Here is a 112,683-nt window from a genome sequence, read left to right as displayed (position 1 = left end):
GCCTGAGGCCCGTACCCGCGCACGTACCCGCGCCCGCGTCCGATCCGCCGGGCTGACCCCCCGAGAGCACGGTCAGGAGCGGTCCGCGGGAGCGCTGCGGCGCAGGTAGCGCTCCGCCACCTCGCGCAGCCGGTCACGGCCGAAGCTCCGCCCGTGTCCGGGGTGGACGACGGAGACGTCCAGGTCGGCGAGGAAGGCCGCGGTGCGCCGGTAGGCCGGCACGTCGGACTCGGGCAGGTCGTCGACGAGGTAGCCGTCGTAGACGGCGTCGCCGGAGTACAGCGCCCCCGTCCGCTCCTCGAGGAGGGCGACGGACCCCGGCGTGTGCCCCGGCAGGTGGAGGACGGTGAGGGTGCGGTCGCCGAGGTCGATCCGCTCGTCCCCGCTCAGGGTGCGGGTGAGGGTCACCGGGCCGATGCCGTAGCTGCCGGGGTCGTACCCGGGGCCGGGCAGGGCGTCGAGGAGGAGCTCCGGGAAGGACGCGCCCACGTCCTCGGTGCCGAGCCGTTCGGCGAGTTCGGGCCCGTACAGGCTCGCCGGCACGCCGCGCGCCAGAGCCGCGGCGTCCGCGGTGTGGGCGACGCGCTCGGGGAACTCGTCGGCGCCGCCGACGTGGTCGAGGTGTGCGTGGGTGAGGAGCAGCAGCGGGTCCCTCGCCAAGACGTCCGGAAGCTCCCGGTGCAGGGGCACCACCCCGAGACCGGCGTCCACGACGAGGTCGCGTTCGGAGCCGCGCAGCCACCACACGTTGGCCCTCACGATCTGGTGGGCGTGCGGCTCGCTGATGCGGACGATTCCGTCCTCGATGTCGCGTCGCTCGTACCAGTGCGTCATACCGTCCCAGTGTCCTCGCCCCGGACGCCGGCCCGGAGGCGGGGTCCACAGGTGGGGCAGGGGCGGGACCGCAGACGGGGACGGGGTGGCCGGGCCTCCCCGGCAGCCATGTACGCGCTGCCGGTGACGACCCGGCCACCCCGGTCGTGGACCGTCAGTTGCGGATGATGTTCTCCGCCTGCGGTCCCTTCTGTCCCTGGGTGACGTCGAACGTCACGGCCTCACCCTCGACCAGTTCGCGGTAGCCGTTGCCGGCGATGTTCGAGTAGTGCGCGAACACATCGGGGCCACCTCCGTCCTGTGCGATGAAGCCGAAGCCCTTTTCCGAGTTGAACCACTTCACGACGCCTGTCGCCACCGCGTCCATCCTTCACGTGCCAGCCGCCGAGCCACGCCGACTGCGTGACCCGGAGTCGCCTCCTGACGGAGACGGCCACGGAGCCCTCCTTACCCGACACGGGGCGTTTTTACGCCGGGTCCTCGCATCTGTACGTCCCCTGCCGCAACGCACCGCCCCGCGGCGGGCACCCTGGGCCCCCGCCCGGCGGGCGGACCGGGCGTGGGCGCGCGGCAGCAGGCCATGGTGAGTGAGCTGGTGGGCGGCCCTGTACGGCAGGGGCTTCGCCCGCGACGTCCTCCCGGGCAGCGACGGCCTCGACGAGCTGGCTCCCGAGGTGGCGGAGCGACTTCCCCCTGCTCTCCTTGATCGTCTTCGGCCTGATCCGCGCTCACGAGAGGACCCTCGGCGCCGCACGCGTCGCCGTCTGGCCCGCGTCCACGGCCACCGAGGACTTCCCGCTGTACGGCCCGGCCGGGGCCGGTCTGCACGGCGCGACCGGGGTGCGCACCGCCTACTGGATGCTCGGGTGCGTCGGCCCGGAGCAGTGGGCGCGGACCCCGGGTACGGGCGCCGCGGCCAAGATGGGGGCCCTGCCGCCGAACCACTCCCCCGGGTTCCGTCCCGATCCCCGGCTCGCCGTCCCCGCGGGCGTGACCGCGCTGACGGCGGCCGCACTGGCGCAGCTGGCGGAGCCGGCACGGTGAGCACGCGGTGAGGACGCGGTGACGGCGCAACCAGCCGCCACCAGCGCGGAATTCGCCGCTCCAGCCCCCGGAGCCGTACCGGCGCGGCCGTGACCGATCGGGTGCTCTCCGCAACGATCTCATCAAAGGATCTTGACTTGCGGGCACGCGGGGCCCTGAATAGGACGGCGCCCGCCCGTCTCCGGGGAGGCACAGCCGTCGATCCGGGGAATGAGGAGGGTGCGGTGTCGATGAGGGGTGGAGGTACGGATTGAAGACGCAGAGGAAGGTACGCAGAACGGGAGTGCTCGACGTCGGGTGCCACAGCGCCCTGCTCACGATCGTGGAACGACGGGCCGACTCGCCGCTGGAACCGGTGCTGGCACGCAAGGTGCGGCTGCGGCTGCACGAGACGCTCGACGCGGCGGGACGGCTCGACAGGTCGGGGGTGCGCAGCGTCCAGCACGCGGTGGCGCTGACCCTGGCGGCCGACGGGGGGCATTCGCTGCCCTCGGTGTACGCCTTCGCCACTTCCGTCATCCGGGACGCGCCGAACCGCGACGAGGTCATCGCGCAGGTGGCACGGACCACGGGCATGCGCCTGCGGGTGCTGTCGGGCGAGGAGGAGGCCCGGCTGGCCTACGTGGCCGCCCGCCAGTGGGCGGGCCGGGACGGACGGCCGCTGCTGGTGCTCGACATCGGGGGCGGCACGCTGGAGATCGCGGCCGGCACCGGGGAGCAGCCGCACGCGGTCCACTCGCTCCCCCTCGGAGCCCGCGCCGTCAACCGCCGCTGGGACCTGGTGGACGCCGTCACCTCCAAGCGGCGGCTGCACGAGGTCCGTGACCGTCTACGCGCGTCGGTCGGCGAGCTGGGCGACGCCCTGCCGCGGACGCCGCGGGACGGGCGGGTGCTGGCCTCCTCCAAGACGTTCACCCAGCTGGCACGGCTCGCGGCCGCCCGCGGCACGTCCGACGAGGGCCCGGACCGGCTGACGCTGAAGCAGGTGCGGGAGATCGTGCCCGTCCTGGCCGCGAAGGGCCCGGCGGGGCGCGCCAAGCTCCCGGGCATCTCACGGCACCGCGCGGGTCAGTCGCTGGCGGGGGCGCTGGTGGCCGAGACCCTGATGGAGATGTGCGGGGTGGACAGCGTGGAGATCTGCCCCTGGTCCACGCGCGAGGGGCTGCTCCTGGAGCGCCTGGAGTCAGTGGCCCCGGCCGTTCACCGCCGCGCCGGCTGAACCGTCGGCGGACACGGCCGCGCCGTCACCCGCCGCGCCCCAGTCAAGGCGCAGCACCGCCAGGTCGTCCGTGTGGCGTTCCCCGTCCAGGTCACGGACCTGTCCGATCAGCGCGTCGAGGTGCGCGTCGGGCGCCGTCACGGAGGTCCGGGCCAGCAGGCGCAGCAGCCCCTCCGCGCCCAGCCGCTCACCGCCGGTGCCGGCGTGGCCTTCGATGAGGCCGTCGGTGTAGAGCGTCAGGGTGCCCCGCTCCGGCAGGTCCAAGGCCGTGGCGGGCCACTGGTCCAGACCCGGCGCGATGCCGAGGGCGACGCCGTGGGCCGCATCGATCGGTCGCGTGACGCCGCCGGTGGTCAGCAGGGGCTCGTGATGCCCGGCCAGGTGCACCGTGGCCCGGGACGCTGCGAAGTCCAGGGTGAGCAGGGTGCACGTGGTGAACAGGTCGGGGTGCGAACGCTCCGCGACCAGCATGCGCTCCAGCAGGCGCAGGAGTTCCGGGCCGCGGTGGCCGCCCAGGGTCAGCGCGCGCCAGGCGATGCGCAGGCAGACGCCGAGTGCCGCGGCGTCGGGGCCGTGGCCGCTGACGTCGCCGATCACGGCGTGGACGCGCCCGTCGTCGGTCTGCACCACGTCGAGGAAGTCGCCGCCCAGCAGGGCGCTCTCCCGCCCGGGGAGGTAGCGGCTGGTGGCGGTGACGGCGGGGGTGGCCAGCAGGGGCTGCGGCAGCAGGCCCCGTTCGAGGCGGGCATTCTCCTGTGCGCGCAGCCTTCCGGCCTGCAGGTCGGCGCCGGCCCGTTCGGCCTGCTTGCGCTGGACGGCGTAGCGCACGGCGCGCTGCAGGAGTTCCGGTTCGACCTTGCCCTTGACGAGGTAGTCCTGGGCGCCGGTGGCCAGGGCCTCGGAACCGGCCTGCCCCTCGGCAAGGCCCGTCAGGACGATGACGGCGATGTTCGGGTCGGCGCGCTGGATCTCGGCGACGGCACCGGGGCCCGCGGCGTCGGGCAGGTGCAGGTCGAGCAGGACGCAGTCGGCGGCCCGCGCGGACAACTCGAAGCAGGCGTCCGCCAGGGTCTTGTGCCAGACGAGCGTGTACCGCAGCGAGGTGTCGGCGAGCATCTCGGTCACCAGCAGGGCGTCGCCGGCGTCGTCCTCGACGAGCAGGATCCGGTGGTGCGTGACGGGGGTGAGCGGCGTGGGGGGTGTCGTCACGGTCGGGGCTCCCGCGTGCCTCCCGCGTCGTCCGCCGCGGCGGACGCGGGCCCGGACTCCTGCCCGTGGTCGGTCCGCTGTGCGGGGAGGGTGAAGGCCATGCGGGTACCGGGGCCGTGCTCCGGGTCGATGCCGATGGTGCCGCCGTGGAACTCGACGATCTTCTTGCACATGGCCAGCCCGATCCCGTTGCCCGGATAGGCGTCCTTGGTGTGCAGCCGCTGGAAGATCACGAAGACCTTCTCGGCGAACTCGGGGTCGATGCCGATGCCGTTGTCGGTGACGGAGAACCGCCACAGGTCGCCGTCGCACCGGGCCGCGACGTGGATCCGCGGTGCCCGGTCGGGGTGTCGGAACTTCACGGCGTTGGAGATCAGGTTCTGCCAGAGCATGCCCAGTTGCGTGGCGTCGCCCACGACGGTGGGCAGCGGGTCGCGGGTGATCTCGGCGCCGGACTCCTCCAGGGCGACGCTCAGCGCCTCCTCCGTCGCGCCGGCGATCCGCTCGAGATCCACGGTGCCCTGCTGGTTGTGGACCCGGCCCACCCGGGAGAACGCCAGCAGGTCGTTGATGAGGGTCTGCATGCGGTTCGCGCCGTCGACGGCGAACGCGATGTACTGGTCGGCCCGCTCGTCCAGCTGGTCCCCGTAGCGGCGCTGCAGGAGCTGGGTGAAGCTCGACACCTTCCGCAGCGGCTCCTGCAGGTCGTGCGAGGCGACGTAGGCGAACTGCTCCAGCTCGGCGTTGGAGCGCTTGAGGTCGGCGGACTGCTCGTCGAGGAGCTGCCGGGCCCGCTCGGCGAAGGAGAGCTCCTCCGCGAGCCGGCGCCGCATGCCCTCCACGTCCCCGCCGAGCCGGCGAAGGTCGGCCGGGCCGTGCACGGTGATGGGGTGGTCGAAACGGCCCCGCGTCACGTGCCGGACCTCGGTGCCCAGCAGCTCCAAGGGCCGGGTGATGCCGCGGCGCAGGCCCTCGAAGACGAGCACGGCCAGCAGCACGATGACGGCGGCGATGGCGGTGAACACCACGTTGCGCAGCCGCACGGCGGCGTCCAGCTGGGTGCCGGCGGTGATGCGGGCCTGCCGCAGGTGCTCCTGCTGGGAGCCGAGGGCGTCGCGGACCCGGTCGAAGGCGGCCCTGCCCTCGTCGGCCCGCTCGGTGGCGAGCGGCACGGGCTCCCCCGGCGTGGCCGAGGCGGAGGCGACGGGCCGTGCGATCAGCCCCTGCCAGGCGGTGGCCGCGTCCACGACGGCGTCGAGGTCGGCGCGGGCCCGCGCGTCGCCCTGGACGAGGGGACGCAGCCGGTCGAGGGCGGTCCGCTCGTCCGCCAGCCCCTGGGTGTACGGGTCGAGGAACTCCCGCTGCCCGCTGAGCCCGTAACCGCGGACACCGGTCTCCTGGTTCACCAGCGCCGCTTCCAGCCGGACCGAGTTGACCAGGGCCGGGGAGCGCACGTCGACCAGCTGGTCGGTCAGGGCCGAGCTGCGGTCCAGCGCCCAGATGCCGAGCGCGCCGAGCGCGGCGAGCACCGCGAGGGCGAGGCTGACCCCCACCCGGAGCCACCGCCGGGTGGTCCACGCCGACAGCCGTCCCGGGCCCGAGGCGTCTTCGGGCACGCGCGCCGCCTCCGGCCTGCCGGCCGCCTGCACGATCGTCTCGCCCGTTGCCACGCTGTGCGCCTCCGCTTCCCTCGCCGCCGCCGGATGCCCGAGGGCGGAACCACTGTATCGGCCACCCGACAACACTTGTTGTCGTGCGATTGTGCAGGTCCTAAGGTGGGGGCCATGCCTGGCACCCACTTCGCTCCGCGCCTGCCGGAGGACGAGCTCGCCGCCCTGGCGATCGGCGCGGTCGACGACCTCGCCCGGCGACTGGCCCGTCGTGCCCTCCGCCCGCTCACCGTCCCCGGGGCCACCGACGACGGTACCGAAGCCCGCGGAGACGCCCTGGCGTACCTGCACATGCTCAACCTCCTCCAGCAGGCGGTCGGGCACCTGGAGAACCAGGCGGCCGAGCAGGCGGCCGCCGCAGGTGCCGGATACCCCCAGATCGGCCGGGCCTGCAACATCAGCCGCCAGGGCGCCCGCCGCCGCTGGCCCGGCCTGGTGACCAGCGACACCCCCCACCGTCCCCCGCGGCGCACCGACCGGACCCGGAGCCAATGATGATGACCGCCCCCGCCCGCCCCCACGACGTGCTGCTGGTCGAGGACGACCCCGCGGACGCCATGCTGATCGGGGACGCCCTCGCCGAGCGCGGTGCCCGCAACCTGACCCAGGTCGAGGACGGCCTCGCGGCGCTGGAGTACCTGCGCGACCCGGCCAACCGGCTCCCCGACCTGATCGTCCTCGACCTCAACATGCCGCGGATGAACGGCCACGAGCTGCTCTCGATCCTCAAGAACGACGAGGAACTGCGCGCGGTCCCGGTGGTCGTCCTCACCACCTCCGCGGCGCCCGACGACGTGGCCGGCGCCTACCGGCAGCACGCCAACGCGTACGTCACCAAGCCGGTCAACCTGGACGACTTCGAGCGCGCCGTGCACAGCATCGACGCCTTCTACCTGGACACCGTCACCAAGCTCCCCCGCCAGTGAACGCGACCGGAAGCGGATGAGCGTCAGTCGCGGAAAACGGGGTAGACGGACGGCTGGCCGCGCCTGAGCGCGGCCGGCCGGGAAGCAGTACGAAAGGCACCACCATGGAACCGAGGCTGGACGGCCACCCCGCCCACCTGGCCGACTGGCCGTGCATCCACGCCGGATTCGCGCACGAGGGCGACTCGGAGGCGATCTCCGCGGCGCGGCGCTTCACCGGCGGGTTCCTCGCCCGCGTCCAGGGCGAGCACGGCGTCCCGGTACCGGTGGAGACGGTCGAGACCGCACAGCTCGTCGTCAGCGAGCTGATCACCAACACCTGCAAGTACGCTCCGGGCCCCGGTCTGCTCGACCTCGAGGTGGACGTCGACACGGCGACGCTGCTGGTGTCCGTGTGGGACACCAGCAGCACCCTGCCCCTGGCCCGCGCCGCCGAGCCGGGACGGATCGGCCAGCACGGCCTGGAGATCATCCTGGCCCTGTGCGAGGGCTACGACGTGCAGCGGCAGCCGGTGGGCAAGCGCATCACGGTCCGCATCTCCCTGGAGCCCCGGACCCGCTGAGCCGCGGCACGCCCGGCCGTCACGGCGATCGGGTGAACCCCCGGCCCCGCCGGGTTCACCGGCGGGCGCGCATGGAAGGTGCCTCACGCGCCGGTCCGCCGCCTCCGGCGCCCCGCCCGGCCACCGGAACAGGACCGTCCAGGAGCAACGCCATGACCAGGATCGCCGTCATCCTCGGCAGCACACGCCCCAGGCGCCTCGGCGAGGCTGTCGCCCAGTGGGTGTACGAGAACGCCGCGCTGCGCGGCGACGCCGAGTACGAACTGGTGGACGTCGCCGACTACGACCTCCCGCTGCTCGACGAACCGCTTCCCCCGTCGCTGGGCCGGTACAGCCGGCCGCACACCTTCGCGTGGGCGGAGAAGATCGGCTCCTTCGACGGCTACGTCTTCGTGACGGCCGAGTACAACCACTCGATCCCGGGGGCGCTCAAGAACGCCATCGACTACCTCTTCGCCGAGTGGAACAACAAGGCGGCCGGGTTCGTCGCGTACGGCAGCGTCGGCGGCAGCCGCGCGGTGGAGCACCTGCGGCTGGTGATGGCCGAACTGCGGGTGGCCACCGTCCGTGCCCAGGTGGCGCTCTCCCTCTTCCGCGACTTCGCCGACATGAGCCGCTTCGAGCCCGGCCCGCGCCGCGCGGGCGAGCTCGGCGTCGTCCTCGACGAGGTCCTGGCCTGGACCAAGGCCCTGGAGCCGCTGCGCCAAACGCCGTCCTGACCCAGGTCCCGCCCCGCCCCTCCCGTGCCGCACGGCCCCTCGTAGGGTCCTGTCATGGACGGACGACAGGGGGGCGGTACGCCGGCGTGCGAACGCTGCGGTGGGACGGTGGCCCCGGACGGTTACTGCTGGGACTGCGGCGTCGCCCAGGCGGCGTTCCGGTCGCGGGTGGAGGTCACCGCGGGCGGTGCGGCGGGCGCCAGCGACCGGGGGAAGCGGCGTGAGGTGAACGCCGACGCGATGGCCGTGACCACGGCCGGCGCGTGGACGATCGGCGTGGTGTGCGACGGAGTGTCCATGTCACCCCGGTCCGAGCGGGCCGCCCGGCTCGCGGCCGAGGTCGCCTCGGAAGCGCTGGCCTCGGCGTTGCGCGCGGGGACCGTGCCGGAGGTCGCGCTCGAGGACGCCACCCTGCGCGCGGGACGCGCGGTCGCGGCACTCGCGGTGGCACCGGAGGAGGCACCGGCCTGCACCTTCGTCGCGGGCGTCGCCGGTCCGGACGGCCTGTGGTGCGCGTGGGTCGGTGACAGCCGTGCGTACTGGCTGCCGGACGAGGGCCTGGCCATCGCGCTGACCGAGGACGACACCGGCGAACTCGACGCCCTGACCGGCTGGCTGGGCGCCGGGAGCGGCGAGCCCGTACCGCGGGTGCGCAGCGGCCGGCCGGCCGTGCCCGGCCGCCTCCTGCTGTGCACCGACGGGCTGTGGCGGTACCTCCCCGGCGCGGAAGCGCTGCGGGAGCGGCTGGCTTCCGCACCCGGCTCCCGGGGCGGCGGCGGGCCGCTGGACGGCGCGCGCGCACTGGTCGGGTACGCGCTCGACGCCGGCGGGCACGACAACGTGACGGCGCTGCTCCTCCCCGTTCCGGCCGACGTCCCGCCACGGGCGGGGGCGACGGGAGGGGTGTAAGCAAGAGATATGCGTTTTGCACCACGCGCAGGCACGTACTGGTCCGCCGAGCGGACCCCTGCCCTGATCGCGGTCCCGGTGCTGCTGATCGTGGCGATCGTCATCAGCGACCTGGTGATCCCCACGGAGGGGCACCTGGGTCCGCTGCTGGTGGTGGCGCCGGCACTGACCGCGTCGTTCGGCGGGCTCCGGCTCACCGCCCTCATCGGAGGTCTGGCGGTGGCGGCGCTGACCGTGGTGTCGGTGGCCGACGGCACCATCACCACGTCGTACCGGCAGAGCGAGATCATCGCGCTCGTCCTCGTCTCGGCCCTCACGGTGCTCTTCTGCCGGCTGCGCGAACGGCACCAGGCCGAGCTGCAACAGGTGCGCTCGGTGGCGGAGGCCGCCCAGCAGGTCGTCCTGCAGCCCCTGCCGGAGCGCATCGGCCCGCTGCGGATCGCCTTCGACTACCAGGCCGCCGAGGACCAGGCCCGGATCGGCGGCGACCTGTACGCGGCGGTGCGCACGCCCGGCGGCACCCGGCTGCTCATCGGGGACGTCCGCGGCAAGGGCCTGCCCGCGATCGGCGACGCCTCACTGCTGCTCGGAGCGTTCCGCAGCGTCGCCTACCGGGCCCCGCCGCTGCCCGCGATGTACGCGCACCTGGAGGCGACGGTGTCCTGGAAGGCCGCGCAGGGCTGCGCCGACGGCCTGGAGGAGGACACGGCGATCGAGTCGTTCATCACCGCGATCCTCGTCGACTTCCCCGACGACCGTCCCGAGGTCCGCATCCTCAACTGCGGCCACCCGTCCCCTTTCCGGCTGGCCGCCGACGGCCTCGCGCCCCTCGACCCGACGCAGCCCGCGCCACCCATCGGCCTGGGGCTGCTCCAGCCCTCGCACCCGGGCGTGGACACCTTCCCCTTCGCGCCCGGCGACATGCTGCTGCTCTACACCGACGGCGTCACCGAGGCCCGTGACGCGTCCGGCCGTTTCTACCCCCTCGCCGAGCGCATCGCGTCGTGGCCGGGTCAGCAGACCCCGGAGGACCTGGTGCGGCACGTACGCGAGGACCTCCTCGTGTACTGCGGGGGCCGACTCGGCGACGACGCGGCGTTGATCACCGTACGGCGGGAGCCGCTGGGCCTCGGCCTGTCGTATGAACCACGGGCGGTCGACGGGCCCTCGGCCCTGTCCGGCGGCCCGGAACCCGGTCCCCCCACGAGGGTGCCGCCCTTCGGCCCCGAGCGGGAATGACCCGCCCCCGCGCCCCGTCACCCCCGGCCGTGTCCCGCTGTCGGAGCGCTGACCTACGCTGGGGCCGCCCATGCGACCGGCGGCCCCGACGTACCCTGCCCAGGGGCCCGCCCGACCGGAAGGACGGTCCATGAACGAGCAGCGCCCGATCGACTGGGACGAGGCCACGTGGCTCAACACCCCGCAGGAGGCCGCGGCGGACGGATCGGGGATGCTCGTCACCACCCGTGACAGCAGCGACTTCTGGCGCACCACCGCTTACGGCTTCGTACGCGACGACGGACACGCCCTGCTCACCGCCTTCCCGGGGGACACCTCGATGGAGGTGACCTTCCGCGCGGACTTCGACACGCTGTACGACCAGGCCGGGCTCATGATCCGCGTCGACGCCGAGAACTGGGTCAAGGCCGGGATCGAGATGTCCGACGGCGTGCCGCACCTCGGCGCGGTGGTGACCCGCGGGGTGTCCGACTGGTCGCTCGCGCCGGTGCCCGACTGGGCCGGACACGCGGTGACCGTGCGCGCCAGCCGTTCCGGTGACGCCGTCACGATCCGTGCCCGCCGCGACGACGGTCCCTGGCGGCTGGTCCGGCTGGCGCCGCTCGCCCCGGACGCCGCCGCCACCGCGGGGCCCTTCTGCTGCTCGCCCGAACGCGCGGGGCTGCGCGTGGCCTTCACCGGTTTCACCCGGGGCGCCGCCGACTCGGCCCTGCACGTGGAGCCGCAGCAGGCGGGCGCCGGGGACCACTGAGGGCCGGTGAGGAGACGATGGGGTTCGTGGGCGGGATCTGGCGGGTGCTGAGCGAGGGGGAACCCGTCGGGGACATCACGATCGAGGAGGCCGACTTCCCGTGGTTGTCGGGGCGGTTCGAGCCCACCCCGGCGTTCGACCGGGTCCGGCCGCTGTTCGCACGCGAGCTCGCCCTGATGCAGTCGGCGATGACCGCGCCGGCCGAGGAGGACGAGCCCTGGGCCGCGTGGGAGGCGGCGTACGGCGAGGTCCGGCGTGCGGTGTCGCTGCACTCTCCCTCGGGGCCCGTGGCCGAGTTCCTGCTGCACATCGAGGACGACCAGGCCTGGTTCCGGTGGAGTGACGAGCCCTTCGACGACGACTCGCCGAGCGACTGACGTCCCCGCCCCCGGCACCCCTTCCCCCTGAGCCTGGTAGTGGCACTACCAGGCTCGCTGCTTGACGTCACGACCTGGCGGTCGCAGCGTGGGGAGCGTGGACAAATAGTGGCAAAGGCAACATTTCGAACATCACCTACTTGACTGCGGGACCTCACAACCCGCAGAGCGGTGGGGCGCCGCTCTTACTGTCCGGCGCTGTGGCCTTTGAACCCTCGTCCACGCCCAGGAACCGACCGGGCTAGGAGAGTTCTCATGCGTATTTCCAAGTGGCCCCTCGCCGCAATGGCAGGCCTCGCGCTCGCCCTTGGGGGTGCGGCCTCAGCGGCCGTCGCGGCACCGACGAGCTCACCGGCCTCAGCGGTCAGCTACGCCGAACACGGCGGTGGCGGCGGCGGTGGCGGTGGCCACGGCGGTGGTGGCGGTGGCGGCCACGGCGGCGGCGGTTACGGCGGCGGCGGTTACGACCGCGGCGGCTGGGGCGGCGGCTACGACCACGGCTACGGCGGTGGCTGGGGCGGCGGCTACGACCACGGCGGCGGCGGTGGCGGCGGCCACGGTGGTGGCGGTGGCGGCCACGGCGGCGGCGGTGGCGGTGGCGGCCACGGCGGCGGCGGTGGCGGTGGCGGCCACGGCGGCGGCGGCAACGGCGGCGGTGGCGGCCGGTAACACCCAGACCGGGGACCGGTCCCCGACCAGCCCCCGGCACCGGCCGAACATCTGGCGACCGGCCACAGCAGGCCTCTGACCAGCGACTGGACGGTCGCGCACCTCACGGAAGCGGAAGCCGCGCCCACGGGAGACCGGTGGGCGCGGCTTCCGCTCTTCGCGTCTTCCTGCGCCCGGCACATCCGTTTCGCGCGGCGAATTATCCGATAAGGAATGTTTCCCGTGAAACATCCCTTAGGTACTATATTGACACTGTGCTCATATCGCCGGATCCGGCGGGGTGGCGGCGGTCCGGCCGACCTCAGGGACGCACCATGTTCGACCTGTCCTCAGCAGTCTCCGCGGGAACCGGCCAGGGCTTCTACATCGGCGGTCGCTGGGTCGCCCCCGGCGGGACCCGCCGCACACCCATCGTCTCCCCCTCCACGGAGGAGGAGTTGCTGCGCGTGCCGCTCGCGGACGCCCGGGACGTCGAACGCGCGGTCGCCGCCGCGCGCACGGCCTTCGACGAGGGTCCCTGGCCACGGATGTCCGCACCCGAACGCGCCGCCCTCCTGAGACGACTGGCCGACCAGGTGCGCCGGCGGCTGCCGCTACTGGCGCGCCTCTGGACGGCCCAGGTCGGGGCGCCGGTCGCCTTCGCCGAAGGACTCGTCCAGGCCGGTGAGGGCCGCTTCGACTACTTCGCCAAGCTCGCCGGCTCGTACGCGTTCGAGGACCGCCGTCCCACCTCCCGGGGGCACGCCCGCGTGACCCGTGAACCCGTCGGCGTCGCAGCGCTGTTCGCCCCCTGGAACGCCACCTTCAACATCTTCGCGCACAAGATCCCCGCGGCCCTGGCGGCAGGCTGCACGGTGGTCGTGAAGTCGCCGCCGGAGAGCCCGCTGGACGCCCTGGTGATCGCCGAGTGCGCCGAGGCGGCCGGGTTGCCGCCGGGGGTCCTCAACGTGATCACGGCGGATCGCGAGGGGTCCCGGGCGCTGGCGGCCTCCCCCGGCGTGGACAAGATCAGCTTCACCGGCAGCGTGCCGACGGGCCGTGCCGTCGCCACGGCCGCACTGGAGCGCTTCGCCCGGGTCACCCTCGAACTGGGCGGCAAGTCCGCCGCGATCCTGCTCGACGACGTCGACCTGCAGGACACCCTCGACACGCTCACCCCGCTGAGCATGCCCTTCGCCGGACAAATCTGCTTCGCCCAGACCCGCATCCTGGCGCCGCGCTCCAGGATCGCGGAGGTCGTCGGGGCGTACGCCGACCGCGTGCGCCTGCTCAGGGTCGGCGACCCCTGGAGCCGTACGACGCAGGTCGGCCCCGTCCTCAACGCCCGGCAGCTGCGACGCGTCCTGGGCTACATCGACAGCGGCCGCCGCGAGGGCGCGAGGGTGGTGACCGGCGGCGGCCGCAGCCCGGGCCACGAGCACGGCCACTACGTGCTGCCCACGGTGTTCGCCGACGTCGAGCCCGGGATGACGATCGCCCGCGAGGAGATCTTCGGCCCGGTCGTGACCGTCCAGGCCTACGAGGGCGTCGACGAGGCGGTGGCGATCGCCAACGCCACCGACTTCGGCCTCAGCGGCAGCGTCCACGGCGCCGATCCCGAACGCGCCTACCAGGTCGCACGCCGGGTGACGACCGGCCAGCTGAGCGTCAACGGATTCGAACTGGCACCCTCGGTCCCGTTCGGCGGCCGGAAGTCCTCGGGCCTGGGGCGCGAGGGCGGCCCCGAGGGGCTGGAGGCCTACCTGGAGACCAAGGCCGTCTTCATGCCGGGTCCGTGACATGGCCGCCGACGCCGTGCAGCAGATTGCGCACGATGGTCTCCGCGAACCCCTCGCTGACGGGGTGGTCGGCCACCAGGAGCCGGAAGTAGCAGGCCCCCCACAGTTGGTCGATCAGCACCTGCGGATCGATGTCCGCCGCCAGCTGGCCCCGGTCCCGCGCCCGCTCCAGGACGGCGGCCATGCGCGCGCGGCGCGGCCCGGAGTAGCGCTCGCGGAACAGTTCGCCGAGAGGGGGATCGGTCTGGGCGCAGCCGATGAGCTCGGACACGACCCGTCCCGCGGGGGTGCCGCACAGGTGCCGCACGAACTTCCGCATGTGGGCCGTCAGGTCCGCCTCGATGTCGCCGGTGTCCTCGAAGACCAGACGCTCGTCGACGACGGCGACGTAGGCGTCGAGGGCCAGCGCGCCCCGCGACGGCCACCACTTGTGGATGGTCATCCGGCTCGCCCCGGAGCGCCGCGCCACCTTCTCGACCGTGAAGGCGGCCATGCCCTCGGCGAGGAGCAGTTCGCGCGCGGCCGCGAGCACCTCGCCGCGGACCAGGGCGGCCGGCCGGCGGCCCTGCCCGGGCCGCGGCGCCTCGTCGGTCCCCTTGGCCGCCCGGGCGCCCGCTCCGCGCGCTGCGCTCATTCCCGGCTCCGTCCTGCGGTCGGCCCGCCCGCCCCGCGGTGGAGCACCCCGTACGGGCCGATCACGGAAATCACTGCCAACGAGCCTATATCGGGCGTCCCGTCGATTCCCCGGAGCGACAGGACCGTCCCGGACCCGGACTCCGAGAGGAACACTCGATGATCGTGTACGACAGGCTGTACATCGGTGGTGCCTGGACCGCCCCGGCGCATCCCGGGCTGCTGGACATCCGCTCACCCCACGACCGCTCCCTGATCGGCCGCGCCGCCCAGGCCGCGCCGGGCGACGCCGACGCCGCCGTCGCCACGGCGCGCGCCGCCTTCAACAGCGGGTCGTGGCCGCACTTGGACCCCAAGGAACGGCAGGAGGTGATCCGGCGGGTGAACGGGCTGCGCGAGGGGCGTGCGCAGGAGGCGGCCGCGCGGGTGTCCGCCGCGACCGGGACGCCCCGCCGGTCCACCGACGCGGAGCAGGCCTCCCTCACGCGGCGGGTCGACGCCTGCCTCAAGGCCGCCGAGGAGCTCGGCTGGGAGGAGGTCGTCCATCCCTGTGACCCCAGCCCCGGGTTCGACACCATCGTGCGGCGCGATCCCGTCGGCGTTGTCGCGGCGGTCATTCCCTGGCGGTGCCCGTTCTCGGCCGCCACGGCGCGGCTGACCCCGGCCCTCCTGGCGGGCAACACCGTCATCCTGAAGGTCACGCCGGAGAACTCGCTGGGCATGGGACTGCTGGCCGAGCTGTACGCCGAGGCCGGGCTGCCCGAGGGCGCGCTGAGCGTACTGCCCGCAGACCGGGACACCGGCGAGTACCTGGTCACCCACCCGGACGTCGACGCGATCGCCTTCACCGGCTCGGCCCGGGCCGGCCGCCGCGTCGCCGCCCTCGCCGGCGAGCAGCTCAAGCGGGTCCGGCTGGAACTGGGCGGCAAGGCGGCCGCGATCGTCCTGGACGACGCCGACGTCCCGCGGACGGTGCGGGGGCTGTTCACGTCGCCCGGCGACGACGGCGGGACGTGCGCCGCGCGGACCCGCGTCCTCGCCCCGCGCCGCCGGTACGAGGAGGTCGTCGCGGCGGTCGAGGAAGCCGTCACGTCCCTGAAGGTCGGTGACCCGGCGGCACCGGACACCCGCATCGGGCCGATGGCCGGCCGCGAGCGGCAACAGCGGGTGATGTCGTACATCGAGCTGGGCATCGAGGAGGGCGCCCGGCTGGTGACCGGCGGTCCCCGGGTCCCCGCCGGCCTGGAGGAGGGCTACTACGTGGCACCGACGCTCTTCGCGGACGTCGACCCCCGCATGCGCATCGCCCAGGACGAGGTCTCCGGCCCGGTGGTCACGGTCATCCCCCACGACGGGGACGACGACGCGGTACGGATCGCCGACGACTGCGAGTACCGCGTGTCCGGCGGAGTGTGGTCCACCGACCCCGAACGCGCCGTCGCCGTCGCGCGCCGGCTGCGCACCGGCCCGGTGACCGTCAACGGGGCCCCGGCGGGCCTCGACGGGACGGCCGGCGTCGACGCGTACGTCGGGCACCGGACGATCACCCGGCCGCGCTGAGGGCACCCGGACCACCCGGGGGTCAGGGCGCGACGCGGCCGAGGAAGCCCCGCACGTACCCGGCGACGGCGTCCAGGTGGCTCTCCAGGGCGAAGTGCCCGGTGTCGAGGAGGTGCACCTCGGCCTCGGGCAGGTCGCCGAGGAAGGCGCGGGCGCCGGCCGGGGCGTAGACCTCGTCGTTCGCTCCCCACACGGCCACCAGCGGCACCTGACTGGCCCTGAAGTACTCGTGCAGCGCCGGGTGGAGGTCCAGGTCCCGCGTGTGGTCGCGGAACAGCCGCAGCTGGATCTCGTCGTTGCCGGGACGCTGCAGGAGCGCGACGTCGTGGGCCCAGGTGTCCGGGCTGACCAGCCCCGGGTCGGGGACGCCGTTGAGGTACCTCCAGCGGACGGCGTCCGGGGTGAGGGCGTAGCGCACGGCCTTCTCGTTCCCCGGTGACGGGTCGGCGGCGTAGGCCCGCACGTCGGCCCAGAAGGAGTCGACGAGGCCCTCCGCGTAGGCGTTGCCGTTCTGCGTGACGATCCCGGTGATCCGCGCCGGGGCTCGCAGTGCCAGGCGCCAGCCGATCGCCGCTCCGTAGCCGTGTACGTACAGCGCGTGGCGTCCGACGCCCAGCCGGTCCAGCAGGGCGGCCGTCACGCCGGCGAGGGCGTCGAAGGAGTAGGGGAAGTCCTGCAGGGACGGCATCGAGGACCGGCCGAAGCCGATGTGGTCGGGCGCGACGACCCGGTAGCGGTCCGCGAGCAGCGGGATGAGGTGCCGGAACATGTGGGAGCTGGCGGGGAAGCCGTGCAGCAGGACGACGACGGGGGCGTCGCGGGGGCCCGCCTCGCGGTAGAAGACCTCCCGGTCCGCGACGGCGGCCGTGAGGTGGTGGACCGGGACCATCTCTGACCTCCTGGGAGCACGACCTTCCTGTCGCATGCCACGTGGGGCACGGGAATCACGTTCCGGCGGACGGATTCACGCGGTTGCTGCTCCGTGCTCCGGCAGGGGCTCCGGCAGCCATGCGATTCGGTCCCCTTGCGCCCCGCGCCACAGCACCGGGGCGCAGGCGGGGTGAGTAGCCGTACTCATGCCCGCGGGCCGACCCGGCGGGAGGATGGTGGCAACGAACCCTCGGACGCAGGAGGTTGGAGACGGCCATGGGGAGATTCCTCGGCGCGGTGCTGGCGCTGGCGGTGACCGCGGGGGCGCTGGCACTGGTCTACGCGGTGGGCGCGCCGCTGCCGGTGGTCCTGGGCGTGGGCGCCGGGGTGCTGTGCCTGCTGTGGCTGCTGGTGCTGCTCACGGTGCCGTGGAACGTCTACTTCCGGGCGCACGCGGTGCTGGCCGAGATCGCCGTGAGCCGGGAGAAGGGCCTGGTGGTCCCCCAGGCGCGGGACGCGGAGGCCGCGCGGATCGCCCGGACGATGCTGCGGGTCGCCCTGGCGGGGCATCTGCTCACGACGGCCGGGGTGGTGGCGGTGACGCTTGCGACCGGTCGCGGCGCGGGGTACTGGATCGCCGGGTTCTTCCTGCTCAGCACGGTGTTCCGCCCGGCGGGCGCATGGTTCGGGCAGCTGCGGAAGCGGCTGGGCACGCTGCTGAAGGACGTCACCTACCCACGCGATGACGTACTGGAGCTGAAGAAGGGCGTCGAGCGCACGGACAGCGGCATCAAGGTCCTGGAGGAGAAGGCCGAGGAGCAGTACCGCGCCCTGGCGGAGCTGCGGCGCACGGTGGACGTGCTGGGCGTGTCGGCGTACGAGCGGGCCGAGGACACCGACCGCCGGATCACCGCGCTGGCACGCGAGTTCGAGGCCACGGTCAACCGGCTCACGGACAACGAGGAGATCATCACGGGTCTCAAGGCCTTCCTCCGGCTGCTGCGGGCGGGCGACGCGACCGCCTGACCGGAGGCGTGAACGGTCTCCACCCGCGGCCGAGGGCCCGGTCCTACGCGGACGGCGCGTCCGGGCCCGCCGCCGAGGAGCTGAAGCCGGTCAGCTTCGCCGGGTTGAGCACCCACATGAGCTGGTCGATGCCCTGCTCGGAGGCGCTGATGGCCAGCAGGGCCATCGGCGTGCCGGCCTGGGACACGAGCGCCGCGGTCTGCCCGTTCGCCTCGACCCACGCCACCTCCGTGTCGGGCCAGAAGCGCGGGGCGAAGGCGGTGATGAACTTCGCCACCTTGGCGCTGCCGACCACGGGGAACTTGGAGGCGTTGCGCACGGCGCCACCGCCGTCGCCGTAGTTCACCACGTCCGTGGCGAGCAGCTTCTCCAGGCCGGACAGGTCACCCGCCCTGGCCGCCGCCACGAACGCCTCGAGGAGCCGGCGGTGCTCCGCGGTCCCCACCTGCTCGCGCCGCCCGGCAGCGATGTGCTTGCGGGCGCGGCTGACGAGCTGGCGGGAGTTGGCCTCGCTCAGGTCCAGCACGGTGGCGATCTCCCGGTACGGGTAGTCGAACGCCTCGCGCAGCACGTACGCCGCCCGCTCGGTGGGCGTCAGCCGCTCCAGCAGGAGCAGGACCGCGAACTCGACCGCCTCGCCGCGCTCGGCGCCGAGGACGGGGTCGGCGCGCGTGTCGACCGGCTCCGGGAGCCAGGGCCCGACATAGCCCTCGCGCCGCACGCGGGCGGACTGGGTGACGTTGATCGCCAGGCGGGTCGTCGCGGTGGTCAGGAACGCGGTCGGATTCTCCACGGCGTCGCGGTCGGCGGCCTGCCACCGCAGCCAGACGTCCTGGACGACGTCCTCGGCCTCCGCGGCACTGCCGAGCATCCGGTAGGCGATGCCGAACAATCGGGGGCGCAGAGCCGTGAACACCTCCGCGGCCTCGTCGAGCGAGCAGTCGCGTTCCGCGTCGCCTGGCTGCATCGTCGCGTTTTCCTCCACCGTCAGATCCGCCCGACTGCCCGTTCCAGCCTACACAGACGGCGATTTCCTCCGGGCCCGGGGGCACTTCGCCCGGGCCCTTTCCGCGCAGTTCAGGAGCGCCGTCACCGTACGGCAGGCATTTCCCGCGCCGCGTGCGAATTGCCCTGGCGGGCCCGCGGGGGGCCTTCCCTCCGGGTCGGGGAATTCCGGGGCCATTGCGGACCCATTCCGGTCGCGGCCGCCGGGCGCACGATCCCCAAACTCTGACCGGGCAGCGGCTCCGTTTGTGACAGCCGGATTCCGCCGGTGATCCCGGCCGGTTCCCCGCGGCGTGCTCACAGATCTTCACGGAATTTCGCACACGCGTTCCAAAAAGGCCGCGGAGCAGGGTAACGTTACGTATCGCAGCAAGATCCGCACAGGGAGGGACGGGGCATGGAGCCCACCACTACGACAGTGCGCCGTGGGCGCCCGCAGGGCTCGGACAACCCCGGCCCCGACGGGCTGACCAATCGACAGACCCGTATCGTCGAGGCGATCCTGGGCTCGGTGGAGAGCCGCGGTTTCCCGCCGTCGATGCGCGAGATCGGTGAGGCCGTGGGGCTGGCGAGCACGTCCTCGGTCGCCCACCAGCTGGCGGTGCTGCAGCGCAAGGGCGTGCTCGAGCAGGATCCGCACCGGCCCCGCGCCTACCGCGTGCGGTGCTCCTGGCCGTCCCAGCACGGCTCGGAACCGGGTGCGGAGCCCGTCAGCGCCTCCCCGTCCGCGCGCGTGCCGGTGATCGGCCGGATCGCGGCCGGCACGCCGATCCTCGCCGAGGAGCAGGTCGACGAGGTCTTCGTACTCCCCCGGCAGATCGTCGGCGCGGGCGAGCTGTTCGCCCTCAAGGTCGTCGGCGACTCCATGACGGGCGTCGCGATCTGCGACGGCGACTGGGTCACGGTGCGCAGCCAGGACGCCGCCGACCACGGCGACATCGTGGCCGCGATGATCGACGGCGAGGCCACCGTCAAGCGGCTCAAGCACGAGGGCGACCGGGTCTGGCTCATGCCGCACAACCCCGCCTACGACCCGATCCCCGGCGAGGAGGCGGTCATCCTGGGCAAGGTGGTCGCCGTGCTGCGACGCCTCTGAGGCCGGGCGTCAACGCCCGCTCAGTCCGTCGCCCCGGGCAGCACCGACCGGAGCCCGCCCAGCAGATGGGCCCGGAAGCCCGCGTCGTGGTAGGCCTGCGCGGAGTGCCCCAGCGCGGTGTAGAAGACGGGCCCTCCGCCGTACTCGTGGCACCACACCAGCGGATGGTCCGCGCCCATCGAGCCGCCCGTGTACGAGGACTCGTCCGCGCAGGCCAGGACCCGCACCCCGGGGCGGGGGCTGCGGTCGAAGTCGTACCACTCGTCGGTGACCTTCCATGCCGCGCCCAGGTGCGCGGTGGCCGGATGGGCGGCGTCCTCGACGAGGACCGTGCCCGCCTGCAGGGGCGGGTGCCCCGTGAAGCGCGCGCCCAGCAGCTCCCCGTAGTAGGGCCAGTCGTACTCCGTGCAGGCGGCGGCGTGCACGCCCATGAACCCCGCGCCGTCGGCGTGGTGCGCCGCGAGGGCGGCCCGGCCCGCGTCGCTGAGCACCTCCCCGCTGGTGGAGAGGAACACCACGGCGTCGTACGCACGCAGACCGGCCCCCTCGAAGTCCTCGGGCCGTTCGGTGGCGTCCACCCGGAAGCCGTGCCCGGCTCCCAGCTCGGTGAGGGCCCTGACGCCGTCGGGGATCGACTCGTGCCGGTAGTCGGTGGTGCGGGTGTAGACGAGCACACGGGGGTCGCGGCGGGACAATCGGCTCTCCCAGGACGGTGACGGACGACGGGCAGCGCCCACCAGTCTCCCCGGCGCGGTCCGGGCGTCGACGGCGGCCCGGGTCCCGTCAGTGGCCGATGCTGTCGATCAGCTCGCGGGCACCCTGCCGCAGCAGCGCCACCGCGACCGACGTCCCGAGGGTGGCCGGGTCCAGCGGTCCTGCCCATTCGTGGGCGTCGAGGACGGTCTTGCCGTCCGGGGAGAAGACCCGGGCCCGGAGCGAGAGCCGGCCGTCGCGTTCGGCGTGGGCGTAGCCGGCGATGGGGCTGTTGCAGTGGCCCTGCAGGACGTGGAGGAACATCCGCTCCGCCGTGGTCTCCCGGTGCGCGGCCGGGTCGCCGAGGTCGCTCACGACGTCGATCGTCTCGGCGTCACCCTCCCGGCACTGCAGGGCGAGGACGCCGGCGCCGATCGGCGGGATCATCGTCTCGACCGGGAGCACCTCGCTGATCACGTCGGTCCTGCCGATCCGCTCGAGCCCGGACACGGCCAGCAGCAGCGCGTCCGCGTCGCCCGCCGCGAGCTTCTCCAGGCGGCGGTTGGCGTTGCCCCGCATGGGGACGCAGGTGAGGTGGGGGTGCGAGGCCATGATCTGCGCGATGCGGCGTACGGAGGAGGTGCCGATGCGCGTGCCGGGCGGGAGCCGGTCGAGGGTGAGACCGCCGGGGTGCACCAGAGCGTCGCGGATGTCGTCCCGCTTGAGGAAGGCGGCGAAGACCGTCCCGGCGGGCAGCGGCCGGTCGGCGGGGACGTCCTTCACGCAGTGGACGGCGAGGTCGGCCCGGCCCTCCAGCAGCGTGGCGTCGACCTCCTTGGTGAACGCGCCCTTGCCGCCGAGCTGGGCCAGGTCGCCCATCCAGCGGTCACCGGACGTGGTGACGGGCACGACCTCCGTCCGGATGCCGGGGTGGAGCGCCGCCAGTTCCGCGCGGACGCGCTCGACCTGGGCCAGCGCCATCGGGGAGGAACGGGAGACGATGCGGATCAGCTCGGGGACTGCCATGCGCCCACGGTACGGCGTCCGGCACGCGTCCCGCGCAACACCCCGAACCCCACGCGCCGTGACGAGGGCGGGGCTAGTGTGTCCCGCGGCGCCCACCGGGAGGGCGCCGGCGCGGAGCGGTGGCGCCACAGGGACAGGCGACGGGGTAAGCGCACGATGACGCAGGAACGACCCGTGCCCGGCGCGCTGTCCCCCGAACCGGCGACGCCCACCACCACCATCGCCACCGTGCCCGTGCGCCGGTTCCCGGCCGGTCTGCGCCACCGGCGTCCGCTGTACGTCCTGGCCGTGCTCGTGCTCCTGGCGCAGATGGCGTTCGCGATGGTCACCACGGCCGTCCAGCAGACGCCCACCATCGACGAGCCGGTGTACGTGGGCACCGCGACGGTCTATCTGCGCGAGCACAGCCTGCGCTTCAACCCCGAACACCCGCCGCTCGGCAAACTCGTCATCGCCGGTGGTCTGGCGTTCGCCCACCCCCACCTCGACCCGGCCTTCGAAGGCGACCAGACGGAGCTCGGCCGCAGCGTGCTCTACGAGTCGGGCAACGACCCCTGGTGCCTGATGCTGGCGGCCCGGCTGCCGATGATCGTGCTGACCCTGCTGTTCGGGCTGGTGGTGCTCGCGTTCGCGCGCGATCTCACCGGGCCCGCCGGGGGGCTGCTCGCGCTCGCCCTGTACGCGTTCTCACCGGACGTCATCGCGCACGGCTCGCTCGCCACCCTCGACGTCCCCGCGGCCGGTTTCCTGCTGACGTCGGTGTGGGCGCTGTGGCGGGCCCGGGACCGTCCCCGGCGGTACCTGCCGCTCGCCGGTGCGGCGTTGGGCGCGGCGGTCGCCACACGGATGAGCACGCTCCCCGCGGTGCCGGTCCTGTTGCTCCTGGCAGCGCTGTCGGTGTGGCCCGTGGGTGCGCGGAGCGCGGAGCGGCCCGGCACCGCCCGGTCGCTGCGGCGTGCCGCGATCGCGGCGGGCGGGGTCGGGCTCGTCGCCGTCGCGGTGGTGTGGGCGGCCTACCTCGTCGTCGACCCGCGTCTGCGCTGGACCGCGCCGGACACCCTGCCGGCGCTGCACGGACTGCGGGGCTGGGCCGTGGACGCGCTCCCGTTCCCCCGGGCGTACCGGGACGGGATGGCCGTCCAGTTCGGCTTCGAGGACTCGACGTTCGACGGCTTCCTCTTCGGCCGCCACTACCGCGGGGCACTCTGGTACTACCTGCCCGCCGCGGTGCTGGTGAAGACTCCGCTCGGGACGCTGGCCCTGTGGCTCGCCGGCACCGCCGCGCTGCTCGCCCTCCCACGGCTGCGCCCCGCCGCCCCGTACCTGCTCGTCCCGGCGGCCGTGCTGACGGCCGCCGCCATGACCGGCTCACGGGACTTCGGCGTCCGCTACGTGGTCTTCCTGCCGATGTCGGGTGCGGTCGCCGCGGCCTGCGTCACCGCGCTGCGACGGCGGTGGGCTGACGTGGCGGCGGCAGCCCTCGTCGCCTTCGTCGCCGCCAGTTCGCTGCGGACCTTCCCGTACTACCTGCAGTACTCCAACGAGGCCTTCGGCGGCACGTCCCGGACCCATCTGCGCCTGCACGACTCCAACGTCGACTGGGGCCAGGACCTGGGCCGCCTCGCGGACCGGCTCCGCGACCGCTACCCCGGCGAGCGGGTCTGGCTGGTCTACAAGGGCAGCGGGGTCCCCGCCCACTACGGCATCCACGCCGCCGATCCGCGCCGGGTCCCCGAGGACCAGGTCCACGGGCTGCTCGTGGTGTCGGACTCCTCGGTCGCGAAGGCGGAGGGGCGGCTGGCCGCGCTCATCGCCGGCAGCGAGCCGATCGACGAGGTGGGGCACTCGATCACGATCTACCGCCGCGGCTGACGACCGCGCCGCCCCCGTCCGCGAGGGGCGGCGCCGGGCACGGCGAGGTCAGGGCTTGCGGGCCACCACGGCGTAGACGTTGATGTCCGCGTCGGTGACGTCGGTGATGCTCCGGTAGCGGATCGCGTCGATGTCCTCGAGGCCCTCGATGAACTCCGGCGAGGCGTCGGCGTGGGTGGCGAGGGTGTCGTCGACGTCGTCCGGGCGCCAGTGGTGGACGGGGACGAGCCCGGGCTCGACGATCTCCAGGCCGTTGTCCGTGACGAAGCGCAGGACCTCTGCGTGCTCGCGGAGCACGAAGGAGAAGCCGCGGTCCTGGTAGGTCTTGGCGACCTTGGCGATCTGCTCCGCGTTGAGGTCGGAGGTGAGGTGGCTCAGCACGACGTGGCTGCCCGAGGGCAGCGCGTCGACGAGGTGCTTGACGATGCCGTACGCCTCGTCGTCCTCGACGAAGTGCAGGACGGCGACGAGCACGAGCGCGACGGGCTCGGTGAAGTCCAGCGTGCCGGCCGCCTGGCGCAGGATCGCGGCGGGGTCGCGCAGGTCCGCGTCGATGTAGTCGGTCCGCCCCTCCGGGCCGCTGGTCAGCAGGGCGCGCGCGTGGGCCAGGACGACGGGGTCGTTGTCGACGTACACGACCCGCGCCTCGGGGGCGATCCGCTGCGCGATCTGGTGCACGTTCTCCTGCGTGGGCAGTCCGGTGCCGATGTCGAGGAACTGGCGTGTGCCGGTCTCCCCCGCGATGTGGTTCACCGCGCGGCGCAGGAAGTCCCGGTTGTGCCGCACGTCCAGGTAGCCCCGGGGATTGGCGGCCAGCGCGGCCGCGGCCGCCTCGCGGTCGACGGGGTAGTTGTCCTTGCCGCCGAGGAAGACGTCGTAGACGCGCGCCGGGTGCGCCTTGGTGGTGTCGATCCGCCGGCGGAGCTGCTCGGCGGAGTCGTAGTCGTCGGGAGCGTCGCTGCCGCTGCTCATGGCCATCCCCTGGGGACTCGAATACGCGATCTGATCTGCACACAACTTAGCTGGTGAAACGGCGAGTTGGCGCAACCCCCGCCCACTCGTGCGGGCGGTCCGGGCAGGAGCGCGCAGAAAGGCCGGAACCTGCCCTCCCGTTGGCCGTCCCCGCTCGTTGACCTTGGTGACCGCACGACCCCGGAGCTCCCCTGGAGGCTCGCTTGACGTCGATCCACGACGGTGCACCGGCCGCCGGTGAACCGCGCAACGCCTCGGTGCTCATCCACAACGACCGGGGCGAGTACCTCCTGCACCTGCGCGACCACCGCCCGGACATCCGGAACCCCGGCGCCTGGTCACTGCTCGGCGGCGGCCGTGAGCCGGGCGACGTGTCCCTGGAGGCGACCGCCCGGCGTGAACTGCGCGAGGAGGCGGGGCTCGACCTGCCCGCGCTGCGCGCCTTCGCGGTGGAGCACGTCCGCGAGCCGGACGGATCGCTCCTGCCGGTCCAGGTGTTCACCGGCCGCTGGAACGGCGATCCCGACGCCCTGAAGCTGACCGAGGGCGTCCTACTGCGCTGGTTCCGGCCCGAGGTCATGCCGCGGCTGCGGTTGGGCCACGCGACCCTGGAGCTCGTCCGCCGGCACGCCGGGCTGTCCGTGCCGCCCGGCACCGCGGCCCCGACGGCCGGGCGGGGCGTCCTCCACGTCGTCGGCGCGCACCTGTACCTGGAGAACGCCGCCGGCGAGGTCCTGCTCGGACTGCGTCACCCCGACTCCGCCTTCGCCGGTGGCGAGTGGCACTTCCCCGCCGGGCACTGCGAGCAGGAGAGCGCCGTCGCGTGCCTGGTCCGCGAGGCGGACGAGGAGACGGGCCTGCGGATCAGGCCGGAGGACGCCGAGTTCGCGCACGCCGTGCACCTCATCGACGCGACGGGCGGCCGCCCCCGGCTGCAACTCGTCTTCCGCGTACGCCACTGGCAGGGCGAACCGGTGGTCCGCGAGCCCGACAAGTGCCTGTCCTGGCGCTGGTGGCACCCGGACGCCCTCCCCGAACGCCTCGTGCCGTACACCCGCGCCGCGATCGAGGGCATCCGGGCCGGCCGCCGCTACACCGAGTCGGGCTGGACGTGACCCGCGGGCCGGGCCTGCCGGAACCCGAGGTGCGGCGGTTCGCGCAACACGCGCTCGGCCCGATCGAGCGGTGGACGGACACGTCCTGGCCCCGCGAGAGCAGTCGGGTGTGGCGGGTCCGCGGCGCGGACGGCCTCGTCGGCTACGTCAAGATCCACCAGAACGACCGCTTCCACAGCCGGGAGGTGACCGCCTACCGGACCTGGGTGCCGACCCTGGGAGCCGCCACGCCGCGCCTGGTGGCGGCCGACGAACGGCTGCGCGCGGTCGTCGTGACCGCCGTCCCCGGACGCCCGCTCCACGTCGGCGTCCGGCCCCCGGAGGAGGAACGGGCGCTCTTCGTCCGCATCGGCGCGCTCGCCGCCGCCGTCCACGGCAGCGCACCGCCACGGCCGTCCTCCGGAGACAAGGGGCCCGCCACGGGGAAGCTCGACCTGCACCTGGACGGCGCCCGTGCCCACCTGGCCCCGGGTGACGAGGAGTTCGTCCGCGCGCTGACGGCCGGGGCAGCCGCGCTTCCCGCTCTCGACCTGGTGCCCACGCACGGCGACTTCCAGCCGCTTCACTAGGCAAGCCACATGTCGAGTTTCAACTTGTCGAGTTTCGCTTCGCGAGCGTACTTCGTCCCCACTTCTGACAGCGGGATGTCGACGTTCCCCGATGGATACCTCTGACAGTGTACTCATGCTGGGCGACGTCCTGCTCGGGAGAAGTTCCTGCGTACGCCGACACCGACCCGAACTCCTCATGATCCGGACGGAGTTGCGGGAACTGGATGCGATGCACGTCTCCTTGCCCGTTTTGCTCCGCTGTGTGAACATGGCACCGGCGGGTCAAGTGCCGGGGGGTGGGATGACTCAACGTCGAGGGATGAAACTCGTCGCCGCTGCCCGCCTGTGAGTCTCTTCCGGCCACTCGCCGACTGGCCCCTCCTCATCTGTGGGCCGGTTCTTCGGCGTGTGACGCCCACCAGGGTCAGCGTTTTCGTGGCCACCTCGGCCGCGTGTACGGTCGAGATTCTTCTCGGCACCGGCGGCCAGCAGGTCGCCGCCAGCCCGGCGACCCCCACCCGCGTTATCGGCGCGTTCCTTCACGTGAGCGTAGTGACCGTTGTGATCCCCAAGTCGGATGCGCTCACGCCGGACGTGGTCTATACCTATGACGTCCGCATGACGCCCACCGCTCCGGCCGGACCGCCCGTGACGCTGGCCGACCAACCGGGGCTGCTCACCGGGGCTCGGCCGCTAGGCTACAAGCCTGGCCTGCTGCCCACCTTTTCACTGCCGAACGTCCAGCGGCACCTACATATCGTGCACTCCTCGTGCCGCAAGCCGCACGGCGGCGGGCCGGACGCCCTCGTCATGGTCGACAGCCTGATCGCGGACGCGCACGACAATCAGTGGATCACCAACACGGCGGAGGATGCTCGGAGGCGTCCGCACCAGCTGCTTTTGACCGGCGATCAGATCTACGCCGACGATGTGGCGGTCAGCCTGCTGCCCGTGCTGATCGACGTCGGCGGGCTGCTGCTCGGCGAAGCGGTCAAGGAGCGCTTCCCCGGAAACATCACGATGACCGACGAAGCGGTTAAGCCCGGCCCCGCACGCCGCGACTACCTGAAGGAGAACACCAGGCTCTCCAGCGAGGCCATGGAGAACCACCTGATGTACTTCGCCGAATTCTGCGCGATGTACGTTCTGGCCTGGTCCGACGAACTCTGGGCCCGGAATGCCGACGGTGTCCCGCAGCTCGATCCGCTGGATCTCGACGTGATCTACCCGACGCCATGGACCAAGGACGACGAGAAGGCGCGTGAGCGGGCTCTGAGCGATCGGGCGGAGGTGCTGTCGTTCGCGGGCACGGCCCGCCGGGTGCGTCGTGCCCTGGCCAATGTGCCGACCATGATGATGTTCGACGACCACGAGATCAGCGACGACTGGAACCTCGACGGGCGGTGGGCGAACCACTCCCGGACCAACCCGGGCATGCATCGGATTGTGCGCAACGGCCTTCTGGCCCACGCGCTGTTCCAGGCATGGGGCAACGTGCCTGACCAGTTCGAGACCGGGCCCAGCCGGTCATTGCTCGACCTGATCACTGTCCCGGCCGGTCAGCTGAGCTCACCCCTGTCGGTCACGCCCGCAGCGGCCGACACGCTCCTCGACATCGCCCCGACGGGCCCGTCCGAGGCCAGTCAGCGGGTCATGTGGGACTGGACCCTGGACGGCCCGCAGCACCGGGTGATCGCGCTCGACACCCGCACCCACCGGGACTACATATCGGCCGGGCCGGACAAGGCCGGGCTGCTGACCGAGGCTGAGATGGCCCGCCAGCTCTCGGCCAACCAGCCCACCGACCCCGCGATGCTGGCGTTCGTGATCGCACCCGCGCCGGTGACCGGTCACCCCCTGGTGGAGGAGGCACTGCAGCCTCTGATGGCGGCCGCGAAGGGCAGCCGGACGGCTGACAACGAGGCCTGGTGCGTGAACCGCAATGCTTACGAGGCGTTCATGCGCCGTCTCGGCGCATTCGGCCAGGTGGTGCTGCTCTCCGGGGATGTGCACTACGGCTACACCAACCACACTGCCTACTTCGGCGCCGCCCCGCAGGCCCCGGCCCGGATCGTGCAACTGTGTTCGAGCGCGGCCAAGAACGCGGACACCCTCACCAGAATGATCCAGGCCATCGGGTTCCTGAAGATTGCAGGCCGCGGCTGGTTCGGATTCAGCACACCGATCACGAGCGACGGCGGCGCGAATCTGCGGGCAAGTCTCAAGTCCGGATCCGAGGGCAGGCCGGCCGACCGGTCGCTGCGGGACCTCTACTTCCGGCTTGTCGTCGAGGACCGGCTCTCGACGCCGCCGGTCATCCCCTCCGGCCCGTGGTTCAGTGACTCCGCGACGGCCGAGGTCGGTCAGATCGTCGCGCTTGCCCGGCCGGACGACTGGGCCTACGGCATCACCTACGTCAGAGACCTGCGCACCGGCGCAGAGCGCCTCACCGACCTGGGGATCACCGCCACCACGGACCTCCCGCGGGGCACGCTGGACTACATCCGCTGGCTCGGTGTCACCGTGGTGGGGGAGCCCAACATCGGTCAGATCCGGCTCCGCATGGTGCAAGGCGACCTGGAGGTCGTGCACCGGCTTCACTGGCTGGCCCCAGAACCGGACATGGATCCGGACACGGCGATCCTCGCCTACACCGAACACGTCGCGCCGTTGACCACGCCCGCGGCAGCCGAACGCCCGCGGGTCTTCAAGCTACCGGTGGTGACGCCATGAGCGAGAGCAACGCCCTGGAGGGGATCGTCGACGCACTCGTCGATCTCGTCTCACCCCTGGTCGACGCGGCGCAGGACGACGCGACCTTCGGTCGCTTCCTGGCCCAGATCGGCTGGACGGCGCGGACGCTCGACCTCGACGACGTCGCCTCCGCGGTGAGCATCCTGGTCAACACCCTGGAGGGCCTGGCCGACGACCTCTCCTTCGACTCCTTGCCCAAGCTTGTCGAGACCCTCGAATCGCTGAGCGGAACCGCCACCGCGATGGCCGATTTCGCCACCGCCTTGGGCCGGGCGGCCGGCGACCCCGCCGCATCGGCCGCCGTGGTGAGGGAACTGGCCGCAGACGTGCTGCAGCACCTGGTCCTGATCTGGATCGCCGGGCGGTCCCGGCCGGTCTACAGTGCGTTGAGCCTAATCGGGATCATCGACCTCCGGGTCGCGACAGCCGTCGCGACCGCCGGGCCCGACCCGTTGTTGCTGCGGGCGGCGGTGGAGCGCCCGGTTCTGGTGCCGGAGGCCTTCGCCGCCCTGTGCAGTGACCCGGCCGGGTACTTACGCGGCAGGCTCGGCGTCCAGCAGCTGACCTCGGCCGACGTGGCCGAGAAAGTACTGGAGAGCGTGTTCACCCCGATCCGCGAACTGGTCGCGACGGCCGGGGGGACCGGCAGCCTCGGCTCTGACCCGGCGCCCCTGGCAGCGGCCGACCCGGCCCGGCGACGGGCAGTCCTGATGCTGCCGCTCGGCACGGGCGGCGACAAGGTGAGGGCGTGGATCTCCCTGGCTGTGGCCCTGGTCCCGGCCGACTCCTCGAGTACAGCAGGGGACGTCGGGCCCGGACTGTTTGTTGAGCCTGGCGGGAGCCTTGATATCACCGTCCCGTTGCCCGGTTCGCGGCTGGAGCTGCATGTGACGGCCGGCATCGGAACGGTTTTCTTCGCCCAGGGCGGCGCGCCGGTCGTGCACGCGCAGAGCGCCGAAGGCGTTCACGTTCAGGTGGAGTTCGCCACTGTGCCGCCGGCTGCGGGAGCGGCGGCGATCACGCTGGGGGCCGACACCCTCGGGCTGACTGTCGGCGGTGTGAAGGCGACCGTCGACGCGCGTTTCGGTCGTCCGGACGACCCGAGCCTCGACCTCGACCTGGGCGCCGCCGTGCAGAAGGCGAGTTTCCACCTGGCCCCCGGCGAAGGCGACGGGTTTCTGGGCAAGGTGCTGCCGGCCGACGGCATCCACTTCGACTTCGACCTGGGCATCGGTTGGTCTTCCCGGCGGGGCCTCTACTTCAGCGGCGCGGCCGGACTTGAGGCCGAATTCCCGCTGCACACAAGCCTTCTCGGCGTGCTCACGATCGACCTCGTCCACCTGCGGCTGAGTGCCGACGGCACCGGCCTCGACATCGCGGTGGCAGCCACTGCGGCACTCAAACTCGGCTCGATCGCGGCCACGGTCGAGCGGATGGGGCTGGGTGCGCAGGCCGAGCTCGCGGCCGGCGGTGGCAACGTAGGTCCGTTCGACGTCAGCCCGCAATTCGTAGCACCGCGCGGCGTGGGCATGGTGATCAACGCCTCGGTGATCACCGGCGGCGGTTATGTGCTCAACGACCACGAGCACGGCCGGTACGCCGGCATCCTGCGGCTGAGGATCGGCGACATCGTCACCGTGACCGCCATCGGCCTGGTCACCACGAGACTTCCGGACGGGTCGCGCGGATTCAGCCTGCTCGTCATCATTACCGCGACCTTTCCGCCGATCCAGCTGGGGTTCGGCTTCACCCTGGCCGGGCTGGGCGGCCTGCTCGGTCTCAACCGCACGATGAACGTGCAGGCGCTGCGGGACGGCGCGCGCACCGGCGTACTCGACTCCATCCTCTTCCCGGTCGATCCGGTCGCCCGCGCGACCAAGGTGATAAGCGACGTCGAGGCGGTGTTCCCGATCGCCCCGGGCCGGTTCGTGATCGGGCTGATGGCCCGGATCGGCTGGGGCAGCCCCCGGCTGGTCACGGTCGATCTGGGTGTGATCGTGGAGCTCCCGCTGCCGCTGCGGATCGCCCTGATCGGGCGGATCGGCGTGGTGCTGCCGGCCGACGACGCGGCTGTCGTGGAGTTCCACCTCGACATAGTCGGGATCCTCGACCTCGGTCGGGGCGAACTGTCGGTCGACGCCAGCCTGCACGACTCCCGGTTGGCCGTGTTCGACATCTCGGGCGACATGGCCGTCCGGGTGGGCTGGGGGGCGACTCCGGCGTTCGTCATCTCCGTGGGCGGCCTGAACCCGAGATTCGAGCGGCCGAGCGGGTTCCCGGACCTCAAGCGCCTGACCATCGCCCTGGCTTCCGGCGAGAATCCGAGCATTCGCCTGGAAACCTATCTGGCCTTGACGTCCAACACCATCCAGGTGGGGGCCCGGCTCAGCGCCCATGCCCAGCTCGACGCAGGCTGGATCGGCCTCTTCACCGCCGACGTCTACCTCGGGTTCGACACGCTGATCACCATCGTGCCGTTCGAGTTCATCGTCGACATCGCCGGCGGCATCGTCATCCGCCGCAACGGCTCGCCGTTCATCGGCGCCGACGTACTGCTCACCCTCTACGGGCCACAACCCATGCGGGCGGTCGGTTACGCCGAGGTGCACTTCCTCGGCACACACCGAATTCCGTTCGACGTCACCGTGGGTCCGGCCGCCGCGGCGGCGGTCCTCGCGGCGGTCGACCCGCTCGGCGCGCTCCTTGCCGAACTCGCTCGGACCGAGTCCTGGAGCGCCCACCCGGCCCGGGACGAGGTCGGCATCTCACTGCGGGACACGAGTTCCGACGCCTTGCTCGCCCACCCGATGGGAGAGCTGACCGTGCGCCAGCGCATCGTTCCGCTCGGAGTCCGGATCGAGCGGTTCGCAGGCGCCCCGATCGACGGGGGGCCGCGCAGCTACACCCTGGGCTACCGGATCGGCGGCGCCCCGGTCCTCAGCGGAGACACGGTGCGCGACGCCTGGGCCCCCGGCGACTTCTTCGCCCTGAACGACGACCAGAAGCTGTCCCGGCCCTCGTTCGAGCACCTGGCCAGCGGCAACGCAGGCATCGCGGCCGTCGGCGTCACCCACGGCGCGGCCCGCGCCGGTGCCGAGGCCGACTACGAGACGCGGGTGATCGACGCCGACGAGCTTCCCCGGCCGGCCGCCGGCTACCAGGTTCCGGCCTCCGTCCGGCCGATGCTCGCCGCGTTCGACGCCGCCCGGCGCGCGGTCGGCTATACCGGTCCGGACCAGACGGTGAGCGTGTCCTCGCCCGGCTACCGGGTGGCTGACACCACCCGTCTGACACCGGACGGCGGCGGTCACCAGTCGTGGGTCGAGGCGAACGAGGCCCGCGTCGGCCGCCCTGGTCTCCAGGTGGTCGGAGCGCACGAGGTGACGCCATGAGCCGACCGACGTATCTGCCCTGGGTCCGGGCCGGGCTGGCCGCCGTGGTCACCAACGCCGACCCGCTGACCGGGCCACTGCCGACCCGGACCACGTTCAGCGCGACAGCTTTTGTGGATCCTGGTCAGGCCCGCTCGGTCGACGTCCGGGTGATGGGGCCCGGCGATGTCACCGGCACCGACACCGGCCTCGTCACCCGCGAGCAGCCGCAGGACAAGGCGATCGAGGTGGAGCCGAACTACTTCTGCGTGGCCGAGCTGCGCACCAGCGATCTGCCCTGGATGTTCACCCCAGCCGCGGCCAACCAGGACCGTCTGCGCCCTTTCCTGGTCCTGGTCGTCGTACCGGCCGATACCTGTTCGCTGGATCCCGGGTCGTCGGACCGCTTGGCGGTCCTGCATGTGGACGACGTCAGCACCCAGCTGCCGGACCTCAACCAGTCCCATGCCTGGGCCCACGCGGAGGTGCCGAGCGTGGCCGCGCTTGCCGAGTCGGCGCGGCCGCCCGGGATCTCCCGGCTGATGTGCCCGCGCCTGCTGCACTCCCATACGGCGTACATCGCCGCCGTGGTACCTGCGTTCGAGCCGGGTCGGCTCGCCGGTCTCGGGCTGACGGTGCCGGACACCCCGACGATGCAGCCTGCCTGGGACACGGCCACGGCCGGGGCGCTCGATCTGCCCGTCTATCACTCGTGGACGTTCGCCACGGGCGACGACGGAGATTTCGAAGCTCTGGTCTCACGCCTGCGGCGTGTGCACCTCGGCGGCGACACCGCAGCCGGCCGGCTCGCGGCCGTCGACGCGCAGGCCGGGTTGCCGGCGCTGGCCGAATGGCGGTTCCCGGGTGCGCTCGGGGTATGCCCCGACCCATCGCCGGAACCGGACTTCATCTCCGCCCTCCGTTCCCTCGTCGACGGCACGACCGTGGCGCACGGGCATCCCGTTCCGCCACCGCTCTACGGCGGCCGGCACGCCGCCGAAGCGACGATCGGTGGGTCGGTGAAGGCCTGGCTGAGGCGCCTGAACCTGGATCCGCGCTACCGCAGCGCCGCAGCCCTGGGGACCCTCCTGGTGCAGGAGCATCAAGAGGAGCTGATGGCCGCCGCCTGGGCCCAGATCGGCGAGGTGGAGGCCGCGAACGCGCTGCTGCGGCAGGCCCAGATGGCCCGCGCGGCGGCCACTGCCCTCCACGGCCGGCTGGCCGCCCTCGACGCGGCCGTTCTCGTCCAACTGGCCGGCCCGATGCTGACCCGTCTTATCGAGCCCGCGTCCGGTACGACGGTGAGCCACCGGATCGCGGGCAGCCGGGTGCCGCACCGGATGATGTCCGGTGCCTTTCGGCGGGTGCTGCGCCCGCGTGGGCCTCTCGCGCGGCGCTCCGGGCGGGGAGCGGCCGACCTGCTCGCGACCGTCGACTCCGGAACGCCCGTCGTTCCGCCCCGTCGCAAGCCGGACGGGATCGTGACGATCGACGACGAGTCCCCGGACGGCGTCCCGGCCTGGTGCACGATCACCCCGCAGAGCGTGTCCGAGCGCACCAGCACACGGGTGCGGCCGACGACCGAGAAGCAGTGGCGCGACCTGGTGGCGGCGCTCGCCGACGCCCAGCGGAACAAACCGCCGTGCAGGCCGGCGCCACCGCACGGTGGGCCGATCCCGCTGGTGGAGGCGAAGACCGCGGTCCTGGTCGCGACCGACCCGGCGACCACCGTTCCGGCCCGGATCACGGCCCGGATCGCCGGCCCGCCCGGTTGGTCGCCGGTCGACCCGCTTGCCCCCATCTTGGCCACGCCGCGTATCGACACGCCGCTCAGCCGTGATCTGATCGCGCTGTCGTCGAACCTGCTCCTGCCCGGGGTGTCGGCCCTGCCCCCCGAGGCGGTGACAGCCGTCCCCGCCAATCCCCGGTTCATCGAGGCCCTGATGGTCGGGGCCAATCACGAGATGATGCGCGAGCTGATCTGGCGCGGGTATCCCACCGACCAGCGCGGCACCTGCCTGCACCGGTTCTGGGACCGGAACGGGTCGGTGAGCGGGGCGGCCGACGACATCCCGGCCATCGACGAGAACTGGGCCGGGGAGCTCGGCTCTCACCTGCTGGGCGCCCTCGACCAGGTGGTGCTTGTCGTGCGCGGCGAGGTGCTGCGCCGGTATCCGCACACGGCCGTCTACGCGGTCCGGGCGGAATGGGTGCAAGGGCGCCGTCGGCCGGTTGCCGTGCCGCCCGGTCTGCTGGTGAGCGACCCCGCCCACCCCGAGTGGTACCCGCGGTTCGGGGGCACCATCCCGCCCGACGTCTCCTTCTTCGGATTTGACCTGCCGGACGACGTCCGTGGCGATGCCGACCCGGCGGCGGGTCGGCCAGGCTGGTTCTTTGTCCTCCAGCAGCCCTCGGCGCAGACCCGCTTCGGGCTCGACGCGACCCGCTCGGAGAACGTACCCGGTCAGGGGCCGGCCGATCTCTCCTGGCCCGCCGTCGCGACCAGCGCATCCGGTCACGTCGACCTGTCCGGCCCACTGTCCCAGCTCACGTTGCCCGGCTGGGGGCTGCAGGCGACCTCGGCCGACCTGGCCCAGTGGTGCGAGCAGAAGCCTTACCGGGTGTGCATCCATGCCTCGGACCTGCTGCCCGAGGAAGCGGCGTGACAACCTACGTCCGACTCGCGGCCCTGTGGCGCCGCCGGCAGGAGGCCGCGGCCGCGGTCGCCGCCGCCGTCCAGGAACTGAACGAGGCCCTGGCTGACGCCACGCCCGATCCACGCAAGGTGGTGGTCGCCCGGCGGCGGCTGGCCCGCGCCCAGCTGACCGAGGCAACGCTCGTGCGACAGCTTGGCGCTGCGCTGGAGGCCACGATCGGTGACCTGGACCAGGGCGTGCCACTCGTCCTGTTCCCCGTCCGGCTGGAGACCCGCTACGACGCTGACCCGGGCAGCCTGCGGCTGCGGATCCGGGTCTATCCCGACGACATCCACCTCGACGCCCACGAGCCGGAACTCACCGAGACGGAGGCCGAGGCCGGCAGGCAGTACTGGCGCACTTGCTGGACCGCGTCGGCGCCGGACCGGCTGCGGGCCTGGACGATGCTGGTCACCACGGCCGGGCCGGAACGCGCCGCGTGGATCGCCAGGGTGCTCACCCCGACCAACCTGCACAGCGATCCCGGACCTGAGTTCCCGGCCCCCGAGATCCGCGCCGGCCTCTGGACCCGCGCCACCCAGGCCCGGTTGCTGCCCGACTGCTGGCGGGCCGAGGCCTGGCGCGGGGGTGTACGCATCGCCACGGCCACGGGCGGACTGATCCGCCGCCCACTCGCGGCCGGCCCGGACCCGATCGGATCCGGGGACGGTCCCATCGATGCGGGCCTGCGCTGGATGACCCACTTCACCGCTGCCGTGGACGCCGGGATGGGCCTGGTGATGGACCTCCCGGATCGCGACCCGATCGATCTGCTCACCGTCGTCGGCGTGCGCGCCACGCAATCGGCGGCGGACGGGTCGGCAGAGCTCGCGGGCCTGCTCGAGGCCCACCGGTACGGGATCGGCAGCGGCCTCGACCTGGTCGCCGACGGGGCACCGACCAACAACACGGACGACGCACCCTCGGTCCACGGCACCGCCGACCCGACCGGGACGGGACGTTTCGTCGACCCGTTCGACCCGCCGTCCCGACCGGTCGCGGGCGACGGCGGTGACGCCGACCGCCTGGCTTCCGCCCTCGGTATCCCGTTCGAGGGGGTTGGCGGGCTGACGGGGGCCGGGCACCGCCGGGTATCCCTCGAAACCGACCTGGCGACGCTGCTCTGGCCGGCGACTTGGGGCTACTACCTGACCCAGTTGCTGCGGCTGGACGAATACGACCGGGCCGGCGCCGAATGGCGGCGCTGGATCACCGACTCCGTCCGGGCCGGCGGCCCGCTGCCCGTGTTGCGAGTTGGCCGACAGCCCTACGGCGTGCTGCCGGTGACCTCGATGGAGCGCTGGCGTCCCCCGGCGTCCGGTGCGGCCGGTCTGGTGTCGGTGGAGCTGGTGCGGCCGCTGCCGAGGGCGGACGGTCCGCGCCCCGCGGTCACTCAGGTCCGGGTGTTCGGCGGCTTGGACGGACAGGCGAGCTGGAACTTCCTCGAAGCGCGCGTCTTCCCGCTGGCGACGCCGCCCGGGGCGAGCTCGGTGGCAGTAGCCGCAGCCGCCATCACCAACGACGAGCGACTACAGATCGTCGTCGCGCACGCCGTGGCCGCCGATCCGGTGACCGGCGGAATCCACTGCATCACCACCGGGCTCGGTGACGACGGGTGCACGCCGCCGGTCGGTGTGACCATCGGCCCGCTGCCCGACGGCTTCCCCGAAGGCCGACTCCTCGGCCTGGCGACGGCGCTGGGGCGGGTCGCCCCGGGCGGGGGCGACACGCCACCGGATCTGGTCCTCGTTCTGCAATACGAACCAGCCGGGCCCGGTGGCTCGGACCGGACGTTCGTGCTGGTGGGCAACGGCTTCACTGGCACTGCGGCCACCGGTTGGTCCGCGCTCGTCGACGTCTCGGCGCAATTCGCCGCGAGCGAACGAGTCACGTCGGCCGCATTGCTACCACGGACCGACGGCGGCACCGACCTGATAGTCGTGACCGAGGACGCGTCCGCCCAGCAGGACACACCACCAGGACGGTGGCACGTGGGCCACCGTCTCGGCACCGACGGGCAGGTTTCCGTCTGGACCGGCCCCTCCGCCGTCGGCTCGTGGGCGTCCGCCGGGACCGGCTCCGCCGGAACGGCTCTCACCCTCGCCGACGTGGACGGCGACGGCGTCCCGGAGGCCCTGCTCGCGAACTACTGGGCCCACCCCGACGGAACGGCCTCGGCGAGCTACGACGTCGGATTCTCGCCGGTCGACGGCGTCTTCACCTGGCCCAGCGGATGGTTTCGCCACCTCGGCCGGCCGCTCGACCACGGCGCGTTACTCAGCGCGTCGTTCTGCTGGGTGCCGTGGACGCCGTTCCGCGACCCGGCGGTCGGGCTCGGCACGTCGAGTCGGCAGGTGAATGTGCTCCGCCGTCTGACCGGGCGCTGGAAGGCGGCCGTCGGGGAAGTCGCACACGTGCACGCCGCCGACGACGACCCTGACCGGACCCTGCTCGACCTGCTCGCCACCGACGCCGTCTCGGAAACGTTCGAGGCGCGGCCGTTCGTCGGCGGGACGACGCTCAACAACACATGGCGGGTGCTCGGCCGGAACCAGGCCGGCGGCTCGGCCACAGCCGTCATCGACGCCCTCCTGGCGGAGCTCGGTATCTCTCCGTCGCGCCCGGTGCGGCTCGGGCTCGGCGGCTACACCGACCTGGCCACCACCATCACCCCGACCAACCCGGGAGAGGACCTGACCGGCACCGCTCCGGGACCCGGCCGGGATCGGCCGCTGCCCTGGCTGCGGCGGATGCTCGACGCGACCCCGGCCGAGTTGCACGACACGTGGATCGGCCCCGACGTGTCGCTGCTGGCCCGGCTGGTCCGGCACAGCCTGCTGCAGGCCTACGCCGACGCCGCGTTCGCACTGGTGCCGGTGCCGTTTGCCGATCCGCCCCCGCTGACCGAGCCGGAACTCGTCGACCTGATCGACGCGACTTCGGCCGACCCGGTCGTGACGCGCACGCTGACTTCCTGGCGGCACCTCACGACGGCCACGTACCAGGGCGAGCCGGTCGCGGACCTGCTCCACCGCCTGGCGCGTGCCGGTGACGCGCCGCCCCGGATCCAGCTCCAGATCCAGCCCCTGACCGAGGCCATTGCCGCGCTGCGCCGTCTCGCGGCGCGGCCGGCCGGCGAGCTTGCCCGCCTCGCGGGCGGCGTCCTCGATCTGGCCAACCACCGGCTCGACGCCTGGATCACCGCAGTCGCCACCCGGCGGATGGAGGAACTGCGCGCATCAGTGCCGTCGGGAGTACACACCGGCGGGTACGGCTTCGTTTGTGACCTGCAGCCGGCGACGTCCGGGCCGTCCACCGGATACGTGCACGCGCCGTCCATGTCACATGCCGCCACCGCCGCTGTGCTGCGCTCGGGCCATCTGACCCACAAGGGCGAGCAGCTGGCCGTAAACCTGTCCTCCGGTCGGGTACGGGCGGCACTAGATGTGCTCGGTGCGCTCCGGGAGGGCCAGTCGCTCGGCGCGGCCCTCGGGTACCGATTCGAACGAGCGCTCTATGACCTGGATGTGGCCCAGTACCTGACTGCCGTGCGGCAGCTCGTCCCGCTGGACGTCGGCCTGCTCACGCCCGCCCCCGCGGGTGTGGACGTGTCCACCGTGGCCGCGATGGTGACCACCGACGGGCTGGCCCTACTCACCCTGCACGAGGGGGCGGGCCTGCCCTGGGGCACGACGCCGCCCGGCCAGCAGCAGTCGCTGCCGGCGGCCGGGAGCGACGACCAGAAGGCGATCGAGGCGGCGATCGAGACGCTTCGTAACGTGGCCGACGCCATCGCCGACATCGGCACTGCGGAGAGTGTTCATCAGATGCTGCAGCGCAATCCGATCCGGGCCGCGGGAACCCTCGACGCCCTCACCCGTGGCGAGGTCCCGGCCTCGGACGACCCCGACGTGCTGCGGACCCCGCGGCAGGGCACCGGCGTCACCCATCGGCTGCTGATGGTCGCACCCGATCCGCAGACCGCGCCCGCGAACGCGGCCCTGGCGATGTGGCCGGCCTCGCCCGTTCAGCGGGCTCGGCACGCGCGCGCGGTCGCCGAGCCACGCCTGAACGCCTGGGCGGCGCTGGCGCTCGGTGACCCAGCACGCGTCCGGTACCGGGTCGCTCGGCTCGACCCGGTCACCGGCAACCCCGTAGAGGACCCGCTCGGTGACCCGCTCGATCCGGCCGAGTTCACGCTCGCCGAGGTGGGCTTGTGCCCGTGGGACGTGATGGCGGCCTCCGCCCCCGGCGTCGCCGGCCTGGCCGAGACCAACCTCGGCCGACGACTGCTGCGGCACGCCCAGACCATGATCGGATCCGTTTCCGGCGCCGAGGTCCTCGTCCTGGTCACCGACCGGGCCGACGACTGGGACGCGGAGCTGCTCAGCGTGCCGGAGCTGCTGACGTTGGCCCAGAGTGGCCGCAACCTCGTGATGGCCGCCCGGCCCGTCGACGCGAGCGACCTGCGGGCCGGGAACGCTCAGGACTCCGAGGTGGACGGCGCGGAGCTCGCCGCGCGTGCGAGCTCGGCCCGGGATGACCTGTCCGACACGGTGGACGACCTGCGGTCCTACTTCACCCTCGGCGCCCAGCAGCGGTCCGCCCTGGCCGAGGTCTTCCCCGGGCTCGACGTCACCGCCCTGCACAACCTCCTCGACCTGCCCATGTACTGCGACGTCGCCCCGGCAGCGACCGCAGTGCTCCTGCCTGCGATGCCCGGGCCCGGCCTGATCGACGTGCTCGACCGGCTCAGCGGCTTCGGGATAGCCGACGCCGCGGCACGGCCAGCCTCCGCCGATGCCGAGGCCGACCGGTCGGCCCTGGCCGTGCAGTCGCGGGCCGCCCACACCCAGGCCACCGGCCGGCTGACCGCATCCGAGCAGGCCACCGCCGAAGGGGACGGACGCGCCGCGGTGGACACCCTGTTCGGTGAGGGCTTCCGGGTCCTGCCGCTCTTCAACCCTGGCTTGGCGATGGACGTGACGCCGTCCGGCGCGACGGTGAACGAGGTCGCCCGGTGGCTCGACGACGTGGCCGGAGTCCGGGCCGGCGCTGCCCGGTTGCAGGAGTTCCTTCTCGGCAGCGAGGTAACGGGTGGTGCCCCCGCGGGCTGGGATGTCGTGCAGCTCCCGGCCGGTGCCACGCAACGCTGGGTCGCGCTGGCCCCGGATCCCGGGGCGACGCGTATCCCGGCCGGCCGCGTCTCGGTCGTCGCCTGCACCCCGGACCGGCAGTGGCGCTCCGGGGCCCCGGCCGCGGCACTGCTGATCGACGCATGGGTGGAGGTCGTGGCCTCGACCGAGGAGAACACCGCCGTGACCTTCCACTTGGACGCTCCGGACGCTTGCGCGCCCCAGTCGATCCTGGTGGCAGTGGCGCCGGACCCGGCCCGGCGGTGGACGTGGGCCGCCCTGAGCGACGTCGTGGCCGAGACCGCCGGGCTGGCCGAGGTCCGCGCCGTCGACCCTGATCTGGTCCCGGCCTATGGGCATCTCCTCCCGGCGCTGCTGCTCCCTCACAATGTCGGCGGCGATCCGGGCGGCGACACCGTATCCACGCGATTCGAGGCCTGACATGCCGTCCGTGACGACCTGGCGGCGACTTGAGCCGCGCACCCGCACCGCCGACCTGCCGTCGGTCGCCGCGCGGGTGGCCGACCCGCTGTGGATGATCGCCCGTCAGTGGCAGTGCGGGGAACTGACCGGATCGGACACCGGGTCACCGACCCTCGTCCGGCTGACCGCCGAGCACTCGCCGATCACCCGCTGGGCCGCAGGAACGCAGACACCGGCGGGCGACGGCAATCCCCTGCCGGCCGGGCAGCCGATCGAGAGCCGGGTCGATGCCGTGCCCGTCGCGCCCGGGCTCGCGGATCGGGCGCGAGCCGGGCAGTACTTCGTACGGTTGCTCGGCGCCGAACTCGCCGGCCGGTACGCGGCCGGTTTCCGTGAGCATCTCGCCCTCCCCCCGCTCAGCCCGGCCGAAGAGGAGGGCAGCGATGAACTCGACCTGCGATGGTCACGGCTGCTCGCCGGGCGGGCGATCGACGGCGCGGCCTTGAGGACGGTGCTGGGCCCGGCCGATAACCCCGCGCTGCCGACGGCGCTGCCGATCGACATCACCGACCGGCCCGCAGTGCTGACCGCGGCGCGCCAGTTCGCGCACTGGTGGGACGAGCGGTTCCCGGCCGGCGCTGGGGCCTGGGTGGCGAACCGGCTGGCGGCGCCGTTCCGGTTGGCGGCCGCCGCATCGTCCGGGCCGATCACCCTCGTCGCCCCCGACCACCGGGGCGGCCGAATCGACTGGCACACGTTCGACGACGCGGGCGCCACGTCCATGGCCGCGGGCGAGCCGCCCTCGGCCGCCGCCACGGCCACGGCCCTGCCGACCCGGATCAGCTTTCCCGGCATGCCGCGCCCTCGCTGGTGGGAGTTCGAGGACGCGGCGGTCGATCTGGGTCGGATCGACGCCGCCCCGGACGACCTGGGCCGACTGCTGCTGGCCGAGTTCGCACTGGTCTACGGCAACGATTTCTTCGCGATACCGGTGTCGATGGATCCCGGTTCGGTGTGCCGCGTACTGAGCCTCGAAGTCGACACGTGCTTCGACGAGACCGTGCCCATCCCTTCGACCTTGACCTACGACGGCCCGGCCGCCGGACACCGGGCCTGGAGGATGTTCCACTGCGACAGCACCTCCCCCACCGCCCGCGAGGCCCCGGGGGCCACCGGACTGGTGCTCGCGCCGTCCGCGGTGGACGTCATACAGGGCGGGTCCCTCGAAGAGGTTCTGATAGCGCGCGACGAGATGGCCAATATCGCCTACGCCGTCGAGCTCCGTGTGGCCGGGCCGATGGGAGCGGTCGTCGAACGCCGGGAGGTCGAATACGCCCGCCGGGCCCGCTCGGGAGATGAGGCGACAGTGGAGAATCCCTTGCACTACCGGCTCTCGACGCCCCTCTCCGAATCATGGTTGCCACTGATCCCGGTCGACAGCGACTCGCTCGCCCTCCCGCCCACATCCACGCCTGCCGGCCGGTTGCTCGGCGGTGCGCCGGGATTCCGGCTGGACGCGATCGAGCTTCCGCGCGTGGGCCGTCGGCTCACCCTGGCCCCACGGCGTGCCCGGGCGGTGGACGGCACTGTCCTGACCTGGTTGGCCTGGGGCGTTGGGCCCGGCCGGGGAGAAAGCTCAAGTGGCCTGCGGCACGACGAACTGACCCACGAGCAACCCCTTCCCGAGTAGTGCCCTACGCCGGGAATTCGATCAGGACATGCCGCAGCGACAGGTGGCCGAATGGCAGCGGAGGTCTTCAGGCGGCTGCCGCGCGGGTGGTCGGGGACTGGCGCGGTGGCCGATGCTCCGTTTCCAGTCCCCGATCCTGCTCAGGGGACTGTGACGCCGTGAGTCGCGCAGGCAGTTCTGATCTGCTGTGTCGCCGCGCCGAATGGGGCGGCGTGGTGAGCTCGCGGGCCGCTCCGTCCAGATCGGTAGCGGCCCGGGCAACCAGCGAGGCCGGCAGGACGGGAACACTGCGCCGCTCGCGGGCCATGGCCACCTGGGCGCGCAGTGCGTCGGCGACAACGGTGCGGGACTGGGCGACGACCACCTCACTGCCGGCCAGGTAGCGGTCGTTCATGGTGGACCGGGTGTGCGCGACCGGGCGGCGCTTGCGTTCGATTCCGGTCTGCCGAAGCCGTCTGGCCTCCACCGGCTCGATCCCCTCCGCCGTCGGCTCCCTGGTGGGAAAGCCGTGCTGAGCGGACCATCGGGCGATGTTCTTGGCATCGGCCCCGCGCGTCCAGCGTCCGTCTCTGGTGGCGCCCGTCGCGCGGAACCCGGCCATAGCCAGGTCATGACCCCCGTGACGGCGCGCGACCTGGGTCAGCTCCAGCAGCTGGTAGACCCGCAGCGGGGAACGGAAGAGCCGAGGCTCTGGATCACTGTCCACTAGGAGCGCGGCCAGGTCTTCCGGCACGTCTTCCACGGGGGTCACCATGTGCTCGCGCTCCGGGCCGCGCCGGGGCTTGGACGATTCGACCAGGGCAACCCGCGGGATGCCCTCGATCCCGGCGTCCGGCCTGTAGTGCGCCGCGGGCCACTCGGCCACCGTGTCGAAGTTCTCCGCCGTCAACGCCGTCAGCAGCAAGCAGAACGCGGTCAGCTCCTGGGAGTTCAGGCACAGCCACGGGGCAATCTCGCGCACCCCGCCCGCCTGCCTCACCGCCAGCACCGGCGAGCCACCGGCCGTGCGCGGGATGTCCCCCGTACGGTCAAAGACGTCCAGCAGGCTCGCGAGTCGATGATCTGGATCCTCGGGCGGCACCCGGCCGGCGCGAAAGCGCACCAGGAGACCCTGCCCAGCCCGTACCCGGTCCCGCGCCACCCGGATGTCGTGCCGCAACGCGGTCATGATCCGCTGCATGCCCGCGTCGTCGTACGCGGGCACATCTACGATGTCCGTCACCTCGGGCAGCGGCTGCTCGTACAGTGCTGCCCGCGTCTCCTCCGACAACTGGTCATCATCGCGCCACAGCAGACGCAACCGGTAGAGGTGATCCCGCTGAGTGGCGCTATTGCGCCCCTCCATATGCGTCCACAGCGCCCGCACATGATCTGCTGTGACGTCGCCCGGCCCCGAACGGGAGGGCTCTGAGCCGCGAAGAACCGGGCTAGCCAGGACAGCACCGCATAGATGCCCTCAGCGGCGCCGAGCCGCGTCACCCCCGAACGGTTCGAGGTCCGAGCGGCGAAGGCCGACGCCAACCAGCGTTGCAGGCCCTCGGCGATCACCACCCGCCGGCCTTTACGGTCATGGATGTCGGCGAAGTCGAACACCCGCGAACGCGCCCCCGACTGCTCGATGACACGCACCGCCGTCCCACCCGATGCCTCAAGCATCCGCTCCGGTGGCTGCCACCCCGTCGGCGGCATGGCCGCCTGGCGTCCGCCCCGTCCCCCGGCGCTCATGCGCGGCCCGCAGCCGACGGCTGGACGCCAGGACGGGCGACACCCGTCAGCGTCCGCCCGCCCCGCTCGGCGACCGTACGGATCAACGCCTCGATGCCCTTGGCCTCGTCGCCGTCCAGCAACTCCATCAGGTAGTCGACCTGGAGCGCGGCGAACGGTTCCAGATACGTGTCCCGCGTCGTGGACGGGTCCGCGTGCCCCATCAAAAGCGACAGCGCTTACCACACACCGCCGAACATCTCCCGTATGTCCAGCAGTTCCTGCTCGGTGAACCCGTCGAGGTGCGGCTGCCACACCGCCGACAGCAACGAGTACCACTTGAGCGCGAACGAGTGCCGGCACATATGCGGACGGCACCACAGCGGCACCAGCCCCTCCCCGCCCGCCTCCGTCCAGACCCGCTGCACCCGCTCCTTGGCCGCGGTGAACGTGTCCTCCCAGCCCTCCACCTTCTTCGGCATGCCGTTCGGCGAGAGCCACACCGCCAGCGGTTCGAGTCCGGATGCGGTCCGACGGAACAGCAGACGCCTCTCATCGGGGCCCAGCAAGTCAACCGACAGCGAGCCCCCGCCCTCCAGATACAGCACCCGGCTTCGGGCGTTGTAGCCGCGGCCCACCCGCAGGTACGCGAGCCGCTCGTAGCTGCCCCGACGCTGGGCCCTGCGTATCGCCTCCGTCCGCGAGCCTTCCAACGGGTCGGCGTAACCCCCGACTTCACGCAGCACCGTACGCGGGATCCGGTACCACCGGCCCTCCTTCGCCCCCTTCAGGCACGCCGCCGCCAGCCAGGCCCCCGAAAGACGCGCGGTCGAAGAGCGCGGCAGCTCCACGTCAAGGACACTGCCCCACTCCTGACGACGCAGCCCGGTGCCGTACAGGCCGTCGACGAACGCCGCGTCGCGATCCTCGTTCGGCCCGCGCCATCCGGCCCGCCGCGCACTGTCGAAGCCGTAGCCACACAAACCGACGTCACGCCACTACTCGAAGGGCACCCGAAGCATCCACTCCACCTGACGCCGGCGGGAGCCCGACGGCCGGATGCCCTCCCGCCGACGGCCCCCGGGCCCGAGCTCCTGCCCGGACCGGCCGCCAGTACCCGACGCCGGAGAGATCCCTGTCACCGGGTTCAGCAGCCCGTACTTGCCGGAAGCCCACGTGTAGAAGGTGTTCAGAGCCGCTCGGTCGGCGTCGAAACTCCCTGCCATGATCCGCTCATCGTTGCGCACACGTCGGTGAGCCGCCAGTCCTTGAACGCCTCCACATCCCGAGCCGTGGCGTCACGCCAGCTTCTGCCGAACACCTGCAGGAAGTTCAGCCACACAACCAAGGTGTATGCGTACCGCCGCCAGGTTCGGATTCCGCGCCCCACCATCGGCGAGACACGAAAGAACAGATTCACGCCCGGATCAGTAAAGCCCGAGACCGTCACCAGGACCGGCGTGCCATGCTGAGCTCCGTTTCGCGCCGCCCGCTTATAGAGGTCACCGAACCCCTCCAGCACACTCCCGCCCAGGCCCGGCGGAGGCTTCAGGAAGTCGTAGAACACAACGCCCCAACGGTTCGACACTTCTCCTCCAGAAGATCCATGAGCAAGGTGGACGACGACTCTGGAGAGCCTAGAGAAAGCCGCGCAACCTGCTGTGGTCGGACCGGCTCGCCGTGATCGACTTCGAGCGCAGCGAGCCGCGACCGGCGCTCCGTGACTTCGTACGGCTCTCCGACGCCTGGTCCGGCCGACCGGACCTCCACCAGGCCTTCCTGACCGGCTACGGGCGGGAGCTCACCCCGCTCGAGCACGAACGCCTGGCCGTCGACGCCGCCCTCGACGCCGTCTCGGGCATCCGGTACGGCGCCGCACACGACGATCCCGAGGTCCTCGAACGCGGCCTGCGCACCCTCGCCCGGCTCCGCGCGGCCGGCCACTGACCCGCCGGCGCCGGGCGGCTCAGGCGTCGGCCGTGCTCTCCCGCTCGTCGAAGCTGAGCTCGGGCGGCGGGGTGCGGAAGCCGCGGGTCAGGTAGGCGAGGTAGGCGACGCCGAGGGCGAGCCAGATGACGCCGAGGGTGAGGGCCTTGCCGTCGAGGTGGAACAGGAGCCAGAGGTCGATCAGGGCGCCGACTGCGGGGACGACGGCGTAGCCGAACAGGCCCACGTGCTCGCCCGCGCGGCGCTTGCGCAAGTAGGTCGCGATCACGCTGAGGTTGACGAAGGTGAAGGCGGTGAAGGCGCCGAAGTTGATGAAGGAGGTGGAGGTGGCGACGTCCAGGCGGAGGGCGATCAGCCCGACCACGCCGGTCAGGAGGATGTTGAAGGCCGGCGTCAGGTGGCGGGGGTGGAGGTAGCCGAACACCTTGCGCGGCAGGACGTCGTCGCGGCCCATGGCGTACAGGAGGCGGGAGGTGCTGGCCTGGGCGGCGACGCCGGAGGCGAACTGGGCGACGACGAGTCCGGCGAGGAAGACGGACGAGAAGAGGTCGCCGCCGATGGTCCTGGCGATCTCGAAGGCGGCCGAACTGGGGTCGTCGAACCGGCTGCCGGGGTGGGCGAGCTGGGTGGTGTAGGCGAGCGCGATGAAGATGCCGCCGCCGATGAGGGCGGTGAGCATGATCGCGCGGGGCATGGTCCTGCGGGGCTCGACGGTCTCCTCGGTGAGCGTGGTGACGGCGTCGAAGCCGAGGAAGGAGTACGCCGCGATGGCCGCGCCGCCGGAGATCCCGGCCAGCGTGGTGGCGTCGTTGTGGAACGGCCCGGTGCTGAACAGGCCCCCGGCGCCCTCGATGTGGAAGACGTGCCGCAGCGAGAGCAGCGCGAAGATGACGATGACGAGGATCTGGAACGCCATCAGCAGGGAGTTGGCCCGGTCCGCGGCCTGGATGCCGAGCAGGTTGAGCGCGGTGGTGGTGAGGATGAAGGCGAGGATCCACACCCACATCGGCACGCCGGGCCACTCCGCCTGCAGGTAGGCGCCGCCGATCAGCCAGATGACCATGGGCAGGAAGAAGTAGTCCAGGAGCGTGGCCCAGCCGACGAGGAAGCCGGCCCGTCCGTCGATGGAGCGCCGTACGTAGGTGTAGGCGGAGCCGGCGACGGGGTGCTCGGCGGCCATCTTCCCGTAGCTGTAGGCCGTGAAGAGCATGGCGACGAGTGCCAGGGCGTACGCGGTGGGGACCGCGCCGCCGGTCTTCTCGGCGACGACGCCGAAGGTGCCGAGCACGATCAGCGGGGTCATGTAGGCCAGGCCGAAGGAGACGACGGCTCTGAGTCCGAGGGTGCGGGACAGCGCGGGGGCCGTGGTCGCGGCGCGCGCGGCGTGGTCGGTCATCGTGGGGCTCCGGGGATGGTTCAGCCGCGGCGGGCGGGGCGCCAGCTGCGGGGGTCTATGCGCCCGTCGTACAGGGGGAGTTCGAGGGGGCGGTCGGTGTCGGTGAACTGGGACCACATGCGGTTGAGGCCGGCCGTGCCGTAGGTGCGGACGCGGGTCACGTCGTCCAGGTCCAGGACGTCGGTGAGGGCGGTGGCGGCGCTGTCGGGCGCCTCGGTGCGGACGCGCCCCTCGGGGTCGACGACGAGGCTGCGGCCGGTGCCGAGGGGGCCGGCGGTGTTGACGCTGACGACGTAGACCTGGTTGGTGATGGCGTTGGCGCGGGCCAGCACGAGTTCCTGGGCGCGGTCGCCGGTCGTGGTCATGACCGGGTTGACGATGACCTCGGCGCCCATCCAGGCCAGGTGCCGGGCGACCTCGGGGAACCACGCGTCGTAGCAGATGGAGAATCCGACGCGGCCGGCCTCGGGGATGTCGAAGACCACGAACCGGTCGCCCGGGGTGTAGGGCTCGCGGGGCCGCCAGGGGAAGACCTTGCGGTAGTGCGCGACGAGCCGCCCTTCGGGCGAGAAGGCGAGCGCGGTGTTGAACAGCTCGCCGTCCGGGCCGCGTTCGCAGATGCTGCCGGGCAGCAGCCACACGCCCAGGTCCCCGGCGATCTCGCCGAGCTCCCGTACGAGGCGTCCGTCCAGCGGCTGCGCGCAGTCGCGCAGGTGCCGCTCCGTGTCCTGCGGCCCGCCGTCCACGCCGAACAGGTGCAGCTCGGGGAAGGCCAGCAGCCGGGTCTGCGGGAAGCGCGCCAGCAGGGTCCCCGCCTCTGCTGCGAAGCCGGACACGGGTTCCCCGGCGGGGCGGGGCCCGGCCTGGGCGAGGGTCACGGGAAGGGGTCGGGACATGGTGCACCTGCTTCGTTCGAGTGCTGTGGAAATTAGAGCATTCTGATCAGATAAACAAGAGTGCTCAAGGTGAGATGTTTTCCGGTACTACAGTCGGTCCCATGCCCGACACGGAGAACCGGACCGGCCAGGTCACGGCAGCCGCCGTTCCGCCGCTGAGCACCCCGGCCCTCGGCGGCATCCGCCGTCTGTCCGCGCTGGACACCGTCCGCGCCCGGATAGCCATGGCCATCGACCTGGGCCTGCTCGCCCCCGGGGAGCGGTTGCCCGCCGCCGGCGAGATCGCCGCGGCGCTGGACGTCGGGGAGATCACGGTGCGCCGGGCCCTGGTGGCCCTGTGCGACGACGGGCTGCTGGAGCGCCGCCGCGGCCGCAACGGCGGCACGCTGGTCGCCCGGCAACCGGCGAAGGGCTCGGTCAGCGCCGTCGGCAGCTACCGCTCCGACACCGACGCGGTGCGCCGGCTGATCGACCACCGGCTGGTCCTGGAGTGCGGCATCGCCCACCTCGCCGCCGGCCACGCCGACGACTCCGCGCTGCGCGAACTGGAGCACCTGGTCGACCTCATGGACGCGGTGACCAGCTGGGCCGAGTTCCACCGCCATGACGAGGAGTTCCACCTCGCCGTCGCCTCCGCCACCGGGACACCGTCGGTCGTCGTCCCCTACGCGGCCGTCGTCCGCGAGCTCTACCGGTACTACCTGCCCTACCCGCTCGACGCGCTGCGCGCCTCCAACGCCGAGCACCGGGCCCTGGTCCGCGCCCTGCGGCAGGGTGACCGCGCGGCGGCCGCCGCGGTCGCCCAGGAGCACGTCGAGGCGCTGCACCGGACGATGTTCATCGGTCTCCCCGAGGCCGTCCCGGGAGCCGCCACCACCGAGGACTGAGACCCGGCCGCGTCACCAGTACACACCAGTACAGTCGAGCCACACGTGCGGCGCGTGCCGCCACAGGGGTGGAGGAGACGTCCGTGGAGGGGCTGGCGCTCGTCGCGCTCATGGTCGGTGCGGTGCTGGTCACCGCCGTCGCCCGGCGTCTGGGGGTGTCTCCCCCGCTGCTGCTGGTCGCCGTCGGCCTGTGCGCGTCCTTCGTGCCGGGCATCCCCGCGTACGCCATCGAGCCCGAGCTGGTGATGGTGCTGGTCCTGCCCCCGCTGCTGTACTCCTCGGCGCGGGAGAGCTCCTACCTGCGCTTCCGGGAGAACCTGCGCCCCATCGGGCTGCTGGCCGTGGGGCTGGTGCTGTTCACCACCGTCGTGATCGGCTACGCGGCGTTCTGGCTGGTGCCGGGGCTGCCACTGGGCTCGGCGCTGGTGCTCGGGGCGGTGCTGTCGCCGCCCGACGCGGTCGCGGCGACCTCCATCGGGCGCCGGCTGGGGCTGCCGCGCCGGCTGCTGACCGTACTCGGCGGCGAGAGCCTGGTGAACGACGCCACCGGGCTGACGGCCTATCGCGTGGCCATCGCGTCCGTGGCCGGCGCCGGCTACACCCTGCTGCAGGGTGTGGGGGTCTTCCTGATGGCGGCCGTCGGGGGCTCGCTGATCGGCCTGGCGATCGGCTGGCTGGCCCGCATCGGCCACCGCTTCCTGCCCGGGGACCTGGCCAGCGCGCTCGGGCTGCTTGTGCCGTTCCTCGCCTACCTCGTCGGCGAGGAGGCGCACACCTCGGGAGTGCTGGCCGTGGTCGTGGCCGGCCTGTACCTGGGGCACCGGTCCCCCGACACGGAGGCGACCTCCCGGCTGCAGGTGTACGCGGTGTGGAGCGCCCTCGACACGGTGCTGGAAGCCCTCGTCTTCGCCCTGATCGGCCTGCAGGTGCGGGGCATCGTCGACACCGTCGACACGGGCGTGGGGCGACTGGTCGCGGCCGGTGCCGCGCTGACGGCGGTGACCGTCCTCGCGCGCGTCGTGTGGGTCTACCCCGGGACGTACCTGCCACGGCTGATGTTCCCGCGGATCCGGGCACGCGACCCGTATCCCCCATGGCAGTACCCGGTGGTGATCTCCTGGGCGGGCATGCGCGGCGTGGTCTCGCTGGCCGCCGCCTTCGCGGTGCCGGAGACCACCGACAGCGGCGCGCCGTTCCCCGGCCGCGACGAGATCCTGTTCCTGACCTTCTTCGTCACGGTCGGCACGCTGCTGCTGCACGGAATGACCCTGCCCCCGCTCATCCGGCGGCTCGGCATCTGCAACAAGGAGGCGTACGAGGACGCCCTGGCCGAGGCGAACGCCCAGCACAGTGCCGCCCGGGCGGCACTGGCACGCCTGGAGGAACTGGCCGGGGACAAGCGCTCCCACCAGGCCGTGCTGGAGACCCTGCGGCAGACCGCGGAGGCCCGCCGCAACGCCGCCTGGGAGCGGCTGGGCGGCCCCACCGGCGGCGGCGCAGAGCCGCCGAGCGTGGCCTACCGGCGGCTGCGCCGCGCGATGCTGGACGCCGAACGGCAGGAGTTCGTGCGCTACCGCGACGAACGGCTCATCGACGACGAGGTGCTGCGCCGCGTCATGCGCGAACTGGATCTGGAGGAGGCGGCGCTGCAGCGCGAGTAGCGGTGGGCCCGGGCCTCAGTCCATCGACTCGTGGACGAAGCACCAGCGCCAGTTCTCGCCCGGCTGGTAGGAGCGGATCACGGGGTGGCCGACGGCCTCGTAGTGTCCGGTGGCGTGCCGGCCCGGCGAGCTGTCGCAGCATCCGATGTGGCCGCAGGTGAGGCACAGCCGCAGATGGACCCAGTCGTGGTGTCCGGCGGCCAGGCAGTCGGCGCAGCCGTCGACCGGCGGTGCGGCCGCGACGTCGGCCGGGGCCTGCTCGAGATCGGGACATGCTGCTGTCGTCACGCCGGCCCCCTGTGCCGTCTGCGGATCACTGCCGATGGACGCCCAGGCTACGTCAAGCGCACGTCGCGCGCGATCGGCGTCCCGGGGCGTCCCACCGTGGCGGACCCGCGGCTCAGTCGCGGAGTTCGCCCTCCAGGAGGCCCATGGTGAACATGTCGTACCACCGGCCGTCGCGCCGGAAGACCTGCCGCAGCCGGCCCTCCTCGACGAAGCCGACCTTCCGGTAGACGTGGTGCGCCGCCTCGTTCTCGGTCACGACGGTGAGCGAGATCTTGTGCAGGCGCATCTTCTCGAAGCCGTAGCGGCACATCGTGCGCATGGCGTCGGTGGCGTAGCCGCGGCCCCAGTACTCCTTCTCGCCGAGATAGATGTCGAGTTCGGCGCATCCGGTCTCGGGCTCGGCGTCGCGCAGCCGCACCAGGCCGATGAGCCGGCCGTCCTCCTGCACCTCGATCCCGTGGAGCACGTCGCCGTAGGCGTTGCGGGGCCGCTCCTCCATGCGCTTCCTCACCTGTGCGAGGGGCTGGGCGTAGCCGTCGTCCATCCAGCGCATGACCTCGGGGTCGTGGTTCCAGCGCCACAGCGCATCGGCGTCCGCGGGCTCCATCGGGCGCAACTTCACCAGTCGTCCGGGCACCATGGGGGCGGCCCTCCTTAGGGTCGGCATGATCGACGTCGTGGAACCCGAAAGGGTTAGCACGGCCGCCGTCGGCCGCTCAACCGATTTGCCCGCCGGGAGCGGGCGTTCAGCTCGCCTCGGCCCGGCCCTGACCGTCCGCCGCGAGCACGCGCTCGACGTCGGCCCACGACGCCCCGTGCTCGGCGAGGACGTCCGCGACCACGCCGGGGCCGATGGTGAGGGCGAGCAGGACGTGCTCGTCGCCGATGTGACGGTCGCCCCGGGCCACGGCGGACCGAAGGGAGCGCTCCAGGACGCCCTTGGCCCCGCGGGTGAAGGGCCGTCGTCCGGCGGGCCGCCACCGCCGGGGCCCGCGGCGGGCGGCGAGGGCCCCGGCGCCGTGGGCGTCCTCCACGCGGGCGACGATCGCGGCGACGTCGATGCCGAGCCCGGCGAGCGCCTCGGCGTCGGCCCGTGAGACCCCGCCGCGCCGCCGGGTCTCCCCCAGCGCCTCCTCCAGGGCCTCGCGGCGCCGGTCGACGCCGAGCGCGGCCAGGGCCGAGGAGGCCCGGGTGCCCTCCAGGTCGAGCAGCGACAGCAGCAGGTGCTCCTCGCCGATCGTCGGGTCGCCCGCCCGTTCGGCGTGCCCGACCGCGCCCTCGACGACCTCGCGCGCGCTCTTGGTGAACCTCTCGAACATCCTCAATGCCTCCCGTACTTCTTGTGCACGGCCTGCCTGCTGACGCCGAGTTCGTGGGCGATCTCCTGCCACGACCACCCCTGCGCCCGCGCGCTCCTGACTTGTACGGTCTCCAGCTGCTCCAGCAGCCGCCGCAGCGCGGCGACGGCCCGCAGCCCGACCCTCGGGTCGCGGTCGCCCGCCCGCTCGGCGAGATCGGTTGCCTCGGTCATGTCTGTCAATTTACGTTGACAGACATGGCGATGTCAACTCTGGTTGACAGCGGCCCGTGGGCGCGGGGCGGGGACGGGGTCGGGACGTCAGGCGTGCCCTTGTGCGGCGGCGCGGCGCTGCCGCTTGCCCAGGGGCGCCTGGGAGAGGTCCTCGGCCTGGGACCTGAGGTTCTTGTAGCCGTAGCCGCGCTCGTCCAGCCACGCCCTGGCCGCCTCCTCCGCGCGTTCGGTCGCGTCGAGGATGTCCTCCTCCGCCTCGCCGGAGTCCACGAAGCGGAAGGTGAAGGCCGGGCGTGCCGCGATGTCGTAGCTGAGGTGGCCCTCGGGGGTGAAGGCGGCGTGCAGGACGTCGTGTTCCGGTGCGCGGGCGAGGAGTTCGGCGCGCTGCTCGGCGGTGAGTCCGTCGAAGGCGCCGCGGACGGTGACGCGGAAGGTGCGTGTGCTCATCCGCCGACCTTAAGCAGCGGGCTCCGTCCGGCTCCACCGCATTTCACGGGGCCGGGGCGCGGCGCCGCGGGACCGCGCGGGGGAGGCGTCCCGCGGCGGCGCGCCCGCGCGGTCAGCCGGTGGCAGACGGTGGCTGGGCGGTGGTCTTCCGGGAGCTGGGACGCGGGCCGCGCAGGCCGGTGAGGCCGATCATGGCGGTGGCGAAGCGTCCTGCCCGGCGGTCGGCCGAGAGCGGCGGCGCGGTTCTCCGTCGTGGAGCCGCCGGCCACGACGAAGGTGACCGCTGCATGTGGACGCCCAGCAGGCAGATGCCGACGGCGGTCAGGGCGAACCGCACGGCCGCCACGCGAGCGGGGCCGAGGCGGTCGGCGACTCGCCCGGCGGGCAAGGGGCCGCGCGAGAGCAGGGCGGGCGCCGCGTCAGCTGTCGCGCGTCACCGCGAGGAGCGCCATGTCGTCGTCGGTCGGACCGCCCGCGTGCCGGTGCACGTCGTCGAGCAGCGCCTCCAGCAACTCGGCCGGACCGCCGCGCTCCACCCCGGCCAGTCGCGCCAGCGGGTCGTAGAAGCGCCCCTTGGCGTCGCGGGCCTCGGTGACGCCGTCCGTGCACAGCAGCAAAGTCGAACCCGGCGGGAACGGCACCGTGTCCACCACGGCCTCTCCTTCCCCCAGGCCCTCCACCAGCAGCAGCCCGTACTGCGAGGGCTCGGCGGCGCGCACCTTTCCGCGCCGCAGCAGCAGCGGTGCCGGGTGACCGAGGTTCACCAACCGGACGTGGTCGCCGCCGTGCGGGAACTCGGCCAGGACCGCGGTGGCGAACCACTCCAGTTGCTCGCCCTCCTCGCGCCGGCCCACCTCCCGCCACAGGGCCCGCATCATCTGCCCCGCCACGTCCGCCAGGGTCGTCTGCTCGTCGGCCGCCATCCGGAAGCTGCCGAGGACCAGCGTCGCCTCCTCCACGGCGTCCAGACCCTTGCCCCGTACGTCCCCGAGGATGCAGCGCAGCCCGTACGGCGTGTCCTGGACGGCGTACAGGTCCCCGCCGATCTCGGCCTCCGTCTCCGCCGCCTCGTAGCGGGCCGCGATCCGCAGGTCCCGGACGCGTGCGGGCGGTTTGGGGAGCACCGCCCGCTGGACGGCCGCGGTGATCGAGCGGGCGGAGCGCAACCGGTCCTCACGCGCCTCCAGCAGCCGGTTGATGAACACCGCGACCACGGCGACCAGCGAGACGGTCAGCAACTCGCTCATCCCGCTCAGCCCCCGCAGCCGGCCGAAGTGGGCGAGGATCGCCGCGTCCGCGACGATCGCCGCCAGACCGACCACCATGGTGCCCTGCATCGACAGCAGCGGAGCCGCGAGCACCGGGGCGACGGAGTAGAACGACGCGCTCGTGTACTGCGTCGGGGTGAGGAAGTCCACGACGAGGCCGCCGACGAGCACCACGACCGGGAGCAGCCGTACGTACCAGCCCACCTCGGCCGGGCCACCGAAGATCTCGTCGTCGGCCCTCCCCACGCACCCTCCCGGTATCTCCCGCTGGCGATCCCTACACGCTCCCCGGCAATCGCCCCCGCAGCCACCGCAGGCCCTCCCGTGGAGTGAACCGCCCGGTCAGGTACCCGTCTGGCCCCACGCGGCTACAGGCGGGGGCCGAAATTGTCGATCATTGCAGCAGGACGCACGGACCTGGTTCCCGACACCGCCGAGGAGTCGCGCCGATGACGACGTGGACGAAGGACGAACTGGACCGCATCGAGCACGCCGACGAGCTGGCCATCGCGCCGCGGCGCGACCCCGGCACGCTGGACCCGCCGACCACCATCTGGGTGGTCCGCGACGGAGCCGACCTGTACGTACGGGCCTACCGCGGGCGCGGCGGCACCTGGTTCCGCGCCGCGCAGGCGCGGCACGAGGGCCGGATCACCGCCGGCGGCGTCGAGCGGGACGTCACCTTCGTCGAGGTCGACGACCCGGACGTCAACGAACGCCTCGACGCCGCCTACCGCGGCAAGTACGGCCACTACAGCGCGGAGTACGTGGAGCCCATGGTGGCCGGGACCGCGCGCGCCGCGACGCTCAAGCTCGTGCCGCGCTGACATGACGACCATGGTCATCGTCGGGGCGGGGCCGGGTCTGGGCGCCGCCGCGGCGCGCCAGTTCGGCCGCGACGGCTTCGACGTCGCGCTCGTCGCCCGCGACCAGGACCGCGTGGACTGCCTGGCGGCCGACCTGGACAAGGACGGCGTGACCGCGCGGGGGTTCGCCGCCGACGTCCGCGACCCGGTCGCCCTCGGGGCCGCGCTGGACGCCGCCGCGGCCGCGCTCGGGCCGATCGAGGTCCTGCAGTACAGTCCCGCGCCGCACAGGGACTTCATGAAGCCCCTCCTGGACAGCACGCCCGCCGACTTCGCGGGGCCGCTGGAGTTCTCCCTGTACGGCGTGGTCACCGCCGTCCACGCGGTGCTGCCCGACATGCGCTTCCTGGGCCGCGGCACGATCCTCCTCGTCAACGGAGGCAGTGCGGTACGGCCGCTGCCGGCCCGCGCGGGGACCTCCGTGGCGTACGCGGCCGAGACCGCCTACGCGCGGATGCTGCACGACACGCTGGCCGCCGAGGCCATCCACGTCGCGCAGATGATCATCCCCGGGGTCATCGCCCCCGGGCACCCGAGGAACGATCCGGCCGCGCTGGCGCGCGCCCTGTGGGCGATCCACCGGGAACGGACCGGGTTCCGGCACTTCGCGGGCGTCCTGGAGGACGAGGGCTGAACGACGGCGCGGTGACCACCGGGCCGGAGGGCCGGCCGTCCCGAACGGGTGTCCCGAACGGCCGTCCCGGCGGCGAGCCGACTTCGGGGGTGACGGTACGTGAGGTAGACAACCAGCGCGGACACGGAGCGTGTGTGCCCGCCGCTCACGTCGCCGCCCCGAGGAGCCAGCCGTGACCCAGGAGTTCTCCGGATCCACCGCCCTCGTCACGGGCGCCACCGCAGGGATCGGGCGGGGGGTCGCGCTGCGGCTGGCGGCGCTGGGCGCCGAGGTCGTCGTCCACGGGCGGGACGCGGAGCGCGGTGCGGAGGTCGTCGCGGAGGTGGCGGACGCGGGCGGGCGCGCCCGGTTCGTCGCCGCCGACCTGTCCGACCCCGGCGACGTGCTGCGCCTCGCCGAGGCCGCGGGCGCGGTGGACGTGCTGGTCAACAACGCGGGCATCTACCGGTTCGCGGGCGCCGCCGACACCACGGCCGGGATGTTCGACCTCCACATGGCCGTCAACGCCCGCGCGCCCCTGCTGCTGGTCGGGGCCCTCGCGCCCGGCATGGCCTCACGCGGCCGGGGCGCCGTCGTCAACCTGAGCACCCTGGCCGCGAGCGTCCCCGCCCGTGGGGCCGCCGCCTACGGTGCCTCGAAGGCGGCGCTGGAACTCATGACCCGCGTGTGGGCCGACGAGTTCGGCGCCCGCGGGGTACGGGTGAACGCCGTGGCCTCCGGTCCGGTCCGCACCCCCGGAACCGTCGGGATGGGCGAGGACGCGCTCGCGGCCGTCGCGCGGAACACCGTCATGGGCCGGGTCGCCGAGGTCGACGAGATCGTCGAGGCGATCGTCTTCCTGGCCTCGGACCGCGCGGGGTACGTCACCGGCGCCGTCCTGGACGCGTACGGCGGTCAGCCGGCGATCGGCTGACGGCACCCCCTCCGGAAGGACCGTCGCCCATGAAGGTGCCGCCGCATCCCGGCCTCGGCGGGGACCGCGTCTACCTGGACCACAACGCCACCACGCCCGTCGACCCGAGGGTGGTGGAGGCGATGGGTCCCTGCCTCACCACCGGGTTCGGCAACCCCTCCAGCGGGCACGCCTGGGCCGCGGAGCCGGCCGCGGCACTCGCGCGGGCGCGGCGGCAGGTCGCGGCGCTCATCGGGGCGACCGCGGAGGGGATCGTGTTCACCGGGTCGGGGTCCGAGGCGGACAACCTCGCCCTGCGCGGCGCGGTGCTCGCCGCGGGTACCGACCGTCCGCACGTGATCACCCAGGTCACCGAGCACCCGGCGGTGCTGGAGACCTGCCGCGCGCTGCGCCGGCTGCATGGGGTGCGGGTGACGTACCTGCCGGTGGACCGGGAGGGCCGGGTCGCCCCGGCCGCGCTGGCCGCGGCCCTCACCGGGCGCACCGTGCTGGTCTCCGTCATGGCCGCCAACAACGAGACCGGCACCCTGCAGCCCGTCGCGGAACTCGCCCGGCTCGCCCGCGCCCGGGGCGCTCTGTTCCACTGCGACGCCGCCCAGGCCGCCGGGAAGGTCCCGCTGGACGTGCGCGGGCTGGGGGTGGACCTGCTGACGGTGGTGGGGCACAAGATGTACGCGCCGAAGGGGGTCGCAGCCCTGTACGTGCGCCCCGGGCTCCGCCTGGAGCCCCTGGTGTACGGGGGCGGGCAGGAGGGCGGGCTGCGGGCCGGCACCGAGAACGTCGCCCTCGCGGTGGCGCTGGGGGCCGCCGCCGACCTGGCGGCCGCCGAACTCGCCGACGGCGGGGCCGCGCGTGCCGAGGCGTTGCGGGACCGCCTGCACCAGGGCCTGACGCGGGCGCTGCCCGGCCGGGTCCACCTCAACGGGTCCGTCCGCCACCGCCTGCCCACCACGCTGAACGTCAGCATCGACGGTGTCCCGGCGCACGAGCTGCTCGCCTCGGTGCCCCGGCTGGCGGCGTCCACCGGCTCGGCCTGCCACAGCGGCAGCCGTACCGCGTCCCCGGTGCTGCGCGCGATGGGCCTGGACGACGCCCGCGCCCAGGCCGCCGTACGCCTGTCGGTGGGTCGCTGGACCACCGCGGACGACGTCGACCGTGCCACCGGGCTGCTCGCCGCGGCCGTCGGCGCCCTCGCCTGAGACGGGAGCCGCCACGGACTTGCGGGCGGCCCCCCGAGCGGTAGCGTCGAAAAGGCGGACGAAGGGCACGGCCCCCGCACGAAGGAGCACGCGGATGGGCGTGAAACGGTGGATCGAAGCATGGCCGGTGTACCGGCAGCTCACCGGGACGGACCCGCTGGGCCGGGGAAAGGCCGCGCAGTCGGCCCGCTCGGCCACGCTCGGGGCCCGCACGGAGAGCGCCGACCGGGTGGTGGGCTCGGTGTGCCCCTACTGCGCCGTGGGCTGCGCGCAGCGCGTGTACGTCAAGGACGAGAAGGTCGTCCAGATCGAGGGCGACCCCGACAGCCCGATCTCCCGCGGCCGGCTGTGCCCGAAGGGCTCGGCCAGCAAGCAGCTGGTCACCGGGCCCCAGCGGGAGCAGCGGGTGCTCTACCGCCCGCCGTACGGCACCGCCTGGCAGGAGCTGGACCTGGACACGGCCATGGACATGGTGGCCGACCGGGTGCTCGACGCACGGCGCAAGGGCTGGCAGGACACGGACGCGGACGGCAGGACGCTGCGCCGCACCATGGGCCTGGCCAGTCTCGGCGGGGCGACGCTGGACAACGAGGAGAACTACCTCATCAAGAAGTTGTTCACAGCCCTGGGCGCCCTGCAGATCGAGAACCAGGCCCGCATTTGACACTCCGCCACGGTTCCCGGTCTGGGAGCCTCGTTCGGACGTGGCGGCGCCACCGACTACCAGCAGGACCTGGTCAACTCCGACTGCATCGTCATCATGGGATCCAACATGGCCGAGGCCCATCCGGTCGGGTTCCAGTGGGTCATGGAGGCCAAGGCGCGCGGCGCCAGGGTCATCCACGTCGACCCGCGGTTCACGCGGACGAGCGCGCACGCGGACCAGCACGTCACCATCCGGGCCGGCACCGACATCGCGTTCCTCGGCGGCGTGATCAACCACATCCTCACGAACGACCTCGACTTCCGGGAGTACGTGGAGGCGTACAGCAACGCGCCCTTCCTGCTGGGCGAGCGCTACCAGGACACCGAGGACCTGGACGGGCTGTTCAGCGGGTACGACCCGCACACCGCCGCGTACGACGCGTCGAGCTGGACGTACGCGAGCGTTCCCATGGACGAGCGGCCGGGCCACCACCTCAAGGAGGTGTCCGCCCCCTTCCAGCACGGCGCGGGCGGGCCGTTCATCGAGGGGGCCGAGGGCGGGATCGAGTCCGATCCCACGCTGGAGCACCCGCGCTGCGTGTTCCAGGTGCTCAAGCGGCACTTCTCCCGCTACACCCCCGAGATGGTGGAGCGGATCTGCGGCGTGCCCCAGGAGCTGTTCCTCCAGGTGTGCCGCGCCTGGACGGAGAACTCCGGCCGGGAGCGCACCACCGCGCTGGTGTACAGCGTCGGCTGGACCCAGCACTCGGTGGGCGTCCAGTACATCCGGGCCGCGTCGATCATCCAGCTGCTGCTGGGCAACATCGGCCGCCCAGGCGGCGGGATCTTCGCGCTGCGCGGCCACGCCAGCATCCAGGGCTCCACGGACGTGCCGACCCTCTTCAACCTGCTGCCGGGCTACCTGCCGATGCCGGACACCACCCACGAGGACCTGGCCACCTACCTGGAAGGGGTCCGCGGCCGGGGGCAGAAGGGTTTCTGGGGCGCCGCCGACGCCTACACGGTCTCGCTGCTCAAGGAGTACTGGGGCGACGCCGCGACCGCGGAGAACGACTACTGCTTCGACTACCTGCCCAGGATCAACGGTGACCACGGCACGTACCGCACCGTGATGGACATGGTCGACGGCGGCAAGGTCTTCGGCTACTTCCTGCTCGGGCAGAACCCCGCGGTCGGCTCGGCCCACGGCCGGCTGCAGCGCCTGGGCATGGCGAACCTCGACTGGCTGGTCGTCCGCGACCTCACCATGATCGAGAGCGCCACGTTCTGGAAGGACGCGCCCGAGATCGAGACCGGGGAGATCGCCACCGAGCGGTGCCGCACCGAGGTGTTCTTCTTCCCCGCCGCCTCGCACGTGGAGAAGGCCGGCACCTTCACACAGACGCAGCGGATGCTCCAGTGGCGCGACCAGGCCGTCGAACCGTCCGGGGACCAGCGGTCGGAGCTGTGGTTCTTCCACCGACTGGGCGTGCTGCTGAAGGAGAAGCTGGCCGGCTCGGCCGACGAGCGCGACCGCCCCCTGCTGGACCTGGCCTGGGACTACGAGACGGAGGGCGACGAGCCGTCCCCGGCGGACGTGCTGCGCCACATCAACGGCATCGACCTGCGCACCGGCCGGACGGTCGACGGCTACCTCGACCTGAAGGCCGACGGCACCACCGCCTGCGGCTGCTGGATCTACAGCGGCGTCTACGCGAACGAGACCAACCAGTCCCGGCGCCGGACCTCCCGCTTCGAGACGGGCCCGTACGACGCCGAATGGGGCTGGACTTGGCCCCTCAACCGCAGGGTGCTCTACAACCGCGCCTCCGCCGACCCGCAGGGGCGGCCCTGGAGCGAGCGGAAGAAGCTGGTCTGGTGGGACGCGGAGGCCGGTGAGTGGACCGGCCACGACACCCCGGACTTCGAGCGGAACAAGCCGCCGGACTACCGGGCGCCGGAGGGCGCGTCGGGCGTCGAGGCGCTCGACGGCGACGACCCGTTCATCATGATGCGCGACGGGAAGGGCTGGCTGTTCGCCCCGGCCGGGCTCGCGGACGGCCCGCTGCCCACGCACTACGAGCCGCACGAGTCGCCGATGCGCAACCTGCTCTACGGCCAGCAGGGCAACCCGGTGCGCAAGGTCTACGGTCGCCCCGACAACCCGTCCAACCCGGCCCCGCCCGAGGCGCACTCCGAGGTGTTCCCGTACGTGTTCACCGCGGCACGGCTGACCGAGCACCACACGGCGGGCGCGATGAGCCGGCAGCTGCCCTATCTGGCGGAACTCCAGCCCGAGTTGTTCGTGGAGGTCTCGCCGGAGCTGGCGGCCGAGCGCGGGCTGCGCCACCTGGACTGGGCCCATGTGGTCACCAGCAGGACCGCGGTCGACGCGCGCGTGATGGTGACCGACCGGATGGCGCCGCTGCGCGTCGACGGACGGGTCGTCCACCAGGTCTGGATGCCCTACCACTGGGGCCAGACCGGGCTCACCAAGGGCGACGTGGTCAACGACCTGATCGGCGTGGTGGCCGACCCGAACGTGTTCATCCAGGAGAGCAAGGTGCTGACCTGCGACGTCCGGCCCGGGCGGCGCCCGCGGGGGCCCGAACTGCTCGCGTACGTCGAGGACTACCGCCGCCGCGCCGGGATCACGCCGGAGACCGGCACCCGCATAGCGACGGCCGGCGGCCGCGCCGAGCGGGCGCACCTCGAACCGGACCCGCCGGAGGAGCCGTCATGACGCAGGACAACAGCTTCTACGGGCCGCTCGCGGACCCCGCCGAGGACGCCGGCCACCGCGACCACCCGCCGCGCATGGGCTTCTTCACCGACACCTCCGTGTGCATCGGCTGCAAGGCGTGCGAGGTGGCCTGCAAGGAGTGGAACGCCATCCCCGAGGACGGCATCGACCTGTTGGGCATGTCGTTCGACAACACCGGGATGCTCGGCGCGAGTTCGTGGCGGCACGTCGCCTTCATCGAGCAGCAGCGCCCGCTCGGCCGCCAGGACGCGGGGCTGGCGGGGCTGCCCGTGGGCCCGTCCGCAACGGAGGCGACGGAGGAGGTGGTGGCCGACGCCCTGGAAGTCGCGAAGCGCGGTGGCGGCGACCTGGGCACGGCCCCGGTGGACCTGGGCTTCCCCTCCTTCGACCTGCCCGGCGCCGGGACGGGCGCGGAGGCCCGTTCCGAGTTCCGCTGGCTGATGTCCTCGGACGTGTGCAAGCACTGCACGCACGCCGGCTGCCTGGACGTGTGCCCCACCGGCGCGCTGTTCCGCACCGAGTTCGGCACGGTCGTCGTCCAGCCCGACATCTGCAACGGCTGCGGCTACTGCGTGTCCGGCTGCCCGTACGGCGTCATCGACCGGCGGCCCGACGACGGCCGGGCCTGGAAGTGCACCATGTGCTACGACCGGCTGCGCGACGGCATGGAACCGGCGTGCGCCAAGGCCTGCCCCACCGACTCCATCCAGTACGGCCCCCTTGACGAGCTGCGCGAACGCGCCGACCAACGCCTTGAGACGCTGCACGAAGCGGGGGTCGCCGAGGCCCAGCTGTACGGACGCGACCCCGACGACGGGGTCGGCGGGGACGGCGCGTTCTTCCTGCTGCTCGACGACCCGGAGGTGTACGGGTTCCCGCCGGATCCGGTCGTGCCGACCCGCGACCTGGCGTCGATGTGGAAGCACGCGGGCGTGGCGGCGTCGGCGCTGCTCGCGGCCTCGGCCGCGGTGTTCCTCGGCGGGCGGCGGCGGTGAGCGGCGACCGGGCCGTGCGGCACGGCAGGGGCGGCCGCGACGACGACGGGAGCCGCGAGCGCCCCATGGTGCCGCGGGCCACGTTCCGCTCGTACTACGGGCGTCCGGTGCTCAAGCCGCCGGTGTGGGAGTGGAAGATCCCCGCGTACCTGTTCACCGGCGGGCTGTCGGCCGGCGCCGCGCTGCTCGCGGCGGGCGCGGACCTGACGCGGCGTCCCGAGCTGGCCCGGGCGGGCCGGGTCGGCGGCTTCGGCGCCCTGCTCGCGAGCATGTACCTGCTCGTCGCGGACCTCGGGCGGCCGGAGCGCTTCCACCACATGCTGCGGGTCGCCAAGCCGAGTTCGCCGATGTCGGTGGGCACCTGGATCCTCGTCGCGTACGGGCCGGGGAGCGCCCTGGCGGCCGCGGCCGAGGTGCTGCCGGCGGGCGTGCGCGCCACGCTGCCCGGGAAGCTGCTCCGCGCGGCCGCGCGCCCGGCCGGACTGTCGGCGGCCCTCCTCGCGCCGGGCGTCGCCTCGTACACGGCCGTGCTCCTGTCGCAGACAGCCGTACCGGCGTGGCACGACGCCCGTCGCGAGCTGCCGTTCGTCTTCACCGGCTCGGCGGCCGCGAGCGGCGCGGGCCTGGGCATGCTCCTGGCCCCCGTGGCCGAGGCGGGCCCCGCGCGGCGGCTCGGCGTGGTCGGCGCGGCGGCCGAGGTCGTCGCCTCCCGGCTGATCGACCGGCGCCCGGGCCTGGTGACGGAGGCGTACACCACCGGCCGGCCGCACCGCCTGCGCAAGGCGTCCGAGTACCTCACCCTGGGCGGTGCGCTCACCGCGCTGACCCTCGCCCGGCGAAGCCGCGTCTGCGCCGCCGTGGGCGGACTGGCCCTGATGGCGGGCAGCGTGCTGCAGCGCTTCGGCACCTTCGAGGCGGGCGTCACCTCCACGAAGGACCCCGCCTACGTGGTGAAGCCCCAGCGCGAACGCCTCCAGGCACGCGCCGAGGGCGAGAACGCCTCCGGCGGGGGGTGAGCCCGAGGGTGCCCCGGTTGTTGTGTGCGGGTTGTTTGCGCCTGCGGCGGGCGTCCACCCGCCCTATTGCCCGGCACGGTCAGTGACCGCCTCGCGGCGTGCGTGGTGGGCCGGGGGCGGGGCCTCCGGGGCTGCACGTCCTGGACTGGGTTGTTTACGTGCATGACGGGCGGTACTTGTTGTGCGGCATCCGGGGCCCGACCTGGACCGCCCGCCAATAAATATGCGGTACAGAATGCCCAGCCCCGCAGGCCCCGCCCCGGCCCACCACGAACCGCGCGCAGGCCCGCACCAACCATCCGGGGCAATCGGGTGGGAGGGTGGGCAACCCCCACGCCCACCACAACGCACCCGCACACGACAACCGGGCCCCGGGAACCGCGCCGGTGTGGCGGGAACGCCCCGCGGCGGCCGCCGCCGTACCCTTGGCCGCAGCCAGGCCAGAGCGAAGGTGCTGCTGATGGACCGCGACCAGACCTCCACCGCTCCCTCCCCGCCCGCCGACGCGCGCCGCCGGGTGCCACGCACGGACACGCTGCTCGCCGACCCCCGGCTCGCCGCGGCCGCGGAGCGGCTCGGGCGGACCGTGGTCAAGGAGGTGGTGGCCGGGGTCCAGGAGCGGGCGCGGTCCGGGGAGGTCCCCGTCGACGAACTCGCCGAGCGGGCCGTCGCGGCGCTCCCGGCGACCGCCGCCGGGCTGCGTCCGGTGCTCAACGCCACCGGCGTGCTGCTGCACACGAACCTCGGTCGTGCCCCGCTGTCGGGGGCGGCCCGCGACGCGGTGCTGGCCGCCTCCGGGACGACGGACGTGGAGCTGGACCTCGCCACCGGCGCGCGCTCCCGCAGGGGGCGTTCGGCGCTGGAGGCGCTGCTGCGGCAGGTGCCCGCCGCCGAGGCGGCCCATGTGGTCAACAACGGCGCCGCGGCGCTGGTGCTGGCGGCCACGGCGCTCGCGCAGGGCCGGGAGATCGTCGTCAGCCGCGGTGAGCTGGTGGAGATCGGGGACGGCTTCCGGCTGCCCGACCTGCTGGTCTCCACCGGCGCCCGGCTGCGCGAGGTGGGGACGACCAATCGGTCCGCGCCGGAGGACTACGCCGCGGCCGTGGGGCCGGACACCGGGTTCATCCTGAAGGTGCACCCCTCCAACTTCCGCATCACCGGCTTCACCCGGGACGTGCCCGTCGCGGACCTGGCGCGGCTCGGCGTGCCCGTGGTGGCAGACATCGGTTCCGGCCTGCTGGTCCCCGACCCGGTGCTGCCGGACGAACCCGACGCGACGAGCCGGCTGCGCGCGGGGGCGTCCCTGGTCACCGCCAGCGGCGACAAGCTGCTGGGCGGACCGCAGTGCGGCCTCGTGCTGGGCCGCGCCGACCTGGTGCGGAGGCTGGCCCGCCACCCGCTGGCCCGTGCGCTGCGCGTGGACAAGCTGACCCTGGCGGCCCTGGAGGCGACCGTCCGCGGCCCCGCCACCCCGACCCGGATGGCGCTGCACGCCGACCCCGCGCGGCTGCGGGCCCGCGCCGGACGTCTCGCCGCCGGGCTGCGCGCCGACGGGTTCGACAGCCACGCGTGCGACACGCTGGCGGTCGTCGGCGGTGGCGGTGCCCCCGGCGTCACTCTGCCCAGCGCCGCCGTGTCGCTGCCCGCCGCGTACGCGGTCCTGCTGCGACGGGCCGATCCCGCCGTGGTGGCCCGTGTGGAGGAGGGCCGGTGCCTGCTCGACCTGCGGGCGGTGCCGGAGGAGGCTGACGAGGAGCTTGCGGTGGCCGTGCGCCGGGCCGGCATCCTGCCGGGGACGGGGGGCTGACGTGCACGTCGTCGCCACCGCGGGCCACGTCGACCACGGCAAGTCCGCGCTGCTGCGGGCCCTGACCGGGATGGAGCCCGACCGCTGGGCGGAGGAGCGGCGGCGCGGCATGACGCTGGACCTCGGGTTCGTGTGGACGCGGCTCCCCGGCGCGGGGGACGTGGCCTTCGTGGACGTGCCCGGCCACGAGCGCCTGGTGGGCAACATGCTGGCCGGTGTCGGCCCGGTTCCCGCGGTGCTCTTCGTGGTCGCCGCCGACCAGGGCTGGCAGCCGCAGTCCGAGGAGCACCTCGCCGTCCTGGACGCCCTCGGCGTGCGGCACGGCGTCCTGGCCGTCTCCCGCTGCGACCTCGCCGACCCCGACGCGGCACGCAAGGAGGCCGGGGCCCGCATCGCGGAGTCCTCGCTCGGCGATGTGGAGTGCGTGGCCGTCAGCCCCGTCACCGGCGCCGGGCTCGACGAACTGCGGGCGGCCCTGGTCCGGCTGGCGGGCGGGCTGCCCGCCCCCGATCCGGCGGCGGACGTACGGCTGTGGGTCGACCGCGCCTTCACCGTGCGGGGCCGGGGCACGGTCGTCACCGGCACGCTGGCGGCGGGCACCGTCCGGGTCGGCGACCACCTCCATCTCGCCCGTGACGGACGGCCGTTGCGCGTGCGGGGCCTGGAGTCCCTGAAGGAGCCGAGGCAGGAGGTGGGCGCGGTCGCCCGGGTGGCGGTCAACGTCACCGGGCCCGCAGCGGGAGACCTGCGGCGCGGGGACGCGCTCCTCACCCCGGACCGCTGGCTGATCACCGACCTCGTCGACGTGCGGCTGCGCGGCGACCCTGCCGGCGACCTGCCCCGCGAACTCATGCTGCACGCCGGCTCGGCCGCCGTGCCGGTGACGGTCCGTCCGCTCGGCGACGGCAGCGCGCGCCTGCGGCTGGCGACGGGACTGCCCCTGCGGGTCGCCGACACGGCCCTGTTGCGCGACCCGGGGCGGCACCGCATCCCCGCGGGGCTCACCGTCCTCGACGTCCGTCCGCCCCGGCTGACCCGCCGTGGCGCGGCGGCGGCGCGGGCCGCCGAACTCCGCTCCGCCGCCGGGGTCGCGGACGGGGCGGCGGAACTGCGCCGCCGTGGCCTGGTCCGGCGCGCGGAACTGCTCGCCATGGGGGTCCCGGCACCGGGCGACCCGGTGGCGGGCGACTGGCTGGCGGACCCGGAGCACTGGGCGGCGCTGCTCGAGCGGCTGCGGGAGGCGGTCGAGGAGCACGCCGTACGGCATCCCTTGGAGCCGGGCATGCCCTTGGAGGCGGCCCGCAAGGCGCTCGGCCTGCCGGACCGCTCCCTGGTGGAGGCACTCGCCTCGGCCCTACCGGGCCTGCGGCACGGCGACGGCAGGCTGTACGGGAGCCACGCGCGCCCGACGCTGCCGCCCGCGGCCCAGGCCGCCGTCGAGGCGGTGCGCGCCGATCTGGCACGTACGCCGTTCCGCGCGCCGGAGGCCGAACGGCTGGAGCGGCTCGGGCTGACCCCGAAGCTCCTCGCGGCGGCCGAATCGGCGGGCGCGCTGCTGAGGATCGGCGAGGGCATCGTGCTGCTGCCGGGCGCGGACGCGCGGGCGGCGGCCGTACTGGCCGGGCTGGAGCAGCCGTTCACCGCGAGCGAGGCGCGCAGGGCCCTGGACACCACCCGGCGCGTCGTCATCCCCCTGCTGGAGCACCTGGACCGGCAGGGCCGCACCGTCCGGCTGGACGGTGCCGTCCGCCGCTGCCGCGGGGCGGACGCCGCGAAAGCGCCGGGCGAGCCCGATGAGGGGTGAGGCACCGGTGCGGGCCGGCCCGCGGAGACGGACGGGAATCGAACCCGCCTGCCCGAGTTGCTCGGACACCTCGGTTTTGAAGACCGGGAGGGCCACCAGGCACCCTTACGTCTCCCCGCCGGACCGGAGGCCCATGGAACAGCCGGCCACCACCCAAGTCAACCCGCCACACGGCGATGTCACCCGGGCCCGCGCGACCACGCCCGACCCCACAGCGGAAGGACCCCAGCAGCCATGACGGGAACCGGCGTCCGGCAGGACAGCGTGCGGCTGACGCAGTACGCCCACGGCGGCGGCTGCGCCTGCAAGATCCCCCCGGGGGAACTGGAGCAGATGGTGGCGGGGCTGACCCCCGGGGGCATGGCGGGCGCCCTCGGGGCCGATCTGCTCGTCGGCCTGGACACCGGCGACGACGCCGCCGTGGTCCGGCTGCCCGGCGGGCCCGGCGCGCGGGCGGTGGTGACCACCGCAGACTTCTTCACCCCGGTGGTCGACGATCCGTACGACTGGGGCCGGATCGCCGCCGCCAACGCCCTTTCCGACGTCTACGCCATGGGCGGCACCCCGCTGGTGGCGGTCAACCTCCTGTGCTGGCCGCGGGACGTCCTGCCGCTGGAACTGGCCCGGGAGGTGCTGCGCGGGGGGCTGGACGTCGCGGCCGAGGCGGGCTGCGCCGTGGGCGGCGGCCACAGCGTCGACGACCCGGAACCGAAGTACGGCATGGCCGTCACCGGCACCGCCGACCCGGACCGCCTGCTGCGCAACGACACCGGCCGGCCCGGTGTGCCGCTGTCGCTGACCAAGCCCCTGGGACTGGGCGTCCTCAACAACCGCCACAAGACGACCGGCGAGGTCTTCCCGCAGGCCGTGCAGACCATGACCACGCTCAACCGGGACGCCGCCGAGCGGGCACTGGCGGCGGGCGCGGTGTGCGCGACCGACGTGACCGGCTTCGGGCTCCTGGGCCACCTGTACAAGCTCGCCCGCGCCTCCGGGGTGTGCGCCGTCGTCCACGCCTCGGCGGTCCCGCACCTCGACGGCGCCCGGGAGGCCGCGACGGACGGCTACGTCAGCGGCGGCACGCGCCGCAACCTGGACTGGGTCGCCCCGCACACCGACTTCGGCGGCGCCGACGAGGTGACCCGGTTGCTGCTGGCGGACGCCCAGACCTCCGGCGGCCTGCTGGTGGCCGGGGAGGTGCCCGGTGCCCCCGTCATCGGGGAGCTGGTACCGGCCGGTGAGTACCGGCTCGTCGTCCGCTGATCGTCCCGCCCGCGGCCCGATCTGCCGGAACAGTGGTTGTTACACTGTTTCTCCGGACGCCGACTCCATCACCCGCCCGGAGAGAACCGTGACCATCACCCACGCCGACGTACGGGCCGCGGCCGCCCGCATCTCCGGGCACATCCGCCCCGTCACGCTCGCCCCGGTGGACCAGGGGGCGTTCGGCGCCGCCGTACAGGGCGTGCTGGCCCTGGAGTTCATGCAGCACACGGGGTCGTACAAGGCGCGCGGAGCGTTCAACTTCGTCCGGAGCCACGTCGAGCGGGACGCCATGCCCGAGGCCGGCGTGGTCATCGCCTCCGGCGGCAACGCGGGACTGGCCTGCGCCTGGGCAGCGGCCCGGCACGGCGTGCCCGCCACGGTGTTCGTCCCCGAGACGGCGCCGGCGGTCAAGATCGGGAAGCTGCGCGAACTCGGCGCGGACGTCCGCCGGGCGGGCAGCGAGTACGCCGAGGCCCTGGAGGCCTCGCAGAAGTACGCCGCCGAGAGCGGCGCCCTGGAGTCCCACGCCTACGACCATCCGCTGATCGCGGCCGGGGCGGGGACCCTGATGGAGGAGGTCGTCGCGGCGCTCCCCGGCCTGGACACCGTGGTCGTGGCGGTCGGCGGCGGCGGGCTCCTCACCGGGGTCGCCGCGTCCGCGCTGGAGCACGGGGTACGCGTGGTGGCGGCCGAGCCCGAGGGTTCGTGCGCGCTGCACGCGGCCGTCGCCGCCGGCGAGGTGGTCGACGTACCCGTACGGTCCGTCGCGGCGGACTCCCTGGGCGCGCGCCGGGCCTCCCGCATGGCCCTGGAGTGGGCGCTGAAGGACGACGTGCGCTCCGTCCTCGTCCCCGACGAGGCGATCGTCGCGGCCCGCCGCACGCTGTGGGACCACCGCCGCCTCGCCGTCGAGCACGGTGCCGCGACCGCCCTCGCCGCCCTCGCCTGCGGCGCCCACCGCCCCGCCCCCGGCGAGCGCGTCGCCGTCATCCTCTGCGGGGCCAACACGGATCCGTCCGACCTGACGCGCGCCTCCTGAGGACCCGGGGGCGCAGCCTGCCGTAGTGACGGACGACGGCCGGCCGACGGCGCCGATCCGCACCTCGCGGATCCTACCGGGCACACGCCCATGGACGCGGCGCTGATTGCCACCGCGAACCGGCGGCGTACCTGCTGCCGCGGCACGTGCGCGGGTGGCGGCGTGCGGTGGCGCGGCGCGGCGGCGTGGTGGGCCGGCCGTACCGACTGCGCGCGAGGTGACCGCGTACGCCCGCGCCGCGCCCGCGGGCCGTCAGCGGTGCCCGGCCGGGAGGTGCTCGGTGCGGGCGGCGTGGATGAGGGCGCGCAGCGCTTCGTAGTAGACCTCGTGGTCGACCAGGGCGGGGAGGACGACGTTCATCGCACCGGTCAGCGTGGGGAAGTCCTCGGGGTCGAGCGCGGCCAGGGCCGTGCGGGCGGATGCGACGACCTTCTTCTCGTCGCGGTGGTCGCCGAAGGCGACGGCGCCGAGGGTGAGCAGGTAGAGCCTGCGGTAGACACGGATGGCCGTCGCGGCGTCCATGCCGGCGGCGACGCTGTGGGCCATCTGCGGCTCGACGAGCCGGCCCAGCATCTGCGGGCCCAGCCAGGAACGGCCGGCGCGCAGCGCCACCAGTCCCGGGTGCCGGGCGAGCAGGCGGTACAGGCCGGTGAAGCGGGTCTCCGTCGCGGCGGCCCAGTCGCCCTCCAGCGGCACCAGGGCGAGCGACGCGGCGACGTGGTCGGCGCAGGCGCTCAGCAGCCCGTCGAAGTCGCCGCAGCGCCGGAAGACCGTGGCGTGCGAGACGCCGAGGCGCGTGGCCACGGCGCGGAAACTGAGCCCGGCGGGACCGTCCTCGTCGATGACGGCGAGCGCCGTCTCCGCGACGGCGTCCAGGGTCGGCTGCTCGGCGGCCGCCTGCTTCCTCTTCACGCGCGACAGCGTATCGAGCGGTGTGTCAGACGGTGACGACGTCGAAGGGCACCTTGCCGCGCGGCTCGCCGTTGACCTGCAGTTCGAGGGAGTGCTCCCCGGGGTGGAAGACCCGGGTGCTGATCTGCTTGAAGGAGCGGGTGCCGGTGTGCTCGCTCCGCTCCCCTGGCTGGAGGGTGCGGGTCGTCAGCTTGTAGACCTTGGGCGCCGTGCTGCCGTTGGCCTTGCGGTAGTGCACGACGTAGTCGACGACGAGGCGGAGCGGCGTGTCGCCCTGGTTCTCCAGGGTGAAGGCGAAGCGCAGTTCCCCGCCCACGGCGACGACGGGCCGGGCCACGGAAGGCCCTTCGACGGTCAGGCCCGTGGCGGGCTCGAACCCCAGCAGTGCCAGGGCTCCCTGGTCGCCGCGCTTGACGGCGGTGCGCAGCGCGTGGCGGACGAGCCGGGGCGTGTGCGGGTCGGGGGCCACCGACCACCGCCGGGCCGTCTCCACGGCCAGGTCCACCCGGGCGTGGCTGATGTCGTTGACGTGGTTGGCGACGGACCTGCGGACGTACTCCGAGGGGTCCTTGTAGAGGGCCCCCAGGATCGGCAGGGTCGCCTCGGGCCGGGCGAGGATCGCCGGAACCCGCACCGCCCACGGCAGACGGGGGCGGGTTCCCTCGCTTGCCAGGCGGCGTACGTGCTCGTCTGGGTGTTCGGTCCACCGGGTGACGACGGCGAGCGCCCGGTCGAGGTCGGCGTTGAGCAGGCGGCGGATGGCGAACTCGGCGGTCAGGCGCGGGGTCAGGTCCGCCAGCAGGTGGAGTCCGTCCTCGAAGGCCGTGCCCTCAAGGGTGCCGGAGGCGAGGGCGGCGACCGCCTCGGTGACCGGCCAGATCATCCAGCCGGTGAAGCGCGGGTCGGGCAGCGCGGCCCGTACGACGGCCTCCAGGGCCGCGGGATCCGTCGGGCCGGAGGCGAGCATCGCGTCCCGGACGAGGTCGCTGCGTTCACGCAGTGCCAGGCCGTCGAGCGCCGGAAGGGTGTCGCGCACCGCGGCGGCCATCGGTGCCGGGCCGGCCGCCGCCAGGCAGTCGGCGAGTCCGGCGACGGCGGCGGGGCCGAGCAGTTCGTCCGCGGTGGGCACGGGACCTCTTCCTCCGGTGGGTCAGGTACGGTCGCGGCCCGCGTAGCGGGCGCGCATGATCTCGCTCGCGGCGGGCCCCGCGGCGTAGACGAAGGCCTCGCTGTCGTCGAGCCGCCGGCCCGTGGCGGCGTCGACCACGACCGGCTCGACCTCCTCGCCGGTCTCCGCGTCGACCAGGATCATGCTGCGCTGCTGCGGCGCCAGGCGGGAGTTGCCCCATGCGGCGAGGGCCACGACGACCGGGCGCAGCGAGCGGCCGAGGTCGGTGAGGAGGTACTCGTAGCGGGTCGGGTGGCTCTGGTACGGCCGCCGTTCCAGCAGCCCGTCCTCGACGAGGGTCTTCAGGCGGGTGGTGAGCATGCTCGACGAGATGCCGAGGTTCTCCTGGAACTGGTCGAAGCGGGTGTACCCGTCGAAGGCGTCGTGCAGGATGAGCAGCGTCCACCACTCGCCGACGTGCCCGACGGTCGTCGACAGCGGGCACTCACGGTCCTCCAGCCGGATGCGGCTCACCATGTCGACCACCTCCGCGCGCTTGGTGCCAGGGTCGGTGTACGCCGTGGGTTTCATGTTAGCAGCAACCCTGGCACCACCCGTCGGGCACGGCTCCGGAGGTCAGGCCCCGATCACCAGGCGTTGGATGAGGCCGTCGCGCAGGGCGAACCGGTAGCGCAGGTCGACGGTGCCGCCGGGGAAGTCCCCCTCGAGGTGCTGGAGGGCGACGTAGTGGTGGGCGTCGGCGCGCTCGGCGCCGGTCAGTTCCGTGGTGTAGGCGTACTCGCTCGCCGCGGTCTCCAGCCATTCCCGGATCGCCGCCGTGCCGTGCCGTGTCGCGCCCTCGTCCGTCACGACCGCGTCGCCGGTGAAGGCCGAGAGGGCGGTGGCGGTGTCGCGGACGCGGTGGGCGGCCAGGTAACGGGTGATCACCTCGGGGAGGCCGGTGGTGGGGATGGACTGCGGGCCGGTGGTGTTCATCGTGGTCCTTCCAGGGGAGGGGGTCGGTCAGAGGGTGGGGACGGTGCCGCCGTCGATGACGTGTTCGGCGCCGACGATGGCCAAAGCGCGGTCGGAGACGAGGAAGGCCACCAGCTCGGCGACCTCCGCGGGTTCGTTGGGCCGGCCGAGGGGGATGCCGCCGAGGGAGTCCATCAGGCGACCGAGGGCGGCCTCGGCCGAGATGCCCGCCTCGCGGGCGATGCGGTCGACGAGGGCGTCCGCGGCCGCCGTCCGGACGAAGCCCGGCGAGACGGTGTTGACGCGGACGCCGTGCGGCGCGACCTCGTTCGCCAGGCCCTTGCTGTAGGTCGCCAGGGCGGCCTTGGCCGCGGCGTAGGCGAGGGTGCCGTTCCACAACGGCATGCGGCGCTGGATCGAGGTGACGTGGACGACGGCGCCCCCACCGGACTCGATCATGCCGGGGAGCAGTCCGCGGTCGAGGCGGACGGCGGCGAGGAGGTTGGTGTTCAGCTCCTTCGCCCAGTCGTCCTCGCCCAGCGCCGCGAAGCCCCCGGCCGGTGCCTCGGAGTGGCCGAGGTTGTTGACGAGGACGTCCACCCCGCCCACCCGGTCGATGACTTCGCGAACGACGGCGGCGGCCCCTTCGGGGGTGGTCAGGTCCGCCGCGACGAAGGTCTTCGGGTCGGCGTCCGCCGGCTCGTGGCGGGCCGTCACCAGGACGGTCGCACCGGCCTGGGCCAGCCGGCGGGCGATGGCCGCGCCGACACCTTTGGTGCCTCCGGTGACCAGGGCACGACGGCCGGCGAGGGATTCGTTCGGGGCGAGGCTCACACTGCACTCCGGGTGACTGCTAGAACAGAAGTTATGACTTCGACTTTAGCAGCTACTCGCCACGCCGCCACCCCTCCGCCTTCGAACAACCCCACGGCGGACCGTCCATTGGTATAATGGTCTGACATTAATGCGGTACCGGGAACCGGGAGGGGCCACAGTGGGCAGCGGAACGCTGATCGTGGGCGCGAGTCAGGCCGGTCTCCAATTGGCCGTCTCGCTGCGGCAGTTGGGCGACACCTCAGCCATCACCCTGGTGGGCGAGGAGGAGCACGCCCCCTACCAGCGGCCCCCGCTGTCGAAGGAGTTCCTCGCCGGGGAGGTGGGGCCGGAGTCGCTCGCTTTCCGTGCGCCCTCCTTCTACGCCGACGCCGGCATCGACCTCGTGAGCGGCGAGCGCGTCACTGAGGTGTCGCTGGCCGCCGGGGACCGTCCGGGATCGGGCACCGCGGTCACCGCGAACGGGCGCACGCTGCGCTTCGGCCGGCTCGCCCTCACCGTGGGGTCGAGCCCGCGCCGGCTGACGGTGCCGGGCTCCGGGCTCGGCGGGATCTGCTACCTCCGCGACCGTGACGACGCGACGGCCCTGCGGTCACGGCTTGGCGCGGCGTCGCGGGTCGTCATCGTCGGCGGGGGCTTCATCGGCCTGGAGGCCGCGGCGGTGGCCCGGGCGCTCGGCAGGGACGTGACCGTCGTCGAGGCGGCCCCACGGCTCATCCCCCGCGCCGTGGCGCCGGTCGTCTCGGAGTTCTACCGGCAGGCCCATCTGCGCCGCGGCACGGACGTCCTGCTCTCCCGCGCGGTGTCCGCGTTCGAGGGGGCCGACGGCGAGGTCGGCGCGGTGCTCCTGGCCGACGGCACCCGCGTGCCGGCCGACCTCGTCCTCGTCGGCGTCGGCGTCGTCCCCCGTACCGAACTCGCCGAGCAGCTGGGCCTGGAGTGCGACAACGGCATCCTGGTCGACGCCCACGCCCGCACCAGCGAACCGCTGGTGGCCGCCGCCGGTGACTGCACCGTCCAGCCCCACCCGACGACCGGCGAGGGCAGGGTCCGCCTGGAGTCCGTGCAGAACGCGGTCGCGCAGGCGACCGTGGCCGCCGCCACGCTGCTCGGCAGGCCGCGGGAGACCAGGAACGTGCCGTGGTTCTGGTCCCACCAAGGCGACCTCAAACTGCAGATCGCCGGGCTCTCCACCGGCTACGACACGTACGTGGTGCGGGGCGAGCCCGGTAGCGAACGCTTCTCGGTCCTCTACTACCGGCGCGGCCGGCTGCTGGCGGCCGACGCGGTCAACAGCCCGGCCGACTACATGGCGGTGCGCAAGGCGCTCTCGCAGGACGCGACCATCCCCCCGTCCCGGGCCGAGGACACCGGGACACCGCTCAAGTCGCTGATCACCGCGCCTCCCGAGGTGCTGAAGTCCGCCTGACGCGCCGTCCGCGTCCACGTACGGCCGTACGTCCGAACGGCCCGGCACGTGGTCACCGTCCCGCTCAAGGCCGTACCCCAGGTGCCGCACGCCCGGCTCCGGGAGGACCCGGGCAGCCCGGCGGCCGGCCTCGCCGAGCTGCGCCGTGCCCTCGACGCCGCGTAGCGCGGCGCGGGCTACCCCGTGGTGCCGAAGGTCACCCGGTAGTCGCACCGGCCCTTGCACGCCATGGTCGCCGCGTCGTCGAAGGCGTACGAGTACGCGTACGGCGCGGCGTCCTTGAAGACCCGGGTGTAGTCGACGGGCCACTTCGACGGCACGCAGTGCTCGCGGCCCGCCCAGGCACCGCGGCAGCAGTAGACGTCGCCGCCGAAGGCCGTGCAGGGCGGCTTGCAGCCGATCACCTGCCCGCCGGCCTTCGCCTGCATGACGGCCGGGCAGTCGACCGGCTCGGTGCACGCCCCGCGGTAGCAGCCGTCGGGGCTGACCGGGTCGCGGGTGGTGGTGCGGGAGATGTTGATGTACATGGGCAGGTTGGCGCCGTCGACCATGCTGACGTCGTAGAAGTCCATCCCCGCGTAGGCGTCGAAGCTGAACTCCCCCAGCGTGGTGGGCGGGTTGGGCCCGGTGCACACGGATGTGCAGTCCCCGGTACGGCAGGGCCCCGCTGCCGTGGAGTCGCATCCCGTCCGGCCCCAGACGCGGCCGCCCCAGCCGTCCGGCACCGTGAGCGAGGTCCCCTGCCCGGGGGCGAGCCGGCGTCCCCGTGGGTAGGCCGGCGAGTCGGTGACGACCGCCCAGACCGTTTCCTGCGTGCGGTTGACCAGGGTGATCTGCCGTGTGCCGGGCGGGACGGTGGCGGCGGACGTCCGTCGCGTCCCGGGGGCCTTCGTGGCGGTACCGGCCGTAGGGCCGGGCGTTCCCGTAGGACGGGCGCTCGGTGAGGGGAGCGTGGCCGAGGGCGAGGGCGACACGGACGGACGCGTCCCGCGTGACGGGGCGGCGGACGTGCCGTGGGCCGTGGTGGCGCCGCGCCCGCCTTCGGCCGTCGCCCCGCCTGGCCGGAACGGCGACAGCGTGCCCCCGGCGATCAGCGCCGTGACGACGATCCCGGCCGCCGCGAGCACCGCGACGGCCGCCCACCGTCCGCGCCCGGTCCTGGATCCGGTTCCGTGCCGGCTGTGTCGTGCCATTCTTGTGCCTTCCTCGTCCTCGCCCGGTGCGTACGCACGTATCGGGGACGCCGGGGCCACCGGCGGACAACACAAATCCACTGACGGACCCTGCGGGATTTGTGTTGTCCGGGCGCGCGCGGCCCGTCTCCTGTAGGTGGAGGCATCGCGGTCGCCGGGCGGCCGCGCGGTCGTGGACAGCGAGACCAAGTAGGGAAGAGTGGGGCCACATGCGCAAGACGCACCGGAGCGGACCCGGCGCCGGGGTGGTGGTGGCAGCACGCTCGGGCGACCGGCAGGCCCTCGACCGGCTGGTGGCGGAGTGCCTGCCGCTGGTCTACAACATCGTCGGACGGGCGCTGGACGGCCATGCCGACGTCGACGACGTCGTACAGGAGACGCTGTTGCGCATGGTGCGGGGGCTGTCGGAGCTGCGGGACCCGGCGGCGTTCCGGTCCTGGCTGGTGGCGATCACGATCCGGCAGGTCCGTGACCGTGAGCGGGACCGTGCCGTGGCCCGGCACCGCAGCGCCGGGCTGGAGGACGCCGAGCGCATACCGGACCCGGCCCTGGACTTCGCGGGGCTGACGATCCTGCGCCTCGGGCTCACCGAGCAGCGCCGTGAGGTCGCCGAGGCCACCCGGTGGCTCGACGAGGACGACCGGGAGCTGCTGTCGCTGTGGTGGCTGGAGGAGACCGGGGAACTGGACCGGGCCGACCTCGCCTCCGCGCTGGGCCTGTCGGACCGGCACGCGGCGGTGCGGGTGCAGCGCATGAAGAAGCAGATGGAGGCCTCCCGCGTGGTCGTCCGGGCGCTGGCCGCGGCGCCCGGCTGCGGCGAGTTGCGGGCGACGGCCGCCACCTGGGACGGCGTGCCGAGCCCGCTGTGGCGCAAGCGGTTCGCCCGGCACATCCGCGGGTGCGGTGTCTGCGGCGGGATGGAGGAGGGGCTGCTCCCCATGGACCGGCTGCTCAGTGGGCTGCCGCTGCTCGCGGTGCCGCCGGCGCTGGACCCGGGGCGGGTGGTCGCCGCGGTGACCGGGCAGGCCGGGACCGGGCCGGCGCCGGTGCCCCGTCCGGCCGCGCGCGGCGCCCACCGGGCCACCGGCCGGGCCGCGTCGCGCGGGCTGCGGACCCCCGTCCTCGGCGGGGCGGCCGTCGCGGCGGTGGTGGCCGCGGCGCTGGTCGCCACCCGGCTCCTGACCGGTCCGTCGCCGGCGCCGCAGGCGGACGCGCTCCCGGCGGCCTCCGCCCCGGTCGCCACGGCGACGGCCTCGGCCTCACCCCGCTCCCCCAGCCCGTCGCCCTCGCCGAGCCCCTCCAAGAAGCCCACGAAGAAGGCCCCGTCACCGAAGCCGACCCGGCAGGCACCCGCGGTGCGGGTCGCCTCGTCCGGCAAGAAGGGCGTCGGCGTGTGGACCTTCCCGGGCGTGGGCAAGGCCCTCGCCTCGTCCGGTGCGAGCTGGTACTACACCTGGTCCACGGGCCACCAGGACGTCGCCTCGCCCCCGTCGGGCCGCTTCGTTCCCATGATCTGGGGGCCCGCCTCCGTCACCGCGGACTCCCTGGCCCAGGCGAAGGCGCAGGGCCCGTACCTACTGGGCTTCAACGAGCCCGACATGGCGCAGCAGTCGAACATGTCGGTGGAGCAGGCCCTGACCCTGTGGCCGCGGCTGATGGACGCAGGCCGGATCCTGGGCAGCCCGGCCGTCGCCACGAACGGTGCCACCCCCGGCGGCTGGCTCGACCGCTTCATGTCGGGCGCCGCGGCCAAGGGCTACCGCGTCGACTTCGTCACCCTGCACTGGTACGGCGGCGACTTCCGCTCCGCGGAGGCCGTGTCGCAGCTGACGTCCTATCTGGAGGCGGTCCACCAGCGCTACCACAAGCCGATCTGGCTGACCGAGTACGCCCTGATCGACTTCTCCCACGGCACCCGTTTCCCCACCCCGGACCAGCAGGCCGCCTTCGTCACCGCCTCCACCAAGGCCCTGGAGGCGCTCCCCTACCTACAGCGCTACGCCTGGTTCGGCCTCGGCGCCGACCCGGCCAAACCCAGCAGCGGCCTGTTCACCGACGGCACCCACACGACCCCCGCGGGCCGCGCCTTCCAGGCGGCGGGCTGATCCGCCACGCGTGAAGGCCGCGCCGGCGACCAGGGGGGGTGTGGTCGCGGCGCGGCCGTACTGCCCGGGTTCCCGGGTGAGGCGGGTTCATGCAGCCGGTTCCGGAAAAGGGAACCTCCGCCAGGACGAGGGAGGTCGGGGGAACCGGACGGACAACGGGATCTTCGTGGAGTACCTCACCGCGGGACTGGACGTGGCGCGCCCGCTCACGGACCTGGACCCCGCCCTCAGATGACCGCCGCCTCCAGCGACTCCGGGGCGAAGAGCTCCTCCGGGGTCCAGCGGCGGCGGGAGAGGCCCTGCTCGTGGTGGTAGCGCAGGAAGGTGGCGAGGGTGTCGCGGTTGGCGCCGAGCCCGTACGACCAGTAGTCGCGGCCCAACAGGGCTCTGGCCTCCTCCAGTTGCGGGGTGAGCCAGGGCAGCATGAAGCGCAGCGCCGAGGTGTCGTAGAGGGTGGCGTACGCGGCGTCCTTGGCGGCGAGCAGCGCCTTGTGGAGGGACTGGGCGACCCAGGGGTGGCGGTCGTACACGTCGCGGCGGACGACGACCACGTGCATGATCGGGAAGATCCCCGTGGCCGCGTGGTACTCCTTCTCGGCGGCGACGACGTCGGAGAAGACCCGGCGCACCCGGGGGTCTCCGGCGGTGAAGGGACCGGGGACGCGGGGGGTGCACAGGGCGTCGATCTCCCCGGCGGCGAGGAGTTCGGAGAGGGTACGGCCCTGCGCGACGCGCTCGACCCGCACCGTGCCGGGGAGGTCGACCGCGGCCTTCTCGACGCGGCCGGGGGTCTCCTGGCCGCCCGTGACGTAGGTGACGGAGTCGAAGGGCACGCCGTGCCGGTCGGCGAGGATGCCGCGCATCCACACGCAGGCGGTGAGCTGGAACTCGGGGGTGCCGACGCGCTTGCCGCGCAGGTCCTCGGGGCCGGTGATGCCGGAGTCGGCGTGGCAGTACAGCGCGCCGTGCCGGAACATGCGGGAGGTGAAGACCGGCAGGGCCACGAAGGGCGAGGGCTCGGTGCCGTCGCCGAGGGACAGGACGTACGAGGAGAGCGACATCTCGGCGACCTCGAACTCGCGGTGCCGCATCATCCGGAAGAAGGTCTCCTCCACGGGCAGCCGCAGGTAGGTCAGGTCGATGCCGTCGGGGCGGATCGTGCCCTCCTCCAGTGCGCGGGTGCGGTCGTAGTCGCCGCAGGCGAAGGTGAGGTGCAGTCGGGTCATGGTGCGGGCTACCTGCCTTCCGCTGTGAGCCGGGCGTCCAGGCGCGGGTAGACGCGCCGGGCGTTGCCCTCGTAGACCTTGCGCAGTTGTCCGTCGTTGAGGCCGGTCCGGTCGACGTACTGCTTGGTGTCGTCCCAGGCGATGCCGGTGGCGGGGTCGACGCCGCGGACGGCGCCGAGCATCTCCGAGGCGAACAGGATGTTGCCGGTGTCCACGACCCGGTGGAGCAGGTCGATACCGGGCTGGTGGTAGACGCAGGTGTCGAACCAGACGTTCTTCATGACGTGTTCGGCGGGGTCGGGGCGGCCGAGGCGGACGGCCAGGCCCCGGTAGCGGCCCCAGTGGTAGGGGACGGCGCCGCCGCCGTGCGGCAGGACGAAGCGCAGCGCGGGGAAGCGGGCGAAGAGGTCGCCCTCCACGAACTGCATGAAGGCGGAGGTGTCGGCGTTGAGGTAGTGCGCGCCGAGGGCGTGGAAGGCGGGGTTGCAGGAGGCCGACACGTGGATCATCGCGGGGACGTCCAATTCGGTCATGGCCTCGTAGAGGGGGTACCAGTACGGGTCGGTGAGCGGCGGTGAGGTCCAGTGGCCGCCCGAGGGGTCGGGGTTGAGGTTGCAGCCGACGAACCCGAGGCCGGTGACGCAGCGACGCAGCTCGGCGACGGCGTCGTCGAGCGGGCCGCCGGGGGTCTGGGGCAGCTGGCACACCCCGGCGAAGTGCCGGGGGAAGAGGGTGGTGACGCGGTGGACGAGGTCGTTGTTCGCGCGGGCCCAGTCGCGGGCGGTGGCGGGGTCGGGGACGTGGTGCTCCATCGCCGAGGCCTTCGGGGACAGGAGCATGAGGTCGGCGCCGCGTTCGCGGAGCAGCTTGAGCTGGTGGTTCTCGATGCTCTCTCGGACGGCGTCGTCGCTGATGGCGGTGGGCGCCGGGACGGGGAGTGCGGGATCGCGGAGCCGGGCGAGCTGGGCGTCGCGGTAGGCCTGGTGCTGCGGCGGGGCGGTGGTGTAGTGGCCGTGGACGTCAATGATCACCGGTGGCCTCCTGGTCGGCGTCGGCGTAGATCAGGCCCTTGCGGGCGAGGCGGTCGCGCATGGCGTTGACGTCGAGCCCGAGTTCGCCGTTCGCGTAGCGTTCGCGGGTGCCCGCCTCCTTCTCCTCGCGGGCGCGGGAGGCCGCCAGCACGTCGGCGGCGCACAGCCGGGGGACGACGACCACGCCGTCGTCGTCGGCGACGATCACGTCGCCCGGGGCGACGTGCTGCCCGGCGCACACCACGGGGAGGTTGACGTCGCCGAGGGTCTCCTTGACGGTGCCGAAGGCGCTGATGTGCCGTGCCCAGACGGGGAAGCCCATCCGCTGCAGGTCGGCGACGTCGCGGCAGCCGGCGTCGATGACGACGCCGCGCACCCCGCGGGCGGCGACGGAGGTGGCGAGCAGGTCCCCGAAGTACCCCGCTTCCGAGGGGGAGGTGGGGGCGACGACGAGGACGTCGCCGTCGTGGCACTGCTCGACCGCGACGTGGATCATCCAGTTGTCGCCCGGCGGCACGGCGACGGTGACGGCGGTGCCGGCGATGTGCGCTCCCGGCCAGACGGGGCGCAGCGCCGGGGAGAGCAGCCCGGTGCGCCCCTGGGCCTCGTGGACGGTGGCGACACCGTACGCGGCGAGGGCGTCGACGGTGGCGCGGTCGGCGCGGCGGGGGTTGCGGACGACGACGCTCATGCCGCCGCCCACGGCAGCAGGGAGACGTGCACGGCGTCCTCGCCCGTCTCCCCGCCGACGGTCCTGATGGCGCGGTCGGCCTCGGCGAGCGGGAAGCTGTGGGTGCTCAGCTTCTCCAGGGAGAAGCGTCCGGACGCGAGCTGTTCGAGGGCGAGTTCGCAGGAGCGGTAGCTGTGGCCGCGGGCGCTCTTGAGGCTGATGGACTTCTCGGTGAGCTTCTTCATGGGGAAGTCGGGGAAGGCGGCGAGTTCACCCTGGACGACCATGACGCCCTCGCGGCGCTTGAGCGCGTCGATGCCGAGGAGGACGGGTGCGGTGCCGGCGCCCGCGGTGCAGTCCAGGACGACGTCGACGCCGCGGCCGCCGGTGATCTCCAGCACGCGGGTGAGGGCGTCCTCCCGCTGGACGTCGACGACGTGGTCGGCGCCGAGTTCACGGGCGAGGGAGAGCCGCGCGGCGTCGCGGGTGGTGCCGGTGACGACGACGGTGGCCGCGCCGGCCTGCTTGCAGGCGACGACCTGGGACAGGCCCTGTTGCCCGGGCCCCTGGATGAGGACGGTGGAGGCGTAGCCGACGCCCGCGGTGACCAGGGCCCATTCGATGCCGTTGGACAACGGCGTGACCAGTCCCGCGAGTTCGGCGGAGACCCCGTCGGGGACGCGGTGCGTCACGGCGTTCCAGGGCAGGTAGAGGTACTGGGCGAAGCCGCCCCACAGGTGGTAGGGGTGGTCGGCCGAGGTGTAGCCGTAGCGGCGGGCGTCGGGGTTGGTGCGCCAGTCCGTGGCCTCGCAGTGCCGGTACTCGCCGCGGTGGCACCATTCGCAGCGGAAGCAGCCGACGTAGTGCTCGGCGAAGACGCGGTCGCCCTCGCGCAGGCCCTTGCGCTCGGTGAAGGTGCGGCCGGCCCTCGCGATGACGCCGACGTTCTCGTGGCCCATGATCACGGGATCGGCGAAGGGCGGCTTGCGGTACATCTTCACGTCGGTGCCGCAGATGCCCGCGACCTCGACCTTCAACAGGGCTCCGTCGTCAGGGACGTCGGGCATCGCGAACTCGCGCAGCTCGGTCGTGCCCGGGCCCGTCCTGACCGCCGCCAGCACCTTCTCGGCCATGGCCTCTCCTCGTGTAGGGGGCTGTTCGCGAGGCACCTTAGTCTATGGCCTTATGGTCTGACCATGGTACCTTTCTCTGCGTCAGTAAGCATGAGAAGGGCGGACGGCATGGACGGGACACCGCGGCTCAGGACGGTCACGCGCACGCAGGGCAACAACGAGGCGCTCAAGACCGGCGCCGTCACCCCGCACGGCTTCCGCTTCGACTTCGAGGAGGTGCCCGTCCTCGTCGACGCCTTCCGGCGCATGGTCCGCGGGCTGGAGTTCGACGTCAGCGAGATGGCGCTCACCACCTACCTCGTGGCGAAGGCGCACGGTTCACGGCCGTCCCCGCCTTCCTCGTCCGCGGTTTCCACCACGGCGCGATCCACCACGACCCCGCCTCGGACGTCCGCGGGCCCAAGGACCTGGAGGGCCGCCGGGTCGGCGTGAGCCGCGGCTACACGGTCACCACGGGCGTGTGGGCGCGGGCCGTCCTGCGGAACGAGCACGGGGTCGACCTCAACCGGGTGACCTGGGTGCTCTCCGGTGACGAGCACGTCGCCGACTACCGGCCGCCGGCCAACGTCGTCCCGATGGAACCGGGACGCTCCCTGGAGGAGATGCTGCTCGCCGGCGAACTCGCCGCCGTCATCGGGCCGCCCCCGAAGTCGCCCGCCCTGGCGCCGCTGATCCCCGACCCGCAGGAGGCGGGCTTCACGGCCCTGCGCGAACGCGGCCTCTACCCGGTCAACCACCTCGTCGTCGTCAAGGACGAACTCCTCGCCGCACGGCCCGAACTGGGTGCCGAGGTCTTCGACGCCTTCGCGCGCGCCAAGTCGCGCTACGTCGAGGGGCTGCGGGACGGCACCCCCGGCTCCGGCACGGCGACGGACCGCATGTACCGCCGGGTCATGGAGACCACCGGCGCCGACCCGCTGCCGTACGGCATCGAGCCCAACAGGGCGGTGCTGGAGGAACTGCTGCGGCACGCGGTGGACCAGCGCATCCTGGACCGCGCGGTGCCGCTCGACGGCCTGTTCGCCGAGACCACCCGCGACCTGACCGCCTGACGTCCCCCGAAGGAGGAGACACGGTGCGCATCGCCATCGCCGGGGACCACAACGGGGTCGCCCTCAAGGCCCGGCTGACCGCCTGGCTCACCGCCCGCGGCCACACCGTCGACGACCGCGGCAGCCACAGCGCCGAGACCGTCGACTACCCGCCGCTGTGCGCGGACGTCTGCGACCGGGTCGTCGCCGGCTCCGCCGACCGCGGCATCGTCCTGGGCGGCAGCGGCCTGGGCGAGACCGTCGCCTGCAACAAGGTCCCCGGCATCCGGGCGGGCCTGTGCCACGACGTGTGGAGCACCCGCATCTCGCGGGGGAACAACGACTCCAACGTGCTCGTGCTGGCGGCGATGGTGCTCACCGCCGACCTGGCCGAGGAGATCGTGGCAGCCTGGCTGGAGACCCCGTTCAAGGGCGGGGTGCACCAGCGCCGCGTCGAGCAGATCGCCGCCCTGGAGCGGCGCCCCTCCCCCACGGTGCCGGGATCCCCGGGGGCCTGAGCCGCGCGGCGTGCGTGCCCCCGCTCCGGTGGCGCGGTGCGGGGTCCGGCGCGTTACTGGGAGGTATGCACGCGACGACCGGCACTCCCTCCCCTCGGCGCGACGGCGCGCCTCGCCGTGGCGCGGTGACCCCGTGACAGGCCGCAACGGTTTCGGGCCCGTGCACGGGGTGCTGTGCGGGGCGGCCGCGGGCGCGGCGGGCACGACGGCCCTCAACACCGTGGGCTACCTGGACATGCTGCTGCGTGGCCGTGCCGCCAGCTCCGCCCCGGCGACCACGGTCGAGCGGCTCTCCGAGGCCACGCACGTACCGATCCCCGGCGACGACGGCGCCCGCCGCAACCGCATCTCCTCGCTGGGCGCCCTCACGGGCATCGCGGCCGGGGCGGGCATGGGCGCGACGCTCGGCCTGGCCGTGGGCTGCGGCTGGCGCCCGGCCACGGCCGTGCTGACGGCGACGGCGACCGTGGGAGCGCTGATCGGCACCAACGGCCCCATGACCGTGCTGCGTGTGACCGATCCGCGCACCTGGTCGCGGTCGGACTGGATCTCCGACCTCGTGCCGCACGTGGCGTACGCCCTGGTCACCACGGCCGTCCTCACGGGGCTCCGGGCGGGACGCGTACGAACCGGCCGATGAGCGCCAGCTGCGCAGTGAGCGCGGCGCCGGGCCGGCGCACCGAGGAGTAGGCGACCCCCAGCGACCACTCGAGGGGCCCGCCCGCGACGGGGCGCACGCACACGCCCGGGTCGTCCGCGGCAACCGCGAAGGACGGCATGATGGCCACGCCGAGGCCCTGCCGGACGTAGTCGGCGGTCACACCGCCGTGCGGCCGCACGCGGGACGGGGCCGCTCCGACCTGATCTCCAGCACCGCCAACATGGGCGGCTTCGCGGTGGGCCCGCTGGTGTCCGGGCTGCTCGCCCAGTACGCGGGCGCGCCGCTGCGCACCCCGTACCTGGTCTTCCTCGGGCTGCTGCTGCTCGCCGCCGCGGGTGTGGCGCTCGTGCCGGAGACCGTGGAACGGGCCGCGGAGCGACCCGCCTACCGGCCGCAGCGCGTCACGGTCCCCCCGGCCGCGCGCCCGGCGTTCTTCGCCGCCTGCGGGGCGACCCTGGCGGCCTTCGCGGTGCTGGGCCTGTTCACGTCGGTGGGGCCGTCGTTCGTCGCCGGTACGCTGCACCACCCGTCGCGCGCGCTGGCCGGTCTGGTGCCGTTCCTGGACTTCGGTTGCGCGGCCGGCGCGCAGGCTCTGCTGCTGCGGGTCGGCGCCCGGCGTCAGCTGGCGACCGGCCTCGCCTCGATGGTGGCCGGACTGGCCGCGGTGACCGCGGCCGTGTGGCTGCCGAGCTTCGGCCTGTTCCTGGCCGGCGGCATGGCCGCCGGTGCCGGTGCCGGCGTGCTCTTCAAGGGCACCGTGTCCACGGTCGTCTCCCTGGCGGAGGCGCGCCGCCGCGGCGAGGCCCTCGCGGGCCTGTTCCTGGCCGCGTACATCGGCCTGGCGGTGCCCGTCCTCGGGCTCGGCGTGGGCACGCTGTACGTCTCGCAGCGGCTGGCGCTCCTCGGTTTCGCCGCCGTGCTGATCGCGATCTGCGCGATCGTCAGCCGCCGCCTCCTGCGCCGCTGAGCACGGCCGAGCGGCCGGGCGGGCACCGGGGTTGTGGGGGGCGCCCGCCCGGCCGTTGCCCGGCACCACGCCGATGACGCGGCGACGTCCGTCAGCCGCCGTCCGCGCCGCCCAGGAACCCCAGCACCCGGTCCGCCGCGGTCACCGACGTCTGCTCCGCGACCGGGACGTCCCAGAACTCCGAGCGCGTCAGGCACTCCTGGAGGTAGCGGGCCGCCGAGGGCGCGTGGGAGTCGTCCTGGCCGGGGACGACCAGGGCCGGGACGTCGAGCAGGAGCAGGTCCTCGGGCTCGGGGCCGGGGGCCGTGTCGCGGTCGAAGAGCAGCCGGGCCGACCCGGCGACGGTCACCCGGTACCGCTCGGGGTCGGTGCGGGCATAGGCGTCGGCGAACTCCGCGTCGCCGCGGATGACATGGGCCCACGGTCCGACGCGTGGGTCGGCGGTGAAACCGGCAGCGGTGGTCCTGGCGAGGTCGACGACCCCGCCGAGCCCGTGCTCGGCGGCGTACGCGAGGTGCCGCTCGAAGCGGGCGTGCTGCTTCATCCGGTAGCTCACCCCGCCCGCCGGGGAGTACAGCACCATGCCCAGCACCCGTTCCGGGTGGGCCACCGCCAGCGCGGCCGCGGTCGAGCAGCCGACGCAGCCGCCCATCAGGTGGGCCCGCGCGATGCCGAGGTGGTCGAGGAGGCCGCGGCCCTGGGCGGCGTAGGCCGCCCAGGACAGGCGCTCGACCCGGCCGCCGGAGCGCCCCGACTCGCGCCGGTCGAAGGTGATGCAGGTGTACCGCTCGGTGAGCCGGTCGAGCAGCCGCAGCCTCCGGTACACCCCGACCGTCCGCCAGCCCTCCAGGCTGGAGTCGAAGCCGCCGGGCGAGAACATCAGCAGCGGCGGCCCCGAGCCGTCCGTCTCGTAGCGCGTGGGGATCCCGTCGATGACGGCGGTGGGCATGCGCGGTGGTCCTCTCGGTGGTGCGGGTCAGCCGGCGGGCGGCACGGGCACGCCGCCGGGGATCTGCCGGGCCGCGCGGACGTCCGCCGCGTACGCGGTGATCGCGTCGAGCGTGACGGCGGCGACGTTGGCGTACGTCTCGGGCGGGTCGTCGATGGCGTCCGCGGAGTAGCCGATGGCCGCGTGGGCCATCCGCATCCGGCCGTCGAGCCAGGGGCCGCCGCCGAATCCGCCGACGACCGGGACCGATACGGCGGCGGCGACGGCGGCGCCGACGACGGGTCCTGAGTTGGTGAAGTTGAGCAGCGCGGCGCCGGCGTCCTCCAGCCGTCTGGCCTCGGCGACGAGGGCGCCGGTCATCTCCTCCGGCACCTGGTCGGCGGCCGAGGGGACCGCCCGGTACGCGACCCCGTAGCGCAGGGCGGTCTGGGGCGTGATGCCGAACTGGGCGAACACCGGGATGCCGGCGCGGGTGACGGCCTCCACCGCCTCCAGGAAGTCCGGGGCGCCGTCGAGCTTGACCATGTCGACGCCCGCCTCCTTCACGAAGCGGATCGCCGCCCGTACGGCGCTGCCGGTGCCCTCCTGGAGCGGGCCGAAGGGGAAGTCGGCGCTGAGCAGGGCCCTGCTGACGCCGCGCCGGACGGCCTTGGTGACGACGAGCATCTCGTCCATCGTGATCTCGAGGGGGTTGGCGTGCCCCCACAGGTTGACCCCGACCGTGTCGCCGACGGAGACCAGGTCGACCCCGGCCCGGTCCACGATGCGTGCCATCTGGTGGTCCCAGGCGACGACGCCGACGATCTTGCGGCCCTCCTCCTTCATGCGCCGCAGATCGCGCAGGCTGGTCTTGCCGGTCATGCCACGTCCCCCTAGACCCTGAGTGCGGTGAGCAGTTCGAAGACGTCGCCCTCGTCGGCGGAGAGCAGCAGCACCCGCGCGTAGGGGCGCAGCGCAGCGACGGCGTCGTCGGCCTCGAAGCCGTCGCCGAGGACGACGCCCGCGGTGGTGATGCCGTGCTGCCAGCAGAACCGGCCGATGGTCGCGGCCGTGGCCCGGCCGCCGTCCTCGGTGGCGAGGACGACGACGACGTCGCTGCCGTCCAGGACCGCGGGCAGCGACGCGGGCGTGCCGTCGAGGGCGTGCAGCAGGGGGTCGTCGGTCCCGGCCGGGCGGGGGCCGCCGCCGGTGTAGAACCGGGCGTGGGCCCAGGGGCGTTCGGCCAGCCGGCGGGCGACGGCGGTCGCCCGGCCGTCCAGCCCGATGACGCGGGCGGCGCGGGCCGGCGCGATGGGCACGCGGATCCTGAACCGGGACTCGCCGGCGGAGGCCGCCCGCGCGCTCTCGCTCGGGTACACGGTGGGCGCCGCCATGTCAGACCGAGGCCTGGGGGACGCCGGGGGTGACCTTGACCGCGTCGCGGCAGGAGTCGAGGAAGGACTCGGCCTGCGGCAGGACCACCGCCGCCGAGCGGACCCGCTGGTGCTCGGGGTCCACGCCGGGCGGTGTCACCCCCTGGTCCCGCAGGGCGAGCGCGGCCTTGCGGAGCTTCTGGCGGGCCTTGATGATCCCGCTGTCGGCGGGGACGAGCCGTTCGCGGGTGCGGTCCACGACCGGGCCCATGCTCTCCTGGAGCGAGGCGTCCTGCATGGCGATGCCGGCCACGCCGGAGTAGGTGTCGCCGCGGCGCTGGGCCTCACGGTCGATCAGGTAGTCGTTGTCCATGTTGGCGACGGGCCGGTAGGTGCCGGGGATGTTCTTGCTGTGGACGCCGTGGCCGTCGGCCATCGCCTGCCGCTCGGTGTCGGTGAGGGCGCGGACGGGGTGGTAGTCGAAGGAGTAGGTCCAGCAGTTCTCGTCGTCGATCGGCACCCAGAAGTGGCCGTGCACGGGGTGGTCGCCGCGGGGCGGCACCATCGTGAAGGCCGGCATCACCCAGGGCGTGATGCGCCAGTAGTAGGTGCCCTCCTCGGCGTTGCGGCGGGCACCGACGAAGAGTCCCCCTTCGCTGTCGGCGACCTCGAAGAACGGCTTGGTGTCCTTCATGTTGTACTCGTTGCCCTTGGCGCCCTTGAACAGCGGGTCGGTCTTCAGCCCGCCGGAGTGCAGGAACGTCACGTGGCTGGAGTCGATGCCGCCCTCGAAGGCCTGCAGCCAGTTGCACTGCTGCCAGCGCTTGGAGGTGTAGGTCTGCTCGGCCGGCACGTGGCACCACTCGAACTCGGGCAGCGGCGGCTGGGTGGCCTTGTCGCCCATGTACGTCCACAGCACGTCGCCGATCCTGACCAGCGGGTACGAGGTGAGCTGGACGTTCTGGCAGAAGCTGCTGTTGTCGGCCTCGGAGGGGACCTCCACACACTGGCCGGTGACGTCGTACTTCCAGCCGTGGTACGGGCAGCGCAGCCCGGAGCCCTCGTTGCGGCCGAACCAGAGGGAGGCGCCGCGATGCGCGCAGAACTCGTCGATCAGGCCGTAGCGTCCCTCGCTGTCGCGGAAGGCGACCATGCGTTCCGACAGCAGTTTCACGCGCACCGGCGGGCAGTCGTCCTCGGGGAGCTCCTCGGCGAGCAGTGCGGGGATCCAGTACTGCCGGAACAGCTCGCCCATGGGCGTGCCGGGGCCGGTCTGCGTGAGGAACTCGTTGATGTCTTTTCTGAGCACGGCCGTTTCCCTTTCGGAACTGACCGCCGGGCGGCGGCGGATCGGTGGGTGAGCGTGCGGTGCGGCAGCGCCGGCCGGGCCGGCCGGGCGGTCAGGGCTGCTGCGGGGGGATGTCGACGGTCAGTCCGCCGAGGTCCTGGGTGACGCGGATCTGGCAGGCCAGACGGCTGGTGTCGCGCCGCTCCTCGACGGCGAGGTCGAGGAGGTCGTCCTCCATCCCGCCGGGCGGGCCGACCAGGGCCGCGAACTCCTCGCGGACCCACACGTGGCAGGTCGCACAGGACTGGTTGCCGCCGCATTCCGCGACGATCCCGGGGACACCGTTCCTGACCGCGGCCGACATGACCGAGTCACCGACCGCCGCGTCGACGGTGTATTCGGGACCGTCACTGCCGACGAAGATCACCTTGGGCACGGTCCCTCTTTCTCTCGTGGTGGGACATTGCCGAAGCGATGGACAGGCCGAAAGGCCATGGCCATCGGTTCATGGTCTGTCCATTAGACCAGATGCCGTGAGAACGAAACAAGGGACCGTCGCGCGGGCCACAATCGGCGCCATGCGAACACTGGTCCTGCTCCGCCACGGCGAGAGCGAATGGAACGCGGAGAACCGGTTCACCGGCTGGGTCGACGTCGGGCTGACGGCGCGCGGCGAGGAACAGGCCCGGCACGGCGGCCGGTTGCTCCGCGAGGCGGGACTGCTCCCGGACGCGCTGCACACCTCGGTGCTGACCCGCGCGGTGCGCACCGGTGCACTCACCACGGCGGCGGCCGGCCGGCCCGGCGTACCGGCGACGCACCACTGGCGGCTGAACGAACGTCACTACGGGGCGCTCCAGGGCCGTACCAAGCACGAGACGCTGCGCCGCTACGGCGAGGAGCGGTTCCGGCACTGGCGCCGCTCGTACGACGGCACCCCGCCGCCGATCGCACCGGGCGACCCGTGGGACACCTGCGACGATCCCCGCTACGCGCACCTGCCACCCGGCCTGCTGCCGCGCACCGAGTCGCTGGCGGACGTCACGGAACGCCTGCTGCCGCACTGGCGCGACGCGGTCGTGCCCGATCTCCGCGCCGGGCGTACGGTCTTGATCGTCGCCCACAGCAACTCCCTGCGGGCACTGGTCGCCCACCTGGACCGACTCGGCCGCGAGGAGGTGACGGAACTGAACATCCCGACCGGGAACCCGCTGGTCTACGGCCTGGACGAGGCCCTCCGACCGGTCCTGCGCGGGGGTCGTTACCTCGGTCCGGGCGCCGCCGCGGCCGCCGCGGAGGTGGCCGGGCAGGGGCGCGAACCCAGTGCGACACAGCGTTGACGGGCTTTCACGGTGGACTTATGGTTCTACCAATCTGCCACCCACTCAGCCCACTCAGTGATGTGAGAGCCGAACCACGAAGGGCCGACGCATGGCCAAGGACGCGATCGTCAACGAGAAACTGGCGGCCAAGTTCGCCACGGAGAAGGAATCCCCCTACACCCGCTGGGTCGCCGCCGAAGGGCTGGACATCATCGCCGCCCACTACGTGCCCGACCTGCGCACGGTCGAGCTGAAGCCGTGGGAACGGCGCGGCGGGCGCGGCGTGTTCATCAACCACGAGGCCACCCGGACCTCGAACGACTGCTACGTGTGCGAGATCCCGGCGGGCGGGAGGCTGGCGCCCCAGCGGCAGCTGTTCGAGGAGATGATCCTCGTCCTCGACGGACAGGGCTCGACACGGGTCTGGAACGACGCCGGCGCCGAGGTCACCTTCGAGTGGCAGGCCGGGTCGATCTTCGCGATCCCGCTCAACGCCCACCACCAGCACTTCAACGGCTCCGGCCGGAAGACCGCGCGCTTCGTCTCCTCCACGAACCTGCCGCCGGTGATCAACCTCTACGGGGACGCCGACTTCGTCTTCCACACCCCCAGGGACTTCACCGACCGCTTCGCCGGCGAGCCGGACTACTTCTCCCCCAAGGGCGAGCAGAAGGGCCTGCTGCTGGACACCAACTTCGTCGCGGACGCGGTCAACCTGCCGCTGGTCGAGGCGAAGGAGCGCGGTGCGGGCGGCGGTCACATCCGCTTCGCGATGGCCAAGGGCTCGATGAACAGCCACATATCGCAGTTCCCGACCGCCACCTACAAGAAGGGCCACCGGCACGGCCCGGGCGCCCACGTGATCATCCTCTCCGGCGAGGGCTACAGCCTGATGTGGCCCGAGGGCGAGGAGCCGCGGCGCTACGAGTGGGGTCCCGGCTCGCTGATCGTGCCGCCCAACATGTGGTTCCACCAGCACTTCAACACCGGCCCGGAACCCGCCCGCTACCTGGCCTTCAAGCACGAGGTGGTCTCGGTGCGCAACGCCCAGGGCGTGCCCAAGGCCTGGATCAGCCGGCGCATCGGCGGCGACCAGATCGACTACGCCGACGAGTCGCCCTTCGTGCGCGAGACCTTCCGCGAGGCACTGTCCAAGCACGGCATGGAGCCGCGGATGGAGGCCGTGTACGAGGCGGAGATCGCCACGCTGCCGCCCGCGCCGACCGGGGAATCCGTCTCCGCCTGACGACCGACACAGCCAAGGAGCGGGAACCGTGCGGCACTCCGGTGACCACAGCGACGACGACGGGGTGCGCACGGTCCACTCGGCGTACACCCCCGCCCACGACCACGTGCACGACGACGACGTGGCCGGCGCCCTGGAGGACAACCCGATCTGGCGGCAGGACAACGTCACGCTGCACAGCGTCGGGATGGACATCGGGTCGTCGGGCACCCAGGTGGTCTTCTCCCGGCTGCACCTGCGCCGGATCGGGGAGGACCTGACGAGCCGGTACCTGGTGGTCCGCAGGGACACCGTGTACCGGTCCCCCGTCGAACTGACCCCGTACGCGAGCGACGAGCACATCGACGCCGGTGCGCTCGGCTCGATCATCGACAAGGCGTACCACGACGCGGCCGTGGACCCCGCTGACGTCGACACCGGGGTGGTGATCCTCACCGGCGAGGCGCTGCGCCGGCGCAACGCGGAGGCCATCGCCGGCGTGCTGGCCGAGCGCGGCGGCGAACTGGTGACCGCGACGGCGGGCCACCACATGGAGGCCATGCTCGCCGCGTACGGATCGGGCGCGGCGCAGGCCTCCTACGACCGCGGACAGCGCATCCTCAACGTCGACATCGGCGGCGGGACGACCAAGCTCGCCGTGGTCGACCGCGGGCAGGTGGTGGCCACCGCCGCCGTGCACGTCGGCGGGCGGCTGCAGGTGACCGACGAACAGGGCCGTCTCGTACGGCTCGATCCGGCGGGCCGCCGTCATGCGGCCCGCGCGGGGTACGGCTGGGAACTCGGCGACACCGTGCAGGACGCCGAGTCCGAGCGGGTGGCGGAGACGATGGCCGACGCCCTCGTCTCCCTGCTGACCGCTCCCGGCGATCCGCCTCCCCCGGACGCCGGCCGGCTGTACCTGACCGATCCCCTGCCGGACGCCGGTCCCTTCGACGGGGTGATGTTCTCCGGCGGCGTCGCGGAGTACGTGTACGACCGGGAGCGGCGGGGGTTCGGCGACCTCGGCCGCCCGCTCGGCCGTGCGCTGCGCCGCCGGGTCGAGGCCGGCTCGCTGCCCTTCCCGCTGCTGCCGCCCGGCGAGTGCATCCGCGCCACGGCGCTCGGGGCCTCGGAGTACAGCGTCCAGCTCAGCGGCAACACCGGGTGCGTCACCGATCCCGGTGCACTGCTGCCACGCCGCAACCTGCAGGTGGTCAGGCCGGTGTACGAGCTCGGGGAGACCGTCGACCCCGAGGCGGTCGCCGCCGCGGTCCGCCGCCGGCTGGCCGCGCTGGACGCGGGGCGCGACGACGCCGACGTCGCCCTCGCGATGTCGTGGAGCGGGCCGCCGGGCCACGACCGGCTGCTGCCCTTCGCCCGCGGCATCCGCGACGGCCTGGCGGAACGCATCGAACGCGGACTGCCGGTGTACGTGATGCTCGACGGGGACGTCGCCATGACGCTCGGCCGGCTGCTGCGCGACGAACTCGACGTGGCCGTGGACGTGCTGGTCGTCGACGGGCTGAACCTGCGGGACTTCGACTGGATCGACATCGGCCGCATGCGCCACCCGTCCGGCACCGTGCCGGTGACGATCAAGTCCCTGGTGTTCGGCAAGGACCCCTACCAGGGGGCTTTGCCGACGCTTGACGGTGCGTCAACCCCGACCGGTAACAATAACGTAACATCCAAGTCCGATGGTTAGACCATAAGACCTAACCTCCTGTTTCATGCAGGGACAGACCCGGCTACCGGAAGGTGACACCGATGTGTGACAGCGGCCGGCCGGGCCGGCGGACCGAAGGGCCCGGCGGCCACCGGGCGTCATCCCCGACCGGCCGCCACCGGTCGTGAAGGACCCGCCCCGCTGACCGCGGGCCCGCCCCCGGTCCCCTCCCCCCACGGCTTTGCGCTCATCCGACTGCTCTTGACGACCCCGACCGGCTTTCGTCCAAGGAGTGTGCGATGCGTCATGGTGCCCTCACCGCCGGCCTCCTGGCCGCCGGCCTCGTCCTCGCCGGCTGCGGCTCCGCGCCCACCACGACGGGGGCGGGCGGCCCCGCACCCGAGGGGGCCGACCCCTACGCCGACTACGCCGCGCTGACCGGCAGCCGGCGCACCGAGAAGCTGCTCGCCGACGCCCGATCCGAGGGCGGGGTGCTGGACCTCTACACCTCCAACACCGACATCCAGGACCTCGTTGACGGCTTCGAGAAGGCCTACCCCGCCATCAAGGTCCGGGCGTTCCGCGCCAACTCCGAGACCGTCCTGCAGCGGGCGCTCCAGGAGAACCAGGCGGGCAAGCCGCAGAACGACGTCGTGGACACCAACGACCTGGAGCTGCGCGCCCTGGACTCCCAGCACCTGCTCACGCCCTACGACGGCCCGGCCGAGGAGGGCCTGAGGGACACCGCCAAGGAGTTCGGCGGCTGGACCGCCGAGCGCTTCAACGCCTTCGTCGTCGGCTGGAACACCGACCAGGTCCCGGCCGGCCAGGAGCCGAGGGACTTCGCCGACCTCGCCGACCCCCGGTGGAAGGGCAGGCTCTCCGTCGAGATCGGCGACTGGGACTGGTACGCGTCGATGCACACCTACCTCACCGACGAGAAGGGCATGAGCCCCTCCGCCGTCGACGACCTCTTCCGGCGCATCGCCGCCAACGTCAAGGTCACCAAGGGCCACACCGTGCAGGGCGAACTGCTCAGCGCGGGCCAGTTCTCCGTGGCCCTGTCCGTCTACTCCCACACGGTCGACAAGGCCGCCCGCAAGGGCGCGCCCGTGACGTACAAGCCGGTCGTCGAACCGGTGATCCTGCGGCCCAACGGCGTGGGACTGATGGCCCACCCGCGCCACCCCGCCGCGGCGCTGCTGTGGACCGACTGGGTGCTCAGCGAGGGCCAGAAGGTCATCGCCGGGTCCCTGCGCATCCCGGCCGCGAAGACCGTCGAGGGCTTCAAGGACCCGATCCCGCCGGGCACCACCACGTACAGCCTCTCCAAGACCGCCGAGACCGACAGCAAGAAGTGGAACGACGCCTACGACGCGCTGCTGCGCGGCGTCCCCGCGACCGGCTGACCGCACACCCACACCCCCTCTCGCACCCTCGATACAGGAGAGCTCCACATGAGGACCCGCAACTCGACTCTCGCCGTGGCCGGACTGCTGGTCGCGGCCGTCACCACAGGGTGCGGCGGCGCCGTCCCGGGCGCTTCCAACAGCCAGGCCGAGTCCGTCTATTCCCAGATCGCCGGGCTGCCCAAGGAGCAGCAGGTCGCCAAGGCCAGGGAACTCGCGGGGAAGGAAGGGAGAGTGCTCTCCCTCTACACCTCGATGACGGCGGACATCGCCACCCCCATAGGCAAGGCCTTCGAGAAGAAGTACGGCATCCACGTCAGCGTCTTCCGCGGCAACTCCGAGACGGTGCTGCAGCGCACGCTCCAGGAGGAGAAGGCCAACCGGCCGGGCGCCGACGCCGTCGAGACCAACTTCCTCGAGATGACCGCGCTCGCCGACAACGGCTACCTCGTCAAGTTCAACGGCTCCGCCCTCGACAAGGTGGAGAAGGCCGGCACGTTCGACCAGTGGACGGCCAGCCGGCTCAACGTCTTCCAGCCCGCCTGGAACACCGAGCTGATCAAGCCCGCCGACGAACCGCAGAGCTGGGAGGACCTGGCCCAGCCCAAGTACAAGGGCAAGATCACCCTGGAGCTCAGCGACAGCGACTGGTTCGAGAACGTCACCAAGTACTGGCTGGCGCACGGCAAGACCCAGGCCGAGGTCGACACGCTCTGGAAGCAGATCGCGGCCAACTCCAAGGTCGCCAAGGGCCACACCACGATGATGCAGTTCCTCACCGCCGGCCAGACCCCGATGGAGGCCATGAACTACACCTACATCACCTACCGGGCCACCCAGGAGGGCGCCCCCGTCACCTACCTCCCGCAGGGCGGCGTGTCGAAGATCCCCGCGTTCGCCCGCCCCAACGGCGTCGGCATGATCAAGGGCGCCCAGCACCCCGCCGCCGCCTGGCTGTTCTACCACTGGCTGCTCACCGACGGGCAGAACGAGCTGGTCAAGCTGGGCCTGACCCCCTCCACCAAGGTGCCCGGCGACAAGAGCCTCGACGGCCTCACCCTCGTCCCCTTCGACGTCGAGGGACTGAGCAAGGACGACGGCAGCTGGGACAAGAAGTACGACGCGCTGCTGCGCGGCGCCGCCACGGTGGGGAACTGACCGCCGATGACCCTCGTACCCGCACCCGCCGCGTCCCGGGACGACGACCGGGCCCCCGGGACGGACACCGTCCCCGAGCCGGCCGGCACCGCCGGGCCGGGCCGCCTCGCCCGGCTGCTGAGGCGTCCGCTGTCCCTGCAGGGCCTGCTGGTCGGCGCGGCCGTCGTGATCGTCGGCTACCTCGCCGTCGTCCCGCTGGGCTACCTGGTCCACGACACCTTCCTGAGCGCCGACGGCGCGGGGGTGTCCGTCTCGGCCTTCTCCCGTGCCTACGGGGGCAACTCGCAGGCCGGATCGATGATGCTGAACTCGCTGTGGTTCGCCTTCGGCTCGGCCGCGCTCGCCCTCGTGCTCGGCACCGTGCTCGCCTACGTCCAGGTGCGCACCGACACCCCGTTCAAGGGGCTGTTCTTCGCCGCCTCGCTGGTACCGCTCATCGTGCCCGGCATCCTCTACGCCACCTCCTGGATCTTCCTCGGCGACCCGTCGAGCGGCGTGCTCAACTCCCTGGTGTTCAAGCCTCTGTTCGGCACCACGCCGATCAACATCTTCAGCGTGTGGGGCATGATCTGGGTGCAGGGGCTGCACCTCGCCCCCGTCGCGTTCCTGCTGATGGTGGCCGCCTTCCGGGCGATGGACCCCTCGCTGGAGGAGTCGGCCGCCATGTCGGGGGCCGGCCGGCTCACCGTGCTGCGGCGCGTCACCGTCCCGCTGCTGCGCCCGGCGATGATCTCGGCGGCGCTGCTGATGTTCGTGCAGTCGCTGGAGAGCTTCGAGGTGCCCGGCCTGCTCGGACTGCAGAACGGCATCTACGTCTTCACCAGCCGGATCTACTTCGTGCTGCGCTCCTACCCCGCCGACTACGGTGCCGCCGGGGCCTACGCGATCGGCCTGCTGGTCATCGCCGCGGCGGGGGTGCTGGTCTCCGGCTGGCTGCAGCGCTCCTCGCGCAACTTCCAGACGGTCACCGGCAAGGCGTTCCGGCCCCGCCCGGTGGAACTGGGGCGCGCCCGGCCGTTCGTGGGCGCCGCCGTGATCGGCTACTTCCTGCTCACGGTCGTCCTGCCGGTCGCCGTCCTGGTCTACGCGAGCCTGCTCAAGTACTACACCGCTCCCTCCCGGAAGACGTTCGGCTCGATGACGCTGGACAACTACCGCGAGGTCGCCGACATGCCGCTGGCGTTCACGGCGCTGAAGAACTCGCTCATCGTCGGGGTGGGCGCCGCGACCGTGGTCATGGTGCTCACCGCGATCGTCTCCTGGGTCGTACTGCGCACCAAGGCGCCGGGCCGGCGGCTGCTGGACCTGCTGGCCTTCACGCCCATCGTCATCCCCGGCCTGGTCCTGGGCCTCGCGCTGTCCTTCGTCTACCTGAGGATGCCGCTGCCCATCTACGGCACGCTGCTCATCCTGCTGGTGTCGTACTGCACGCGCTACCTGCCCTACGGCATGCGCTACGCGTCGTCGGCGATGGCCCAGATGTCGCCGGAACTGGAGGAGTCCGCGGCGGTGTCCGGGGCCTCGTGGTTCCAGACCTTCCGGCGGGTGCTGCTGCCGCTGATGAGCAGCGGCATCCTCGCCGGCTGGGTCTACATCCTGGTGGTCTCCTTCAGGGAGTTGTCCAGCACGATCCTGCTGTACAGCCCGGGCAAGGAAGTGCTGTCGGTGCTGATCTGGGAGCAGTTCGAGAACGGCCAGTTCACCACGCTCGCCGCGCTCGGCGTCTGCATGGTCGTGCTCCTCGTCCTGCTCGTCTCCATTGCCTACCGTCTCGGCGCCCGCTTCGGGCTGCAGGGCGACTCCGCGAACTAGCGATAGGAATCACAGGGATGCTGACGGTCGAATCCCTCAAGAAGAGCTACGAGGAAACCGGGGGACGCGCCTCCCGCCGCAAGGCCGCCGAGGGCACGCGGGTCTACGCGGTCGGCGGGGTCGACTTCGAGGTCCACGACGGCGAACTGTTCACGCTGCTCGGCCCCTCCGGGTGCGGCAAGACGACGACGCTGCGCTCGGTCGCGGGCCTGGAGCGGCCGACCGAGGGCCGGGTCACCCTCGGCGGCCGGGTGCTGTTCGACGCGCGGCAGGGCGTCAACCTGCGCGCCAACCGCCGCGGCTTCGGCATGGTCTTCCAGTCGTACGCCATCTGGCCGCACATGACGGTCTTCAAGAACGTCTCGTTCCCGCTGGAGGTCATGCCGCGCGCGAAGCGCCCGGGACGGCAGGAGATCGAGGAGCGGGTGCAGCAGGTCCTCGAGGTCATCGAGCTGGGCGCGTACGCCGGGCGGCCGGCCACCAAGCTCTCCGGCGGCCAGCAGCAGCGCCTGGCGCTGGCCCGCGCCCTGGTGACCCGGCCCGAGCTGATGCTGCTGGACGAACCGCTGTCCAACCTGGACGCCAAGCTCCGCGAGTCCATGCGCTTCGAGCTGAAGCGGCTGCAGCGCGAGCTGAACCTCACCGCGATCTACGTGACCCACGACCAGTCCGAGGCGCTGGTGATGTCGAACCGGATCGCGGTGATGAACGAGGGCCGCATCGAGCAGATCGGCAAGCCCCGCGAGATCTACACCAAGCCGGCCACCCGCTTCGTCGCCGAGTTCATCGGCACGTCCAACTTCATCGAGGCGAAGGTGGTGGGCGTGGACGGCGACGAGGTCGTGGTCGACACCGCGCCGGGCCGGCTGGTCGCCCGGAAGGTGGAGCGGGTCCCCGCGGTGGGTGACACGGTGCTGATCTCGATCCGCCCGGAGTGCGTCGACCTGTCCACCGACCGGCGCGGCGACGTCCCCAACGAGCTGTCCGGCCGGGTGCTGACCCGCGCGTTCATGGGGGACGTCGTCGACCACATCGTCGGGGTGGGGGACCTGGAGATCCGCAACCGCTCCAACCCCAACCTGTCCATCCCGCCGGGCACCGAGGTCCACTTCTCCGTCGCCCCGGACAAGGTCACCCTGGTCCCGGTCGACTGACCGATGGCGATACCCGAGGTACTGCGCAACCGCGACTTCGACCTCTACTGGGGCGGCGTCGTCCTCTCCCAGATCGGGACCAGGGGCGCCGTCGCCGCCAACCTCTACCAGGTGTACGAGCTCACCGGGTCCACCGCGCAGGTGGGCCTGGTGGGTCTGGCCCAGGCCGTGGCGCTGCTGCTGCTCTCCCCCGTCGGCGGGATCTACGCCGACCGCCTGGACCGGCGCAGGCTGCTCCAGGCGACGCAGGCGCTGGCGCTGCTGGTCTCGGCGGGCCTGGGGGCGCTCACCCTGACCGGCGCCGCGACCGTGGGGACCGTCGTCGTGTCGTCGCTGCTCGCCACGGCCGCGGCGACCTTCGACCAGCCGGCGCGGCAGGCGCTCATCCCCGCGATGGTGCCGCCCGACCGTCTGGTCGACGCCTTCGCCCTGCTCAACCCCTCGCGGGAACTGGCGATCCTGGTCGGGCCCGCCTTCGCCGGTGTGCTGATCGCGCTGGGCGGACCGGGGGCGGTGTACGTCTTCGACGCCGTGACATACGCCGTGCTCGTCGTCGTCCTCGCACTGCTGCGGGTACCGCCGCTCGCGGTCGACGGCAAGCGGCGGCCCCTGCTGGAGAGCCTGCGGGAGGGCGTGGGCCACGTCTCCGGGCGGCCGGTGGTCTGGCAGTTGATGGGGCTGGACCTGGCGGCCACCGTCTTCGGCGCGTACCGGGTGCTGCTGCCCGCCTTCGCCGCGGACGTCCTGCACGTCGGCGCCACCGGGTACGGGCTGCTGTCCGCCGCCCCCTCGGCGGGCGCCCTGATCGGGTCGGCGTGGGTGTTCCGGCTGGTGCGCACGGCCCGGTCGGGGCGCATCGTGCTGTGGGGCACAGCCGCATACGGGCTGGCCGTCGTGGGCCTCGCCCAGGCACGGGTGTTCCCCGTGGCGCTGCTGGCGGCGGTCGCGCTCGGCGCCGCGGACGCGGTGGCGACCACGGTCCGCCACGCCGCGGTGCAGTTGGAGACCCCGGACGAGCTGCGCGGCCGGGTCTCGGCGATCTACCAGATGTGCTCCCGGGGAGGACCCGCGCTCGGCGACACGGCGATGGGCGCCTTCGCCGGCGCCGTCGGGCCGGTGGCCGCGCTCACCGTCGGCGGACTCGTGCCCGCCCTCGCCTCCCTGCTCAGCGCGGCACGCAGCCGTACCGTCCGCGAGTACAGCGTCGCCGGGGCCACCGGCTGACCCGCTCCCCTGTTCCCTTCCCCGCGCGTACGTGCACGCGCACGCACACGTCGGCGCTTCGTCCGTCCACTCCAGCCGGGAGGCACGTTGAGTACCCGTACCACCACCGGGGTCACCCACTACCACGTCCAGAAACGCCGCCGGGCCGAGTTCATCGAGCGATGGCGGGACAACCACCGCACCGTCGTGGCCCTGGATGACGTGACGATGCACCCCACCGCACGGGGCAGCCGGGTCGGTGTCTACACCGGCGCCGACGGCGACCGCCCCACCCGCACCATGGACGCCCTCGCCCACGAGTTCGAGCCGGGGACGACGACCACCGTGCACCGGCACTCCTGGGACGCCATGGTGTTCGTCGTCGCCGGGCACGGCTGGACCGAGATCGACGGCGAGCGCGTCGACTGGGGCCCCGGCGACGCCCTCCACCTGCCCGCCTGGTCCTGGCACCGCAGCGGCAACGACGGCGGCACGACGGCGCGTTACCTGACCTTCTCCAGCGAACCGCTGCTGGAGACGATGGGCATGGCCGTCATCGAGGACGCGGGGCACACCCCCGTCGCCGAACTGCCGCCGCGCCCGCCGTACTCCCCCGGCCACGACGGCGCCGACCCGTACGCCGCCCGCCTGCGCCGGCTCGCCCGCGACCAGGAGGCCCGCCGCTCCGGTCGGCTGCACACCGCCTGGGACGAGCTGGAGCTGCGCAACACCCCACGCGGCACCCGCACCACCTTCCTCCTGGACCGGGCCATCGGCTACCAGGCGTCCGGCATCACGATGGCGATGTTCGAGATCGGCCCGGGCCGCGCCCAGTCGATGCACCGCCACCCGGGCGAGGCGTGGCTGTACGTCGTGGAGGGCAGCGGCGAGAGCTACCTGGGCACCGAACCCGAGGGCGGGGAGCGGCACCCCTGGAAGAAGGGCGACATCATCGTCGTCGACCACTTCCTGTGGCACCAGCACGTCAACACCGATCCGGAGCGGACGGCGAAGGTCGTACGGATCCACATGTTCGACAGCCTGCTGGAGACGATGCGGGCGCTGTGCGATCCGCTGGTCCTCTTCGAGGAGCCGCCGGACCACATCCGCGACGCGCAGGCCGGCGACCCCTCGACCGTCGAATGGCCGGCGCTCGAACGCCCCACCTGGCCGTGAGAGGGGAGCGCACGCGGTGACCACCGCACTGCCGCACGGCGTGGCCGGGATCCACGCCCTGCCCGCCGACCACCACGACGGGCCGTGGGACTCCGTGATCACCGACCCGCGGGTCAAGGAGCGGCTGCTCGCGACCGCCGTCCTCGTGCTCCGGCACGGGCGGCGGCTCGCGGGCTCCCCCGTGGCCCCGCACGGTCTCGTGGTGCTCGCCGGTCCTCCGGGCACGGGCAAGACGACGCTCGCGCAGGGCGTCGCCCAGGCCGCGGCCCGGACGCTCGCGCCGCACGGCGCGACCACCCTGGTGGAGGTCGATCCGCACGCTTTCCCCAGCGAACTGCTCGGCGAGAGCCAGCGGGCGGTGTCCCGGCTCTTCCACGACACCCTGCCCGAGCTGGCGGCCCGCCGGCCGCACACCGTGGTGCTCGTCGACGAGGTCGAGGCCCTCGCGGTGCGCCGGCACGCCGCGTCCTTCGACACCAATCCGGTGGACGTGCACCGCGCCACCGACGCCGTCCTCAGCGGCCTGGACGCGCTGCGGGCCCGGCGTCCCGGGACGCTGCTGGTGGTGACGACCAACTTCGCCGAGGCGGTGGACGACGCCTTCCTGTCGCGGGCCGACCTGGTCGTGCGCACCGCGCTGCCGGACGCGTCGGTGGTGCCGCTCATCGTGGCCGATTCGCTGCGCGCACTGGCCGCGCAGTGGCCCGAGTTGCGGCCGCTGGCCGAGGATCCGGCGGTGCACGCGCGGGTGGGCAAGCTGCTGACGGGCCTGGACGGGCGGCGGATCCGCAAGACCGTGCACGGCGCGCTCGCGCTGCGCCTGGAGACGGCGCGTGACCCCGCCTCGCTGCGCGTCGAGGACCTGCTCGCCGCCGCGGAGGAGGCGGCCGCCGGGACGGAGGCGGGGCCGGCGCGGCGCCCCTGAGCCGCGCTCCCGGGGGTACGGGATTCAGGCCGGCGTCGCCGGGGGTTCCCCCCGCTCTACCCGGCGTTCACCCGGGCGGAGGAGTGTGCCGGAGTCCGTGCATACACCACCCGTCCGGGAGAGCCGCCGTGTGCCAGCCTGGATCAGGTGAACACCTTCACGAAGCGTCCCCGACCCCGACCCCGCACAGGACGGGCGTCGGGACGTCCGGCCTGGGCCGCCGGGCCCTGCTGATGGCGAGCGGGATCGCCGGCGGGGCGGGCACCCTGACGCTCGCGCCCGTCACCTTCGCCGAGGCGGCCGAGGCCGGTACGTCCGAGGGCGGCGAGGTCACCAAGGTGATCACCGGTCACCTCGGCACCGGAGTGGCCGACTTCGTGTACCTGCCGGTCGAGGTCCCCCGCGGCGTCCACCGGATCTCGGTCTCGTACACCTACGACAAGCCGTCGGTGCCGGCCGGCACGCCGGGCAACTCCTGCGACATCGGCGTCTTCGACGAGCGCGGCACCGCGCTGGGCGGCCGGGGCTTCCGCGGCTGGTCGGGCGGGGCGCGCACGTCGTTCGTCGTCAACAGCGACAGCACCACGCCCGGTTACCTGCCGGGGCCGGTGAACCAGGGCCTGTGGCACATCGTGCTGGGCCCGTACCAGGTCGTCCCGCAGGGCATGGAGTACTCGGTGAGCGTGACCCTGCGGTACGGCGCACCAGGGGCGCCCTTCGTGCCGTCCTATCCCGCCGAGCGTGCCAAGGGCCGCGGCCGGGCCTGGTACCGGGGCGACGCGCACCTGCACACCGTGCACTCCGACGGGAAGCGGCTGCCGTCGGAGGTGGCGGCCGGGGCACGGCAGGCGGGCCTGGACTTCATCGTCTCCACCGACCACAACACCTCCTCGGCGCACGGCGTGTGGGGCGAGTACGCGGGACCCGACCTGCTGATCGTCACCGGCGAGGAGGTCACCACCCGCAACGGCCACTGGCTGGCGCTGGGCCTGGAGCCGGGCACGTGGATCGACTGGCGCTACCGGGCCCGCGACGACGCGTTCTCCCGCTTCGCCCGCCAGGTCCACCGCCAGGGCGGACTCGTCGTCCCTGCCCACCCGTACTGCCCGTACGTGGCCTGCCAGTGGAAGTTCGGCTACGAGGACGCCGACGCGGTCGAAGTGTGGAACGGCCCCTGGACCTACGACGACGAGTCGGCGGTCGACACCTGGGACGCCATGCTCGGCACCGCGATGCGCACCGGGAACGACTGGCTGCCGGCGGTCGGCAACAGCGATGCCCACAGCGTCCCGCAGGTCATCGGCCTGCCGCAGACGGTGGTGTACGCCGAGGACCTCAACCGCAGGGCCGTGCTGACCGGCATCCGTGAGGGCCGGACGTACGTCGCCGAGTCGTCCTCGGTAACCCTCGCCTTCACCGCCACCGGCGGCGGCCGGCAGGCCGGCATCGCGCAGACGCTGGGGCTCCGCGCGGACGCGCCGGTCGACGTGCGCCTGGAGGTCTCCGGCGTCCCGAACGGCACCGTCCGGTTCATCACCGACGAGGGCCAGATGCACCAGGAGTCGCTGGACGCGAGCGGGTCGGGCACGGTCGTCTGGCGCACCACCGCCTCGCTGGCCGCGTACGTGCGGGCCGAGGTGCGCCACCCCAAGGCCGACGGCACGCCCGGCAAGGGCAACACGATGGCCCCCGACCTGCAGTGGGGTGCCATGGCCGCGCTGACCAACCCCATCATCCTGCGCCTGAAGGACTGACGTTCGGGCGCTCCGGCCCCGTGACCGCCCCGGCCCGCACCGCCTCCTGCTCGGTGCGGGGCCGGGGCCGTCGTGCGTGGTGAGCGGCGGTCAGTCCCGCTGCGCCGCGGTGTGACCGGGGGTGTACCCGGGGGCGTCCTCGAGGAAGTGGACCGTGTCGTAGCCGAGGTGCTTGAACACCCGGTTCTGCGCCGACAGCAGCCGCAGCGGCGTACCGTCGTGGGCGAAGAGCTGGCAGACGTGGTTCTGCGGCACGTACAGGGTGTCGCCCTTGGTGATCTCGTGCCGGGTGGGTTCGAGGGCGACGCGGGCGTAGTACTTCTCGGCGATCTCGGCCTCGACCTCCCACTGGAGGGCGTAGCCGCCGCCGTCGAGGACGTAGAGGACCTCGTCGGCCATCTTCCAGTACCTGCCGGAGCGGCCGCCCTCGGGGATGTCGAGCTCGAAGGCGTCGACGGAGAAGATACGGGCGTCGGTGCGCTCGGGCGAGGACATCACCCGGACCCTGCCGAGCGGGGTGTCCTCCCAGACGGTGTCCGCGAGACCGATGACCTTCTTGCGGTCCGCGACGCCCGGGGTCCAGATCCGGGACCAGTCCTCGCGGGGGCCGAACTCGGCCTCGCGCTCGACCGGGCCGCTGCGGCCCTGCTGCAGCAGGCCCATGAACATCCAGGTGCTCTTGGCCTTCACGACGAGGGCGGTGGCGGTCTCGTCGTAGGGGTTGAAGTGGCGGTGGACGGAGTCGGTGTGGACGAAGACCAGATCGTCCTCGCTCCAGTCGTACCGCTGGTCGTCGTGGATCTCGTAGCCGCGGCCCTGGAGGATGTAGAAGGCGGCCTCGTTCTGGTGGCCGTGCCCGTGGTTGCTGGACCGCGGGGGGAGTTCGACGAAGTGCACCTGGATCGTCTGGGTCAGGAACTCCTCGTCGCCGGGACCGACCCGCCACCAGGTGCGGGACTGTTCGCTGTCGCCGGAGTGGCCCACCTTCGCGTCGTCGACGACGACGGAGTCGTCGCGGACCCGCTTGACGGCGAGCTGTTGCCGGCGGAACTCGCCGAGTCCGTACGTCTGCGAGGTCAGACCGCGGACGAAGACTCGTCCCTTCTTGCCCATGGATCCTCCTGTGATGACAGCGCTCCAATGGCCTAACCATAATACCTGTGAGCCAAGCCAGACCAGTGCCCCGGCGGATCCGGCCCAGGACCCCCGGGCACACGAAAGCGCCCCGGACCCTCCCTCAGGTCCGGGGCGCTTCCCCGCCGGTGCCGCCCGTCCGGGCCGCGCGGCGGTCAGCCGTCGCCGTCCTCCTTCACGCGGGACGCCGTCCGCTCCAGATGGGTGCGCATGATCCGGCCCGCCGCCTCCAGGTCGCGCGCCGCGACCGCATCGACGAACTCGCGGTGCTCCTTGGAGCCCCGCCTGCCCATGGCCGGCTCGACGGACTGCGCCTCGCGCAGGCTCATCAGCAGCGGCCCGTGGAAGGACTGCACGAGCATCTCGATCGCCGGGTTGTGCGTCGCGGCCGCGACCCGGCTGTGGAAGGCCGCGGAGAGCTCCATGGAGTACTCGCCCCGCTTGAGGGCCTCGGCGTGCTGGTCGCACATCGCGCGGAGCTCGGCGATGTCCTCGTCCGTGGCGCGCTCGACGATCAGCGGGACGATCCCCAGCTCGAAGACCAGCCGCGCCTCGGTGACCTGGGCGGCGGTCAGCGGCGAGAGGCTCAGCAGGTCGGCGAGGCCCTCGCTCACCCGGCGCGAGGTCGGCGCGGTCACGAAGGTGCCGCCGCGGGCGCCGACGCGGATCTCGACGAGCCCGCTCGCCTCCAGGATGCGCAGCGCCTCGCGCACGGTCACGCGGCTGACACCGAAGTGCACGCACAGTTCGCGTTCGCTGGGCAGCCGGTCGCCGGGCTTGAGCCGTTCCTCCTTCAGCAGGAGGCGGATCTGCTCGACGATCACCTGGGAGACGCGGCTGGAGGAGACCGTCTTGAACAGGTCGTCGGGCACGGGGATCGGCCTGGCGGACGTCCCCTCGGCGGTCACGGCGTCCGGAGACTGGCTGGGTCGCGATGGCATGAGCGCATTCTCCCACGGTGAACGGCCTTGTTGACGGCTTCCCGACTAACGGATTAACGTCATACCAAAATACCAATGAACCGAGAGGGACGCCCATGACCGGGACGGACGATGAGTGAGCGGCCGGCGTCCTCCTTCGAGGCGCTGCGCGAGCGGGTGGCCGAGGCGTGCCGCGTCCTGGCCGTGACCGGCCTGGTGGAGCACATCCTCGGCCACGTGAGCGCCCGCACCGGGCCGGAGGCCTTCCTCGTGCGCGGCCGCGGCCCGCAGGAGCGCGGACTCGCGTTCACCGTCGTCGAGGACGTCCAGGAGGTCGGCCTCGACGGCACCGGCAAGGTCCCCGACGGCTGGACGGCGCCCGGCGAACTGCCCATCCACAGCGAGGTGATGCGGGCCCGAACCGAGGTCACCGCCGTCGTCCACGCCCATCCGCCCGCGGTCGTCGCCGCGTCGGTCGCCGGGCTCCCCTGGCTCCCGGTCATCGGCTCCTACGACATCCCCGCCGCACGGCTCGCCCACGACGGCATCCCCGTCTGGCCCCGCTCGGCGCTGGTGCGCCGCCGTGACCTCGCCGAGCAGATGACCGGCGCCCTCGGGGACCGACCGGTCGTGGTCCTGCGGGGGCACGGGCTGGTCTCCGTCGGCACCGGCGATCCCGCCCATGCCGTCGCGGCCGCCGTCACGCAGGCCCTGGCCGTGGACGCGCTGGCGAGGACGAGCCTGGCCGTCGCCGCCACCGGCGCCCCGCTGCGGGCGATCCCCGACGAGGACCTGGCCGAACTGCCCGACCTCGGGCCGTCGTTCAACGTCTCGGCCATGTGGCGCCATCTGGCGGCACGCGCCGCCCACGAAGGACCCCCGGTGCCCTTGCGGCCCTGACGACCGGAGGATCATGCTCGTCCTCGACAACCAGGTGACCGCCGCCGTGCTGACCATGCCCGACGTCGTCCGCGCGCTGGAGGACTCCTACCGGGACCTGGCCACCGGCGACGGCGTGTGCCGGCCCCGGATCGACCTCCGCCTGCCGGTCGACGACCGCCGGGTCTACCAGTGGGGCACGATGGAGGGCGGCTCCGCCCGCACCGGCTACGTCGCCATCCGCATGAAGTCCGACGTGCTCCTGGAGACCGGCACCGGCGACCGCCGCACCCAGGAGAAGTACTGCGTGCGCCCGGGGCGCTTCTGCGGTCTGGTGCTGCTCCTCGACGCGCGCACCGGCGAACCGCTCGCCCTGCTCAACGACGGCCTCCTGCAGCACCTCCGGGTGGGCGCCGACTCGGCCGTCGGCGCCCGGTTCGCCGCCCGTGCGGACGCCCGCGTCCTGGGCCTGTTCGGCTCGGGCGGCATGGCGCGCAGCCACGTCGAGGCCTTCCTCACCGTGCGCCCCCTGGAGCGCGTCCAGGTGTACAGCCCGACCCGGGCCCACCGCGAGCGCTTCGCCGCCGAGATGCGCGAGCGGCACGGCCTGGACGTCGTCGCCGTCGACGGCCCCGGGGCGGTGTACGAGGGCGCGGACATCGTCGCCGGCTGCACCGATGCGGTCGGGGAGGTCGTCCACGGCCGCGAACTGCGCCCCGGCACCCACGTCACCTGCATCGGCGGCCGCCTCGACGCGCGGGCCCGCGAACGCTTCGACGTCTGGCTGCGGCTCGGCACCGCGGGCGCCCCCGAGGACCTCCCCGCCTGGGCCACCGAAGAGGAGTACGTGGCCTACCGGGCCCGCCCCGGCGCCCCGGTCTGGGAGCTCCACTCCCACGGGAAGGGCTCCCGCCGGCCGCCGCGGGGTGCCCGCGTGGTGCTCCTCGACGACGTCCTCACGGGCCGCGCCCACGCCCGGGACGACGACGAGCAGGTGACGTTCTCCGAGCGCGGCAACATCCAGGGCGCGCAGTTCCACGCCGTCGCATCCGTCGTCTACGAACGCGCCCGCGAACGCGGGCTCGGCCACGAGATACCCATCGCCTGGCTGCTGCAGGACATCCGTGACTGAGGTCTTGACCGAGGGCGGCGCGGCCGCCGGGCGGTGCTCCAGGCTCGCGCCATGGCGATCTCCTACGAGTGGCGGGGCGACTTCGCCAACGCGGCCCTCGACGCTCTCCACTCGGAGGGTTTCGACGACCGGAGCCCGGATGTCGACTGGCTGTCCCGCGTCCACCACCACAGTCTCGGATGGGTCTGCGCACGGCACGAGGGCGACCTCGTCGGCTTCGTGAACGTCGCCTGGGACGGCGGCCTCCACGCGTTCATCCTGGACACGGTGGTCGCAGCGCACTCCCGCCGCTCGGGGATCGGGGCCGGACTGGTGGCCGAGGCGGCCCGGCAGGCCCGCGCGGCCGCATGCGCATGGCTGCACGTCGACTTCGAGGACGACCTGCGGTCGTTCTACCTCGACGCCTGCGGGTTCAGGCCCACAGCCGCAGGCCTCGTCGCCCTCTGAGGTGATACCACCGCGGGCACGCCGCGGAGCGGTCAGTAGCCGGGGAAGAGCGCGCGCAGGTCGTCCAGGGTGACGCCGTCGCGCGCTGTCACGGCGTCCCGGGGGCGGTTGCGGCCGTAGACGAGGCGGAGCACGGCCTCGGACGGTCCGGACACCGCTCCCGAGGGTTCGGCCCCCTCGCAGGGGAGGATGTGCAGCTCGGAGCCGAGGGCCAGGCACAGGGTGCGAGCGGGGTCGGTGAGTTCCACCGCGATCTGGCGCGGGCCGAGCCGGGTGAGGGTGTCCCCGTCGCGGCTGCGCGAGGCGACCATGTCGACCCGGTCCCACAGCAGCGCCACCTCCGGTGCCGGGATGGCGGCGGCCTCGTCCAGACCCACCTCCACGTCCCAGGTGTGCACGGACTGCTCGGACAGCCAGTAGCCGGTGAAGTCCGTGAAGCCGACCGGACCGGTGAAGTACGGCACCGTCACCGACGCGCGCACCCCGGCGTCGAAGGAGTCCAGCAGCCGCAGCAAGTCCGATTCCGCCTGGTGCCACGCGTCGCGCTGCGCGACCGGCCTCAGGGGGATCCACCGCTCGTACACGTCGGTGATGTCCTCCCGGGAGGGCCTGGTGAGGTCCCCGGTGAGACCGCGGCGCACGGCCGCGGTGCACAACTCGGCCCCCGTGCCCAGGTGGACCAGCACCTGCGCGATGCTCCACCCCTCGGCGAACGAGGGCCGGAGCAGTTCCTCGCCGGTGAGGCCGCCGACCGTGGCGCCCAGGCGCCGCGAGACCGTGTGCATCGCCGCCAGTCGGACGTCGGCGGTGTCCATGGACTTCCTCCTCACGAGGTCGCTCCGTACGGCCGGGAGGTCGTGCGCCCCCTTCTCCCAGGCAACCTCGCGCGTCCCCCGATCCCAAGCGGGTGGCCATGCGCGCCCCCGAAGGACGCCATAAGCAGCGCTTCTGCCGGTTCGTGGCAGGGGCGCGGACGGCATGGTGCGATGGTCGCATGGACATGCGGGAGCTGCGCGCGTACGTCGCGGTGGTCGAGGAGGGGGCGCTGTCGGCGGCGGCACGCCGGCTGCACCTGAGCCAGCCGGCCCTGTCCCAGACCATCGGCGGACTGGAACGGCACCTCGGGGTGAAGCTGCTCGTGCGCAGCAGCACCGGGGTGCGGCCGACGGACGCGGGGGCAACCCTGTTGGGGGAGGCGCGGGCCGTGATCGCCCGGCACGAACAGGCGGTGCGGGCGATGGCGCGGCACACGGGCGTGGGCGGCGGGGTGCTCCGGATCGGCATCCCGCTCGAACTGCCGACGGGACTGCTCGTCGCCCCGCTCGCGGAACTGGCCGAGGAGTTCCCGGAGACCCTGGTGCAGGCCCGGCACATGTCCACGGCGGAGCAGCTCGCCGCGCTGCAGGCCGGGGAGCTGGACGTGGCGCTGCTGCGGGAGCGGCCCGCCGGGCCCGGGTTCGACGCCCAGCTCGTCGTCCGTGAGCGGCTGGGCGTGCTGCTCGCCGCCGAACAGGCCGCGGAGCTGGCCGGTCCGGACGGCATCGCGCTGGAGGCCCTCGCGGGCCTGCCGTGGGTGGGCTTCCCGCGTTCCGGCAGCCCCGCCTGGTACGACGAGCTGACGGCGATCCTGCGCAGTCACGGTCTCGACCTGGGCCCCGACGCCCCCGAGGGCCAGAAGCTGATCGCCGAGGTGAAGCTGGCCGCCGTCAGCGCGGGCCACGCCTTCGCGCTGGCGCCGCCGGACTGGGCGCAGCCGATCCCGGAGAACGTCGCGTGGTCGCCCCTGGTGGGCCACCCGCTGATCCGGCGGACGTGGGCGGTGTGGCCGGCCACCTCCCGGCGGCGCGACCTGGGGCGGCTGATCGCCGCGTTCGAGCAGCCCGCCGGCGCCTGAGGGCCGCGCGCGGGGGCACGGCCCTCAGGGTGCGGCGACGCCGCCGACGGAGGTCAGACCGCCGTGCGCCCGCCGTCCACGGGCAGCACCACGCCGTGCACGAAGCTCGCCGCGTCACTGGCCAGATAGGCGATGGCCTCGGCGATCTCCTCCGGTGCCGCGGGCCGCCCGGCCGGCGCCTGGGACGCGAGCGCCACGAGGTCCTCCCCCATCCCGGAGGTGCCCTCGGTCCGGGTCGGCCCCGGCTCCACCGCGTTCACCCGGACCCCGCGCGGTCCGTACTCGGCGGCCCACGACTTGGTGAGCAGGTTCAGGGCCGCCTTGCTCGACCCGTACAGCGCCATGCCCGCCGCGCCGTAGTCGGCGACCATGGTGCTGACGTTGACGATCGCGCCGCGGCCGCGCCCGGCCATCGCGGGCGCGAGTTCGGCGACCAGGTAGAAGGGCGCCTTGACGTTGAGGGCGTAGACGGTGTCGACGTCGCTCTCCGGTGTCCGCTCGGTCGGCCCGAACGGGTAGACGCCCGCGTTGTTCACCAGGATGTCGACCCTGCCCCCGCCGAGCTCCACCGCCTCGCGGGCGAGCGCCCGGACCGACCGGGCGTCCCCCAGATCGCCCGCGACGAAGTCGGCCTTCCCGCCGCGCCCCCTGATCGCGGCGACCACGGCCTCACCCCGTCCGCCGTCACGGCCGGAGACCAGTACGTGCGCGCCCCGCCCGGCGAGCGTCACCGCGGTCGCCGCGCCGATCCCGCTGGTCGCCCCGGTCACGAGGGCGACGTCGCCGCCCAGGTCTGCAGAAGTCATGTTCCAACCCTGTTCTCTTCACCGAGCGCTCTGTGCGCCGTGCCGAATTCCGGAGATCACGTCGCGCCTCGAGGGCGCGTTGTGATCGCCTGGAAGAGCACGGGGAGAACACCGGCGATTCCGGGGCGCCCATCGGCGGATGCTATGACCGGCATCATCGCCGCCTACTGCGCTGTTTCCGCCGCCGGGCGCCGAGTTGGCCGGTGCCTCGGCGCCGCTCTCATGAGCATCGACGTACAGGGGCTGATCAACACCGTCGCCCCCGCCCTGCGGCACGGCATCGGGGCCGCCCGACCCGCTCGACGCGATCCACACCCACCCCACGTCGACGGGGGCCTTCAACGGCGCGCCGGCGACGGTCGTCCGTTCCTGGCGTCCACCACGAGTGGGGGCCCGGGGTTCACAAGGTGGCGTCGAGATCCTCGGCGTAGTACGCGACGGCCTGCCGGTAGCGTGCGATGTCCGGGTCGGAGCTGCTGTCCGCCAGCAGCGTCAGCAGGAGCCGCATGGCCTCGCGGTGTCCCCCGGTGTTGTACAGGGCCATCGCCAGGAAGGTCCGCAGCGCGCCGTCGTGCGGGAAGTCGATGAGGGCCACGCGTAGCAGGCGGACGGCCTCGTCGTACCGCCCGAGGATCCGGTAGGTACTGCCCAGGCCCAGCAGCGCGCCGCGCCGGTCGTCCTCCGACAGCCCCGTGCCGCGCAGGGCCTGCTCGTAGAAGGGGACCGCCTCCGCCTCCAGGCCCAGTACGTCGTGCGCCCACGCCGCCTGGTAGGCCACCTCCGCGTCCCCCGGGAACCGCTCCGCGAGGGCGACCAGCCGCTCCCTCGCCGCCTCCGCCTCCCCGCGCTCGCGCAGCCCCACCGCGGCCGCCAGCAGTTCGTCCCGCCCGTGATCGTTCTCGTTCATGCGCACATCCTGGCAGCCCCGCGCCGCCGCGATGCACGACCCCGGCACCAGCGACTATCTGAAGGAATACGCCCGTTGTCGACCGGTTGCTTCGCTTCTGACGTCAAGTCACGGAAAGCCCGGCTCCGGTTCACCCGGAATGGTTTGATACCTCGCAAGTCGTCGGCGGGGGGCCGGAAACCGGCACAGGCAGGCGGGGCGGCGCATGGTCCACGCTCCCGGCGGGCGGAGGGTCCCGGAACCCACCTTCCACAAAGGGCGCAATTCCGACGCTGGGCGACCCGGTGCCCCTGACGGCACCGTGACCTCGGCCCCGATGTAACGTCCTGCTCCCGCCGCGCGCGTGACCCGCGCGCGGCCCCGTCCCAACAGGGGGGATTCCCATGACCAAGCACGTCCGTATCGGCGTGGCCGCGTTCGCCGCGGCCTGCGCGACCGCCGTCCTCATACCGGTCCAGGCGCACGCCGCGGAGTACAGCTCCGCCCTCAAGATCCGCGGGGCGCAGTACGACGCGCCCGGGCGGGACTCCAACAACTGCTCCTCCGGCAACACCCGCGCGGAGTACCTGACGATCAAGAACTACTCGGCCTCGGCGACGGTCAACCTCAAGGGCTACGTCGTCAAGGACGCCACGGGCAACCGCTTCGTCTTCACGGCGAACCACTACCTCCAGCCCGGCGACTACGTGAAGCTGCGCGGCGGCCACGGCACGGACTCCGACAAGAACAACGTGGTCTACCGCGCCAACTGCAACTTCATGTGGAACAACGACCGCGACACGGTCTACCTCTACAAGCCCTCCGGCAGCCGCTCCGACGTCCACGCGTACACCAAGCGCGGCTCCGACGCGGACGGCGACGGCTACATCCGCTTCCACAGCTGAGGCGCGGCCACCCCGGCCCGTGCCCATTCCCGGTTCACGCCGCCCCGGCGGCGCGGCGTGAGGCCCGGCGGCGGGGGGGGGGGGGGGGGCCCCCAGACCCGGGCACGGCGGGGGGGGGGAGGAAGC

105 protein-coding genes and 1 tRNA gene (1 of these 106 only partly in view) are annotated in these 112,683 nt (G+C 73.1%); 61 read left to right on the top strand and 45 right to left on the bottom strand.

Going from position 1 to position 112,683, the window contains the following annotated elements; translation table 11 throughout:
• Nucleotides 1-6: the end of a GNAT family N-acetyltransferase gene (locus tag ACFV3E_RS20830; protein ID WP_500535956.1), read on the top strand. 435 nt of this gene lie to the left of the window's left edge; the window shows 6 of its 441 coding nt (coding positions 436-441); its start codon lies beyond the left edge, outside the window; it ends in the stop codon at nt 4-6.
• A 66-nt stretch (nt 7-72) separates the two neighbouring features.
• Here the strand turns inward: ACFV3E_RS20830 and ACFV3E_RS20825 are convergent, their stop codons facing one another.
• Together ACFV3E_RS20825 and ACFV3E_RS20820 are read right to left on the bottom strand one after the other, a co-directional pair.
• A complete protein-coding gene (locus ACFV3E_RS20825) occupies nt 73-834 on the bottom strand; it encodes an MBL fold metallo-hydrolase (protein WP_500535955.1) in 762 nt (253 codons plus the stop codon).
• A 154-nt stretch (nt 835-988) separates the two neighbouring features.
• Nucleotides 989-1,192, bottom strand: coding sequence for a cold-shock protein (locus tag ACFV3E_RS20820; protein ID WP_018557881.1), 204 nt, complete (start codon nt 1,190-1,192; stop codon nt 989-991).
• Between the two features lie 344 nt (nt 1,193-1,536).
• On the opposite strand from ACFV3E_RS20820, the gene ACFV3E_RS20815 reads away from it, so the two are divergent.
• Together ACFV3E_RS20815 and ACFV3E_RS20810 are read left to right on the top strand one after the other, a co-directional pair.
• Nucleotides 1,537-1,878: a hypothetical protein gene (locus ACFV3E_RS20815; RefSeq protein ID WP_500535954.1), complete on the top strand. Its 342-nt coding sequence runs from the start codon at nt 1,537-1,539 to the stop codon at nt 1,876-1,878.
• A 283-nt stretch (nt 1,879-2,161) separates the two neighbouring features.
• A complete protein-coding gene (locus ACFV3E_RS20810) occupies nt 2,162-3,097 on the top strand; it encodes a Ppx/GppA phosphatase family protein (protein WP_500535953.1) in 936 nt (311 codons plus the stop codon).
• Here the strand turns inward: ACFV3E_RS20810 and ACFV3E_RS20805 are convergent.
• Nucleotides 3,062-4,306 carry a PP2C family protein-serine/threonine phosphatase gene (locus tag ACFV3E_RS20805; RefSeq protein WP_500535952.1) on the bottom strand — a complete coding sequence of 415 codons (1,245 nt, stop codon included), beginning with the start codon at nt 4,304-4,306 and terminating at the stop codon, nt 3,062-3,064. The genes ACFV3E_RS20810 and ACFV3E_RS20805 overlap by 36 nt on opposite strands.
• The gene (locus ACFV3E_RS20800) at nt 4,303-5,922 is read right to left on the bottom strand and encodes a sensor histidine kinase (protein ID WP_500535973.1); all 1,620 of its coding nucleotides are present in this window, start codon (nt 5,920-5,922) and stop codon (nt 4,303-4,305) included. The genes ACFV3E_RS20805 and ACFV3E_RS20800 overlap by 4 nt, the downstream gene beginning before the upstream one ends.
• A gap of 168 nt (nt 5,923-6,090) precedes the next feature.
• Between ACFV3E_RS20800 and ACFV3E_RS20795 the strand changes: the two genes are divergently transcribed.
• The 10 genes from ACFV3E_RS20795 to ACFV3E_RS20750 all read left to right on the top strand — a co-directional run bounded on the left by ACFV3E_RS20795 (nt 6,091) and on the right by ACFV3E_RS20750 (nt 13,907).
• The gene (locus ACFV3E_RS20795; protein ID WP_500535951.1) at nt 6,091-6,471 is read left to right on the top strand and encodes a hypothetical protein; all 381 of its coding nucleotides are present in this window, start codon (nt 6,091-6,093) and stop codon (nt 6,469-6,471) included.
• Nucleotides 6,471-6,902, top strand: a complete 432-nt coding sequence (locus tag ACFV3E_RS20790) for a response regulator (RefSeq protein ID WP_500535972.1) — start codon at nt 6,471-6,473, stop codon at nt 6,900-6,902. The genes ACFV3E_RS20795 and ACFV3E_RS20790 overlap by 1 nt, the downstream gene beginning before the upstream one ends.
• Before the next feature lie 104 nt (nt 6,903-7,006).
• Complete coding sequence (locus ACFV3E_RS20785) at nt 7,007-7,465, top strand: ATP-binding protein (RefSeq protein ID WP_499509268.1); 459 nt, start codon at nt 7,007-7,009, stop codon at nt 7,463-7,465.
• A gap of 152 nt (nt 7,466-7,617) precedes the next feature.
• Complete coding sequence (locus ACFV3E_RS20780) at nt 7,618-8,184, top strand: NADPH-dependent FMN reductase (RefSeq protein WP_500535950.1); 567 nt, start codon at nt 7,618-7,620, stop codon at nt 8,182-8,184.
• A gap of 54 nt (nt 8,185-8,238) precedes the next feature.
• A complete protein-coding gene (locus ACFV3E_RS20775) occupies nt 8,239-9,093 on the top strand; it encodes a PP2C family protein-serine/threonine phosphatase (protein ID WP_500535949.1) in 855 nt (284 codons plus the stop codon).
• Nucleotides 9,094-9,102: 9 nt separating this feature from the next.
• The gene (locus ACFV3E_RS20770; RefSeq protein WP_500535948.1) at nt 9,103-10,332 is read left to right on the top strand and encodes a PP2C family protein-serine/threonine phosphatase; all 1,230 of its coding nucleotides are present in this window, start codon (nt 9,103-9,105) and stop codon (nt 10,330-10,332) included.
• 130 nt (nt 10,333-10,462) lie between these two features.
• A complete protein-coding gene (locus ACFV3E_RS20765) occupies nt 10,463-11,083 on the top strand; it encodes a DUF1349 domain-containing protein (RefSeq protein WP_500535947.1) in 621 nt (206 codons plus the stop codon).
• A 17-nt stretch (nt 11,084-11,100) separates the two neighbouring features.
• Complete coding sequence (locus ACFV3E_RS20760) at nt 11,101-11,460, top strand: hypothetical protein (protein ID WP_500535946.1); 360 nt, start codon at nt 11,101-11,103, stop codon at nt 11,458-11,460.
• Nucleotides 11,461-11,715: 255 nt separating this feature from the next.
• Nucleotides 11,716-12,129, top strand: coding sequence for a hypothetical protein (locus tag ACFV3E_RS20755; RefSeq protein ID WP_500535945.1), 414 nt, complete (start codon nt 11,716-11,718; stop codon nt 12,127-12,129).
• Nucleotides 12,130-12,443: 314 nt separating this feature from the next.
• The gene (locus ACFV3E_RS20750) at nt 12,444-13,907 is read left to right on the top strand and encodes an aldehyde dehydrogenase (RefSeq protein WP_500535944.1); all 1,464 of its coding nucleotides are present in this window, start codon (nt 12,444-12,446) and stop codon (nt 13,905-13,907) included.
• Here ACFV3E_RS20750 and ACFV3E_RS20745 read toward each other — a convergent pair.
• The gene (locus ACFV3E_RS20745; RefSeq protein WP_500372035.1) at nt 13,891-14,541 is read right to left on the bottom strand and encodes a TetR-like C-terminal domain-containing protein; all 651 of its coding nucleotides are present in this window, start codon (nt 14,539-14,541) and stop codon (nt 13,891-13,893) included. The two genes, ACFV3E_RS20750 and ACFV3E_RS20745, sit on opposite strands and share 17 nt — an antisense overlap.
• Nucleotides 14,542-14,699: 158 nt before the next feature.
• On the opposite strand from ACFV3E_RS20745, the gene ACFV3E_RS20740 reads away from it, so the two are divergent.
• Entirely contained in the window at nt 14,700-16,100 is a 1,401-nt protein-coding gene (locus ACFV3E_RS20740; RefSeq protein ID WP_500535943.1) for an aldehyde dehydrogenase family protein, read from the top strand.
• Nucleotides 16,101-16,122: 22 nt separating this feature from the next.
• On the opposite strand, the gene ACFV3E_RS20735 is transcribed toward ACFV3E_RS20740, so the two are convergent.
• Complete coding sequence (locus ACFV3E_RS20735) at nt 16,123-16,989, bottom strand: alpha/beta fold hydrolase (protein WP_500535942.1); 867 nt, start codon at nt 16,987-16,989, stop codon at nt 16,123-16,125.
• A 257-nt stretch (nt 16,990-17,246) separates the two neighbouring features.
• On the opposite strand from ACFV3E_RS20735, the gene ACFV3E_RS20730 reads away from it, so the two are divergent.
• On the top strand, nt 17,247-17,996 hold the full coding sequence (locus ACFV3E_RS20730; protein ID WP_500535941.1) for a hypothetical protein: 750 nt from the start codon (nt 17,247-17,249) through the stop codon (nt 17,994-17,996).
• 43 nt (nt 17,997-18,039) lie between these two features.
• Here ACFV3E_RS20730 and ACFV3E_RS20725 read toward each other — a convergent pair whose 3' ends face one another.
• Nucleotides 18,040-18,963, bottom strand: a complete 924-nt coding sequence (locus tag ACFV3E_RS20725) for an RNA polymerase sigma-70 factor (protein WP_500535940.1) — start codon at nt 18,961-18,963, stop codon at nt 18,040-18,042.
• A 435-nt stretch (nt 18,964-19,398) separates the two neighbouring features.
• Between ACFV3E_RS20725 and lexA the strand changes: the two genes are divergently transcribed.
• Nucleotides 19,399-20,097: a transcriptional repressor LexA gene (lexA, locus tag ACFV3E_RS20720; protein ID WP_500372029.1), complete on the top strand. Its 699-nt coding sequence runs from the start codon at nt 19,399-19,401 to the stop codon at nt 20,095-20,097.
• 20 nt (nt 20,098-20,117) lie between these two features.
• Here lexA and ACFV3E_RS20715 read toward each other — a convergent pair whose 3' ends face one another.
• Together ACFV3E_RS20715 and hemC are read right to left on the bottom strand one after the other, a co-directional pair.
• Nucleotides 20,118-20,792, bottom strand: a complete 675-nt coding sequence (locus tag ACFV3E_RS20715) for a ThuA domain-containing protein (RefSeq protein ID WP_500535939.1) — start codon at nt 20,790-20,792, stop codon at nt 20,118-20,120.
• A gap of 88 nt (nt 20,793-20,880) precedes the next feature.
• A complete protein-coding gene (gene hemC, locus ACFV3E_RS20710) occupies nt 20,881-21,816 on the bottom strand; it encodes a hydroxymethylbilane synthase (protein WP_500535938.1) in 936 nt (311 codons plus the stop codon).
• A gap of 156 nt (nt 21,817-21,972) precedes the next feature.
• Between hemC and ACFV3E_RS20705 the strand changes: the two genes are divergently transcribed.
• Nucleotides 21,973-23,688, top strand: a complete 1,716-nt coding sequence (locus ACFV3E_RS20705; RefSeq protein ID WP_500535937.1) for an ArnT family glycosyltransferase — start codon at nt 21,973-21,975, stop codon at nt 23,686-23,688.
• A gap of 48 nt (nt 23,689-23,736) precedes the next feature.
• Here ACFV3E_RS20705 and ACFV3E_RS20700 read toward each other — a convergent pair whose 3' ends face one another.
• Complete coding sequence (locus ACFV3E_RS20700) at nt 23,737-24,660, bottom strand: SAM-dependent methyltransferase (RefSeq protein WP_500535936.1); 924 nt, start codon at nt 24,658-24,660, stop codon at nt 23,737-23,739.
• A 203-nt stretch (nt 24,661-24,863) separates the two neighbouring features.
• On the opposite strand from ACFV3E_RS20700, the gene ACFV3E_RS20695 reads away from it, so the two are divergent.
• The 7 genes from ACFV3E_RS20695 to ACFV3E_RS20665 all read left to right on the top strand — a co-directional run bounded on the left by ACFV3E_RS20695 (nt 24,864) and on the right by ACFV3E_RS20665 (nt 42,395).
• Nucleotides 24,864-25,775, top strand: a complete 912-nt coding sequence (locus ACFV3E_RS20695; RefSeq protein ID WP_500535935.1) for an NUDIX hydrolase — start codon at nt 24,864-24,866, stop codon at nt 25,773-25,775.
• The gene (locus ACFV3E_RS20690; RefSeq protein ID WP_500535934.1) at nt 25,772-26,344 is read left to right on the top strand and encodes a phosphotransferase; all 573 of its coding nucleotides are present in this window, start codon (nt 25,772-25,774) and stop codon (nt 26,342-26,344) included. Before ACFV3E_RS20695 ends, ACFV3E_RS20690 begins: the two co-directional genes overlap by 4 nt.
• Nucleotides 26,345-26,671: 327 nt before the next feature.
• Complete coding sequence (locus ACFV3E_RS20685; RefSeq protein ID WP_500535933.1) at nt 26,672-29,059, top strand: DUF7800 domain-containing protein; 2,388 nt, start codon at nt 26,672-26,674, stop codon at nt 29,057-29,059.
• A 155-nt stretch (nt 29,060-29,214) separates the two neighbouring features.
• On the top strand, nt 29,215-32,472 hold the full coding sequence (locus tag ACFV3E_RS20680; protein ID WP_500535932.1) for a DUF6603 domain-containing protein: 3,258 nt from the start codon (nt 29,215-29,217) through the stop codon (nt 32,470-32,472).
• Complete coding sequence (locus tag ACFV3E_RS20675) at nt 32,469-35,117, top strand: hypothetical protein (RefSeq protein WP_500535931.1); 2,649 nt, start codon at nt 32,469-32,471, stop codon at nt 35,115-35,117. Before ACFV3E_RS20680 ends, ACFV3E_RS20675 begins: the two co-directional genes overlap by 4 nt.
• Nucleotides 35,114-40,723: a hypothetical protein gene (locus tag ACFV3E_RS20670; RefSeq protein WP_500535930.1), complete on the top strand. Its 5,610-nt coding sequence runs from the start codon at nt 35,114-35,116 to the stop codon at nt 40,721-40,723. The genes ACFV3E_RS20675 and ACFV3E_RS20670 overlap by 4 nt, the downstream gene beginning before the upstream one ends.
• Nucleotides 40,724-40,733: 10 nt before the next feature.
• On the top strand, nt 40,734-42,395 hold the full coding sequence (locus ACFV3E_RS20665) for a hypothetical protein (RefSeq protein WP_500535929.1): 1,662 nt from the start codon (nt 40,734-40,736) through the stop codon (nt 42,393-42,395).
• Nucleotides 42,396-42,462: 67 nt separating this feature from the next.
• Here ACFV3E_RS20665 and ACFV3E_RS20660 read toward each other — a convergent pair whose 3' ends face one another.
• From ACFV3E_RS20660 to ACFV3E_RS20645, 4 genes are all read right to left on the bottom strand, one after another.
• Nucleotides 42,463-43,761 (bottom strand): hypothetical protein, encoded by a 1,299-nt coding sequence (locus tag ACFV3E_RS20660; RefSeq protein ID WP_500535928.1) that lies wholly within the window; start codon nt 43,759-43,761, stop codon nt 42,463-42,465.
• A 355-nt stretch (nt 43,762-44,116) separates the two neighbouring features.
• The gene (locus tag ACFV3E_RS20655; protein WP_500535927.1) at nt 44,117-44,323 is read right to left on the bottom strand and encodes a hypothetical protein; all 207 of its coding nucleotides are present in this window, start codon (nt 44,321-44,323) and stop codon (nt 44,117-44,119) included.
• Nucleotides 44,324-44,338: 15 nt separating this feature from the next.
• On the bottom strand, nt 44,339-45,082 hold the full coding sequence (locus ACFV3E_RS20650) for a hypothetical protein (RefSeq protein ID WP_500535926.1): 744 nt from the start codon (nt 45,080-45,082) through the stop codon (nt 44,339-44,341).
• 206 nt (nt 45,083-45,288) lie between these two features.
• On the bottom strand, nt 45,289-45,666 hold the full coding sequence (locus tag ACFV3E_RS20645) for a hypothetical protein (protein WP_500535925.1): 378 nt from the start codon (nt 45,664-45,666) through the stop codon (nt 45,289-45,291).
• 89 nt (nt 45,667-45,755) lie between these two features.
• On the opposite strand from ACFV3E_RS20645, the gene ACFV3E_RS20640 reads away from it, so the two are divergent.
• Nucleotides 45,756-46,046, top strand: a complete 291-nt coding sequence (locus tag ACFV3E_RS20640) for a hypothetical protein (protein WP_500535971.1) — start codon at nt 45,756-45,758, stop codon at nt 46,044-46,046.
• A 19-nt stretch (nt 46,047-46,065) separates the two neighbouring features.
• Here ACFV3E_RS20640 and ACFV3E_RS20635 read toward each other — a convergent pair whose 3' ends face one another.
• Complete coding sequence (locus tag ACFV3E_RS20635; protein WP_500535924.1) at nt 46,066-47,442, bottom strand: APC family permease; 1,377 nt, start codon at nt 47,440-47,442, stop codon at nt 46,066-46,068.
• Nucleotides 47,443-47,462: 20 nt separating this feature from the next.
• Nucleotides 47,463-48,338 carry a carbon-nitrogen hydrolase family protein gene (locus ACFV3E_RS20630; protein ID WP_500535923.1) on the bottom strand — a complete coding sequence of 292 codons (876 nt, stop codon included), beginning with the start codon at nt 48,336-48,338 and terminating at the stop codon, nt 47,463-47,465.
• A 101-nt stretch (nt 48,339-48,439) separates the two neighbouring features.
• Here ACFV3E_RS20630 and ACFV3E_RS20625 point away from each other — a divergent pair, with 101 nt between their 5' ends.
• Entirely contained in the window at nt 48,440-49,225 is a 786-nt protein-coding gene (locus ACFV3E_RS20625; RefSeq protein WP_500535922.1) for a FadR/GntR family transcriptional regulator, read from the top strand.
• Nucleotides 49,226-49,308: 83 nt separating this feature from the next.
• Nucleotides 49,309-50,886 carry a Na+/H+ antiporter gene (locus ACFV3E_RS20620; RefSeq protein WP_500535921.1) on the top strand — a complete coding sequence of 526 codons (1,578 nt, stop codon included), beginning with the start codon at nt 49,309-49,311 and terminating at the stop codon, nt 50,884-50,886.
• Between the two features lie 15 nt (nt 50,887-50,901).
• Here the strand turns inward: ACFV3E_RS20620 and ACFV3E_RS20615 are convergent, their stop codons facing one another.
• From ACFV3E_RS20615 to ACFV3E_RS20585, 7 genes are all read right to left on the bottom strand, one after another.
• Entirely contained in the window at nt 50,902-51,174 is a 273-nt protein-coding gene (locus ACFV3E_RS20615; RefSeq protein ID WP_500535920.1) for a UBP-type zinc finger domain-containing protein, read from the bottom strand.
• A 112-nt stretch (nt 51,175-51,286) separates the two neighbouring features.
• Entirely contained in the window at nt 51,287-51,814 is a 528-nt protein-coding gene (locus ACFV3E_RS20610) for a GNAT family N-acetyltransferase (RefSeq protein WP_500535919.1), read from the bottom strand.
• A 106-nt stretch (nt 51,815-51,920) separates the two neighbouring features.
• Nucleotides 51,921-52,493 carry a Clp protease N-terminal domain-containing protein gene (locus ACFV3E_RS20605; RefSeq protein ID WP_500372016.1) on the bottom strand — a complete coding sequence of 191 codons (573 nt, stop codon included), beginning with the start codon at nt 52,491-52,493 and terminating at the stop codon, nt 51,921-51,923.
• Nucleotides 52,494-52,495: 2 nt separating this feature from the next.
• On the bottom strand, nt 52,496-52,705 hold the full coding sequence (locus ACFV3E_RS20600) for an HTH domain-containing protein (protein ID WP_018557908.1): 210 nt from the start codon (nt 52,703-52,705) through the stop codon (nt 52,496-52,498).
• 87 nt (nt 52,706-52,792) lie between these two features.
• Nucleotides 52,793-53,152 (bottom strand): DUF6204 family protein, encoded by a 360-nt coding sequence (locus tag ACFV3E_RS20595; protein WP_500535918.1) that lies wholly within the window; start codon nt 53,150-53,152, stop codon nt 52,793-52,795.
• A gap of 112 nt (nt 53,153-53,264) precedes the next feature.
• Entirely contained in the window at nt 53,265-53,540 is a 276-nt protein-coding gene (locus ACFV3E_RS20590; RefSeq protein WP_500535917.1) for a hypothetical protein, read from the bottom strand.
• A 31-nt stretch (nt 53,541-53,571) separates the two neighbouring features.
• Nucleotides 53,572-54,666, bottom strand: coding sequence for a PP2C family protein-serine/threonine phosphatase (locus tag ACFV3E_RS20585; RefSeq protein WP_500535916.1), 1,095 nt, complete (start codon nt 54,664-54,666; stop codon nt 53,572-53,574).
• A gap of 203 nt (nt 54,667-54,869) precedes the next feature.
• On the opposite strand from ACFV3E_RS20585, the gene ACFV3E_RS20580 reads away from it, so the two are divergent.
• The 9 genes from ACFV3E_RS20580 to selB all read left to right on the top strand — a co-directional run bounded on the left by ACFV3E_RS20580 (nt 54,870) and on the right by selB (nt 67,063).
• Nucleotides 54,870-55,247, top strand: a complete 378-nt coding sequence (locus ACFV3E_RS20580; protein WP_499509300.1) for a DUF2255 family protein — start codon at nt 54,870-54,872, stop codon at nt 55,245-55,247.
• Nucleotide 55,248: 1 nt separating this feature from the next.
• Nucleotides 55,249-55,920, top strand: a complete 672-nt coding sequence (locus tag ACFV3E_RS20575) for an SDR family NAD(P)-dependent oxidoreductase (RefSeq protein WP_500535915.1) — start codon at nt 55,249-55,251, stop codon at nt 55,918-55,920.
• Nucleotides 55,921-56,092: 172 nt separating this feature from the next.
• Complete coding sequence (locus tag ACFV3E_RS20570; RefSeq protein WP_500535914.1) at nt 56,093-56,833, top strand: SDR family NAD(P)-dependent oxidoreductase; 741 nt, start codon at nt 56,093-56,095, stop codon at nt 56,831-56,833.
• 29 nt (nt 56,834-56,862) lie between these two features.
• Nucleotides 56,863-58,032, top strand: a complete 1,170-nt coding sequence (locus ACFV3E_RS20565) for a cysteine desulfurase family protein (protein ID WP_500535913.1) — start codon at nt 56,863-56,865, stop codon at nt 58,030-58,032.
• 94 nt (nt 58,033-58,126) lie between these two features.
• Complete coding sequence (fdh, locus tag ACFV3E_RS20560; RefSeq protein WP_500535912.1) at nt 58,127-61,420, top strand: formate dehydrogenase; 3,294 nt, start codon at nt 58,127-58,129, stop codon at nt 61,418-61,420.
• The gene (locus tag ACFV3E_RS20555) at nt 61,417-62,436 is read left to right on the top strand and encodes a 4Fe-4S dicluster domain-containing protein (protein WP_500535911.1); all 1,020 of its coding nucleotides are present in this window, start codon (nt 61,417-61,419) and stop codon (nt 62,434-62,436) included. Before fdh ends, ACFV3E_RS20555 begins: the two co-directional genes overlap by 4 nt.
• Nucleotides 62,433-63,452: an NrfD/PsrC family molybdoenzyme membrane anchor subunit gene (nrfD, locus tag ACFV3E_RS20550; protein WP_500535910.1), complete on the top strand. Its 1,020-nt coding sequence runs from the start codon at nt 62,433-62,435 to the stop codon at nt 63,450-63,452. Before ACFV3E_RS20555 ends, nrfD begins: the two co-directional genes overlap by 4 nt.
• A gap of 460 nt (nt 63,453-63,912) precedes the next feature.
• Nucleotides 63,913-65,259, top strand: a complete 1,347-nt coding sequence (gene selA / locus ACFV3E_RS20545; protein WP_500535909.1) for an L-seryl-tRNA(Sec) selenium transferase — start codon at nt 63,913-63,915, stop codon at nt 65,257-65,259.
• A gap of 1 nt (nt 65,260) precedes the next feature.
• Nucleotides 65,261-67,063, top strand: coding sequence for a selenocysteine-specific translation elongation factor (gene selB, locus ACFV3E_RS20540; protein WP_500535908.1), 1,803 nt, complete (start codon nt 65,261-65,263; stop codon nt 67,061-67,063).
• Nucleotides 67,064-67,084: 21 nt separating this feature from the next.
• Here the strand turns inward: selB and ACFV3E_RS20535 are convergent.
• Nucleotides 67,085-67,178, bottom strand: a tRNA-Sec gene (locus tag ACFV3E_RS20535).
• A gap of 119 nt (nt 67,179-67,297) precedes the next feature.
• Between ACFV3E_RS20535 and selD the strand changes: the two genes are divergently transcribed.
• The gene (gene selD / locus ACFV3E_RS20530) at nt 67,298-68,326 is read left to right on the top strand and encodes a selenide, water dikinase SelD (protein ID WP_500535907.1); all 1,029 of its coding nucleotides are present in this window, start codon (nt 67,298-67,300) and stop codon (nt 68,324-68,326) included.
• A gap of 88 nt (nt 68,327-68,414) precedes the next feature.
• Nucleotides 68,415-69,368 carry a serine/threonine dehydratase gene (locus tag ACFV3E_RS20525; RefSeq protein WP_500535906.1) on the top strand — a complete coding sequence of 318 codons (954 nt, stop codon included), beginning with the start codon at nt 68,415-68,417 and terminating at the stop codon, nt 69,366-69,368.
• Nucleotides 69,369-69,620: 252 nt separating this feature from the next.
• On the opposite strand, the gene ACFV3E_RS20520 is transcribed toward ACFV3E_RS20525, so the two are convergent.
• The 5 genes from ACFV3E_RS20520 to ACFV3E_RS20500 form a co-directional block, all read right to left on the bottom strand.
• Complete coding sequence (locus ACFV3E_RS20520) at nt 69,621-70,280, bottom strand: TetR/AcrR family transcriptional regulator (RefSeq protein ID WP_500535905.1); 660 nt, start codon at nt 70,278-70,280, stop codon at nt 69,621-69,623.
• 25 nt (nt 70,281-70,305) lie between these two features.
• Nucleotides 70,306-71,409, bottom strand: coding sequence for a DNA alkylation repair protein (locus ACFV3E_RS20515; RefSeq protein ID WP_500535904.1), 1,104 nt, complete (start codon nt 71,407-71,409; stop codon nt 70,306-70,308).
• Nucleotides 71,410-71,430: 21 nt separating this feature from the next.
• Entirely contained in the window at nt 71,431-71,925 is a 495-nt protein-coding gene (locus ACFV3E_RS20510) for a winged helix-turn-helix transcriptional regulator (RefSeq protein ID WP_500535970.1), read from the bottom strand.
• Between the two features lie 99 nt (nt 71,926-72,024).
• Nucleotides 72,025-72,384, bottom strand: coding sequence for a nuclear transport factor 2 family protein (locus ACFV3E_RS20505; RefSeq protein ID WP_500535903.1), 360 nt, complete (start codon nt 72,382-72,384; stop codon nt 72,025-72,027).
• Nucleotides 72,385-72,411: 27 nt separating this feature from the next.
• Entirely contained in the window at nt 72,412-73,197 is a 786-nt protein-coding gene (locus ACFV3E_RS20500) for an SDR family oxidoreductase (RefSeq protein ID WP_500535902.1), read from the bottom strand.
• Nucleotides 73,198-73,357: 160 nt separating this feature from the next.
• Between ACFV3E_RS20500 and ACFV3E_RS20495 the strand changes: the two genes are divergently transcribed.
• Nucleotides 73,358-74,626, top strand: coding sequence for an NAD(P)/FAD-dependent oxidoreductase (locus ACFV3E_RS20495; RefSeq protein ID WP_500535901.1), 1,269 nt, complete (start codon nt 73,358-73,360; stop codon nt 74,624-74,626).
• A gap of 176 nt (nt 74,627-74,802) precedes the next feature.
• On the opposite strand, the gene ACFV3E_RS20490 is transcribed toward ACFV3E_RS20495, so the two are convergent.
• Nucleotides 74,803-75,819 (bottom strand): thaumatin family protein, encoded by a 1,017-nt coding sequence (locus ACFV3E_RS20490; protein ID WP_500535900.1) that lies wholly within the window; start codon nt 75,817-75,819, stop codon nt 74,803-74,805.
• A 209-nt stretch (nt 75,820-76,028) separates the two neighbouring features.
• On the opposite strand from ACFV3E_RS20490, the gene ACFV3E_RS20485 reads away from it, so the two are divergent.
• The gene (locus ACFV3E_RS20485) at nt 76,029-77,924 is read left to right on the top strand and encodes a sigma-70 family RNA polymerase sigma factor (RefSeq protein WP_500535899.1); all 1,896 of its coding nucleotides are present in this window, start codon (nt 76,029-76,031) and stop codon (nt 77,922-77,924) included.
• Between the two features lie 227 nt (nt 77,925-78,151).
• Here ACFV3E_RS20485 and ACFV3E_RS20480 read toward each other — a convergent pair whose 3' ends face one another.
• Genes ACFV3E_RS20480 through ACFV3E_RS20465 form a run of 4 tightly spaced genes read right to left on the bottom strand, consistent with a single transcriptional unit; the run spans nt 78,152 to nt 81,984 of the window.
• Nucleotides 78,152-79,150: a substrate-binding domain-containing protein gene (locus ACFV3E_RS20480; RefSeq protein ID WP_500535898.1), complete on the bottom strand. Its 999-nt coding sequence runs from the start codon at nt 79,148-79,150 to the stop codon at nt 78,152-78,154.
• An 8-nt stretch (nt 79,151-79,158) separates the two neighbouring features.
• On the bottom strand, nt 79,159-80,181 hold the full coding sequence (locus ACFV3E_RS20475; protein WP_500535897.1) for an amidohydrolase family protein: 1,023 nt from the start codon (nt 80,179-80,181) through the stop codon (nt 79,159-79,161).
• Nucleotides 80,171-80,872, bottom strand: coding sequence for a 4-carboxy-4-hydroxy-2-oxoadipate aldolase/oxaloacetate decarboxylase (locus ACFV3E_RS20470; RefSeq protein WP_500535896.1), 702 nt, complete (start codon nt 80,870-80,872; stop codon nt 80,171-80,173). The genes ACFV3E_RS20475 and ACFV3E_RS20470 overlap by 11 nt, the downstream gene beginning before the upstream one ends.
• Complete coding sequence (locus tag ACFV3E_RS20465) at nt 80,869-81,984, bottom strand: zinc-dependent alcohol dehydrogenase (RefSeq protein WP_500535895.1); 1,116 nt, start codon at nt 81,982-81,984, stop codon at nt 80,869-80,871. The genes ACFV3E_RS20470 and ACFV3E_RS20465 overlap by 4 nt, the downstream gene beginning before the upstream one ends.
• Nucleotides 81,985-82,092: 108 nt before the next feature.
• On the opposite strand from ACFV3E_RS20465, the gene ACFV3E_RS20460 reads away from it, so the two are divergent.
• The 4 genes from ACFV3E_RS20460 to ACFV3E_RS20445 all read left to right on the top strand — a co-directional run bounded on the left by ACFV3E_RS20460 (nt 82,093) and on the right by ACFV3E_RS20445 (nt 84,173).
• Nucleotides 82,093-82,416 (top strand): hypothetical protein, encoded by a 324-nt coding sequence (locus tag ACFV3E_RS20460; protein WP_500535894.1) that lies wholly within the window; start codon nt 82,093-82,095, stop codon nt 82,414-82,416.
• Complete coding sequence (locus tag ACFV3E_RS20455) at nt 82,413-83,036, top strand: hypothetical protein (RefSeq protein WP_500535893.1); 624 nt, start codon at nt 82,413-82,415, stop codon at nt 83,034-83,036. The genes ACFV3E_RS20460 and ACFV3E_RS20455 overlap by 4 nt, the downstream gene beginning before the upstream one ends.
• Before the next feature lie 23 nt (nt 83,037-83,059).
• A complete protein-coding gene (locus ACFV3E_RS20450) occupies nt 83,060-83,533 on the top strand; it encodes an RpiB/LacA/LacB family sugar-phosphate isomerase (RefSeq protein ID WP_500535892.1) in 474 nt (157 codons plus the stop codon).
• 133 nt (nt 83,534-83,666) lie between these two features.
• Nucleotides 83,667-84,173: a hypothetical protein gene (locus ACFV3E_RS20445; RefSeq protein WP_500535891.1), complete on the top strand. Its 507-nt coding sequence runs from the start codon at nt 83,667-83,669 to the stop codon at nt 84,171-84,173.
• Here the strand turns inward: ACFV3E_RS20445 and ACFV3E_RS20440 are convergent.
• A complete protein-coding gene (locus ACFV3E_RS20440; protein ID WP_500535890.1) occupies nt 84,133-84,354 on the bottom strand; it encodes a LysR substrate-binding domain-containing protein in 222 nt (73 codons plus the stop codon). The genes ACFV3E_RS20445 and ACFV3E_RS20440 overlap by 41 nt on opposite strands.
• A 6-nt stretch (nt 84,355-84,360) precedes the next feature.
• Between ACFV3E_RS20440 and ACFV3E_RS20435 the strand changes: the two genes are divergently transcribed.
• Nucleotides 84,361-85,161 carry a hypothetical protein gene (locus ACFV3E_RS20435; RefSeq protein ID WP_500535889.1) on the top strand — a complete coding sequence of 267 codons (801 nt, stop codon included), beginning with the start codon at nt 84,361-84,363 and terminating at the stop codon, nt 85,159-85,161.
• Between the two features lie 91 nt (nt 85,162-85,252).
• On the opposite strand, the gene ACFV3E_RS20430 is transcribed toward ACFV3E_RS20435, so the two are convergent.
• From ACFV3E_RS20430 to ACFV3E_RS20410, 5 genes are all read right to left on the bottom strand, one after another.
• Nucleotides 85,253-86,110 carry an alpha/beta fold hydrolase gene (locus tag ACFV3E_RS20430; protein WP_500535888.1) on the bottom strand — a complete coding sequence of 286 codons (858 nt, stop codon included), beginning with the start codon at nt 86,108-86,110 and terminating at the stop codon, nt 85,253-85,255.
• Between the two features lie 27 nt (nt 86,111-86,137).
• A complete protein-coding gene (locus ACFV3E_RS20425; protein ID WP_500535887.1) occupies nt 86,138-86,971 on the bottom strand; it encodes a 3-methyl-2-oxobutanoate hydroxymethyltransferase in 834 nt (277 codons plus the stop codon).
• A gap of 11 nt (nt 86,972-86,982) precedes the next feature.
• The gene (locus ACFV3E_RS20420) at nt 86,983-87,408 is read right to left on the bottom strand and encodes a 3-methyl-2-oxobutanoate hydroxymethyltransferase (protein WP_500535886.1); all 426 of its coding nucleotides are present in this window, start codon (nt 87,406-87,408) and stop codon (nt 86,983-86,985) included.
• A gap of 76 nt (nt 87,409-87,484) precedes the next feature.
• On the bottom strand, nt 87,485-88,771 hold the full coding sequence (locus tag ACFV3E_RS20415) for an aromatic ring-hydroxylating dioxygenase subunit alpha (protein ID WP_500535885.1): 1,287 nt from the start codon (nt 88,769-88,771) through the stop codon (nt 87,485-87,487).
• 91 nt (nt 88,772-88,862) lie between these two features.
• Entirely contained in the window at nt 88,863-89,186 is a 324-nt protein-coding gene (locus ACFV3E_RS20410) for a 2Fe-2S iron-sulfur cluster-binding protein (RefSeq protein ID WP_500371978.1), read from the bottom strand.
• Between the two features lie 142 nt (nt 89,187-89,328).
• On the opposite strand from ACFV3E_RS20410, the gene ACFV3E_RS20405 reads away from it, so the two are divergent.
• The 11 genes from ACFV3E_RS20405 (at nt 89,329) to ACFV3E_RS20355 (ending at nt 103,554) form a co-directional block, all read left to right on the top strand.
• Nucleotides 89,329-90,090: a 2,3-bisphosphoglycerate-dependent phosphoglycerate mutase gene (locus tag ACFV3E_RS20405; protein ID WP_500535884.1), complete on the top strand. Its 762-nt coding sequence runs from the start codon at nt 89,329-89,331 to the stop codon at nt 90,088-90,090.
• A 91-nt stretch (nt 90,091-90,181) separates the two neighbouring features.
• Nucleotides 90,182-91,318: a cupin domain-containing protein gene (locus tag ACFV3E_RS20400; RefSeq protein WP_500535883.1), complete on the top strand. Its 1,137-nt coding sequence runs from the start codon at nt 90,182-90,184 to the stop codon at nt 91,316-91,318.
• 28 nt (nt 91,319-91,346) lie between these two features.
• Nucleotides 91,347-93,002 carry an ethanolamine ammonia-lyase reactivating factor EutA gene (locus tag ACFV3E_RS20395; protein ID WP_500535882.1) on the top strand — a complete coding sequence of 552 codons (1,656 nt, stop codon included), beginning with the start codon at nt 91,347-91,349 and terminating at the stop codon, nt 93,000-93,002.
• Nucleotides 93,003-93,262: 260 nt separating this feature from the next.
• On the top strand, nt 93,263-94,372 hold the full coding sequence (locus ACFV3E_RS20390; protein ID WP_500535881.1) for an ABC transporter substrate-binding protein: 1,110 nt from the start codon (nt 93,263-93,265) through the stop codon (nt 94,370-94,372).
• Between the two features lie 48 nt (nt 94,373-94,420).
• Nucleotides 94,421-95,530, top strand: a complete 1,110-nt coding sequence (locus ACFV3E_RS20385; RefSeq protein WP_500535880.1) for an ABC transporter substrate-binding protein — start codon at nt 94,421-94,423, stop codon at nt 95,528-95,530.
• A gap of 6 nt (nt 95,531-95,536) precedes the next feature.
• Entirely contained in the window at nt 95,537-97,342 is a 1,806-nt protein-coding gene (locus tag ACFV3E_RS20380) for an ABC transporter permease (protein ID WP_500371972.1), read from the top strand.
• Nucleotides 97,343-97,359: 17 nt separating this feature from the next.
• On the top strand, nt 97,360-98,496 hold the full coding sequence (locus ACFV3E_RS20375) for an ABC transporter ATP-binding protein (RefSeq protein WP_500535879.1): 1,137 nt from the start codon (nt 97,360-97,362) through the stop codon (nt 98,494-98,496).
• Nucleotides 98,497-98,499: 3 nt separating this feature from the next.
• Entirely contained in the window at nt 98,500-99,720 is a 1,221-nt protein-coding gene (locus ACFV3E_RS20370; RefSeq protein ID WP_500535878.1) for an MFS transporter, read from the top strand.
• 87 nt (nt 99,721-99,807) lie between these two features.
• Nucleotides 99,808-100,875, top strand: a complete 1,068-nt coding sequence (locus ACFV3E_RS20365; protein WP_500535877.1) for a cupin domain-containing protein — start codon at nt 99,808-99,810, stop codon at nt 100,873-100,875.
• A 16-nt stretch (nt 100,876-100,891) separates the two neighbouring features.
• Complete coding sequence (locus tag ACFV3E_RS20360) at nt 100,892-101,800, top strand: AAA family ATPase (protein WP_500535876.1); 909 nt, start codon at nt 100,892-100,894, stop codon at nt 101,798-101,800.
• Nucleotides 101,801-102,033: 233 nt separating this feature from the next.
• Nucleotides 102,034-103,554 (top strand): CehA/McbA family metallohydrolase, encoded by a 1,521-nt coding sequence (locus tag ACFV3E_RS20355; RefSeq protein WP_500535875.1) that lies wholly within the window; start codon nt 102,034-102,036, stop codon nt 103,552-103,554.
• Nucleotides 103,555-103,644: 90 nt separating this feature from the next.
• Here the strand turns inward: ACFV3E_RS20355 and ACFV3E_RS20350 are convergent, their stop codons facing one another.
• Together ACFV3E_RS20350 and ACFV3E_RS20345 are read right to left on the bottom strand one after the other, a co-directional pair.
• A complete protein-coding gene (locus tag ACFV3E_RS20350; protein ID WP_500535874.1) occupies nt 103,645-104,667 on the bottom strand; it encodes a cupin domain-containing protein in 1,023 nt (340 codons plus the stop codon).
• Nucleotides 104,668-104,843: 176 nt separating this feature from the next.
• On the bottom strand, nt 104,844-105,629 hold the full coding sequence (locus ACFV3E_RS20345) for a FadR/GntR family transcriptional regulator (RefSeq protein WP_500535873.1): 786 nt from the start codon (nt 105,627-105,629) through the stop codon (nt 104,844-104,846).
• Nucleotides 105,630-105,740: 111 nt separating this feature from the next.
• Here ACFV3E_RS20345 and phtC point away from each other — a divergent pair, with 111 nt between their 5' ends.
• The 3 genes from phtC to ACFV3E_RS20330 are packed head-to-tail and all read left to right on the top strand — an operon-like array spanning nt 105,741 to nt 108,066.
• Nucleotides 105,741-106,508 carry a 3,4-dihydroxyphthalate decarboxylase gene (phtC, locus tag ACFV3E_RS20340; protein ID WP_500535872.1) on the top strand — a complete coding sequence of 256 codons (768 nt, stop codon included), beginning with the start codon at nt 105,741-105,743 and terminating at the stop codon, nt 106,506-106,508.
• 13 nt (nt 106,509-106,521) lie between these two features.
• On the top strand, nt 106,522-107,619 hold the full coding sequence (locus tag ACFV3E_RS20335) for a hypothetical protein (RefSeq protein WP_500535871.1): 1,098 nt from the start codon (nt 106,522-106,524) through the stop codon (nt 107,617-107,619).
• 51 nt (nt 107,620-107,670) lie between these two features.
• Nucleotides 107,671-108,066: a GNAT family N-acetyltransferase gene (locus ACFV3E_RS20330; protein ID WP_500535870.1), complete on the top strand. Its 396-nt coding sequence runs from the start codon at nt 107,671-107,673 to the stop codon at nt 108,064-108,066.
• Nucleotides 108,067-108,098: 32 nt separating this feature from the next.
• On the opposite strand, the gene ACFV3E_RS20325 is transcribed toward ACFV3E_RS20330, so the two are convergent.
• Nucleotides 108,099-108,881 carry a maleylpyruvate isomerase N-terminal domain-containing protein gene (locus tag ACFV3E_RS20325; RefSeq protein ID WP_500535869.1) on the bottom strand — a complete coding sequence of 261 codons (783 nt, stop codon included), beginning with the start codon at nt 108,879-108,881 and terminating at the stop codon, nt 108,099-108,101.
• A 179-nt stretch (nt 108,882-109,060) separates the two neighbouring features.
• On the opposite strand from ACFV3E_RS20325, the gene ACFV3E_RS20320 reads away from it, so the two are divergent.
• Nucleotides 109,061-109,960 (top strand): LysR family transcriptional regulator, encoded by a 900-nt coding sequence (locus ACFV3E_RS20320; RefSeq protein ID WP_500535868.1) that lies wholly within the window; start codon nt 109,061-109,063, stop codon nt 109,958-109,960.
• Nucleotides 109,961-110,013: 53 nt separating this feature from the next.
• On the opposite strand, the gene ACFV3E_RS20315 is transcribed toward ACFV3E_RS20320, so the two are convergent.
• Both ACFV3E_RS20315 and ACFV3E_RS20310 read right to left on the bottom strand, forming a co-directional pair.
• The gene (locus tag ACFV3E_RS20315; protein ID WP_500535867.1) at nt 110,014-110,766 is read right to left on the bottom strand and encodes an SDR family NAD(P)-dependent oxidoreductase; all 753 of its coding nucleotides are present in this window, start codon (nt 110,764-110,766) and stop codon (nt 110,014-110,016) included.
• Nucleotides 110,767-111,166: 400 nt separating this feature from the next.
• Nucleotides 111,167-111,673 (bottom strand): tetratricopeptide repeat protein, encoded by a 507-nt coding sequence (locus ACFV3E_RS20310; protein ID WP_499509355.1) that lies wholly within the window; start codon nt 111,671-111,673, stop codon nt 111,167-111,169.
• A 383-nt stretch (nt 111,674-112,056) separates the two neighbouring features.
• Here ACFV3E_RS20310 and ACFV3E_RS20305 point away from each other — a divergent pair, with 383 nt between their 5' ends.
• The gene (locus ACFV3E_RS20305) at nt 112,057-112,557 is read left to right on the top strand and encodes a lamin tail domain-containing protein (RefSeq protein ID WP_500535866.1); all 501 of its coding nucleotides are present in this window, start codon (nt 112,057-112,059) and stop codon (nt 112,555-112,557) included.
• Nucleotides 112,558-112,683: the final 126 nt, after the last annotated feature.

The sequence above is a fragment of the Streptomyces sp. NPDC059718 genome, assembly GCF_042733315.1.
In the GTDB taxonomy this organism is placed as follows: domain Bacteria; phylum Actinomycetota; class Actinomycetes; order Streptomycetales; family Streptomycetaceae; genus Actinacidiphila.
Note: the sequence above shows the minus strand (reverse complement) of the source record. Positions and strands in the feature narration are given on the sequence as shown.

Excerpts from the sequence above, each read along its gene's own strand:
- ACFV3E_RS20630 (WP_500535923.1), bottom strand. The coding sequence starts at position 48,338 with ATGTCCCGACCCCTTCCCGTGACCCTCGCCCAGGCCGGGCCCCGCCCC.
- ACFV3E_RS20400 (WP_500535883.1), top strand. The coding sequence starts at position 90,182 with ATGGCCAAGGACGCGATCGTCAACGAGAAACTGGCGGCCAAGTTCGCC.
- ACFV3E_RS20325 (WP_500535869.1), bottom strand. The coding sequence starts at position 108,881 with ATGGACACCGCCGACGTCCGACTGGCGGCGATGCACACGGTCTCGCGG.
- ACFV3E_RS20775 (WP_500535949.1), top strand. The coding sequence starts at position 8,239 with ATGGACGGACGACAGGGGGGCGGTACGCCGGCGTGCGAACGCTGCGGT.
- ACFV3E_RS20350 (WP_500535874.1), bottom strand. The coding sequence starts at position 104,667 with ATGGGCAAGAAGGGACGAGTCTTCGTCCGCGGTCTGACCTCGCAGACG.
- ACFV3E_RS20575 (WP_500535915.1), top strand. The coding sequence starts at position 55,249 with ATGACGACCATGGTCATCGTCGGGGCGGGGCCGGGTCTGGGCGCCGCC.
- ACFV3E_RS20705 (WP_500535937.1), top strand. The coding sequence starts at position 21,973 with ATGACGCAGGAACGACCCGTGCCCGGCGCGCTGTCCCCCGAACCGGCG.
- ACFV3E_RS20725 (WP_500535940.1), bottom strand. The coding sequence starts at position 18,963 with ATGCAGCCAGGCGACGCGGAACGCGACTGCTCGCTCGACGAGGCCGCG.
- ACFV3E_RS20390 (WP_500535881.1), top strand. The coding sequence starts at position 93,263 with ATGCGTCATGGTGCCCTCACCGCCGGCCTCCTGGCCGCCGGCCTCGTC.
- ACFV3E_RS20315 (WP_500535867.1), bottom strand. The coding sequence starts at position 110,766 with ATGACTTCTGCAGACCTGGGCGGCGACGTCGCCCTCGTGACCGGGGCG.
- ACFV3E_RS20490 (WP_500535900.1), bottom strand. The coding sequence starts at position 75,819 with ATGGCACGACACAGCCGGCACGGAACCGGATCCAGGACCGGGCGCGGA.
- ACFV3E_RS20465 (WP_500535895.1), bottom strand. The coding sequence starts at position 81,984 with ATGGCCGAGAAGGTGCTGGCGGCGGTCAGGACGGGCCCGGGCACGACC.
- phtC (WP_500535872.1), top strand. The coding sequence starts at position 105,741 with ATGAGTGAGCGGCCGGCGTCCTCCTTCGAGGCGCTGCGCGAGCGGGTG.
- ACFV3E_RS20625 (WP_500535922.1), top strand. The coding sequence starts at position 48,440 with ATGCCCGACACGGAGAACCGGACCGGCCAGGTCACGGCAGCCGCCGTT.
- ACFV3E_RS20355 (WP_500535875.1), top strand. The coding sequence starts at position 102,034 with ATGGCGAGCGGGATCGCCGGCGGGGCGGGCACCCTGACGCTCGCGCCC.
- ACFV3E_RS20700 (WP_500535936.1), bottom strand. The coding sequence starts at position 24,660 with ATGAGCAGCGGCAGCGACGCTCCCGACGACTACGACTCCGCCGAGCAG.
- ACFV3E_RS20635 (WP_500535924.1), bottom strand. The coding sequence starts at position 47,442 with ATGACCGACCACGCCGCGCGCGCCGCGACCACGGCCCCCGCGCTGTCC.
- ACFV3E_RS20755 (WP_500535945.1), top strand. The coding sequence starts at position 11,716 with ATGCGTATTTCCAAGTGGCCCCTCGCCGCAATGGCAGGCCTCGCGCTC.
- ACFV3E_RS20785 (WP_499509268.1), top strand. The coding sequence starts at position 7,007 with ATGGAACCGAGGCTGGACGGCCACCCCGCCCACCTGGCCGACTGGCCG.
- ACFV3E_RS20610 (WP_500535919.1), bottom strand. The coding sequence starts at position 51,814 with ATGGTGCCCGGACGACTGGTGAAGTTGCGCCCGATGGAGCCCGCGGAC.
- selA (WP_500535909.1), top strand. The coding sequence starts at position 63,913 with ATGGACCGCGACCAGACCTCCACCGCTCCCTCCCCGCCCGCCGACGCG.
- ACFV3E_RS20310 (WP_499509355.1), bottom strand. The coding sequence starts at position 111,673 with ATGAACGAGAACGATCACGGGCGGGACGAACTGCTGGCGGCCGCGGTG.
- ACFV3E_RS20655 (WP_500535927.1), bottom strand. The coding sequence starts at position 44,323 with ATGGGGCACGCGGACCCGTCCACGACGCGGGACACGTATCTGGAACCG.
- selD (WP_500535907.1), top strand. The coding sequence starts at position 67,298 with ATGACGGGAACCGGCGTCCGGCAGGACAGCGTGCGGCTGACGCAGTAC.
- ACFV3E_RS20505 (WP_500535903.1), bottom strand. The coding sequence starts at position 72,384 with ATGAACACCACCGGCCCGCAGTCCATCCCCACCACCGGCCTCCCCGAG.
- ACFV3E_RS20470 (WP_500535896.1), bottom strand. The coding sequence starts at position 80,872 with ATGAGCGTCGTCGTCCGCAACCCCCGCCGCGCCGACCGCGCCACCGTC.
- ACFV3E_RS20370 (WP_500535878.1), top strand. The coding sequence starts at position 98,500 with ATGGCGATACCCGAGGTACTGCGCAACCGCGACTTCGACCTCTACTGG.
- ACFV3E_RS20605 (WP_500372016.1), bottom strand. The coding sequence starts at position 52,493 with ATGTTCGAGAGGTTCACCAAGAGCGCGCGCGAGGTCGTCGAGGGCGCG.
- ACFV3E_RS20600 (WP_018557908.1), bottom strand. The coding sequence starts at position 52,705 with ATGACCGAGGCAACCGATCTCGCCGAGCGGGCGGGCGACCGCGACCCG.
- ACFV3E_RS20555 (WP_500535911.1), top strand. The coding sequence starts at position 61,417 with ATGACGCAGGACAACAGCTTCTACGGGCCGCTCGCGGACCCCGCCGAG.
- ACFV3E_RS20825 (WP_500535955.1), bottom strand. The coding sequence starts at position 834 with ATGACGCACTGGTACGAGCGACGCGACATCGAGGACGGAATCGTCCGC.
- ACFV3E_RS20790 (WP_500535972.1), top strand. The coding sequence starts at position 6,471 with ATGATGACCGCCCCCGCCCGCCCCCACGACGTGCTGCTGGTCGAGGAC.
- ACFV3E_RS20345 (WP_500535873.1), bottom strand. The coding sequence starts at position 105,629 with ATGCCATCGCGACCCAGCCAGTCTCCGGACGCCGTGACCGCCGAGGGG.
- ACFV3E_RS20380 (WP_500371972.1), top strand. The coding sequence starts at position 95,537 with ATGACCCTCGTACCCGCACCCGCCGCGTCCCGGGACGACGACCGGGCC.
- ACFV3E_RS20305 (WP_500535866.1), top strand. The coding sequence starts at position 112,057 with ATGACCAAGCACGTCCGTATCGGCGTGGCCGCGTTCGCCGCGGCCTGC.
- ACFV3E_RS20595 (WP_500535918.1), bottom strand. The coding sequence starts at position 53,152 with ATGAGCACACGCACCTTCCGCGTCACCGTCCGCGGCGCCTTCGACGGA.
- ACFV3E_RS20320 (WP_500535868.1), top strand. The coding sequence starts at position 109,061 with ATGGACATGCGGGAGCTGCGCGCGTACGTCGCGGTGGTCGAGGAGGGG.
- ACFV3E_RS20770 (WP_500535948.1), top strand. The coding sequence starts at position 9,103 with ATGCGTTTTGCACCACGCGCAGGCACGTACTGGTCCGCCGAGCGGACC.
- ACFV3E_RS20745 (WP_500372035.1), bottom strand. The coding sequence starts at position 14,541 with ATGAGCGCAGCGCGCGGAGCGGGCGCCCGGGCGGCCAAGGGGACCGAC.
- ACFV3E_RS20765 (WP_500535947.1), top strand. The coding sequence starts at position 10,463 with ATGAACGAGCAGCGCCCGATCGACTGGGACGAGGCCACGTGGCTCAAC.
- ACFV3E_RS20580 (WP_499509300.1), top strand. The coding sequence starts at position 54,870 with ATGACGACGTGGACGAAGGACGAACTGGACCGCATCGAGCACGCCGAC.
- ACFV3E_RS20405 (WP_500535884.1), top strand. The coding sequence starts at position 89,329 with ATGCGAACACTGGTCCTGCTCCGCCACGGCGAGAGCGAATGGAACGCG.
- ACFV3E_RS20335 (WP_500535871.1), top strand. The coding sequence starts at position 106,522 with ATGCTCGTCCTCGACAACCAGGTGACCGCCGCCGTGCTGACCATGCCC.
- ACFV3E_RS20385 (WP_500535880.1), top strand. The coding sequence starts at position 94,421 with ATGAGGACCCGCAACTCGACTCTCGCCGTGGCCGGACTGCTGGTCGCG.
- ACFV3E_RS20425 (WP_500535887.1), bottom strand. The coding sequence starts at position 86,971 with ATGACCGGCAAGACCAGCCTGCGCGATCTGCGGCGCATGAAGGAGGAG.
- ACFV3E_RS20740 (WP_500535943.1), top strand. The coding sequence starts at position 14,700 with ATGATCGTGTACGACAGGCTGTACATCGGTGGTGCCTGGACCGCCCCG.
- ACFV3E_RS20375 (WP_500535879.1), top strand. The coding sequence starts at position 97,360 with ATGCTGACGGTCGAATCCCTCAAGAAGAGCTACGAGGAAACCGGGGGA.
- ACFV3E_RS20565 (WP_500535913.1), top strand. The coding sequence starts at position 56,863 with ATGAAGGTGCCGCCGCATCCCGGCCTCGGCGGGGACCGCGTCTACCTG.
- ACFV3E_RS20480 (WP_500535898.1), bottom strand. The coding sequence starts at position 79,150 with ATGACCCGACTGCACCTCACCTTCGCCTGCGGCGACTACGACCGCACC.
- ACFV3E_RS20780 (WP_500535950.1), top strand. The coding sequence starts at position 7,618 with ATGACCAGGATCGCCGTCATCCTCGGCAGCACACGCCCCAGGCGCCTC.
- lexA (WP_500372029.1), top strand. The coding sequence starts at position 19,399 with ATGGAGCCCACCACTACGACAGTGCGCCGTGGGCGCCCGCAGGGCTCG.
- ACFV3E_RS20675 (WP_500535931.1), top strand. The coding sequence starts at position 32,469 with ATGAGCCGACCGACGTATCTGCCCTGGGTCCGGGCCGGGCTGGCCGCC.
- hemC (WP_500535938.1), bottom strand. The coding sequence starts at position 21,816 with ATGGCAGTCCCCGAGCTGATCCGCATCGTCTCCCGTTCCTCCCCGATG.
- ACFV3E_RS20750 (WP_500535944.1), top strand. The coding sequence starts at position 12,444 with ATGTTCGACCTGTCCTCAGCAGTCTCCGCGGGAACCGGCCAGGGCTTC.
- ACFV3E_RS20330 (WP_500535870.1), top strand. The coding sequence starts at position 107,671 with ATGGCGATCTCCTACGAGTGGCGGGGCGACTTCGCCAACGCGGCCCTC.
- ACFV3E_RS20735 (WP_500535942.1), bottom strand. The coding sequence starts at position 16,989 with ATGGTCCCGGTCCACCACCTCACGGCCGCCGTCGCGGACCGGGAGGTC.
- ACFV3E_RS20730 (WP_500535941.1), top strand. The coding sequence starts at position 17,247 with ATGGGGAGATTCCTCGGCGCGGTGCTGGCGCTGGCGGTGACCGCGGGG.
- ACFV3E_RS20485 (WP_500535899.1), top strand. The coding sequence starts at position 76,029 with ATGCGCAAGACGCACCGGAGCGGACCCGGCGCCGGGGTGGTGGTGGCA.
- ACFV3E_RS20510 (WP_500535970.1), bottom strand. The coding sequence starts at position 71,925 with ATGGTGAGCCGCATCCGGCTGGAGGACCGTGAGTGCCCGCTGTCGACG.
- ACFV3E_RS20460 (WP_500535894.1), top strand. The coding sequence starts at position 82,093 with ATGGACGGGACACCGCGGCTCAGGACGGTCACGCGCACGCAGGGCAAC.
- ACFV3E_RS20795 (WP_500535951.1), top strand. The coding sequence starts at position 6,091 with ATGCCTGGCACCCACTTCGCTCCGCGCCTGCCGGAGGACGAGCTCGCC.
- ACFV3E_RS20760 (WP_500535946.1), top strand. The coding sequence starts at position 11,101 with ATGGGGTTCGTGGGCGGGATCTGGCGGGTGCTGAGCGAGGGGGAACCC.
- ACFV3E_RS20430 (WP_500535888.1), bottom strand. The coding sequence starts at position 86,110 with ATGCCCACCGCCGTCATCGACGGGATCCCCACGCGCTACGAGACGGAC.